Source organism: Herbidospora sp. RD11066, from assembly GCF_054661255.1.
In genome coordinates, this window is sequence record NZ_BAAGDO010000003.1 from 811490 (window position 1) to 925995 (window position 114506).

Consider the following 114506-nt stretch of genomic DNA (forward strand, 5'->3'; position numbering starts at 1 on the left):
TCTGATACCTGTCGTGGCCGTCGGCCTGCTGGCGACGGCCTGCACGAGCGGCGGTACCACGCCCGCCCCGGCTCCGGGGGGAACGGCTCCGGCGGCACCGGCTCCGGCCGCCGAGGGCGGTGCGTTCCCGCGGAACGAGACGCTCTACACCAGCGGCACCCAGTGGGGCCCGCCGGCGAACTTCAACCCGATCCGTGAGTGGGACTCCGCGACCGGCACCAAGGGCCTGGTCTACGAGACGCTGTTCCACTTCGACCCGGTCGCCGGGAAGCTGACGCCGTGGCTGGCCCAGAGTGGCGCGTGGACCGACGACACGACCTACGAGGTCAAGCTGCGCCCGAACATCACCTGGTCGGACGGCAAGCCGTTCACCGCCGAGGACGTCAAGTTCACCTTCGAGCTCGGCAAGATGGAGACGATCCCGTACCACAACCTGTGGAACTGGCTCTCGGCCGTCGAGGCGCCCGACGCCTCCACCGTGAGGTTCACCTTCTCCAAGGCCAACTACCAGCAGTGGGACTTCAACATCTACAGCCGGTCGATCGTGCCCAAGCACATCTGGGAGGGCCGGGCGGAGAAGGACGTCCTCGACGGGATCAACGAGAACCCGATCGGCACCGGCGCGTACAAGTACCACAGCCACGACCAGGACCGCGTGGCCTGGGTGAAGAACGACACCTGGTGGGGCAAGGCCGGGCTGAACCTCGACCCGAAGCCGAAGTACATCGTCGACATCGTCAACTCCTCCAACGAGGTGGCGATGGGCCTGCTGCTGCAGAAGGGCCTCGACCTGTCGAACAACTTCCTGCCGGGCGCGGCCAACCTGGTCAGCGGTAACTTCGGGGTCACCACGTTCTACCCCGAGCCGCCCTACATGCTGTCGGCCAACACGGCCTGGCTGGTGCCCAACACGAAGAAGAAGCCGCTCGACGACGCCGAGTTCCGCAAGGCGCTGGCCGCCTCGGTCGACACGAAGAAGATCGTCGAGGGCGTGTACGGCAACCTGGTCAAGCCCGCCAGCCCGACCGGCCTGCTGCCCCAGTGGGACCAGTTCGTCGACCAGGCGGTCGTGGGTTCGAAGGGCTTCGGGTTCGACACCGACAAGGCCAAGAAGCTGCTGGCCGACGCCGGTTACAAGGACTCCAACGGTGACGGCATGGTCGAGAACAAGGACGGTTCGCCGATCGCGCTGAAGCTGATCGTGCCCGCCGGCTGGACCGACTGGATGGAGGCCATCCGCGTCATCGCCTCCAGCGCCAAGGCCGCCGGCATCAACGTCGAGGCCGAGTTCCCCGACTACAACGCCCTCGTCGAGGCCCGCAACTCGGGCAAGTTCGACCTGGTCATCAACAACGAGCGGCAGCTCTCGAACTCGCCTTACACCTACTTCGAGTACGTCTTCCAGCTCCCCGTCCAGGCCCAGCAGAACACCGTGAACTTCGGGCGCTACGAGAACGAGGACGCCTGGAAGCTCGTCCAGCAGCTCGACGGCACCAAGACCGACGACGTCGAGGGCATGAAGAAGGTCGCCTCGCAGATCGAGGCGATCATGCTGGACGAACTGCCGGTGATCCCGCTCTGGTACAACGGCCTCTGGTCGCAGGTCAGCAGCACCACCTGGAAGAACTGGCCCTCCAGCGAGGGCAGCGCGCCCAAGTCGGCGCCCACGATGTGGCGTAACTGGCTCGAACTCGGCGGCTTCGAGTCCCTCGCGTCGCTCCAGCCGGTCGCTCCCTAGTCATCCCGTCCCGGCCCTCCCCGGCACTGCGAAGCCGGGGAGGGCCTCCCTAGGGAGAACCCCTCTTGCGTCGATATTTCGGTAGGAAGCTGCTCGTCTACGGGCTGACCTTCTTCATGGCGGTGACGGTCAACTGGCTGGTGCCGCGTCTCATGCCGGGCGATCCGGTCGCGAGCATGCTGGCCCGCGCCAGGGTCGCGCAGCCGGAGGCCCAGGAGGCCCTGCGCGTCTATTACAACAACCTGTTCGGCTTCGACCTCCCCTGGTGGCAGCAGTATCTGAACTCGTGGGGGTCGCTGTTCCGCGGCGACTTCGGGATCAGCCTGTGGGCGTTCCCGACCCCGGTCTCCGACCTGCTCACCCGGGCGGTGCCCTACTCGCTGGCGCTGCTCATCCCGTCGATCCTGATCAGCTGGGTGATCGGCAACCGGCTCGGCGCGCTCGCCGCGCGCCGCAAGGTGCTGGACAACACGGTCCTGCCGGTCTCGTACGTGCTGACCGCGACCCCCTACCTCTGGCTGGCCGCCCTGATGGCCTGGGGTTTCGGCATCGTGTGGGGGATCTTCCCGGTGGCCGGCGGCTACAGCTTCTCGATGACGCCCTCGCTCACGTGGACGTTCATCGCCGACCTGCTCTGGCACTGGCTGCTGCCGTTCGCGTCGCTGTTCCTCGTCGCGCTGGGCGGCTGGGCGATCGGCATGCGCAACGTGATCATCTATGAGCTGGAATCCGACTACGCCAACTATCTGTCGGCGCTCGGCGCGCCCCAGAAGCTGATCAGGCGCTACGCCTTCAGGAACGCGGTGCTGCCGCAGATCACCGGTCTCGCGCTGCAACTCGGGGTGCTGGTCGCCGGTGCGCTGGTGACGGAGATCGTGTTCTCGTACCCGGGACTCGGGTCGCTGATCCTGGCGGCCATCCAGAACAAGGACTTCTTCCTGCTCCAGGGGGCCTTCCTGTTCATCGTGCTCGGCGTGCTGATCGCCAACTTCATCATCGACGTCGTCTACGTGATCGTCGATCCGCGGACCCGAGTCGGAATGGCGGGAGCCTCGGCATGACCACCACGCCCGTCGAATCCATCCGCCCGCCGGTCCGCTGGGAGGCGCTCTACTTCGCGCTGCGCAACACCAAGCTCCTGGTCGGCCTGGGCATCATCCTCATCCTGCTCGGCATCGGCGTCATCGGCCCGTTCTTCATCGACCACCCGCCGAGCGAGTACGTCGGCATGCAGATGCAGCCGCCCAGCGGAGAGTTCTGGCTCGGCACCAACACGTTCGGGCAGGACCTGTGGGCCCAGTTCGTGCACGGCCTGCGCACGACCTTCCTGGTCGGCGCGCTCGGCGGCGGCATCGCGTCGGTCATCGGGATGGCCGTCGGCTTCCTGGCCGGATACAAGGGCGGCTGGATCGACGAGATCCTCACCATGCTCACCAACGTCGTGCTGGTGCTGCCGACCCTGGCCGTGCTGTTCATCCTCAACGCCTACATCGGCGTGCGCAGCGCGGGCATGCAGGCGCTGTTCATCGGCCTGACCCAGTGGCCGTGGGCGGCGCGGTCGATCAGGGCCCAGACGTTCTCGCTGCGCAACCGCGACTTCGTCGACCTGGCCCGGCTGTCGGGGGTCGGCTCCCCCCGGATCATCCTGCGCGAGATCGCCCCGAACATGAGCTCCTACCTGCTGCTCACGTTCATCCTGCTGTTCGGCGGCTCGATCCTCATCGCCTCGTCGCTCGACTTCATCGGCCTCGGCCCGACCGACGCGATGTCTCTGGGCCTGATGCTGCAACAGGCCCACCAGTGGAGTGCGATGCTCCTCGGCCTGTGGTGGTGGTTCGTCCCGCCCGGGGCCGGGATCACCCTCATCGTCGGTGCCCTGTACGTCGCCAACGTCGGCCTCGACGAGGTGTTCAACCCGAAGCTGAGGGAGCTCTAGATGGCCCTGGAAGTCGACGACCTCCGGGTCTACTACCGGACGCTGAAGGGCGACGTCCAAGCCCTCGACGGGGTCTCCTTCGGCGTCAAGGACGGCGAGATCCTGGGTTTGGCGGGGGAGTCGGGCTGCGGCAAGACGACCCTCGGCAAGGCGCTGATCAGGCTCGACGGCCGGATGAAGCACGTCGGAGGCAGCGTCACCCTCGACGACCAGGTCCTGCCGATCGGCGACGACGCCAAGATGAACCCCTACCGGTTCAAGCAGGTCTCGCTCATCCCGCAGTATTCGATGAGCGCGATGAACCCGACCCGCAAGATCGGCCGGATGGTCCGCGAGCTGCTCTCGTCGCGCGGGGTGAAACTCGACCTCGACGAGCTGCACGCCCGGCTCGAACTGGTCGAGCTCCCCCGCGAGGTGCTCGCCAAATACCCGATCGAGCTGTCCGGCGGCATGAAGCAGCGCATGGTCATGGTCATCTCGACCCTGCTCAACCCGTCGCTGCTGATCGCCGACGAGATCACCTCGGCCCTCGACGTCTCCACCCAGAAGGCCGTGGTCACCACGCTGAAGGGCTTCCGCGACCGGGGCTTCGTGAAGTCGATGCTGTTCATCACCCACGACATCTCGCTGACCAACCAGCTCGCCGACACGATCATGGTCATGTACGCGGGGAAGCTCGCCGAGAAGGCCCCGGCCTCGACGGTCGTGAACGCGCCGAAGCATCCGTACACCCAGCTCCTGATCTCCTCGCTCCCGGAGGTCGGTGTGCGCTACGCCGACAAACGCCTCACCGGCATCCCCGGGAACCCGCCGTCGCTGCTCGCCCCCGAGCCCGGCTGCCGGTTCAGGGCCCGCTGCCCGCTGGCCTTCGACAAGTGCGCCGAGGAGCCGCCGCCGGTCGAGGTCGAGAAGGACCACGTCGTCGCCTGCTGGAAGGCCGCCTGATGCTGAAACTCGACGGGGTCACCAAGGTCTACCGGATCGGCGCGTTCGGCGGGCAGCGCATGACGGCGGTCGACGAGGCCGGTTTCGAGATCAAGCCGGGCGAGGTCGTTTCGCTCATCGGCGAAAGCGGCAGCGGCAAGAGCACGATCGGCAAGATGGTGCTCCGGCTTCTTTCGCCGTCGGCGGGAACGATCTCCATCGACGGCCGGGACATCCGGGAGCTGCGCAAACGCGACTACTACCGGAAGGTCCAGGGCGTCTTCCAAGATCCGTTCAGCTCCTACAACCCGGTCTTCAAGGCCGACCGGGTGTTCGGGATGCTGCGCGAGGTCTACTTCAGGGGTGTACCCGACAAGGAGTGGACTTCAAAGATCGAATCGGCCCTCGATGCGGTCAGGTTGAGCCCGGGGGCGGTGCTGAACAAGTTCCCCCACCAGCTCTCCGGGGGTCAGCTCCAGCGGCTGCTGATCGCGCGGGCGCTGCTGCTCGACATCGAATACCTGGTCGCCGACGAGATCATCTCGATGCTCGACGCGTCCACCCGCATCGACGTGCTCAACCTGCTCGCCGACCTGAAACTGCGCGGCCTCGGGGTCCTGTTCATCACCCACGACCTCGCGCTGGGCAACTACATCAGTGAGCGGACGGTCGTGCTCCACAAGGGCAGGATCGTGGAGTACGGCGCCACCGACACCGTGTTCGAGCAGCCCGAACACGACTACACGCGCAAGCTGCTGGCGTCGGTGCCGCAACTGCACACCAAATGGGAGACCACGTGATCAGGACGTTGCACGAAGGTTGGACCGTCACGGCCGTCTCGTCGACCGGGCAGCCACGCCCGGTCGTGGCGGGGCTGCCGGCGACGGTGCCCGGCTGCGTGCACACCGACCTGCTCGACGCGGGGAAGATCCCCGACCCCTATCTCGACGACAACGAGAACAGGCTGAAGTGGATCGGGCGCACCGACTGGTCCTACGAGACGAGCTTCGACTGGACCGACCCCGGCGACCAGCGGGCCGACCTCGTCTGTGAGGGCCTCGACACGGCCGCGACGGTGATCCTCAACGGCGTGCAGATCGGCCAGACCGCCAACCAGCACCGGGTCTACCGCTTCCCGGCCCGCCACCTGCTGCGGGAGGGCCGTAACACGCTGAAGGTGCTGTTCGAGGCGCCCTACGGCTACGCCGAGAAGCAGCGGGCCGCGCTCGGCGACCGGCCGGGCGCCTACGGCGAGCCCTACCAGTTCATCCGCAAGATGGCCTGCAACTTCGGCTGGGACTGGGGCCCGACCGTGGTGACCTCGGGCATCTGGCGGCCCATCTACCTGGAGACCTGGTCGTCGGCCCGGCTCGCTGAGGTCCGGCCGCTGGTTTTTTTGGAGGGCCGTGACGGCAAGGTGCGCGTCCACGTCACCGTCGACCGCGCCGCCCAGGCGCCGCTCACCGTGACGGCGTCCGTCGCGGGGGTCGAGGAGCGGGTACGCCTGGCGCCGGGCGAGCGCACCGCCGTCATCACGCTGACCGTCCCGGAACCCGATCTGTGGTGGCCGCGCGGCTACGGCGAGCAGGCCCTCTACACGCTGACCGTGAGCGTGGGCGACAGCGTGTGGTCGCGCGAGATCGGCTTCCGCTCCATTGAGCTCGACCGCGAGGCCTTCCGGCTGAAGGTCAACGGCCGGCCGGTCTTCATGAAGGGCTTCAACTGGATCCCCGACGACTGCTTCCCCAACCGGGTCACCCGTGAGCGCGTCGCCGAACGCTTCCAGCAGGCCGTGGACACCGGCGCCAACACGCTGCGCGTCTGGGGTGGCGGCCTCTACGAGAGCGAGGACTTCTACGCCCAGGCCGACGCCCTCGGCGTCATGGTCTGGCAGGACTTCCCGTTCGCCTGCGCCGCCTACCCCGAAGAGGGCCCGTTCCGCGCCGAGGTCGAGGCGGAGGCCCGCCAGCAGGTCACCCGCCTGTCGAGCCACGCCTCGCTCGTGCTGTGGTGCGGCAACAACGAGAACCTCGAAGGCCACGCCGACTGGGGCTGGCAGGACACCCTCGACGGCCGGAGCTGGGGCGCCGGCTTCTACTTCGACCTGCTCCCCACGATCGTCGCCGACCTCGACCCGACGCGCCCCTACTGGCCGGGTTCGCCCTACTCGGGCAGCCCGGACGCCCCGCCGAACGACCCCTCGCGCGGCACCACCCACATCTGGACCGTCTGGAACCGCGAGGACTACACCTTCTACGGCACCTACACCCCGCGCTTCGTCGCCGAGTTCGGCTTCCAGGGCCCGCCCACGTGGTCGACCCTGCGCCGCGCCGTCTCCGACGACCCGCTGACCCCGTCGTCCAAGGGCGTCCTGCACCACCAGAAGGCCCAGGACGGCAACGGCAAACTCCTGCGCGGCCTCGGCGACCACCTGCCGAAACCCGAGAACTTCGACGACTGGCACTACTACACCCAGCTCAACCAGGCCCACGCGATGGCCTTCGGCGTCGAGCGCTTCCGCTCGCTGATGCCCTACTGCATGGGCACGATCGTCTGGCAGCTCAACGACTGCTGGCCGGTCACCTCGTGGGCCGCCGTCGACGGCGACGGCCGCAGGAAACCGCTCTGGTACGCCCTGCGCCGCAGCTTCGCCGACCGGCTCGTCACCTTCCAGAACCCCGAGACCGTCGCCGTGGTCAACGACACCGGCGACGAGTGGCACACCGACCTGACGGTCCTCCGCCTGACGGTCGACGGCGAGATCGTCGCCCGCGAACGCTTCCCCGTCCGCCTCGCCCCCCGCTCGGCCATGACCGTCCCGCTGCCCGCCTCGATGGCGCTCACCGGGCCGGAACTCCTGTCGGCGTCGGCCGGCGACCTGCGGGCCCTGCGCTTCAACACCGCCGACCTCCCCGAGGCGGCCTACGACGTGACGACCGAGCAACTCGACGGCCGGGTACGTGTGGAGATCACCGCCCGCACGCTGGTGCGTGACCTGGCGCTGTTCCCCGACCGGCTCGACCCGTGCGCGAGCGTCGACGACATGCTCGTCACCCTGCTCCCCGGCGAGACCGCGACCTTCGTCGTGACGGGCGACGACCTCAGCCCCGAGGCGCTCACGGCCTACCCGGTGCTGCGCTGCGTCAACGAGAAGCCATGACGGTCCTGGCGATCGACATCGGGAGCGCGAAGTTCGCCGCGGCGACGGTCGAACCCACCGGTGTGATCACCGCCAAGCTGGAGATGCCCGTCGGGCCCGACCCCACGGCGACGCTGAAGGACCTGGTGGCGCGGATCGTCGTCCCCGGGCTGATCTCCGAAGAGGGGCTGACCGGCGTCGGCATCGGCGCGGCCGGGCCGCTCGACGCCGTGCGCGGCACGGTCAGCCCGGTAAACATCCTGACCTGGCGCGACTTCCCGCTGGTCAAGACGGTGGGCGCGTTATTGCCCGGGGTGCCGGTGCACCTGGCGGGCGACGGGCAGGTGATGGCGCTCGGCGAGTGGTGGCGGGGGGCGTTCTCGGCGGGGGCGCTGCTCGGGATCGTGGTGTCGTCGGGGATCGGCGGCGGGCTGGTGTTCGAGGGACGGCCGCACCTCGGGCCGACCGGGAACGCCGGCCACATCGGGCACATCCGGGCCGGTGAGGGCTGGGAGACCTGCCGGTGCGGGGCGGTCGGGTGTGTGGAGACGATCGCGTCCGGGCCCTCGATGGTCCGGTGGGCGCTGGCCAACGGCTGGCAGCAGGCGGTCGAGCCGACCTTCTGGGCCGGGCGTCCCGTCGACACCCGGGCCTTGGCCGCCGACGCCAAGCGCGGCGTGCCGGTGGCGGTCGAGGCGTTCGACCGGGCCGCGGGCGCGCTGGCCACGGCGGTGCTGACGACGGCGGCGCTCTTCGACGTCGACAACGTGGTGATCGGCGGCGGGGTCGCCGGAGCGGGGACCACCCTGCTGGCGCCCCTGCGGCGTGCGGTGGCCGACCAGGCGGGACTCGGGTTCCTGCGGCGGCTGAAAGTGGAGCGGACCGGGCTCGGACGCGACGCGGGTCTGTTCGGGGCGGCGGCCCTCGCACTCGGGTGCGAGTGACATCCTGTTCACCGGAGAATGGCCGCCGGTTCATCAGGAATTGAGAGCCTCGAACTCCCAACCGCTCCCGACTCACGAGGACGTAGACACGTGGACCTGCTCACCAACCCGATCAAGGACTACGGATGGGGTTCCCGCACGGCCATCGCCGGGCTGACCGGGCGTACCGCCACCGGTCCCGAGGCGGAGATGTGGCTCGGGGCGCATCCGTCGGGGCCGTCGCGCCTGACGCGGGGCGGCGTGGAGAACGCGCTCAACGAGATCATCGCCGCCGACCCCGCCGGTGAGCTCGGGCCCGAGGTCGTCGCGCGGTTCGGGGAGCGCCTCCCCTACCTGATGAAGCTCATCGCGGTCGACGCCGCCCTGTCGATGCAGGTCCACCCGACGCTCGACCAGGCGGCCGAGGGCTTCCTGCGGGGCGACAAGAACTACTCCGACCCGTGGCCGAAGCCCGAGATGATCGTCGCGCTGACGCCGTTCACCGCGCTGGCCGGGTTCCGCCCGGGGCCCGAGGCGGCCGAGCTGGTGGCGGCCCTCGAACTGCCCGTCCTCGCGCCGGTGGTCGACCGGCTGGCCGCCGGCGACGTGCTCGGCGCGCTGCGGGTGCTGCTCGAACTGCCGCAGGACGCGCGGCCCGCGCTGGTCGACGCCATCGTGCGGTCGTCGGGCGACCCGCTGGTGGCGACGCTCGCGGCCACCTATCCGACCGACCCCGCCGTGCTGGCCCCGCTGCTGATGCGCCGCCACGAACTGGCCCCCGGCCAGGCGATCTACCTCGGCGCCGGGGTCCTGCACGCCTACCTGAGCGGGTTCGGCGTCGAGATCATGGGCAGCTCCGACAACGTGCTGCGGGCCGGGCTGACCCCCAAGCCGATCGACATCGAAGAGCTGCTGCGGATCACCGACCCCAACGAGCAGCCCGCCGAGATCGAGCCGGTCGACGGCCTCTATCTGCCGCACTGCCCCGAGTTCCAGCTCCGCCGGATCGTGCCCGGCGACGGCTACTCACTGCCGGGCGGGGTGCCCCGGATCGCCGTGTGCGTCGAGGGCGAGGTCGTGCTCGACGGGGAGCTCAAGCTGCGGCCGGGCGACTCGGCCTTCCATGCGGCCTCGGCCGGTGACTTCGAGGTGGCCGGAACGGGCGTGGTCTTCGTGGCGGAGCCCCGCCAGTAGCTATCGGGCGGCGACGACCTGGATCTCGAAGCCGTCGCCGCTCACCACGTGTCCGGGCCGGACCTTGAAGCGCTTGCGCAGCTCGACGTCGCCGTTGACCAGCACATAGCCCTCGGCGACCATGTATTTCGCCTCGCCGCCGCTCTCGGCGATCGACAGGTATTTGAGCAGGTCGCAGAGCGGGATGAAGTCGTCTTCCAGTTCAAAGGTCTCGCGCACCTCCCCAGCATAGGGAGGGATCAGCGGTTGCCCGCCCAGACGAACAGGGCGGCCCCCGTCAGCAGCAGCCCGGCGCAGCTCGCCACGGTGCGCAGGTGGTTCCACGGCGCCCACTTGGGCGCGAACGCGGCCCAGACCTGGGCGGCCCGCGCCGGGTCGGTGATGTCCCCGGCCGCCACGAGCGCGTTGTTGAGCGGCACGTTGACGATCATCGTGGGGATGAAGGCGCCCAGGACGTACACGGCGGCCCCCGCGAAGATCAGCACGGCGGCGGCGCGCTGACCCGAACTCAGCAGCAGCACCCCGGCGACCGCCGCGACCAGCGGCGCCCCGATGAACGAGGCGAAGAACACCGGGTTGAGGATCTTGACGTTGATCTGCTGCATCGCGGCGACCGCGTGGTCGGCCCGCGTCGCGTTGAGCCCCGGGATGACCGAGACCGAGTAGGCGTAGAACAGCCCGGCGATGTTCCCCATGAGCAGGAGCGCGAGCCCGGCGGCGAGTGCGGTGAGTGCGAACATGCCCCGACCGTAAAGAAGCGGACCTTCTCCGCGTATCCGACCCGGGGCTGGACATGTCTCCCCCTACGGGAGGAAGCCGGGGTGCCGCATGATCTTGTGTCTGGTGTTCGTGCTGGTCGCGGTGGTCTGGTATCTCCTCCGGGGGGTGTCGCGGTGGTGGGGTCCGGCTGACCGGGCGGTGGTGGCGGGGGCGCCGTACACGCGGTTCGCGCATCAGTGGGCGCTGGCGGCGCCGGCGACGTTCACCTACATCGTGGTGTTCAGCAGTTCGACGCTGCTGCAGCGGACCGCGCCGCCGAATCTGATCGACGTGCTGACGACCATGCAGAGCACCAACCTGGTGCGGCTGTCGGCCAGTCCGCTCGTGGTGCTCGCCGACAGCGCGCTCTGGGTGGCCGACCGGGGCGCCTTCCTGACCTTCTACGTGGGCGTGTTCGCCACCGTCGTCGCCTGGGCCGAGCAGCGCTACGGGACGCCGCGCATCATCGTGATCGGGCTGTGCGGGCACGTGTTCGGGTCGCTGCTGACCGCGCTCGTTGAGTATCACGCCATCACCAACGGGCTGGCGCCCGCCCGGCTGGCCGTCACGACCGACGTCGGGGTCAGCTACATCATGGTCGCCGGGGTGGTCGCCGCTGTCGTGCTGATGCGCGGGCGGTGGCGGGCGACCGGGGTCATCGCGCTCGCCGTGGGGGTCGGCGCGCCGGTCGTGTTCACCGGCACGATCTGGAATCTGGGCCATCTGCTCGCCACGTTGTGCGGTCTGGCGGCCGCGCTGATCTCCCTCAGGATCGCCCCGCCGCGCACTCCACCCGCTTTTGACCTGCGGAGATGGGGTATGTCCCCTTCGCTGAACGACTAAGGGGGAACGGATGGCGCGGGGTGACGTGCCGCGGGTGGCGTCCATCGTGCTGACCGTGCTGGCGATCTATTCGGCGGCCATCGCGATCGTGCCGCCGCTGCGCCGGATGGCGCTGCCGCTGACGAATCTGATCGACGACTACACCATCCCGCTCACGCCCAACCTGGCCTACGCCGCGTTCCTCGGGCTGCTGGCCGGGGCGCTGGCCCGGCGCAAACGGGTGGCCTGGCGGCTGCTGGCCGCCCTGCTGGCGCTGTCGGTGCTGCTCAGCGTGATCTCCACGCCGATGCTGGCGATGGCGCCGCTGGTGCCCGAGCGGGGACGCGAGCTCGGTGAGGTGGTGGTCTCGGGGCTGGTCGCGCTGATCCTGATCTCCTACCTGTGGTGGGGCCGGGCCGGGTTCTACGCCAAGGTGCAGCCCGCGTCGGTCCGCAAGGCGGTGGCCACGCTGATCGGGCTGCTCGGGGTCTCCTACGTCGTCGGCTTCCTGCTCACGATCCTGTTCCCGGGTGACCTCGACCGGTCGGCGCGGGCGCTGTGGGTGCTGAGCCGGGCGCTCGGCGGGGTGATCGAGGTCGAGGGCTACGGTCATCCGCCCGCGTGGATCTCGTTCGTGATCGGGCTGATCAGCGCGATCGCCCTGCTGGCGGCGTTCGCGATGCTGTTCCGGTCGCAGCGGCGGCAGGCCGTGCTCGCCCCCGGCGACGAGGAACGGCTGCGCACGCTGCTCGGCGAACGCGACTCGCTGGCCTACTTCGCCACCCGCCGCGACCGCAGCGTCATTTTCTCGCCGAGCGGCAAGGCCGCCGTGTCGTTCCGGGTGGTCAACGGGGTCAGCCTGGCCGGGGGCGACCCGCTCGGCGACCCCGAGGCGTGGGGCCACGCGATCACGGCGTGGACCGGTCAGGCCCGTGAGTTCGGCTGGATCCCGGCCGCCATCGGCGCGGGCGCCGAAGGGGCCAGGGCCTACCAGCGGGCCGGGCTGAAGGTGCTCGAACTCGGCGACGAGGCCGTCATCGAGGTCAAGAAGTTCAGCCTCCAGGGCCGGGAGATGCGCGGCGTGCGGCAGGCGGTCAACCGGGTCGAGCGGGCCGGATATCAGCTCCGGGTCCGCCGCCACGGCGACCTCGGCCCCGAGGAGATGCGGCTGATCGGCGAACGCGCCGACGCGTGGCGCGACACCGAGACCGAACGCGGCTTCTCGATGGCCCTCGGCCGCCTGGGCGATCCCCTCGACGCCGAGTGCGTGCTGGTCGAGAGCCTGACCAAGGAGGGCGACGAGGCGGCGCTGCTGTCGTTCGTGCCGTGGGGCGAGCGGGGGCTCTCGCTCGACCTGATGCGCCGTGACCGGGCGGCGGAGAACGGCCTGATGGAGTTCATGGTCGCCGGGCTGGTCAGGAACGCGGGCTGGCTGGGGGTCGAACGGATCTCGCTCAACTTCGCGGTCTTCCGGTCGGCCTTCGAGGAGGGCGCGAGGATGGGCGCCGGCCCGGTGATCCGGGCCTGGCGGCGCACCCTGCTGTTCCTGTCGCGCTGGTGGCAGCTCGAAGCGCTCTATCGCGCGAACGTGAAGTATCGCCCCGAGTGGGTGCCCCGCTTCCTCGCGTACGGGGACACCCGCGACCTCGTCAGAGTGGGCATCGCCTCGGCGATCGCCGAGGGTTTCTTCAAGCCGCCGAGCCTGCCCCGGCTGCTCAGCCCTGGACGAACACCGACCGCCACTCCGGCTGCTCCAGGTAGCGACGCAGCTCGACCAGCCCGCTGAGCCAGCCGGCCCAGCCGGCGTAGGGCGGGTGGGCGGCGTCGAACCCGCTCGTCACGAAGGTGAGCGTGGTCTTGCCGCCGGAGCCCTCGAGCTCCCAGCTCGTCACCATGCTGCCCCAGTCGATCGACGCCGACGTGTCGTCGAGGGCGACGAACCTGGCGGCGTAGTCGCCGGCCGCCTCCAGGCCGCCCATCGCGAACCGGCCGCCGACCTCGGGCTCGATCCCGATCGGGTAGCCGAACCAGGCGGTGGCCTGGTCGGAGTCGGTCAGCGCGGTGCGCACGCGGTCGGCGGGAGCGTCGATCTCGAGCCGGGCGGAGAACTCGCTCACCTTCGCGGTGTAGTCGACCCTTGGGCCCATCTTCCGGCCCTCGACGTGGTCGGCCAGGTTGCCCACGGCCAGCGCCCAGAAGGTCTCCAGCGCGGCGAGCGGGCTCTTGCTGCCCGAGAAGACGAGCTCGCGGTCGAAGTGGGACTGGTGCACCGCGACGGTGGTCTCGCCGTCGGTCTCGGTGAGCCGGATCTCGGTGGTGGTCTCGGTGCCGTCGAGCGTCCAGGCGAACTTGATCAGGTCGTCGGCCGACTCCAGCACCCGCTGGTGGGGGGCATCGCCCTCCAGGGTGTAGCGGCCCCAGAACTCGTAGCGGTTCGGGAGGTCGACCTCGGCGTGCTCGGCGAACCAGACCTTCAGCTCGGCGGGGTCGGTCAGAGCGTGGAACACGGTCTTCAGCGGGGCCTGGATGCGGACGGCCGTCATCGGGGACTGCGTCATGACTCTTCTCCTTGCTGGTTGGGGTAACAGGCCACGACGAGTTTGAAAGGGTCGCCTTCCGAACCGCCGTACTTCGTGAAGAGGGCCTGGAGGGTGGCTTGGAGCTCGGCCAGGAACTGGGGCCGGAGCTCAGGTGGGACGTGGATGTCGCCCGAGACGCCGATCGACGGCAGCTCGGGAACGGAACGGTCGAGTGCGGCGATGTCGGCCTGAACCTCTTCGACCAGGTCGAGGAGGTGGCCCAGGCTGAGTTCGTCGCGGGCCCGGCCCAGGCCGATGTGGCCGACGAGCCGGGGTGAGAGCCAGTAGGACCGGGCGGTGGCCTGGTAGATGCCCTCGGAGATGCCACGCACCTTCCGTTCGGACACCTGCTCGACCAGCCCGGCCTCCACCAGGCGCTTCACGTGGTAGTAGACCCGCTGCGGGGTCTGGCCCAAGATCGCGCCCACGTCGCCGCAGGTGCGCGGCTCGGCGAGCTGCCGCAGCACGTCGATGCGCTGCGGCTTGAGCAGGGCTTCGGCCTGCTCGATCTCTTCCAGGTACAGGACGTCTCTCATCGCAAAAACAAGTTTGTACGTAAAAAACTTGTTTGTCAATGAGGCGCGAAACCGTGATGCGTATCGAGCACGTGTTCCCCTAAAGTCCCCAGAGTGGAACAAACCGACCGGCGAGCCCTCATCGCCGCCGCCGTGACCGTCGTGTTGTGGGCCTCCGCCTTCGTCGGGATCCGGCACGCCGTCGAGTCGTACTCCCCCGGAGCCCTCGCCCTCGGGCGGATGCTGGCCGGAGCGCTGACCCTGCTGGTCTTCCTGCTGATCCGGCGTGAGGGGCTGCCGCCGCGCGCGGCCTGGCCGGGGATCGTGATCTCCGGCGTCCTGTGGTTCGGGATCTACATGATCGCCCTCAACTGGGGCGAGCAGGAGGTCGACGCCGGGACGGCCGCGATGGTCGTCAACATCGGGCCGATCATCATCGCCGTACTGTCAGGCCTGTTCCTGAAGGAGGGCTTCCCGCGGCGGCTGCTCATGGGCATGACCGTGTCGTTCGCGGGCGCCGTCGTCGTCGGGTTCTCCATGTCCGAGGGAGGCGGAGCCTCGATCCTCGGGGTGGCGCTCTGCGTGGTGGCCGCGGTGACGTGGGCGATCGCGACGATCGTCCAGAAGCCGGCGCTGAAGCACGCCTCGGCGCTCCAGGTGACCACTTTCGGCTGCATCATCGGCGCGATCACGTGTCTGCCGTTCGCCGGGCAGCTCGTCAGCCAGGCCGCCGAGGCGCCGTTGTCGGCCACGCTGAACCTGATTTACCTCGGAGTTTTCCCAACGGCGTTGGCTTTTACGACGTGGGCCTACGCCCTCGCGAGGACGACCGCGGGCAAGATGGGCGCCACCACCTACGTGGTTCCGGCCATCGTGATCCTCATGGCCTGGGCGCTGCTGGGGGAGACCCCGACGTGGCTGGCCCTGGCCGGTGGAGCGCTCTGCCTGGCCGGCGTGGCACTGTCACGACGCAAGCCCGCCTGACACCAGACGCCGGCGCGTGACGCGCCGGCGGCCCCCCTGGCTGCGGTTCTAGGCTCGGGCCCGCTCGTTGGCGAGCAGGTTGGTCAATCGTTCCACGGTGGGTCTCGACTCGACGTGCAGGCGCGGCACGTCGAGGCCCTCGTCGGCGAGGATCGCCAGCAGGGCGATGTTGCCCAGGGCGTACACGACGATGTAGCCGCCGCGGCAGCGGATGACCACTTCCCGCAGCTCATGCAGCCCGACCTCGTAGCCGAAGCGTTTGCCGAGGCCGAGCGTGGCGGCCGACAGAGCCGACACGGTCTCGGGGGAGATGCTGTCGGTGTCGGCGCCGACGACCAGGCCGTCGACCGTGGCGACGGCCGATTCCATCACCCCGGACACACGTTCGCGCAGGGAGTGCAGTTCGGCTTTCAGAGCGCTCAGTGACATGGTTCTTAACTTTCGTTACTTGCCATTACGGAAGTCGGCGCCCAGAAGTTTGGCGATCTTGCTGGTGCCGGGTCGGCGGCGGGGCAGATTCGGGGTCTTCCGCTCGTCTTCGACGACGACCACGTGCTCTTCGGCGACAGGCGGCGGAGGAGTCGGGGCGATGGTCAGCAATCCCTCACTGACCAGGGAGGTGATCTCCTTGAGGGTGACGAAGAGGCCCTGGCCGAGGGCGAAGGCGATGTCTCGTGGGGTCCGCCGCCCGTTGGCCTTGACGAGGATGTCGTGGCGCAGCTGGTCGGCGTAGATCCGCGGCGGCGCGACCGGCTGCACCGCCGTCGGGCGGATGAACGGGGTGACGCCCAGCTCACGCCACTCTTCGGTGATCGTCAGGCGCCGGGCGGTCTCGCGGGCCAGCCACTCACGCGGGATGCCCGGGAGCACCGGTAAGGGCGGCGGCATGTCGTTGGGGCCGTGCGGCTCGGGCTGGCTGTCCTCGATGCCGAACAGGGCCATCGCGAAGGCCGCGTCGAACACCGCCGACAGGCAGACCACCTGGAGCCCGGCCTCGCCCACGCTGCCTCGTTCGACCAGCTCGGCGGCCAGCCGGTGCAGGGGGGCGCCCGCGGTGTACGCCTCGTTCCAGGCCGCCTCGCTGACCCGCCCCGAGCGGATCAGCAGGGATTCGGCTCCAGGTGACGCCGGCGTGGTCGCGGAGATCACCAGGCCCTCGCGGACATGAATGATTCCACCCGGACTGCCCATGACGCGGAGCAGGTGGAAACCGCTGATGGGCTCGCCCATACGGAGCATGGACTCGACGCCCGGGGGGTGAACGAGGTGGTGCGATGACACTTTTGTGCCCTTCACTATCTGAGGCCGCAAGAGTTACCTTATGTCCCTGCAAGCACAACAGCATTGGATTGAGCACCATGAACATCGAAACCGCACTAAAAGAGGCCATGGCCATCGACGGAGCGACGGGCGCCGCGCTCGTCGACTACGGAAGTGGCATGAGCCTCGGCACGATCGGCGGCGGCCGGGCATTCGACCTTGAGGTCGCCGCCGCCGGAAACACCGAGGTGGTGCGGGCGAAGCTGCGCACCATGTCCTCCCTCGCCCTCAACGACGAGATCGAGGACATCCTCATCACGCTGAGCGGGCAATACCACATCATCCGCCTGCTCAAGACCCCCGGCGGCCAGCTGTTCCTCTACCTGGTCCTCGACCGCGAGCGCTCCAACCTCGCGCTCGCCCGCCACAACCTGCGCAACATCGAACGGCAGATGTCCCTGTAATACCGACATTTCCTAACGGGATACTTCCCCTCCATCCCGTTGTCGGTTTTCGGTCGGCCTGCCGCCCCCAACGGCAGTGTTGATCTTCTTTCACGCGACCGAATGCGTGATTGTTCCCGAATAGGAACCGGCCACCGCTGATGACGGAACTCTGACAATTACTGTCGGATTCCACGTTCCCGAGGTATTTCCCACCGCCAGCGTCACGGTGAATGCGGTGACCGTCCCGGTAAGGGCGGCCGCGAGTGCCGCTGTCGCCTGTCCCGGGGTGAATACGCCGATGCCCGAGAAGGAGGTGGCCGGGCCCGACCAGTAGGAGATGTGCGCCTTCGCGATCGTCGACGTGTTGCCGCCGATCGTGGTGGTGAAGTTGGTCGAGCTCACCGTGGCCGTGTAGCCCAGCAGGCCGCCCAGGCCGCGGGTGTCCGACACGGTGACCGTGCCGAGCTGGGCCGAGAGCTCGCCGCCGATGGTGGTGGAACCGAGGGCTCTTGAGGTGGGGGCGGTGATGGCCAGCCCGGCGTTGGCCAGGCGTTTCGGCGCGTCATGCCGTGATTTTTCGGGTCTTCGACGGGGTGAGGAGTCGTCACGAAGCGCTTCTGATTCGGAGCGCACCGGGGGCTGTTGGCCACCTTGGACGGAGTTTTCCTGTGTGCCACCCAGGACGCCGTCCAGGGTTCCGGCCTCCTCCGGAATCGTGGGGGGCGGGATGGGTTCGTCCACGACCAGGTGGGCCCGGTCGTCCACGATCTCGGGTGTGCCGGGATCGCCGGCCGCCCAGGCGGGGGCGGCCGTCACGACGGCGGCGACCAGCGCCGCCGTCACGCGCAATTTCACGGAGTCCTCCGGGCTCGTCGCCAGATGAGGTAGCCACCGCCCGCCACGGCCAGGGCCGCCGCTCCGGCGAGCACGACGGGCAGCGGGGGCAGGCCGGGACCGCTCAGGTCAACGGCGGTCATCGCGTTGGCCTTGGCGGGGAAGGTCACCGTGCCACTGGCGGATCGGGTGACCCGCCCGCTTGTCAGTTCCAGATCGGCCTTCCACGGCCCCACGGGGAGCGCGGGATCGAGGACCGCCTCGACCGTGCCGACGTCCTTGGGCGCCAGGGTCACCCCTGTCGTCACCTTGAACGGTCCCGCCGAGGTGCCGCCGGGCCCGTCGGAGAGCCGCAGTTCACCGGTCATGTCGACGGCCCGCAGGCCGGTGTTGGTGATCTGCGCCTCCAGGCGGGGTTTCCCGGCCTGATCGCGGCTCGCCCAGATCTTGTCGATCCGGAAGTCGCTCGGTGGTTCGCCGCCGGTCCCGACGTCGAGGTAGACGCGGATGCCGACCCGGTTGTTGACCTGGACGTTCCGTTCCCTGGTCGCCGGCGCGCGGGCCTCGGCCCACATGACGGCGTACCGCTCGCCCTTCCAGGCGGTCTGCGGCACCCGGATGGTGGCCTGGACGACCTCCTCGCCGCCCGGTGGCAGCGTGACCGCCGGCCGGCCGAACGAGATCCACGACGAGAGCTCGTTGCCGGTCTGTTCGGGGAAGAACGTGAACTTCCTCTTCTTGATCTCCGCCCCGGCCGAGTACAGCCACAGTGTCTGTGACTTCGACGAGGTGTTGTTCACGGCGAAACGCCGGTGGATCACTGTCCCCGGCTTCACGTGGTCGACGATGTAGGCCAGCGCCCGCGGGTCGTCGGCTCTGTCTTCTGGCGCCTCAAGCAGCCGGATCCCGACCTGCCCCTCCGGCTCCGCGACCGCCCGGCCGGTCAGGGCCAGGGCGGGGAGCAGAATCAGGAGAGGCGCGATCAGGATCCGGCGAAGAGCGGCGCGATTACGCCACCGAATGGGTCACCGTCCCCGTGTACGTACCGGCGACGGCCGCGGCCGGGATGGTGACGCGCAGGGTCGGGTTCCAGGTGACGGTGTTGTTGCCGACCAGCGCGGTCGCGGTGAACGCGGTGATCTGGGCGGCGAGCGGCTGGGCCAGCAGCACAGTGAGCTGACCGGGGGTGAAGACGCCGGTGCCGCTCGTCGCGGTCGCCGGGCCCGAGGCGTAGGCCGCGTTGGCCTTGGCGATCGTCTCGTTGGCGGTGCCGCCGCCGGTGGTGAAGTCGGTCGAGGAGACGCGGGCCGTCCACGTACCGAGGAGCGAACCACGCAGGTCACTGACCGTGACCGGGCCGATCGTGCCCTGGAGCGTGGCGCCCGAGGCGGTGTTGCCGAGGTTGATGCTGGCGGGAGCGCTGATGGTCAGCGCGCCACCGACGATGGTGAAGGTGACGGTGGTGTCCGCCGCCTGAGCCGGGGCGACCGAACCGATCATGATCGCCATGGCCATGCCGATCACATATTTGAGAAACCGCATTGGTCATCCTCACATCGCCCGGAAATACCGGGTTGCGAACAAGTCAGCGCGAGCGTAGATCGCTGACGAGCCCGCACCCGGTGATCCGCGCGCAGGTCAGAGGAGTTCTTGACCGATCACTGGCCCACTCCTGGGCGATCACCCTGTAGTGAGCTCGGGCAGGACTTTCGCGCCGAATGTCTCGATGAACCTGGTCTGTTCCCGGCCCACGTGGTGCAGATAAACCTCGTCGAAACCGGCTTCGGCGTACCCCCGGAGCCAGTCGGCGTGCCGGGCGGCGTCGGCGGAGACGTGCACCGATTTGGCCACTTCGTCGGGGGTGACGAAGCGCGCCACGCTGTCGAACATCTCCGGGGTGTCGAAGTCCCAGCTCCCGGGCGGCCCGACCACGTTCGACCGCCACTGGTCGTGCGCGATCGCCAGCGCCTCGTCGTCGGTCGGCGCCCAGCTCAGATGCACCTGTACGGCCGCCGCCCCGCGCCCGCCCGCCTCGCGGTAGGCGTCCAGGACCTCTTTCGTGTGAGGGCTGTTGACGGTGATGAGCCCGTCGGCCCACTCGGCGACCCACCGGGCCGTCTCGACGGAGACCGCCGCGCCGATCAGCTTCGGCGGCTCGGCCGGCAGCGACCACAGCTTCGCCCGGTCGACCTTCACGAGCCCGTCGTGGCTGACCTCCTCGCCGTCGAGGAGCGCCCGCATGACGTCCACGCACTCGCGCAGCCGCTGCTGGCGGATGTCCTTGCGCGGCCACCGGTCGCCGGTGACGTGCTCGTTCGACGCCTCGCCCGAGCCGAGCGCGGCCCAGAAACGGCCCGGGAACATCGCCGCGAGCGTCCCGATCGCCTGCGCGACGATCGCCGGGTGGTAGCGCTGGCCGGGCGCGTTCACCACCCCGAACCGCAGGGTCGTGGCCTGGAGCGCGGCCCCCAGCCACGACCAGGCGAACCCCGACTCGCCCTGCCGGGCGCTCCAGGGCGCGATGTGGTCGGAGCACATCGCCATCGCGAACCCGGCCTCGTCGGCCAGGCGGACGGCGTCCAGAAGATCACCGGGAGCAACCTGTTCATGGGAGGCGTGAAAGCCGTAGATCGCCATCGCCGTCGACTACCCGGTAAGTCATCGGTTATCGGATTTCAAGCGGCTCAATCTAGGGTGTCCGCATGTCCTCAAGATCACTGTTCGCCGGTGCCGCGTTAGCCGCGACCGCCCTCCTGACCGTCGCCGCGCCCGCCGCCCAGGCCGCGCCCGCCCCGTCCACGACCGCGAAGAAGCTCTTCGACGGCTGGCTGAAGAAGAACAAGACGACCATGGGCAAGTACGCCACCCCGGCGGTCGTCGCCAAGATGCTCAAGTACAAGTTCCGCGCCCCCGACAAGTTCGCGGGCTGCACCACGGCCGGCACGTGCCGGTTCGTCCACACGAGCGTGAAGGTGCCGGGCGACCTCAACGGCATGCTGATGAGCGTCAAGAACGGCAAGGTCACGGGCCTGTGGATGTCCCAGCACATCACCAAGCCCGACACGGTGGCCCAGCGCTTCTTCCTCACCTGGAAGAACAACCAGAGGAACAGCGCCCGCGAGATCGCCTCGGCCGGCGCCGTCGCCACCCTCTTCAAGGTCAAGTACGACCCCAACGGCGTCACCCACTACTGGCAGGGCTGCTCCAAGGAGACCAAGGGCTACGGCTGCGCCTACTCCTACGACGGCGGCGCCATGTTCCTCCAGGTCCACGGCTCCAAGTCGGCCGGCTACTACGTGAACTCCGTGAGTTACATCGCCGACTAAAAAGGTATTTATGTGCTGTCCTCACCAGGGAGACAGTGCACAGATGTCTCTTATGTCGGCACGCTGAGTATCCGGCAGCTCTCCTGAAAGGGGAGTCCCATGGACACTCTGATGCCTGTCCTGCTCATCCTCGCCGTGATCCTGATCTACTACGGCGCGGCGTCCAGCCACCCTCTCCGAAAGTGCCCTCGCTGTGGAGGCAAGGGCACTCTCGACTCCGGCCTCATCAAGGGCCGCTTCCGGATCTGCCCCCGCTGCGAGCGCAAGGGCGAGATCACCGGTTAACGCACGTACACGTTCGGCCTGGCCGGTGTCGCCATCCCGTCGCCGATGAAGAAGCTCGGGTGGGGCGGCTGGTTGTAGGCGGTGTTCTGCCAGGCCAATGCGGTCCGGTACATCGGATCGTGCAGCAGGGTGTGGATCTTGACCGTGGTCACGGTGGGGGTCGAGTAGATCCGCAGCGCCCGGTTGTCGCTGGTCGGCCAGACGACCTCCTCACGCCAGTCTCCGAGGATGTCGCCCGACAGTGACGGCGTGGCCTTGGTCCCGTTGTTGGAGTGGACGCCCGACCCGGTCAGCAGGCGGGTGTCCCCGCCCGTGCCGTACTTGTCGATCCGCACGTCGTCGAGCAGCTCGCGTACGGGGTCGGCGTCCCACCAGGCCAGGAAGTTGATCGACGACGGCTCCCGGCCCAGGGAGGCGCCGGTCGGCGACCGCAGCGTGGTGTCCCGGGCCGACCACGACTCGGCGCCCGCGCTGCCGGCCCAGATGTCACCCGAGACGCCCCGGCCGTTGTCGCCGCCCGAGGCGGTCTGCCAGAGGATCTGGCCGGTCCGCGCGTCGGCCATGTAGGAGCCCGGCTTCGAGCTGTCCTCGTCGACCTTGAAGATCTCCAGTCCCTGCCTGGACGGGTTCAGGTCGCCCACGTGCAGCGCGTCGCCGTGGCCGAGCCCGGTGCTGTAGAGGCCGGTGCCGTTGTCGTTGATCACGGCGGCGCCGAAGACGATCTCGTCGCGGCCGTCGGCGTCGACGTCGGCGATCGACAGGTTGTGGTTGCCCTGGCCCGCGTAGGAGGTCGCGTTGTTGGAGTCGAACGTCCACCGGCGGGTCAGCGAGCCGTTGCGGAAGTCCCAGGCGACCACGACCGCCCGGGTGTAGTAGCCGCGCGACATGATCAGCGAGGGGCGCTGGCCGTCGAGGTAGGCGGTCCCGGCCAGGAACCGGTCGACCCGGTTTCCGTAGTTGTCTCCCCAGCTCGACACCGTGCCGCGCGCCGGGACGTAGTCGACGGTCGACATCGCGGCGCCCGTCTGGCCGTTGAACATGGTCAGGAACTCGGGGCCGGAGAGCACGTAGCCGGAGGAGTTCACGTAGTTGGCGCTCGCGTTGCCGATGGTCACGCCGCGGCCGTCGACGGTTCCGTCGGCGGTCTTCATGGCGACCTCGGCGCGGCCGTCGCCGTCGTAGTCGTACACCTGGAACTGGGTGTAGTGCGCTCCGGCGCGGATGTTCCTGCCGAGGTTGATCCGCCACAGGCGGGTGCCGTCGAGCCTGATCCCGTCGACGTAGACCGGGGACGTGACGCCCGACTGGGAGTTGTCCTTGGCGTCGCTCGGCTCCCACTTGAGCACCAGGTCGACCCGCCCGTCACCGTCGAGATCGCCGACGCTGGCGTCGTTGGCGGCGTAGTTGGAGCTCGGCGGCGTGATCGGGACGTCCAGGTAGCCACTGGCGAACCTCAGCGAACTCTCCGAGGCCGGGCCCTCCGAACCGCCGTTCACCGCCCTGATCGTGTACGTCGCATCGGCCGCCGCCCCGCTGTCCAGGTAGTTCGTGGAGTTGGAGACGGTCGCCACCCGGGTGTCCGACCGGTAGACGTTGAACGTGGTCTCCCGCGCCTCGGTGCCGAGCAGCCGCCACGAGACGAGGTTCGCGCTGCCGCTGCGGACCGAGATGACCCCCCGATCGAGATCCTCGACCTGCTTGGCACCCGCCGTCGGCGTCGGGGTGGGGGTGGGAGTCGGCGTGGGTGTCGGTGTGGGCGTGGGAGTCGGCGTCGGGCTCGGCGTGGGGGTCGGGCTGGGCTGGGTGCCGTTGCAGGCGACGCCGTTGAGGGCGAAGTTCGTCGGCGCCGGGTTGTTCGTGCCGCTCATCGACGCGTTGAAGCCGAACGCGGTCGAACCGCCGGTCGCGAGCTGCCTGTTGTAGCCCGCGTCGGCCGCCGTCACGCCGCCACCGCTCTGGGTGAGGGTCGTGTTCCACGCCTGGGTGACCACCTGCCCGGCGGTGTACGTCCAGGTCAGCCGCCATCCGTCGACGGGGTCGCCCAGGTTGTTGACGGTGACGTTGGCAGAGAAGCCGCCCGGCCACGAGCTGCCGACGGTGTAGTCGATCCGGCAGGCGACGGCTGCCGTGGCCGGGCCTTGCAGGGCGGCCGTGGCCACCAGCAGCCCTAACGCGATGAGGGCGAAACGTTTCATAGCCGGTCCAATCTGGGGAGCGTCCGACGACCAGACCGTAGAAATCCAGACTCAACCGGTCAATCAATGTCGTGATCGTCGTAATGTCGTCCGAGGTGAGACGTGAAACGTTCAGATCGGGCACTTCGCCGATTAATTCGGTGGCAGAAAGCCTGATCTGTCGGCACACGGCGCACCTGTCGGGCGGAGCCGACAATGGCTCACCGTTCGCCGGGATATCCGGATTTAGCCTGCGTACCGGGCCTGAAGAAAACGGACACAAGCCCACAACCCAGAGCTCGAATTTTTTCTTTGAGAAGGCTGTTTACGGCGGTGATCGCAGGGGGTAGTTCAGGGGTGTCACTAAATAAGGCGCCACCCCCCGGGGCGAAAATCAAATGAGCTCGATAATTGTGGGGGTGTGTTGTGAGCAGACTGATCGACAGAACGTGGGCGATTATCGTGTCGCTCGCCGTCGCCGTCATCGGATTGTTCGTTCCCGCAGGTACGGCTCATGCCCTGTCGGTGACGCCGGTGCCGGATGTGGTGGTCGACACTCAGGAGACCCTCGTCGGGCGCGTCAATCTACCGTGGTGGCCCGGCGATCTCGCGCCGGGCGGAGATGCCACGGTGACGCGCACAATAAGAACAACGAGAAATTATCTGCTCGTCGAATTCGTGCCGGTGATTCTGGTCAGAGATAACCGGCCGATTCAGGTGTACAGCGCGCTGCGGCGGCCAACCTCCGCCGACCTCGTCGGCACCCCCGACCATCGGGCCAGGGCACCGCCTCGAAACCCGATGTGAACAGAGACCTACCGCGAAAGAGATCACGATTGGCGTGCCCCCACCCACGGGGGCACAGCGGTACCCTTTCTCCCTGAGAAGCACGTGGGAATCGAAGGGCGAACGCGCGGCCATGGCTGAGCCGCGCCACAGCCCCATTCCGTCGACGCTCATGGCGTCGCCCCTCGGCTGAGGCGACGCAGAGCGTGACGACCACTTCTGAGAGCATCGGGCTGACAAAGCGACCGATGTCAGGAGAACCCTGTGGCCGTCGACCGACTCCTCCCCACCCCGGAGGCCCGTGACCTGCTCGACCTGACCCGCGAGGTGGCGGACAAAGAACTGCTGCCCATCGTGGACAGGCACGAGCGCGCCGAAACCTACCCCGAAGGGCTCTTCGCCACTCTTGGCGGCGCCGGCCTGCTGAGCCTCCCCTACCCGGAGGAGTTCGGCGGAGGCGGCCAGCCCTACGAGGTCTACCTGCAGATGCTCGAAGAACTCGCCGCCCGCTGGGCCTCGGTCGCCGTGGCGGTGAGTGTGCACTCGCTGTCGTGCCATCCGTTGGCGATGTTCGGTACCCCCGAACAGGTCGAACGCTGGCTCCCCGACATGCTGGCCGGCGACCTCGTCGGCGGCTACAGCCTGTCGGAACCTCAGGCGGGCTCCGACGCCGCGGCATTGACCTGCCGCGCGACCCGCGTGACCGACGGCTACGAGATCAACGGCGCGAAGGCCTGGATCACCCATGGCGGCAAGGCCGACTTCTACGCCCTGTTCGCCCGCACCGGAGAGAAGTCGATCTCCTGCTTCCTGGCGCCGGGGCAGGTCGACGGCCTGACCTTCGGCAAGCCGGAAGAGAAGATGGGCCTGCACGCCGTGCCCACCACCAGCGCCCACTGGGACGGCGCCGTCCTGTCGGCCGACCGCCTGATCGGCGCGGAGGGACAGGGGCTGCAGATCGCCTTCAGCGCCCTCGACTCGGGGCGGCTGGGCATCGCGGCCTGTGCGACGGGCCTGGCCCAAGCGGCCCTCGACTCTGCTGTTTCCTACGCCAAGGAGCGGACCACTTTCGGAAAACGCATCATCGACCACCAGGGCCTCGGCTTCCTGCTGGCCGACATGGCCGCCGCCGTCGACTCGGCACGGGCGACCTATATCGACGCCGCTCGCCGGAAGGACGCGGGCGTGCCGTTCTCGCGGCAGGCGTCGGTGGCGAAACTGGTCGCGACCGATGCGGCCATGAAGGTGACGACGGACGCCGTCCAGGTGTTCGGCGGCTATGGGTACACGCGCGAATTCCCGGTGGAAAGGTACATGCGCGAAGCGAAGATCATGCAGATCTTCGAGGGCACGAACCAGATCCAGCGCCTGGTCATCGCGAGAGGCCTGGCCAAGCAGTCCTGACGGTCCGTGGACACCTACTTCTCACAATGGGATTTCCGGTTTATGAACGGCGTGACCACCCCTCACGCCGGAAGGAAATCCTTCGTGTCGCGATTACCCCGCATCCTGTTCGCCCTGGTCGTCGTTCTCGGGCTCGTCCAGGTCGCCCCTGCTCAGGCCGCCGTACCCAATCGCTGGGGGTACGCCTATGTGAACGTCTCGTCCGGAGTGCCCGTCCTCAGCCACCAGGCCGGGAGCTGGTCGGGGGCGTTCAACGTCACCGTCACCCCTGGGGTGCCCGGGGAGACGATCGTCCGGTTCCCGCAGATCGGGGGGCCTCGCGGGGTCGTGCACGTCACGGCCGTGGCGACGACGCCGCACATCTGCCAGGCGTGGAAGTGGACGCCCGTGCTGCCGGACGAGATCGTCACCGTGCGCTGCCATCAGTTCGGCGGGGCTCCGGCGTTCGTGCCGTTCACGGTGTCCTACTCGGAGAGTTCCGGGGCGATGGCGGCTCCGGCGACGGCCCGGTTCGGGTACGTCCACTACAACGCCGGGATCGCCTCGCAGTACAACTCCTCGGGCGGGATCAACACTGTCACGATCCTGGGGATCGGGTGGTACAAGGTCGTGCTGCCGGGGCTCGGGTCGCCGGGGCAGGCGGGGAACCTCCAGGTCACGGCGCAGAACGACACGGCGCTCGCGCGGTGCAAGGTGTCGGGGTGGTCGCCTGTCCCGGCCGCCCAGCAGGTCGAGGTGCGGTGCTTCAACTCGGCCAACGTGCCGCAGCACAGCGGGTTCTCGCTGACCTACCACAAGGAGCGTAACCTCGTCGGGCGCGGGCTGCCGCCGGCCAACTTCGCCTACACGTTCGACGGCACACCGGCCAACCCGGGGCCCTACTCGCCGCTGCCGGTGGACGTGAACTACAACTCGCAGGGCATGCTCAACACGATCCGGACGACCGGGCTCGGGCTGCGGCTGGTGACGTTCCCGAGGGTCGGGTTCGCGATCGACCACGTGCAGGTCACGGCGTTCGGGCCGGGGCCTGAACACTGCAACCTGCAGTCGATCTGGGCGACGTCGGGCGGGACCGCGTTCGTGCGGAACGTCGCCTGCTATTCGGGGGCGGCGCCGGTGGCGAACCAGGCGTCGTTCACGACGTACACGTCGACGCAGTGATCTGAGGGAGACGCCCCCGCTGTCAGCTCGGCAGCGGGGGTGACAGGTCCCAGACGCGGATCGACTGGTCGCGGCCGCCGGCGACGGCGATCGGCTTGTCGCCGAGGGTGCCGAAGGTGACGCCCCAGACGCGGTCGGTGTTGCCTTCGAGCGGCTTGCCGATCTCCTTCTGGGTCGACAGATCCCAGACGCGGACGGTCTTGTCCTCGCTGGCGGTGACGGCGATCGGCTTGCCGTCGATCTCGCCGTAGGCGACCGAGTGGATCCAGCTGCCGTGGCCGGTGAGCGGGGAACCGAGGCTGGTGCGGGTCGTCAGGTCCCACAGGCGGGCGGTCTTGTCCTCTCCACCGGTGATCGCGATGGGCTTGCCGTCGAGGGCGCCGATGGCGATCGAGCGGGTCCAGCCGATGTGGCCGGTCATCGGCTCGCCGATCTGCTGCCTGGTGTTGAGGTCCCAGACGCGGACCCAGCCCTCGCCGCCCGTGCTGACGATCACCTGCTTCCCCTCGACCCGGGCCAGGGCGACCGCCCAGACCTCCTTGGTCGTGCCGGTGATCGGCTCGCCCAGCTGTTCGCCGCTGTGCAGGTCCCAGACGCGGATGGTGTGGTCGACGCCGCCGCTCACCGCGATGGGCGCGCCGTCGTCGGTCTCGCCCATGGCGACGCTCTTGACGGGGCCCTCGTGGCCGATCATCGGGTTGCTCATCTGGGTGCCGTCGCGCAGGTCCCAGATGCGGATGGTGCCGTCGTCGCTGGCGGTCAGGGCGATCTCGGCGCCGTCGAGGTTGCCGGTGACGACCTGCCTGACCCACTTCTCGTGGCCGGCCATCTCGTAGTACTGCTTGCGGTCGTTGAGGTTGGTCACCCGGACCGTGTTGTCGTCGCCGCCGCTGACCACCATCGGCACCCCGCCGACCATGGTCAGGGCGACGCTGCGGACGTCGTCCTCCTGCACCATGATCGGCTCACCCATCGGCTTGCCGAAGGTCACCGGCGCCAGCGAGGTCTCCATGCGGACGCCGTCGCCGGTCGCCGAGTCGTCGCCCTTCGGCCAGAGCTGCCAGGTCAGCACCCCTCCGGCCACCACGACCGCGAGGGCGCCGGCCAGCCAGGCCGAACGCCGGCTCTTTTTAACGACGGGTGCCGACGGGGGCAGCGGCATGGTCTCGACGGCGAATTCGTCGCCCGTCAGGGTCTTCACCACGTCGGCGGTGGTCGGCCGTAACGCGGGGTTCTTGTTCAGGGCCTGCTGGATCAGCGGCTTGAGGCCCGACGGCACCCCGGTCAGCACCGGGTCGCGGTTCATGATGGCGTTGATGAGCTGCGGCACGGTGTCGCCGGGGAAGGCGCGCTTCCCGGTCGCCGCGAAGACCATGGTCGCCGCCCACGCGAACACGTCGGCGGCGGGGGTGACCTCGCCGTTCTCGATCTGCTCCGGCGCCATGTAGCCGGGGGTGCCGATCGAGCCCGACATCGTCGCGGTGTGGTCGAGCGCGAGGGAGATGCCGAAGTCGATCACGACCGGGCCCTCGGGGCCCATCAGCACGTTGCTCGGCTTGAAGTCGCGGTGCACGATCCCCGCGCGGTGGATGGCGGCCAGCGCGGTGGCGGTGGCCACGGCCAGGCGTTCGAGGCCGCCTCCCGTGCGCGGGCCCTCCTGCTGCACGACGTGGTGCAGCGAGGCCCCCGGCACGAACTCGCTCACGATGTAGGGGCGGTCGCCGAAGACGCCGACGTCGAGCACGCGGGCCGTGCAGAAGGGGGCCACCCGGCGGGCCAGTTCGACCTCGCGGAGGAAGCGCCGCCGGTGGTCGGAGTTCTTCGACAGCTCGTCGTGGATGACCTTGAGCGCGACCGGGGTGCCGTGGGGGTCCTCGGCGCGGAAGACCGCACCCTGACCGCCGTGTCCGATGCGGTGGAGGATGCGATAGTCGTCGATCTGCGTCGGTATGCCAGGCTCCGCGTTCACGAACTCACTATAGGAGCGCTCCAGCGCCACGTACGGTCACGATTCGGTCTGTCCGCTATTCCGCGGAAAACGCACACGCTCCCTCACACGGCACCCCCGGATAGTCGGTGACGTAACGACGACGACGTCCAAGAGGGGGACACAGTGAGCGAGTCGGTGAAGGATCTGATCGCCCAGGCACGGGCGCAGATCGGCAACCTGTCGGCCGATGACGTGGCCAAGGCGCTCGACGCCGGTCAGGTCACGCTGGTTGACCTGCGGGAGCCGGGGGAAGTCGACAAGGAGGGGACCATCCCGGGGGCCGTCCTCGCTCCCAGGGGGATGCTCGAGTTCTACGCCGACCCGGCCAGCCCTTATCACCGGGCCGAATTCGACCCGGAGCGGGCCACGATCCTGTTCTGCGCTTCGGGCGGACGGTCGGCTCTGGCGGCGCGCACGCTGCAGACCCTCGGATACCGGGACGTGTCCCACCTCGACGGTGGGCTCACGGCCTGGAAGAGCGCCGGACGTCCCATCACCAACGAAAAGTGAAAGTGGAACTGGGCTCATGCCACTCATCAATGTGAAAGTGATCGAAGGCGTCTTCTCCGACAAGCAGAAGACCGAGATCGTGACGTCCCTGACCGAGGCGATGGTCGCCATCGAGGGCGAGAACATGCGCCAGGTCACCTGGGTCGTCATCGACGAGGTCAAGAGCGGGAACTGGGGGATCGGCGGCCAGCCGCTGACCACTGAGGACGTGCGGAGACTGGCCGCCGGCTGACGCGGCGGACAAGGGGGGAAGGAGCGGGGCCCATGGTGTCGATCCGGTTGCTCGGGCCGCCGATCGTCGAGCTCGACGGCGTGGTGGCCAGGCCGCCGCGCGGCCGGAAGGCCTGGGCCCTGCTCGCCTATCTGCTGCTGGCCGAACGGCCGCCCAGCCGGAAACGCGTCGCCGAGCTGCTGTTCGGCGACGCCGACGACCCGCTGGGCGCGCTGCGCTGGACGCTGGCCGAACTGCGCCGCGCCCTGGGCCTGCGCGAGGCCTTCGCGGGTGATCCCGTGCGGACCGAGTTCGGTCCGCACGTGACCGTTGACGTGCGGGTTCTCCTCGATCAGGAGGGAGATCCCGCACCGCTGCTCGAACTCGGGGGAGAGCTGCTCGAGGGTGTGCACCTGGCGTCCTCCCTCGAGTTCGAGTCGTGGCTCCTGGTGGTCCGCCACCGCGTCTCGTCGATGATCGAGGCCCGGCTCCGGCAGGCCGCCGCACGGCTGCTCGCCGAGGGGCGTCCGGAAGAAGCGGTTCTGTACGCCGCCAAGGCGGTCGAACGCAACCCGCTCGAAGAGGGCAACCACGAGCTGCTGGTCCGCGGCCTCACCATGGCCGGAGACCGCACGGCGGCGCTGAAACAGGTCGCCGTGTGCGAAGACCTGCTGCGGCGCGAGCTCGGCGTGAAGACCTCGCCCGCGCTGCGGGAGGCGGCCACGGTGGGCTCCGACTCGCCGATGCTGCCGCCGCTCAGCGGCCGGGCGGCGGCGATCAGCCAGCTCGACGCCGGCCGGGCCGCCATCTCGGCGGGCGCCGCCGCGGCCGGGATCCACTGTCTGCGCACGGCGGTCGCCGAGGCGTCCCGGACGCGAGACCAGGCGCTCAAGGCGCGGGCCTACTGCGCGCTCGGCAGCGCCCTGGTCCACGCCGTCCAGGGGCGTGACGAAGAGGGGTCGCTCGCGCTGCACGAGGCGATCGTCCTGGCCGCCGCCTCGGGGGAACGGTCGGTCGCGGTGACCGCGCACCGGGAACTCGGCTTCGTCGAGGTCAAGGCGGGGCGCCGGGTCGCGGCGACCACCTGGCTGACCAAGGCCGCCGCGCTGGCGCAGACGGCCGCCGAGAAGGCGGCGGTCCGCGGGGTGCTCGGCCAGAACACCTCCGACCAGGGCGACTACCCGGCCGCGATCGGGCACCTGGAGGAGTCGATCGAACTCGCCGCCGGCTGCGGCGACCACAAGCAGCACGCGTGGTCGCTGTCGATCCTCGGCCGCGTCCACCTGATGCGCGACGAACGCTCGCAGGCGACCGCGGCGCTTCAACGGTCGCTCGAACTGACCGAGGAACAGCGCTGGATGGCGTTCCTGCCGTGGCCGACCGCTCTGCAGGCCGAGATCGACCTGCGCAGGGGAGACGTCGACGCCGCCGCCGACGGCATGGAAAGAGCCTGGGTGCTGGCCTGCCAGGTCGAAGATCCGTGCTGGGAGGGGACGGCCGCGCGGGGGCTCGGCCTGCTCAACCGGGACCGGGGCGACCACGTCTCGGCGGCCCGCTGGCTCGGCCAGGCGGCCGACAGTTGCGTCCGCCTGCCCGACCGCTACCAGTGGCTGCACGCCAACGTGCTCGACGCGACGATCACCTGCGCGCTCGACACCGGCGACGACGACAGGGCCCGCCCGCTCGTGGCCGCGCTCGGGTCGCTGGCGGCCCGCTGTGACATGCGGGAATGGGTGGTCCGCGCCCACCTGCACAACGCCCGTCTCGGCGACCGGACGGCGCTGGCCTCCGCGCGGATGCTCGGGGCCGAGATCGACAACCCGGCGCTGACCGCGTTGCTCCGATGAACGCGTCGAAGGAGGCGTGATGAGTTTTCTGGGTGACATGGAGGCGGTCCCGGCCGAGGCCGAGGTCGACCTCGAGGAGTTCGGCTACGTCATGAACGCCACCCGCTTCTGGGGCTACCGTCCCGAGGTGGGCGCGGGAATCCTGGGGATGGCCAAAGAGGTCACGCGGGGGATGCCGCTCCGCCTGCGGGGGATCATGGTGACCGCCTGCGCCGCCGCCTACGGCAACTCCTACTGCGCGCTGGCGTGGGGGAACAGGCTCGCGGCCTGGTCCGACCCCGAGACGGTGGTGTCGGTGCTCAACGGTGACGACGCCGGCCTGACCGAGGCCGAGCACGCCGTCGCCGAGTGGACCCGCAAGGTCACCCGGCGCCCCAACGCGACGACCATGGCCGACGTCGAGGAGCTGCGGGCCGCCGGGCTCACCGACGCCGAGATCTTCGACGTCACGACGTTCGTGGCGCTGCGCATCGCCTTCTCCACCGTCAACGACGCGCTCGGCCTGCGGCCGGACGCGCAGCTCCGCACCACCACGCCTCCCGGCGTCCTGGCCGCGATCGACTTCGGGCGCCCGATCGCCGACTAGACCGCCTTCACCAACAGGGCCTCGACCGCGCGCAGCATCGCCTCCGCCCGTGCGCGGGGCACGAAGGCGGTGTCGACGATCAGGCTGAGCTGCCCGGTCTCGGTGGCCGTGCCGACGGTGAAGAAGACCTTGAACCTGACGCCGGGCCAGGCGTTGTCGGTGTACGTCCGGGTCGTCGCCACCGACAGGTCCGCGTCCTGCGGGAGGGCGGGCCAGCCCGCGACCGCGCGGCGGTCGTTGAAGAAGGCGTCGAGGTCGTGTTCGCCGCCCCTGCGCGCGCCGACCTCCTGCCGCATCAGCGTCATCGCGTCGGGGTCGTAGTTGGCGTTCCGGTACGCCTGGAGGGCGGCCCGGTGGGTGATCTGGCAGAAGTCGGTGAACTCCCCCGGTTCGAGGGCGATCAGGGCGTCCTGCCCGACGGTGCCGACCATCTCCTGGGTTCTGGCGTCGCGGCGGTTGCTGTGCACGAGCTGCATGACCACCCGCGACCGCGCGCTGACCTCGCCCAGCACGGTCGCGCAGGCGGCGAGCAGGACGCTGGTGGTGCTGATCCTCATCCGCTCGGCCAGCTTCAGCGCGGCCACCGCCAACGCGGTCGACTCCATGCCGACCTCGATGAACCGGGGGTCCTCAGGATCGCGGGGGGCGTGGTCGAACACGTCCAGAGGAACCTCTTCGAGCATGTCGCGCCAGTAGGCGATCGACCGGGCCGACCGGGCCTGCCACCTCGGCGTCGCCTCCAGCTCGGCCTGGTCGCGGGGCTGCCACTGGACCGGCGGCAGCGGGAGCCCCCGCAGCAGGGCCCGCCACTCGTCGGCGAGCAGGGCGAGCGCCTGATAGTCGACCGCCAGGTGGGTGAAGACGCAGGCCAGCGCGAACGGGCGGCCGTCCTTGACCACGACGGCGCAGCGCAGTGGCAGGTCGGTCGAGTGGTCGAAGACCGTGTGCGCCAGCTCGGCGGCCACGCGTTCGGCCACCTGGAGGCCGCGTTCCTCGCCCGCCTCGACCAGGTCGAGCTCCAGCACGCCGTCGCGGCTCACGCGCTGGACGCCGGCGACCCAGGTCGTGCGGAGGGTCTCGTGCCGTTCGATCAGCACGCGCAGCGCGTCGAGCACCGCGGACAGGTCGCGGCGGCCGTACACGGGGAAGACGAAGGGGCAGTTCAGGTAGGTCTGGCTGGGGCCCATCAGGTGGACGGCCCGCCACATCAGGCGCTGGCCCCAGGTCAGCGGGGCCTCTCCCCCGCTGGGGCCACGGAATTCGATCTTCATGACAGCACCTCGACCAGGGTGTCGACGTCCTCGAACGACGACAGGTCGCCGCTGAGGTCGATCTCGCAGTCGAAGACGTCCTCGATCGTGTCGATCAGGCTGATGCGGGCCAGCGACGTCAGCCCGAGCGCGGACAGCGTGTACTCCCCGGCCAGCACGTCGGCCGCGCTGATCGTGCCGCCAGACGCCGCCGAGATCATGCCGGCCAGCCGGATCCTGAGTTCCTCGGTCATGCCATCTCCAGCCCCGCCACCGTCGGCCGCTCGAAAACCGTTCTTATCGGTACGTCCAGATCCAGCGCCTCCCGCAGCCGCGAGATCACCCACATGGGCGAAGCCTCCGGCGGAGCCGCCGACATACAGCTCACCGGGCGACCCCGGCGGTACAGGTGGCTCGACGGCCATCAGCGGCAAGCAAGAGATCGGCTGGGAAGGGTCGTCGGCGATGGCCTCCAGCAGGAGGGTGAACCGCCGCGACAGCTCCGCCACCGTCTCGGCCCGGAGGCGCGAGGTGTCGTAGCCGAAGACCGCCAGCAGGCCGTCCTTCTTCCGCCAGGCCTCCAGGGCGAAGCCGAACTCGGCCTGGCGGTAGCCGCCGTCGTACGGCTCCACCCGCAGGTCGCCGGCCCGCTCCGGCGGCGCCTGGGTGTGCAGGGTGACCATCGTCTGGAGCAGGTCGCCGCCGACCTCCTCGAACGGCACGCTGCCGTGGGCGCGTGCCGTCAGCAGGGTCGTCTCCGTCGTGGCCAGGAGGTCGGTGAACGCCGGGTCGGCGGTCAGGTCGGCGCGCAGGACCAGGGTGTCGGTGAGACAGCCGATGATCGGCTCGAACTCGACGCGGTCACGGATGGCCCAGGGCGTACCGACGAGGATGTCCAGCTGACCCGAGTGGCGGGCAAGGAACACCTGGTAGGCCGCCGCCAGCACCATGAGCAGCGACGCGTCGAGCCGTTCGAGCCGCCCGACCACCTCTTCGGGAACGTGGAACCGGTGGAAGGCGCCGACCCGGGCGCCGCCGTGGGGCAGGTCGGCCGGGAGTTCGGTTCTCATCGCCCCCGCGAGTTCGGCCCGCCAGAACTCCACCGACGGCTCGGGGAGCCAGGCCGCGACGTCACCGAACTGAAGAGCCAGGTCAGGTGGCTCTTCACCCTGGTAGAGCGCGAACAGGTCGTCCAGCAGCACCCCGAGCGACCAGCCGTCGGCGATGATGCGGTGCAGCACGAAGCAGAGCACGTGGTCGTCGGGGGCGACCTCGAACAGGCTCACCCGGAACGGCGGCTCGGTCAGGTCGAACGGCGCGTTGGTCCGCTCGGCGACCAGCTCACTCGGGTCCCGGGAGGCGAGGAACTCGACCGGGACACGGCGCGGCGGATGCACCACCGCTGTCGGACCGTCGGCGAACGAGGTGCGCAGGCTCTCGTGCCGGGCCACGACCCCGTTGATCGCCTCCTGAAGGCGATCATGGTCGAGCGGGCCGCGTAATCGCAGCGGCAGACACCTGTTGTACGACGCGTCCGCCGGATCGAGCCGGTGCAGGAACCACAACCGCCGCTGCGCCGGGGTCAGCGGAGGCGCGGTCCGGGCGGGCTCGATGCGGTGCCCGAGGAACTCGATCGTGCCGTCCTCGCGGTAGCGGGCCAGGTCGCCGGTCCGGTAGAGGCGGTCGCCAGGCGCCCCGAACGGGTCCTGTACGAACCGCTCGTGTGTCAGTTCGGCCTGCCAGCGGTAGCCGAGGGCCACCCCGGCGCCGCCGATGCAGAGCTCACCCTTCACCCCGATCGGCACCGGGCGCAGCTCCGGGTCGAGCAGGTAGACCCGGGTGTTGGCGATCGGCCTGCCGATGGAGTCGTCGAGGCTGAAGGTGCTCCAGCCGGTCGTCTCGGTGGAGCCGTAGAGGTTGACCACCCGCGTGAAGCGCCGCCTGAGCTCGGCGGCCAGCGGCGCGGGCAGCGCCTCCCCGCCGGTCAGGGCGGTCGCCCCGGTGATCCCGCCGGGCAGCAGCAGGCGCCATACCGAGGGCGTGGCCTGCACGAACGTCACCTTCTGCTCGGTGACCAGGCGGGCCAGGGCCTCGGGTCTGCGGGCGGCCTCCGGCGGTGCGATCACCACCCGGCCGCCGGTGATCAGCGGCAGGAACATCTCCAGGGCCGAGATGTCGAAGGCGGGGGAGGCGAGGGCGAGCCATCGGTCCTGCGGGGTCGGCGACAGCAGGTCGCGCATCGATAGCAGCAGGTTCGCCAGGTTGCCGTGGGTGAGCTCCACACCCTTCGGCCGTCCGGTCGAGCCCGAGGTGTAGATGACGTAGGCGAGGTCGTCGGGCGAGACCAGCCGCAGGTAGCCCTCGTGTTCGTCGGTACGCGCCCGTGTCAGCACCATCTTCGGCTGCGCGTCGGCCACGATCCGGTCGAGGCGTTCGGCCGGGTGGTCGGGGTCGAGCGGCAGGTGGGCCGCGCCCGCCCGCTGCACGGCGAGCAACGCGATCAGCAGGTCGTCGGAGCGGGGGATCTTCACCGCCACCAGGTCGCCGGGGCCGATGCCGAGCCTGCGCAGCTTCCCGGCCAGCCGTCCGGTGGCCATGTCGAGTTCGGCGTAGGTCAGCGTGCGGTCGTCGCACCAGACCGCGACCGCGTCGGCGGTCGCCCTCACCTGGGCGGTGAACAGCTCGGGCAGCGTGACGGGCGGGTAGGCGACGGCGGTGTCGTTCCAGGCGACGAGCAGCTTCTCGCGGTCGGCGACCGCCGACGCCGCCGCGAGTACCTCGTCGCCGTCCGGGAGCTGCAGCGCGTTGCCGAGCTGTGCGGGTGTCGCGTTCATCTTCGTCCCGGAGGGGTGTCGGCCGGCCCGATCAGATCGAGCAGGCGGGGCTTCACCACCTTGCCGAGGTGGTTCTTGGGCAGCTCGGCCACGAACACCAGACGGCTCGGCAGTTCGTGCGGGGCGAGCCGGTCGCGCAGGAACGTGCGCAGCTCGCCGCGCGTCACCGGCGCCCTGGTCACCACCGCCGCGCCCGCCACCCGGCCGAGCACCGGATGCGGCAGCCCGGCGACGGCCGCCTCGGCGATCGCCGGATGTTCGTGCAGGGCCGCCTCGACCTGGAGCGTCGACACCTTGTGGGCGCCCGACTTGATGACGTCGCTCTCCCGGTCGACCAGGTAGAGGTAGCCGTCGTCGTCGAGGTAGCCCATGTCGCCCATGCGCACCCAGCCGTCGCGGAACACCCGGTCGGTGGCCTGGCGGTCGCCGTAGTAGACGCGGCTTCCGGCCGGGGAGCGCAGCCAGACCTCGCCCGTCTCGTGGGGCTTCGCGTTCGCGCCGTCGGGGTTGAGGATCCGCAGGTCGCCGCCCTGGGAGGGCCGTCCGACCGACGCAGGCCGGGTGGGGTCGACGATCATCACGGTCTGCGCGGGGGCCGCCTCGGTGGAGGTGTAGTAGTTGACGATCGTCGCCTTCGGGAACGCCTTCGCCATCCCGGCGGCCACGCACGGCGGCAGGCTCGCGGCGGTCGAACCGAGCAGCCGTACCGAGGAGAAGTCGTGGCGTTCGTGCACCCCCGCGTTGAGGAGCTGGATCGCCATCGCCGGGACGACGAACACGGTCCCGACCTCGTAGATCTCGATGAGCCGGGCGAAGCGTCCCGGCGTGAACATCGGCAGGGTGAGCGCGGCGGGGCCGGCGTCGAGGGCGTTGATCAGCATGGCCTGCCCTGCGTTGGTGCCGATCGGGAAGGCGTGCAGGAAGTGCTGTGAATGCGTGAGTTCGCGGTGGCGGGGGTCGGTGCCGAAGGCCAGATTGGCGTGGGTCGCGCCGACGCCCTTGGCCCGTCCGGTCGTGCCGGAGGTGTAGATGATCTGTGCGAGGACGCCGGGGTTCATCGCCCGGTCCACGGGCTCGCCGCTGCTCTGGTCGAGCTCTGCCATGCTCTCTTTGGAGATCGTCTGGACGACACCACAGTCGTTCAGCGCATGATCGATCTCCGCCGGGGCTAATCGCTCCGAGAGCGGCACCGCCACGCACCCCGCCCGGAGCACCCCGCACCAGGCGACCGCGTAGTCGATCCAGTCACGCTCCCCGAAGACCAGGGCCACCCGGTCGCCGGGCGACAGCCCCCGGTCGACGAGAGCGCGGGCGGTCGCATCGGCTCGCCGGTCCCATGCGCCGAACGTGATCTCCCCGACGTCGGCCACCACGATCGCCGTCTTCTCCGCCTGCTCGGCGCCTCGGCGCCTGAGCAGGTCGGGCAGCATGAGGTGTCGGTCAGCCCGCACGGCCACCACCGTTCCGAAATATTTCGAGCAACCCCGAGGTCCTGAAATCCTTCGCATCGGCAGAATAGGCAACACGGCCTGGAAACGACAGAGAAATGTTTGTCTCGTTACGCCGAAACTTTCAGATGCTCACGCCTGGGTGAAGTCGCGGCTCATTTCCTTCAGGCTCGCGTCGAGGACCTCACCCAGAGGCCGGGATTCCCGTTCGTCGAGCCACAGCATGGTCGCCGCTCGAAGCGCCGCGAGGAACGCCGTCGCCAGGATGCGGGGCCGCATCGCGTCGGCCGAGAGGCCCTCGCGGGCGGCGATCTCGACGGCGAGTTCCTGCTCCAGCATCACCTGGTTGCCGAGCTGGCGGGCGAGCAGCGCCGGGTGCCGCCGGGCCAGGCGGGTGCGCATGGCCCACTCGCGGTCGGCGCCGGCGCCCTGTTCCTCGTAGAGATCTGCGGCGGCGCCGCAGAGGGCCGGCCAGGCGCGCTCGCCCCGAGGGCGGCGGCGGATGCGTTCGACGAGGTCCTGGATGCGCTGTTCCTCGCCGTAGAGGACGGCGTCCTCTTTGGCGGCGAAGTAGTTGGAGAAGGTGCGCCGGGAGATGTTGGCGGCGTCGGCGATGGCCTCGACCGTCACCGCGTCGAAGCCCTGTTCCACGGTCAGCCGCAGGGCGGCCTGGTGTACCGCCTGGCGGGTCTCCGCCTTCTTCCGCTCTCTCAGTCCCACAGGGGGCACCCTACTGTGCGCGCAATTTTGCGCAATGGGTAAACTTGCCTGGTGAGCAAAAATCACCGCCAAATCCTGGAGGCCCTGAGCGGTCTCCTCCTCGTGCTCTTCGTCGCGATGATCAGCAGCACGATCGTCTCGGTCGCGCTCCCGCAGATCATCACCTCCCTCAAGGGGAGCCAGTCGCAGTACACATGGGTGGTCACCGCCTCCCTGCTGACCGCGACCGCGTCCACCCCGATCTGGGGCCGTCTCGCCGACCTCTACAACAAGAAGACCCTTCTCCAGATCTCCGTCGGGCTGTTCCTGGTCGGCTCGCTGGCCTGCGGATTCGCGCAGAACACCGCACAGCTGATCGGCTTCCGGGCGATCCAGGGGCTCGGCATGGGCGCGCTTCAGGTGCTCGTCCAGGTGATCATCGCGGCGATCATCCCGCCGAAGGAGCGCGGCAAGTACAACGGCTACCTCGGTGGCGTCATGGCCGTCGCGACCGTCGGCGGCCCGCTGCTCGGCGGGCTCATCGCCGACACCGACTGGCTCGGCTGGCGCTGGTGCTTCTTCATCTCGATCCCGTTCTGCGTGGTCGCCTGGGCGCTGCTGTTCAAGACGCTGAAGATCGAGACCGTGCGTCGTGAGACCACCATCGACTACGCCGGTGCGGGCCTCATCGCCGCCGGGGTGAGCCTGCTGCTCATCTGGATCACCTTCGTCGGCAACTCCTTCGACTGGATCTCGTGGCAGACCGGCGTCATGGTCGGCGGCACCGTCGTGATCCTCGGCCTGGCCGTCTGGGTCGAGTCGCGGGCCAAGGAGCCGGTCGTCCCGCTCCACGTGATCAGGCAGCGCACCCCCGCGCTGGCCATCCTCGCCAGCCTCGCGGTCGGCATGGCCATGTTCGGCGGCGCCGTGTTCCTCGGGCAGTACTACCAGGTCGGACGCGGCTTCAGCCCCACCGAGGCGGGCTTGATGACCATCCCGATGATGGCCGGTGTGCTGCTCTCGTCGACCATCTCGGGCCAGATCATCTCCCGTACGGGCAAGGTCCGTCCGTGGATCATCGCGGGTGCGTGCCTGCTCACCGTCGGCTTCCTCGGCCTCTCGATGATCGATCACGACACGTCGATCTGGCTGATCATCCCGTCGATGGTCCTGGTCGGCGCCGGTGTCGGCATGGCCATGCAGAACCTCGTCCTGGCGATGCAGAACACGGTCGCCCTGAGCGACCTGGGCGCGGCCAGCGGCGCGATCACCTTCTTCCGCTCCCTCGGCGGCACCATCGGCGTGTCGGTCCTCGGCGCGATCCTGGCCAACCAGGTCGCCGCCGGTGTCACCGAACACCCGCTCCCGGTGGCCTTCGCCGACGCGACCGGCCACATCTTCCTCGTGTCGGCCGGCATCGCCGCCCTCGGCGTGATCGCCACCCTCTTCTTCCGTCCCGCGCCCCTGCGCGAGACGGTGGAGAAGGAGGACACCCCGGTCCCGGCGGGCGTGAGCTGACGAGAACGCGGTGATCGATCACACGAGGCTCGGGCGGAGGGCGAGATCCCTCCGCCCCGCCTGTGGTTCTCAGGAGCGACGTCCGCTTCCGGTGGTCACCTCGCGAGCCCGGCCCTTCAGGCCCTTTTCCGGTTGGAGAGGCGCGGTGTCCATACCCGCGCCCTCGCCCAGGCCCGCCAGGAACTCCGTGATCGCCTCGCGCGAGGAGTAGCGCGGCGTCCAGCCGAGTTCCTCGCGGGCGCGTCTGGTGTTCATGATCGGGATGTGGAGGGCGATCTCCAGCATCCCCGGGGTGGCCGGGATCAGGCGGAGCCGCCAGGCCGCCGCGACCGCCGCGCGGGCCAGGCCCGCGGGTACCGGGACCAGGCGGGCGCCGAGCAGTTCGGCCATCATGGGCATGTCGAACACCGGCTCGGCGGCGATGTTGAAGGCGCCCTTGACCTGGCGCTTCACCGCCAGGTGATAGGCGGCGGCCGCGTCGTCGCTGTGCATGATCTGGAGCTTCAGCCCGGGGATGCCGGGCACCACCGGGACATGGCCGACCCGGGGAACGTAGGGCCCGCCGAAGATGCGGCGCTGTTCCGTGGCGGCCTCGCGCTTGAAGATGAAGCCGGGGCGCATCCGCACCACCCGGATGCCGGGGTGGTCGCGTTCGAAGACGTCCAGGACCCTTTCGAGGTAGGACTTCTCCCGGCCGTAGGCGGCGCCGGGCCAGCCGTTGGTGGGCCAGGTCTCGTCGACCAGCCCTCCCGGGCCGCTGGGTGAGTAGGCGCCGACGGACGACGCGTACACCAGCGCGGGGACCTTCGCCTCCGCGACGGCGTCGAAGACGCGTATCCCGCCCAGCACGTTGTTGCGCCAGGTGCGCATCGGGTTGCGCGTCGGCTGGAACAGCCAGGCGAGATGGATGACCGCGTCCGCGCCGGTGAAGATGTCGACCAGGTCGTCGGTGGACATGTCCGCCGCCAGGTAGGTGGTCTTCTCGCCGTCGAATCCGGGCAGCCTGCGGGCCACCCCCACGATCGAGGTGATTTCGGGATCTGATTCCAGCGCCTCGATGACGCTCGTGCCGACGTTGCCGGTTGCCCCCACCACAACTACTCGCATAACGGACAAAGTCCCCCAAAAGGGACGCGTGAAAACTAGACCTCGGCGGTCAGGGGCTCACCCATCGGGAACCAGGTCACCGGCACATGGGCCTCGACGATGCCCTCCCGGCCGTCCTTGAAGTGCGACCAGCCCTCCCAGTGCACCGCGAAAACGTTCGCCGGAGCCATGTCGGTGAGAAGGGTGGCGGCGTCGCGGCCGGTCATCGTGTAGAGCAGCGGCCCGGTGATCGGGAACCGCACCCCACCGAGATGGAGGACGACCGTGCCGGGCTTCAGACGGCGGGCGGTTTCGCGCACGGCGCCGTACAGGACCGTGTCTCCCGTGATCCACAACGGGCCGTGTGTCTGACCCGACCATTCGAGGGCGAACCCGATGACGTCGCCGGTGATGGGGTGGCTCAGCGGCGGCCCGTGGCGGCAGGGGGTGGCGGTGATCGTGACGCCGTTCAGGGTCGTCGACTCCCCGGGCCGCAGGCCGGTGCCGCCGATCCGGGTGGCGCCCGAGTGAGTGGTGATCACCAGCGGGACGTCCTTCAGGAAGGCCCGTCCGGCGGCGTCGAGGTTGTCGTCGTGGTGGTCGTGGGTGAGCAGGACGGCGTCGACCTGCCCGATCTGCTCGGGCGTGAGCGCCGGGCCGGCGACCTTGGTCGACGAGGTCCCCCAGCCGAAGTTGTAGCGCCGGCCGGGCGCGTCGAAGGTCGGATCGGTCAGGATGCGGAGACCCTCGAACTCGATGAGTAACGTCGGGCCGCCGATATGGGTGAATGTGACCTCCGTCATGCCCCGTATTTTGTCGTCAGGACATGTCCGGCGGGAGTCCCCGGCTCCGACGTATCGGGTGAGCGAAGGGAGAACGAATCATGAAATACATGATCATGCTGTACGGCTCACAGAACGACTTCGACGCCATGGCGACCGGCGGCCCCGAAGTGGCCGAAATGCACGCGTTCATGGAGAAGTGGAACAACGACCTCGTCGCGTCGGGCGAGTTCGTCGACGCCAAGGGCCTGTCGGCGCCCGTCCACGCCCGCCGCATCTCGCTGAAGGGCGGGGTTCCGGTCGTCACCGACGGCCCCTACCCGGAGACGCAGGAGGTCCTGGTCGGCTACACGATCGTCGAGTGCGCCAGCTTCGACCGCGCCACCGAGATCGCCGCGCAACTGGCCCACACTCCGGGCCCTGAGGGCGAGGGCCAGTACGTCGACGTGCGGCCCATCATGGAACACTTCGACGACATGTTCGAATGACGTTTCCGCCCGGCGTGGAGGACCTGCTGCGTGACAACGCGCCGCAGGTCCTCGCCGCGCTGGTCCGCCGGTACGGCCACTTCGACACGGCCGAAGACGCCGTCCAGGAGGCGCTGCTGGCCGCCACCACCCAGTGGCCTGCCGAGGGTGTCCCCGCCAACCCGAAGGCGTGGCTGATCACCGTCGCCTCCCGGCGCCTGACCGACCTGCTGCGCAGCCAGCAGTCCCGCCGCGAACGCGAGGAGACGGTGGCCCGTTGGACCCCGTCACCGGCGGACCCACCCGCGGCCGGTGACGACACGCTGGTGCTGCTGTTCATGTGCTGCCACCCGTCGCTGTCGCCGGCCTCCCAGATCGCGGTGACGCTGCGCGCCGTGGGCGGCCTGACGACTGCGGAGATCGCCCGCGCCTTCCTGGTGCCCGAGGCGACGATGACCCGCCGCATCACCCGGGCGAAACAGACCATCAAGGAGAGCGGCCAGGGGTTCGGCCTCCCCCGGGACCGGGCGGAGCGGCTGGGCGTGGTCCTGCACGTCCTCTACCTGATCTTCAACGAGGGCTACGCGACGACCTCGGGCCCGGATCTGCAACGCGTCGAACTGTCCCGCGAGGCGATCCGCCTGACCCGCATGCTCCGCGCGACATTGCCCGACGACGGCGAAGTGGCGGGCCTCCTGGCGCTGATGCTCCTCACCGACGCCCGCCGCGACGCCCGCACCGGCCCGGGCGGGGTCCTGATCCCCATGGACGAACAGGACCGCTCGCGCTGGGATCCGGAGCAGATCACCGAGGGCGTGGCCCTGCTGGAAGAGGCGTTGCCCCGCGGCGACACCGGCCCCTACCAGCTACAGGCGGCCATCGCCGCCCTCCACGACGAGGCTCCGACGGCCGGGGAAACCGACTGGCTCCAGATCCGCGCCCTGTACGACCTCCTCTTCCGGATCACCCCGACACCAGTGGTGGCCCTGAACCGAGTAGTGGCCCTGGCCATGACGGATGGCCCCGCAGCAGGCCTGGCCGAGTTGGCCACGATCACCCCGGCCGACCACCGGGTGCTGGGTGTCCGCGCCCATCTGCTGGAGATGACCGGCGACCACACGGCGGCGCGAGCGGCCTACCTGGAAGCGGCGGAGGCCTCAACCAGCCTGCCCAGACAGCGCTATCTGCAGCTCAGGGCGGCTCGACTCACATAAGCCTCATCAGCCGGGCCGTGCATCCTGAGACGGCACGTCTCGGCTGCGGCTCAGGGGGCCACGTTTTTGATCGGCCACCGCCAGGCCTCACCAAGCACGCCGGGCCGGTCTTGCCGACGTGCACGAACCGGCCCACCCACCCGGGGCGACGCCAGCTTCTCCCGTGCCGCCGACGTTTCGTGGCGGCCGTCCGCGCCCCTGTGGAAAACGAGGGCTTGACGGCATCGGCTAATGGCATTAGCTTTTTGGTTATGAGCATTAGCTATGTGGAACGAGACGGTGGCAGGATCGCCTACGAGGTCGAGGGGCACGGCCCGCTGGTCGTGCTGGCCCACGGGATGGGTGACAGCCGGAAGGCCTACAGGTTCCTGGCGCCCAAGCTGGTCGCGGCCGGATACCGGGTCGCCTCCGTCGACCTGCGCGGCCACGGTGACTCGACCTCCGGGTGGGCCTCCTACACGCGTACCGACACGGCGGGAGATCTCCTCGCCGTCATCCGCGAGCTGGGCGGTCCGGCCGTCATCGTGGGGCACTCGTTCGCGGGCGGGTCGGCGACGATCGCGGCGGTCGACGCGCCCGAGCTGGTCAGGGCGGTCGTGCTGGTCGGGCCGTTCACGCGGGCGCAGAAGATCGCCTTCGGGGCGCTGCTGCGCAACGGGCACCACCGGCGCGGGATGATGCTGCTGATGGGCGCCGCCTCCCTGCGCAGCGCGGGCCTGTGGAAGAAGTATCTCGACCACGCCTACCCGGGCGAGAAGCCCGCCGACTGGCAGGCCTACCTGAGCGCACTGGAGCCCACCCTGCACATGGACGTCGTCGCCAAGATGGGCACGAGCTCACTGGACGAGGCAGACGGGAAGCTGCCCCTGGTCAAGGCCCCGGCCCTGGTCGTGATGGGTGACCGCGATCCCGACTGGGCCGACCCGAAGGCCGAGGCCGACGGCATCGCGGCGACCGCTCCCAACGGGACCGTCGCGATGATCCCTGGCGCGGGGCACTACCCCCACGCCCAGTTCCCCGACCGGGTCGCCGGCGTCGTGCTGCCGTTCCTGGCGGAGCACGCGCGTGGCTAGGGCGGGCCTGACGCCCGAGATCGTCGTCGACCTCGCCATCGCGATCGTCGACGAGAGCGGACCTGAGGCGGTCACCCTGTCGGCGGTCGCGAGCAGGGCGGGCGTCGCCACGCCCTCGCTCTACAAGCATGTCCGAAACCTCGCCGAGCTCACCACGCTGGTGTCGATCAGGGTCATGAACGAACTCGTCGACCGCGGCTACGAGGCGATCGCCGGGCGGTCCGGCGACGGGGCCCTGCGCGCCTTCGCCCACGCGTGGCGGGGCTACGCCAAAGACCATCCGGGCCGGTACGCCGCCATGAACAACACCGCCGCCCCCGAGCTGGCCGAACCCGCCCAGAGATTCATCGACATCTCCCTGGCGGCGCTGCGCCACTACGGCCTCGACGGGGCCGACGCCATCCACGTCACCCGCGGGTTCCGGGCCGCCATCCACGGCTTCGTCACCCTGGAGTCGGTGGGCGGCTTCGGTCTCCCCTACGAGATCGACGAGAGCTACGACCGGCTCATCGACACGCTGATATCAGGCCTGCCGAAACCCGTGTGACAAGATCGGCCCCATGTGTCACAGCACCGACAGCAGGCCACCCGCGCCGCCGGTGGCCGGGGCGGTCGCCTCTCATGAGCAGGCCACGCTGACCAGCGAAGACGGCACCCGCGTCCTGGCCTACCGGGCGGAACCCGCCGAGCCCAACGGCTGGTCGATGATCATTCTGCCGGACATCCGCGGCCTCCACCCCTACTACCGGGACCTGGCCGTACGCTTCGCCGAGGCCGGTTTCCACACCATCGCCATCGACTATTTCGGCCGCACCGCCGACACCGACGACCGCGGCGAGGACTTCGACTGGCAGCCCCACGTCGCTCAGGTGACGCCCGAGCACGTCGACCTGGACGTCGCCGCCGCCCGCGCGCTGCTGCCCGAACCCGTCTTCACCACGGGCTTCTGCTTCGGCGGCTCCCACTCGTGGCGGCTGGGCGCCCACGGCAGCGGCCTGGCCGGGGCGATCGGCTTCTACGGCGCCATCCGCCGCATCGGCGAGGTGCCCAAGACGCCGGGAGCCCCCATTCTGCTGCTGCGCGGCGGGGCCGACACGGCGTCGACCGAAGAGGAGTTCGACGGCTTCACCGCCGCCCTCGACGCGGCGGGCACACCCAACACGTCCGTCATCTACGACGGCGCCCCTCACTCGTTCTTCGACCGTTCGTTCGCCGAATGGGCCGAGGCCTGCGCCGACGCCTGGCGCCAGATCATGGACTTCACCGCGAATCACGCACGGTAAGACAACTGTCACTGAGGGTGTCATCGTGGCCACTCGCCCGGGTTGGTGACCATCAAGGTCCCCCACCCGTGAAGGGAGTGGCCCGATGGCTACCAAGTTCCAGTACCGCAAGATCACAAATGTGTTCCGCGCGATGGACGTCGACGGCGACGGCTTTCTGACCGAATCTGACTTCGAGGCGCTGGCGGCCCGATGGGCGGCGATCCAGGGGCAGCCGAAGGGCCGCGTCCATTCGATCATGATGGGCTGGTGGGCGACCCTCCTCACGGCCGACCGTGACGCCGACGGCCAGGTGACCATCGACGACGTGATGGTGATCGTCGACCGCCTCGACCAGATGCCCCACGCGGTGGCGACCACGGCGCTGTCGATGTTCGACGCGGTCGACGTGAACAGAGACGGGCTGATCTCGGCCAGGGAGTACAACCAACTGGTCGTGGGGTGGACCGGCGTGCCGACCGACACCGACGACGTCTTCGACGACCTCGACGGCGACGGAGACGGCTACCTGTCGCGCACCGAGTTCGGAGAGCTGTGGGCCGAGTTCTGGACGGGCGACGACGCCCGAGCGGTGGGATCGCTCGTCTTCGGGCGTCTTGATGTGGTGGCCCGATGAGGTGGTAAGAATGTTCGAATGCCGCGCGAACTCCAGGACCTCCCCTACGCCGCCTACCTCGAACCCCTCACCGGCGACCTCGGCCGTGAGGGCGACTACGACGGCGTCCATCTGCGTGATGTGACGTTCGACGAGGTCAACACCGTCGGGGCCCGGTTCATGGAGTCGGCGTTCCAGCAGGTCACGATCAACGACAGCCGCATGGACCGCAGCCGCTACAACGACGTCTGGTTCCACACCGTCCGGTGGATCGGGGTGAACCTGGCGGAGACCGACTGGTTCGACGTCGAGGTCATCTCGAGCGCCATGTCGGGGGTCCCGATGTTCGGGTCCCGGGTCCACCAGGTCACCTTCCACAACTGCAAGCTCGACTCCGTCAACCTGCGGTCGGCCACGCTGCGGAACGTCACCTTCGAAGACTGCCTGCTGCGGGGGGTCGACTTCGCCGGGGCGACCCTGAAAGAGGTGACGTTCCCGGGGTCGGAGCTCGAAGAGGTCAGGTTCGACAAGGCGCAGCTCACCAAGGTCGACTTCCGGGGGGCCCGCAGCATGGGGATCGCCGACGGGCTCGAGTCGCTGAAGGGCGCCACGATCTCGATGACCCAGCTATTCGACCTGGCCCCACGTATGGCTCACGCGCTGGGCATCACGGTACGCGACTGACCGCCGGTCGAGGTGCCGGGCCGCGATGAAGACGACGATCGCGATGACCAGCAGCGGCACGCCCTTGGCGAAGGTCGAGTCGGGGAGCAGCGGCGAGTCCCACCAGGCGTGCATCAGCATCGCGGTCACCCACGCCGCCACGGCCACGGTCACCCGGGAGCCCAGCGGGCGGTCGGTGCGGCCGACCGCGTAGCCCAGGCCCGCGCCGGCCACGGCCGTCATGGCCCAGTGGCTCCACCAGGCCGAGTAGACCAGCCTCGCGAACAGGGAGCCCACTGTGTCGTTGGTCTGCTGGATGCCGCCGGTCATGATGATGGTGTTGTAGACGTACAGAAGATCTTCGATGATCTGGAAACCTAGGCCGACGAGGGCGCCGTAGCCGAATCCGGCCAGGGCGCCCGACATCACCCACGGCGCGATCAGGGCGATGAGGGCGACTCCGGCCAGTTTCGCGGTCTCCTCGTCGAGGGGGGCGGCGATGGCGTCGGCCCAGCGGTCGGCGAAGAGCGGGCCGGTGGTCTTGGTGAGGATCGCGGTGAACGCCGTGTTGGCGAGGAACGCGACGCCGAAGGCGGCCAGGCCGCCCCAGGCCAGGGCCATCCACGAATAGCCGATCGGCGCCTCGCGGAGCGGGCGGATACGGGTGAACAGCCAGAACGCCACCAGCAGCACCGGGATCAGCACGCCCAGGGCGATCATGGTCCCGGCCGTGAAGACCCGCGCCTGCGGGACCAGCGTCGTGGAGACGGTCAGGACGCCCAGCACGATGCCGAGCACCCACACCCAGAAGGCCGGGCGGCGGATCACGGCTCGGCCCCGGCGAACTGGATCGAGGAGATCATCTGGGTGATGTCGTCGCTGTGGGTGGCCAGGGATGCGGCGTCTCCGGCCACCAGCACGCTGGCGCCCTGGTCGGGGGCGGCGAAGACGGCCTGGGTGCCGATGTGGTCGTCCATGGTGATCATGCCGGTCAGGCCGGGGACGCCCTGCGCGGTGGTGATCGGCGTGGGGCTCTCGGTCACTATCGGCACACCCTGCGCCTTGAAGATGAGGCGCTGGCCGGTCCAGAGCTGCTGCGGGGTGGCCGACTCGACGTCGATGACGCCGAGTTGCAGGGTCGCGCCACCGCTGACCAGCGTCACCGACTGCGACAGCGACGTCGAGCCCTCGTCGAGCGACCATCCGGCGGGGACCAGCATCGAGACCGGGCGGCTGCCGGTGTCGAACTCCTCGCCGACCTCGATGACCGTGCCGGGCTTGAGCGGAACGGCGTCGTCGACGATGCCGGCGTTGGCCAGCGGCAGGCCGATGGCCAGGAAGCCGAGTATCAGCAGGATCGCGATCGATCCGGGCCAGCCCTTGCGCGCCATGAGTCCCCTCACGATGTGGGGGGATGCCCGACTCATAACCGCCTAGGCCAGAACAAAACCTGCTTCCCGGGCGAGCTGCAGCTCTTCCCGCGTCTCGATCACCAGGACCGGCACCCCGCCGGTGCTGATCAGGCCGTCTTCGGTACGGTTCCCGCCAACCGGCTCCCGCACTCCCAGCAGGCCCAGGCGCCGGCAGACACCCGCGCGCACCTCCGGCTGGTCCCAGCCGATCTCGCCGGTGAAGACGAGCGCGTCGAGCCGGTCGAGGGAGGTCGCGGCGGCGGCGATCTCGCGCGCCACCCGGTGGCAGTAGACGTCGAGGGTGAACGTGTCACCGGCTTTCACCAGGTCACGCGTGTCGCCGGAGAACCCGCCGGACAGCCCGAGCAGCCCGGAGTGGTTCTCCAGTCCGTCTCGTACGTCGTCGAGGGACAGCCGCCCGTCGAGGAGCCAGAGCAGCATGCCCGGATCGACGCTGCCCGACCGCTTGCTCATCGGGACGCCCTCCAGCGGTGTGAACCCCATCGAGGTGTCGAGAGACCGCCCGTCGCGGACCGCGCAGACCGAGGCGCCGCCGCCGAGATGGCACAGGACCATCTGGGACGCGTCGGTCAACTCGCCGGCCCTGCGCAGGGCGTGCGCGTAGGAGAGACCGTGGAAACCGTAACGCCGCAGGCCGAACCGCTCCCGCCAGGACGCGGGGACCGGATAGGTCGTGGCGACCTCGGGCATCGCCCGGTGGAAGGCGGTGTCCGGGCAGAGGACCTGCGGAACGTCGATGGCCTCCAGCGAGGCGCGGATCAGCTTCAGCGCGGGCGGCAGGTGCAGCGGGGCAAGGTCGGCGATCTCCGCCAACCGGTCGACCAGCTCGACCGACGCCCGCACCGGCTCCCGCACGATCGGGCCGCCGTGCACGAGCCGATGGGCCACCGCGTCGGGTGTCTCGTCCAGGAACTCCAGGAGCGCGTCCGCCGACGTCGGGGCCTGCTCCACGCGGTGGGAGGCCAGCACCTCGCCGCCGGTGGAGACGAGATGGAGCTGCAGACTCGACGAACCGGCATTGACCGTCAGAACCTTCACAGCTCGGAGACTTCCCCGCATCGAGGGGTAGAGACCTCGAAATGGACGCTTTGCAGCAGGTCTCCGCCTACTGGCGCGCCGCCAACTACCTCTCGGCAGGGCAGATCTACCTGCTGGACAACCCGCTCCTGACCGAGCCGCTGCGCCCGGAGCACATCAAGCCGCGCCTGCTCGGCCACTGGGGCACCACCCCGGGCCTCAACTTCGTCTTCGCGCACCTGAACCGGATCATCAGCGAGCGCGACCAGGACATGATCTACGTCTGCGGCCCCGGTCACGGCGGCCCGGCCGCTGTCGCGCACGCCTGGCTGGAGGGGACCTACAGCGAGATCTACCCCGACGTCTCCCAGGACGCCGCCGGGATGCGCCGCCTGTTCCGCCAGTTCAGCTTCCCGGGTGGCATCCCCAGCCACGTCGCGCCGGAGACCCCCGGATCCATCCACGAGGGCGGTGAGCTGGGCTACTCGCTCGCCCACGCCTACGGCGCCGCGTTCGACAACCCCGATCTGGTCGTGGCCTGCGTGATCGGCGACGGCGAGGCCGAGACGGGGCCGCTGGCGGCGAGCTGGCACTCGAACAAGTTCCGCAACGCGCGGCGCGACGGGGTCGTGCTGCCGATCCTGCACCTCAACGGCTACAAGATCGCCAATCCGTCGTTCCTGGCCCGCATCCCCCCGGCCGAGCTGACCAGGCTCATGGAGGGCTACGGCTACCGGCCCTACGTCGTCGAGGGCGACGACCCCGACCTCGTCCATCCGCTGATGGCGAGCACTCTCGACGCCGTCTTCGACGAGATCGCGGCCCGCCCCGACCGCCTGCCGATGATCATCCTGCGGACGCCGAAGGGCTGGACCGGGCCCAAGGTGGTCGACGGGAAACCCGTCGAAGGAACCTGGCGGGCGCACCAGGTGCCGCTGTCCGCCGACCACCTGGAGCAGTTGCGGGAGTGGATGGCGTCGTACAAGCCGGAAGAGCTCTTCGACCGGGACGGCAGGCCGTTCCCCGAGGTCGTCGGGCTGGTGCCGAAGGGCGCGCGGCGGATGAGCGCCAATCCGCACGCCAACGGGGGAGAGCTGCTGCGGCCGCTCGTGCTGCCGGACTTCCGCGACTACGCCGTGCCGATCAAGGAACCGGGGACCGGGTCGACCGAGCCGACGCGGATCCTCGGCGGGTACCTGCGCGACGTGATCGCCGCCAACCCCCACACGTTCCGGCTGATGGGCCCCGACGAGACGGCGTCGAACCGGCTCCAGGCGGTCTACGAGGCGACCGGCAAGGAGTGGGAGGCGGCGACGCTGCCGACCGACGAGAACCTCCAGCCGGGCGGGCGGGTGATGGAGGTCCTGTCGGAGCACCTGTGCCAGGGCTGGCTGGAGGGCTACCTGCTGACCGGACGGCACGGGCTCTTCAACTGCTACGAGGCGTTCATCCACATCGTCGACGCCATGTTCAACCAGCACGCCAAGTGGCTCGACACCGCGCGCGAGATCCCGTGGCGGCGGCCGGTGGCCTCGCTGAACTACCTGCTGTCGTCCCACGTCTGGCGGCAGGACCACAACGGCTTCACCCATCAGGATCCGGGCTTCCTGGACGTCGTCCTGAACAAGAAACCGGGCGTCGTCAGGGTCTACCTGCCGCCGGACGCCAACACGCTGCTCTCGGTGGCCGACCACTGTCTCCGGTCGCGCGACTACGTCAACGTGATCGTCGCCGGGAAGCAGCCCGTCGTCGACCTGTTCGACCGCGACGCGGCGATCACCCACTGCACCCGCGGCCTCGGCATCATCGACTGGGCCTCCAACGACGCGGGCCACGAGCCCGACGTGGTGCTGGCGTGCGCGGGCGACGTGCCGACGCTGGAGACGCTCGCCGCCGCCGCGATCCTGCGGGAGAAACTGCCCGACCTGCGGGTACGCGTCATCAACGTCGTCGACCTGATGCGCATGCAACCGCCGGGGGAACACCCGCACGGCCTGCCCGACCCCGAGTTCGACGCCCTGTTCACGACCGACCGGCCGGTCATCTTCAACTTCCACGGCTATCCGTGGCTGATCCACCGGCTGACGTACAAGCGGACCGGTCACCACCATTTCCATGTGCGCGGCTACCGCGAGGAGGGCACCACCACGACCCCGTTCGACATGGCCATGCTCAACGGGATCGACCGCTTCCACCTGGTCAGAGACGTGATCGACCGGGTGGAAGGGCTCGGGGTCCGCTACGCCGGGCTGCGGCAGGAGATGACCGACGCCCGGCTGCGGGCGCGGGCCTACACCCGCGAAGCAGGGGAGGACGCGCCCGAGATCAGCGGCTGGGCCTGGCCGCGGTAGCCCACCAGCGCGGCCGCCAGTGCCGCCCCTGCCACGGGGATCAGCAGGGCGACGTGCAGCGACCCGGTCGCGTAGACCGCCGTCGCGGCCGAGACGCCCAGCGCCATCCCGAACTGGGTGCACGTGTAGAGCAGCCCACCGGCCAGCCCGTGCTCCCGTTCGGCCACGCCGTCGGTCGCGGCGATCGTGTACGGCCCGTAGGCCAGCGCGAACGCCACCCCCACCAGCAGCAGCGCGGGCAGCATCACCAGCAGGGCCCGGTCGACCCCGGACGGCAGGAACAGCAGGTAGGCGACGGCCCCGGTCACCGCCCCGGCGAAGATCACCCTCGTGGTGCCGTACTTCCTGATCAACCACGGGGTCAGCGTCGGGCCGAGGATCGCGTCGACGCCCATCGTGGCCATGACCAGGCCGGTCGTCAGGGTCGACCAGCCGCGTTCCTCCTGGAGGTGCAGGGTGACGAGGAACTGGAAGGAGGAGAACGACGCCATGAACAGGGTCGCCGACACGTTCGTGCGGGAGACGGTCTTCAGCAGGCCGAGCCTGACCAGGGGATAGTCGGCCCGCCGCTCGATGGCGACGAACGCCGCGACCAGCCCGAACCCGGCGGCGAAGATCGGCACCGCCCACGGGTCGGGGTGTTCCAGCCGGACCACCCCGTAGATCAGCAGTAACATCGCGGCCGTCACGGTGACCGCGCCGGCCAGGTCGAAGCGGCCCGTCGTCCGTTCGCCGTTGTCGCGGACCAGCGGGATCGCCGCCGCCAGCAGCAGCGCCGCGAAGATGACCGGCGCGAAGAACACCCACCGCCAGCCGAACGAGGTCAGCAGCCCCCCGGCGACCATGCCGAGCGAGTACCCCGCCCCGCCGACCGCGCCGTAGATGATCAGGGCCCGGTTGCGCAGCGTGCCCTCGGGGAAGTTGGCCGTGATCAGCGACAGCCCGGCCGGGGCGATGAACCCGGCCGCCAGGCCCGTGACGAACCGGGCCAGCAGCAGCGTCCACCCGTCGGTTGCCAGCCCGCCCAGGCCGCTGAACAGCACGAACACCGTCAGCCAGGTGAGGAACATCCGGCGCCGGCCCAGCATGTCGGCGGCCCGCCCGCCGAGCAGGATGAACCCGCCGAACCCGAGCACGTATGCCGAGACCACCCCGCTCAGCATCGCCGTCGACAGCCCGAGGTCGGCCCTGATGGCCGGGAGGGCGACGTTCAGCAGCGCGACGTCCGCGCCTTCGATGAAGATCGTGCCGCAGAGCACGAAAAGCACACCCCACGTGCGCATGTGGGTCCCCCTGTCTTGGTTACCTCTTGTAAGCGACTCCATCCTGGGTAACCATTGCGAACTGTGGAAGACGGGACTTTATTGACACCGGGGGACTGCGGGGATACCGGCCCTGACTACGACATCTTCCAGTGGGACAGCCGGGAGGACTGCGAGGTCCGGCAGATCCTCGACCGGATCGCCGACAAGTGGTCGCTGCTGGTGATCGCGCTGCTCGACAACAAGAAGATGCGCTTCACCGAGCTGAAGCGCGAGATCGACGGCATCAGCCAGCGCATGCTCGCCCGTACCTTGCGCCATCTCGAACGCGACGGACTGGTGAAACGGACGGTCTTCCCGGTCGTCCCGCCGCGCGTCGACTACGAGCTGACGCCGCTCGGCGAGAGCCTGCACGAAACGATCAAGGCACTGGTCACCTGGACCGAGGCCCACCAGCAGGAGATCGCCCGCGCCCGTGAGGCCTACGACCTCAGTGGATCTTCTCAGGGATGATCTGGGTCAGCCGCGTGCGCGGCTGGAGGCGTTCCCGCAGCAGGGTGACCTGCCGCTGCACGTCGAGCTCCTGGAGGCAGGTGAGGGGTCCGGCGCCGAGTTCCCGTACGGAGACGCGGGCCCCGTAGTCGTAGGTGACACCGGGTTTCCCGGGCCTCGGCCGGAACAGCCGGGCCAGGCGCACCGGCGCGAGCAAAATGTCCACGGCGAGTTCGGTGCGGTGGACCGACAGCACCCCCCGGGCGATCTTCGTCAGGCCGTCGGGCAGGAGATCGGCCAGCCGGTAGTCGTCGGCCACCGGCGGCAGCACGGTCACCACGACCTCGCCGTAGCGGCCGTCGACCCGCAGGAACGCGGTGACGGTGATCTCGTCGTCCTGGAGCACCAACCGGCGGTAACACCGCGGCCCCTCGGTGACAGTGATCGCCGGGCGGCCCCGGTCGAGCAGCGGCGACGCGGGGTCGAGAACGCCCGGCGCCACGAACACGTCGGCCCCTTCTGGCAGCTCCAGCCCGGGTGAGGGCCAGGTCTGGTGGACGTCGCCCGCCCCGATGAACGGCCGCTTCGACAACGTGAGGTTGCCGTGCTGCGCCCGGCTCAGGTAGTCGAGCCGGGGGGTGTCGGCGGGTGTGCCCTCGGCCCCGGCGCGCAGCCGTCTCACCAGGATCAGTCCGGTGAGCAGCCGGAACCCCGCCACGACGACCACGGTGACCGCGATCGCCGTCATCCCGACCGGCATGGCGCCCAGGTCGACCGGCTGCCCGCTGATCAGCGCCTCCAGCCACGGCACCTTGACCATCAGCAGCACGCCGACGACCATCACCACGACCGGCCCGCCCCGCCGCGAGTGCCGGAACCAGACGAACCCGGCCAGCACGATGAGCCAGCTCACCATCCGCCAGAAGTCGAGCACCAGCCCGGCCGCGATCACGAGCGAGACCAGCAGATCCCGGTACGCCATCAACCGCCGCGCCCGCAGGCAGTGCCGGACCACCGGGACTACATCGACGTCGCCCGCCGAAGGGGCCACACCCCGATAGGGGTCGTGGACCAGTTCCCCGAGCACCGCCTCGCGGAACCGGGTGTCGAGATATCCGGCCGCGCAGAGATAGCGCGTCGTGTTCGACATGATCGTGGCCACAACAAGAAAGGTATGCGTTCTGACCACCGACGAAAGCGACCATTGATCACCTTTTATCAATTCCTTGCGGAGAGCCGCCTATCGTCGGATTTATGGACATGAACGCCTGGGTCGTGGCCCGGCCGGGGGCACTGGAGTTCACCCGGCTGCCGGTTCCCGAGCCGGGGCCGGGCGAGGTGCTCGTACAGGTCGAGGTCTGTGGCGTGTGCCGCACCGACCTGCACCTTCTCGCGGGCGAACTGCCCCCGCACCGGCCCCGCACCGTGCCAGGGCACCAGGCGGTCGGCCGGATCGCCGAGACCGGCGAGCGGGTCGGCGTCGAGTGGCTGCGCTCGACCGACGGGACGTGTCAGTACTGCCGTCGCGGCAACGAGAATCTGTGCCCGAATTCGACGTACACCGGATGGGACGCCGACGGCGGATACGCCGAATATCTGGTCGCGCCGAGCGATTACGTCTATCCGCTGCCCGACGACTATCCGGCGGAGAAACTCGCGCCGCTGCTGTGCGCGGGGATCATCGGTTACCGCTCGCTGCTCCGGGCCGAACTCCCGCCGGGCGGACGGCTCGGCATTTACGGCTTCGGCGCCTCGGCCCACCTGACCGCGCAGGTCGCGATCAAGCGCGGCGCGACGGTCCACGTGCTGACCCGGTCGGCGGAGGCGCGCAAGCTCGCGCTCTCCCTCGGCGCGGCCTCGGCGGGCGGCGCCTACGAGCAGCCGCCGGAGAAGCTCGACGCCGCGATCCTGTTCGCCCCCGTCGGCGACCTGGTGCCGACCGCGCTCGAAGCCCTCGACCGGGGCGGCACCCTGGCCGTCGCCGGCATCCACCTGACCGACATCCCGGCGCTCGACTACGACAAGCACCTCTTCGAGGAGCGCGACCTGCGCTCGGTCACGGCCAACACGCGCGAGGACGGCCACGCCTTCCTGGAGTTCGTCGCCGACCACCCGCTGACCGTGGAGACGACGTCGTATCCGCTCGACCGGGCCGACCGCGCGCTCAGTGATCTGGCGAGTGATCGGGTGAACGGCGCGGCGGTGCTCCGTATCGCGCCGTGACGAAGGCCGCTCCCGCGGCGACCACCGCACCGAGCACGATGGCGAGGACTTCCGCCTGGTCGTAGGCGGGCACCCAGCCGATGCTCCAGGCTTCGAACGGCGCCAGGACGACCAGCCAGGTGATCACGGTCGTGAGGGCGCCCGCTCCCCAAATCCACGGCGGCGGCTTCGCCATCACGGCGCCGGCGATGAACAGCCCCAGCGACAGGGGCGGGAACGCCAGCGCGCACACGAGGATCTCGCGGGAGTCGGGCTGCATGAAGAGATCGCCGAAGTACTGCCGGGGAGCCAGCCACGCCCACGCGGCCGGCCAGGCGAGCGCCGCGCCGAAGGTGAAGGCCAGGTTGCGCACCGCCACCACGAGGGCGAGCAGCCCGGCCGCGATGGCGATGAGCAGGGCCTTGTCCGACAGGTCGGCCTCCCATCGGCCGGGAGTGTTCTCGGCGACCGTCAGCGTCGGAGAGGGCCCGAAGTAACCCAGGCCGAGGCGGCGCCAGGTGCCGGCAGAGTTGCGGACGACGACTCCGTCAGCCCCGTTGGCGACCACGACCAGCCCGGGGATCGCCGAGATGCTGAGCGACTCGACGGGCTGCACGTCCTCGTGCCATTCGGGCGGATAGGCCCGGAGGAGCCGATCCTGGACGTGAGGGGAGAGCTCCCACGCGGTCGTCCAGGCTCCGCCGTCCCGAGACTCCTCGACCTTCAAGCGCCCCGGCACGATACGGAAGCAGTGGTAGACCACGCAGGAGAAGGTCGTGGGCGTGTCCCTGACCGCGCCGGTCCACCGCTGCCAGGAGGTCCCGTCCCGGGTGGTCCACTCGGAAGTGCCCTGGGTGGTCAGGACAATGATCGCGCCGTCGCGGACCTCGGTGGCGTAGGCGATGGGCGGCACCACCGGCTGCTCGGGACTGGTCGCCGTGATCGCCAGCACGGCGGCCGGGATCAGCAGCAGCACCACGGTCTTCCCCACGGGCACCGGATGCCGGGAGGCCCACCAGGCCAGCCACAACGCGGGAAGGGTGAGCAGGTCGGTGAGGTCGGCGAGGATCAGCGACGGACCCCAGACCAGCGACCACGCCTCCGAAGCCAGCCAGGCCCCGGTCTCGGTGGCCTTGACCAGGGTGAACCCCACGCCGGTGACCGCGATGGAGACGGCGGGCCGGCGCAGCAGCAGGTCGAGCACGGCCGGTGCGACGATCAGCCCCGCGACGTCGCTGAGCTTCCCGGTGACGACCCCGGGCCAGGTGAACTTCAGCAGGTGGTCGTTGACGACGAGCACGACCAGCGCCAGCACGGTCAGGGGCTGGCCGATCCACGAATGCCGCACGATCTCACGTGACCTTTCCTGGGTGCGTCCGGTGCGCGGCCACCATGCCCGCGACGGCCACGACGACGAAGCCGCCGATCGCCGCGTTGACGGCGTCGGAGTAGAGGTCGAGCAGGCCCGCCTGCCAGGCGGCGTAGGGCGCCACCACCGCCACCACGGTCAGCAGCGCGAAGGCCACGCTCACCGTGGCCATCACCCTGGGCGGCTTGGCGCGCGAGACGCCGAACGCCACCATGACGATCCCCATCAGGCAGAGCAGCGGCGAGAAGACGATCGCGCCCGTGATCATGAACGACTCTCCCGAGTCCAGGGCCAACTTCACACCGAGGACGATCAGCGGCCCGCCCACCACGACCAGAGGGCTGTGGGTACCCCCGAACAGCACCAGCAACGTGGTGGCCAGCACCGCCAGGACCACCGGAGTGAACACGTCGTAGCCGCCGGACACGGTCAACGGCGCCGCCTCGGCCGGGTCGAACCCGTCGGGACCGAGGCCCAGCCGGTGCCAGGTGCCCCGGGCGTCGCGCAGGGCGATGCCGTCGGCGCCGTTCGCGACGACCACCAGCCGCTCGGTCACCGCCACCGACAGCGACTCCACCGGTTCCCGGAGGTCGCTCGACCACTCGGGATTGCCCGTGCGGTACGTCCGGAACAGGCGGTCGCGGACCCCGTCGGGGATCTCCCAGACGGTCGTCCACCTGCCGTCCCGGACCTCCTGCACCCGCAGGTGACCCGGCACGATCCGATAGCACGTCGACCGGCAGACCTTGGCCGCGCCCTCGACCCAGTCGTTCTGGATCCACTTGTGCCAGGTGACCCCGTCGCGGGTCCGGTAGACGATCTTGTCGTTGCCGTGGCCGTAGCCGCCCTCGGTGTGGACGACGATCTCGTCCCCGTCCGACTCGACGGCGTAGGCGCTGTAGGGCCAGTCGTACTCGCTCATGCTGGTCGCGGCCACCGCCAGCACGGCGGGCGGCACGACGAGGAACACCACCGCCTTGTGCACGGGCACCGGGTGCCGGTACGCCCACCACGCCACCCCGAGCGCGGGCAGGGTCAGCAGGTCGGTGACGTCGGCGCGGACCAGCGACGGGTTCCACACCAGCGACCACGCCTCGGAGGCCAGCCAGGCCCCGGTCTCGGCGCCCTTGACCAGCGTGAACGCGACGCCGGTGATCGCTATGGAGACCTTGGGCCGCCGGAGCGCCAGGTCGAGCAGCGGTGGGAAGAGGATCAGCCCCGCCATGTCACTCAGCTTCCCGGTCACGAACCCGGGGAAGGCCGCCTTCAGCACGTGGTCGTTGACCACGAGCACGACCAGCGCCAGCACCGTCAGCGGGTGCCCGATCCAGGTATTCCGCACAACTCTCAGGAAAAGCGGTGAAATCGGAGAAAACGATAGCCGTGATCATTTCGGCACCGGATCGTGTGATCGCCGATGCACCGCTCCGGTCAGGTACGCCGCCACCGTCCCGGCGACCGCCACCACCACGAACCCGGCGATCGCCAGCCTCTCGGCGTCGGCGTAGAACCCGATGTGGCCCGCGCTCCAGGCCGCGTGCGGCACCGCGACGGCCGCCCAGGCCAGGGCGCCCGCCACCGCGCTCCCCGCGAGCTGCCACCAGGGCATCCGGACCAGGACGAGTGCCGCCAGGAAGATCACGAACCCCGGCAGGAGGACCAGAGCCTGCACCAGGACGCCGATGATGAGGAGCCCCTCTGCGGCGGCCATGCCCAGCAGCGCGCCCAGGCCCAGGGTGAAAGCGGCGAGCAGGAACTTCCATTCGAGGGTGAACGCCATGAGCGCCAGCAGCGCGGCCGCGATCGCCGCGCTCCACACATAGCCCTCCACGTTGTAACGGCCGGGTTCCGACAACGACGGCGCCAGGTCCGCCTTGAAACCTCCGGGCCCGAGCCCCAATCGGCGCCAGGCGCCGGTCGCGTCCCGCACGGCGATGCCGTCGTCGCCGTTGACCACCACGACCAGTCGTGCGGTCACCGCCACGGCCCGCGAGGTCGGCCGCCGAGGCTCCGGCCCGCCTCGGGCCCGCCCGAGCCGGTCGTACTGCTCGTCGGTGATCTCCCACGCGGTCGTCCACGGCCCGCCGGAAGACTGCTCCAGCCGCAGGCGACCCGGCACGATCCGATAGCACGCGCCCCCGTGGCAGGCCCGCCCTCTCGGCGGGGCGGCGTCGAGGTGGCTCTCACCCCGCCAGGTGAGGCCGTCGATCGTCCGATAGGCGTTGCTGGCGGTGTATCCGCTGTAGCCGCCCTGCACATGGACGAGGATCTCCTCGCCATCGGCCACGGCCGACAGGGCCGAATAGGGCGTGAACTCGACCGGCGCGGCGGTCGCGGCCACCGCCAGTACGGCGGGCGGCACGACGAGGAACACCACCGCCCTGTGCACGGACACCGGATGTGTGTACGCCCACCAGGCCACCCACAACGCCGGGAGTGCCAGCAGGTCGGTGGGATCGGCGAGCACCACCGAGGGGTTCCACACCAGCGACCACGCCTCGGAGGCCAGCCAGGCCCCGGTGGCGGTCGTCTTGACCAGCGTGAATCCGGCTCCGGTGATCGCGATGGAGAGCCGGGGCCGCCGTACCAACAGGTCGAGCAGCGGGGGCAGGAGCACCAGCCCCGCGACGTCGCTCAGCTTCCCGGTCACGAACCCGGGAAAGGTCGCTTTCAGCAGATGGTCGTTGACGACGAGCACGACCAGGGCCAGCACGGTCAGGGGCTGGCCGATCCAGGTATGCCGCACATTTTCAGGAAAAGCCGCGACCGCTCCGAAACCGATAGCCGTGATCGTTCCGGGATCGGATCGATGCGCCGTTCACGGTTCGTGATCTCATCGATACTGTTCTGTGTATTTGCCGAGGTCGGACATTTCCGACATCATCGGAAGGTTGGTCCCGTACGACTCCGGAGGCTCCCCCATGCACCGCTCCTCGCTTCTTCTGGCGGCCGGTGTGCTCATCCTCGCGACCGCCTGCGCTCCCGAAGAGACCGCGGCGCCGGCCCCCAGCGGCACGGCGTCCGCCGCCGACGCGTGCGCCAAGGAGAGCCTCAAGCTCATCACGCCCGGCAAGCTCACCATCGGCACCGACAAGCCGGCCTACGAGCCGTGGTTCAAGGACGACGAGCCGTCCAACGGACAGGGCTTCGAGGGCGCCGTCGCGGCCGCCGTCGCGAAGGGTCTCGGGTTCGCGCCGACGGAGGTCGTGTGGGAGACCGTCCCGTTCGACGCGTCGTTCGCGCCGGGGCCGAAGAAGTTCGACTTCGACATCAACCAGGTCTCCATCACGCCTGAGCGGGCGAACGCGGTCGACTTCTCCGACGGCTACTACACCGTCAAGCAGGCGGTCGTCTCGCTCGGTGACTCCGAGTTCGCCGCCGCGACGAATCTCGCGGGGCTCAAGGGCGCGAAGATCGGCGTACAGGCCGGGACGACGGCACTGTCGGCGGTGCAGGAAGTGATCCAGCCCGAAGACGACCCGAGCGTGTTCAACCAGCAGATCGACGCCGTCAACGCGCTGAAGAACAAGCAGATCGACGCCATCGTGGTCGACCTGCCGACCGCGTTCTACGTCACCGCCGCGCAGATCGACGGGTCGAAGATCGTCGGGCAGTTCGCCGCCTCCAGCGGTTCTCCGGAGGAGTTCGGGCTGCTCTTCGAGAAGGGCAACACCCTCGTGAGCTGCGTCAACAAGGCGCTGGCCGACATGAAGTCCTCTGGTGAGCTGACCGCGATCGAGCAGCAGTGGCTGACCTCGGCCGCGGGCGCACCCGAACTCTCGTGACGACCGCCTGGGTCAAGAGCGACCGGCAGAAGGAGCGCGAGCGGCTGCTCAAGACCCAGGGGCGCCGCTCGCTCTCGGTGGCGACGGCCTCGACCGTCGTTGTGGTCGTTCTCGTCGTCGGCGGGCTGCTGGCCTCGCCGGGCTGGCCGCGCGTGCGGGAGACCTTCTTCAGCTGGGACGCCTTCGTCACCTCGTTCCCCGATGTGCTCAAGGGCTTCCTGCTGAACGTGACGGTCTTCCTGATCGCCGAGCCGATCATTCTGGTGCTCGGGCTCGGGGTGGCGCTGGTGCGCGGGCTGCGCGCGCCGGTGTTCTTCCCGCTGCGGATGCTGGCCATCCTCTACACCGACGTCTTCCGCGGCATCCCGACCATCCTGCTGGTCTACCTGGTCGGGTTCGGCATCCCGGCGCTCCAGCTCCAGGGGGCGCCGAGTGATCCCATCGTGCTGGGGACGATTGCACTGATCCTTTCGTACACCGCCTACGTCGCCGAGGTGTTCCGGTCGGGGATCGACTCGATCCACCCCAGCCAGCGGGCCGCCGCGCGCTCGCTCGGGCTCTCGCACGGTCAGACGATGCGGTACGTCGTGGTCCCGCAGGCCTTCAGGCGAGTCGTGCCCCCGCTGCTCAACGACTTCGCCTCGCTCCAGAAGGACACCGCACTCGTCGCCGTGCTCGGGCCGTTGGAGGCGCTGCGACAGGCGCAGATCCACGTGGCGAAAACGTTCACGTACACCCCCTACCTCGTGGCCGCGCTGCTGTTCGTGGCCCTCACGGTCCCGATGGCCCGATTCGCCGACCACCTGGCCGCGCGCGCGGCCCGTCAGCGCGGAGGCGCGGCATGACCCTCCTCACGATCGACGGGGTCTGGAAGAGGTACGGGGACCACGACGTCCTCAAGGGCGTCGATCTCACCGTCGACACCCATGAAGTGGTCTGCCTCATCGGGTCCTCCGGCTCGGGCAAGTCGACCCTGCTGCGCTGCGTGAACCTGCTGGAGACCGTCGACGACGGCGCGATCTTCCTGGACGACGTGGAGATCACCGACGTCCGGGCCGACGTCGACGACGTGCGCAAACGGATCGGGATCGTCTTCCAGGCCTACAACCTGTTCCCCCACATGAACGTGCTCGACAACATCACCCTCGCCCCCCGGAAGGTGCACGGCGTCGCCCGCGACCAGGCTGAGGAGCAGGCGCGCGAGCTGCTGATCCGGTTCGGGCTGGAGGGGAAGGCGCGCGACTACCCCGACCGGCTGTCGGGCGGTCAGCAGCAGCGGGTGGCGATCATCCGCGCCATCGCGACGCAGCCCCGGTTGCTGCTGCTCGACGAGGTGACCTCGGCGCTCGACCCGACGCTGGTCAACGAGGTGCTCGGGGTGATCCGCGAGCTCAAGGACTCGGGCATGACGATGATCCTGGCCACCCACGAGATGGGTTTCGCCCGCGACATCGCCGACACGGTCTGCTTCCTGGCCGACGGGGTGCTGCTGGAGCGCGGCCACCCCGACCAGATCTTCGGCTCGCCGCAGCATCCGCGCACCCGGGAGTTCCTGGCGCGTACGTGACCGGATCGGTCCGGCCCGGGACCCGATCCAGCCTGGCCGACGTCCCTTCGCCGAGGTCAGACTGGAGAGCATGAAACGCGCGCTCATCGTCATCGATGTCCAGGAATCCTTCCGCGCCCGGCCCGAGTGGGACCGCATCGGCAACCCGAAGATCGCCGAGCCGGTCAACCGGCTGGTCCGGGCCGCCCGGTCGCGGGGTGACAAGGTCGTCTGGGTGCTGCACGCCGAGGAGGGCAGCGGCGGGGTGTTCGACCCGGCGTCGGGCCACGTGAAGCTCATGGCCGAGCTCGACCAGCCGGTCGACGGGGAGCCGGTCCTCCACAAGTCGGCCCACAACGCGTTCACCACGACCAACCTCCAGCAGCGGCTCGTCGAGGCCGGGGTGGGAGAGGTGGTGGTGTGCGGGATCCGTACCGAACAGTGTGTGGAGACCACCGCCCGGCTGGCCTGTGACCTGGGCTATCAGGTCGTCTTCGTGACCGAGGCGACCACCAACGAGGGCGTCGGCGGCTTCACCCCCGACGAGATCTCGGCCCGCACCGAGGCCGTGCTCCGCGACCGCTTCGCCCGCATCGCGACGGTGGCCGAGCTGGAATGACCCTGGTCGTCTTCGCCCTGGTCGACCAGGTGCACCTGCTCGACCTGGCCGGTCCGGCCCAGGTCTTCGACACGGCCGGCTACCGCCTGGCCTACGTCGCCGACCGGCCCCAGGTCATGAGCGCCCAGGGCCTGCCGGTCGCGGCGGGGCAAGAGTGGCCCGCGCTCACCCCCGGCGACCTGATCGTGGTGCCCGGCTGGCGTGGCGAGACGGAACTGCGCGAGGAGATGCTCTCGCGGTTGCGGCGCCACCACGAGGAGGGTGGCGTGGTCGCGAGCGTCTGCGCGGGAGCCCGCGCGCTCGGTGCGGCGGGCCTGCTCGACGGCCGCCGCTGCACCACCCACCACGAACTCCAGGACGACCTCGCCCGCCGCTTCCGCAGGGCCACGGTCGTCAGGGACGTGCTGTTCACGGTCGACGACCGGGTGCTGACCTCGGCGGGCATCGCCAGCGGCATCGACCTGGCCCTGAACATCGTGGCCGCCCGGGAGGGCCCGGCCCGCGCCGCCCAGGTGGCCCGCGAGATGGTCGTGTACGCCCGCCGCAACGGCACCGAACCCCAGGCCAGCGCCATGCTCCGCCATCGTGACCACCTCGACGACACCGTTCACCGCGTGCAGGACACGATCGACCGGAGGTTCACCGAACCGCTCCCGCTGGCCCGGCTCGCCTCGGGCGCAGGGGTGAGCGAACGCACCCTGACCAGGCTCTTCAGCCGGGCGACCGGCCTCACCCCGCTGCGCTACCAGCAGTCTCTGCGGCTCGAACACGCCGAACACCTGATCGGCCACGGCACGACGATCGAGGCGGCGGCGCGCGAGGCCGGCTTCGACGACGCCCGCATGCTCAGAAGGCTCAGGGCTCGATCAACCCGGCCCTGATGGCGTAGCGGGTCAGGTCGAGGCGGTCGCTCATGCCGAGTTTGGCCAGGATGTTGGCGCGGTGGCGGTCGACCGTCTTCGGGCTGATGACCAGGGTCTCGGCGATCGCCTTCGTCGAGTTGCCCTCGGCGATGAGCTTGACGATCTCCTCCTCGCGGGGCGTGAGGATCTGGTCGGGCAATGGGTCGCCCTGGCGGTGGCGGCGCAGATAGTCGCGGATCAGCGCGGTGACCGCGCCCGGGTAGAGGAACGGCTCGCCGCGCACCGCCGCCCGGCACGCCTCGATGAGGTCGCGGTCGGCGACCGACTTCAGCACGTAACCCGAGGCGCCCGCCTTGAGCGACTCGAAGAAGTACTGCTCGTTGTCGTACATCGACAGGATCAGGATGCGGATGCCCGGCCAGCGCTTGGAGATCTCCCTGGCGGCCTGGAGGCCGGTCATCCGGGGCATCGCGATGTCGAGGATGGCCAGGTCGAGTGTCTCGTCGCGGCAGGCCTCGACCGCCTCGGCGCCGTCGGCGGCCTCGGCCACGACCTCCAGGTCGGGTTCGGCGTCGAGGATGAGGCGCACCCCGCGCCGGACGAGCGCGTGGTCGTCGGCGAGCAGGATGCGCGTCATGCGATCACTCCGGGAATCGTCAGCCTGACCTCGGTGCCCTGGGTTGAGGCGACCGTCAGCCGGGCGCCGATCAGCAGCGCCCGTTCCTGCATACCCCGCATTCCGGCCCCGTCGGTGCGGGCGCCGCCGATTCCGTCGTCGGCGATCCTCAGCACCAGGTCGGGGCCGTCGGCGCGGAGCGAGAGCCGTACGTGAGAGGCCTTGGCGTGGCGGACCACGTTGGTCAGGCTCTCCTGCGCGATCCGGTAGATGACCAGTTCGACCTCGGGGGAGAGCGGCGGCAGCGGGTCGATCCGCCGGGTCACCTCCACGGCCGGGGCGACGTCGGCGGCCAGTGCGGTCAGCGCGCTGTGCAGGCCGAGGTCCTCCAGGACGCCGGGGCGCAGCCGCCGCGCCACCTGCCGCACTTCGTCGAGGCTGCCCCTGATGGCGTCTCTGACCAGGTCGAGCTCCTCGGTGAGGTCGTCGGGCGCGCGGTCGACGGCCCGTTTGAGGCCCAGCAGCGCCACGGTCAGGCTCTGGCCGATCTCGTCGTGGAGTTCGCGGGCGATGCGCTGGCGTTCGCCCTCCTGGGCGGCGAGCGCGTGGGCGGAGGCCGACGTGCGCTCGTGTTCCAGGCGCTCCAGCATCGTGTTGAAACTGTCGATGACGTAGGTGAGGTCCCCGTTCCCCCGGTCGACCGCCCGGTCGTGGGTGTGCAGGTCGACGCGGTGCATCAGCGCCGTCAGGGTGGTCAGCGGGGCGAGGCTGGTGCGCAGCAGCAGCGCGTTGGTCACCAGGATGATGGCCAGGCCCGCCGCCAGAACCAGGATCTCGCGGAGCCTGATCGGCGACGACACCGTGGCCGGGGAGAGCGCCAGTGCGAGCGTGCCGAGGGTGAACACCCCGCCGTTGATTACGCACAGTCGCCAGAACAAGGGGCCCATGGTTCCAGGTTGGCAATCATCGGCCGGTCTGTCCATGCAGGACGCACCCCACCCAAGATGGGTGTCAGACCCCATAGTCGTATAAAAGCCCGGAAGGAAGACTGAAGGCGTTCCCAACTCCGGAGGTGACAGGCCGTGACCGAGACCTACACGACCTACCGTCCGGCGCGAGTGGATGGTGACATGCAAGCGCGCGACATCGCCGCGACCCTGCCGACCGTGACCTCGACCGACTCGGTCGTGCGCGCGGTCCGGATCATGGTCCTGAACCGGCTTCCCGGGCTCGTCGTGGTCGACGACCGGGGCCGACCCTGGACGGTCCTGCCCGGCACCCAGGTGCTCCGGCTGGCCATCCCGCTGAGCATCCATGAGGATCCCGCACTGGCGCGGACCCTGGACGAGGCCCACGCCGACGTGTTCTGGCAGGAACTCGGCAACCTGACCGTGGGTGACTGCCTGCCCAAACCGGTGGCCAAACCGGTCACCGTGCCCCTCGGGGCGACCCTGCTGGAGATCGCCGCACTGATGGCGCGGGCGCGCAGCCCGCTGGTGGCCGTCGTCGCCGACGACGGCACGCTTTTCGGCGCCATCACGCTCGAACGGCTGCTGATCAGCCTGTCGATCTGAGCTCGGGCCGCTCGCCAGGAGGCCTGTCAGCAGGGCGAGCGGCCCGACATTTCCGACTTGGGCGTCGGCGGTAGTGACTGTGCGGGCTGTCCACCGCCGGCGTCCAACCCCTCACTTGCTCGGAGGTCGTTTTCGCATGCCCACGATCCGACTGGTCAGGCCGGGATGAGCGCGATCCTCGCCTTCGGCGTCTTCGTGATCGCGTTCTTCTTCATCGCCACGGAGAAGGCCGACAAGGTCAAGGTCGTCCTGGTCGCCGCCGGAGTCATGACCGTCCTCGGTTTCGCGCCCGGAGCGGACGTCTTCTTCTCCGAGCACTCCGGCATCGACTGGAACGTCATCTTCCTGCTGCTCGGCATGATGGTGATCGTCGGCGTCATCAAACAGACCGGGCTGTTCGACTACCTGGCCATCTGGGCCGCGAAGAAATCACTCGGCCGGCCCTACCGGCTGATGGTGATGCTGATGGCCATCACGGCCGTCGCCTCGCCGTTCCTCGACAACGTCACCACGATCATGCTGGTCGCCCCGGTGACGGTGATGGTGTGCCAGCGGCTGCGCATTCCCGCCCAGCCCTACCTGATCGCCGAGATCCTGGCCTCGAACATCGGTGGCGCCGCCACCCTGATCGGCGATCCGCCGAACATCATCATCGGCAGCCGCGCGGGCCTGACGTTCAACGACTTCCTCATCCACATGGCCCCGGCCGTCGTGGTCATCTTCGCGGCGTTCGTGCTGCTCACGTACCCGCTGTTCCGCAAGTCCTTCGAATACCACCCGGAGCACGTCGCGGCCGTCATGGCCATGCAGGAGAAGCGCGCGATCACCGACAAGAAGCTGCTGGTCAAGTCGCTGGCGGTGCTCGGCGGCGTGGTCGTGGCCTTCGGGCTGCACGCGGTCTTCCACGTCCAGCCCTCGATCGTCGCGCTGGTCGGCGCCGGGGTCATGCTGCTGGTCACCAAGGCCGACCTGTCCGACGTGCTCAAAGAGGTCGAATGGCCCACGCTGGTCTTCTTCATGGGCCTGTTCGTGATGGTAGCCGGCCTCACCCACACCGGGGCGATCCGGACGATCGGCGAGTGGACCGTCGACCTGTTCGGCCAGAACCACTTCGCCGCCGCCACGTCACTGCTCTTCGGTTCGGCCGTCCTCGGCGCGTTCTTCGACAACATCCCGTACGTCGCCACCATGGCCCCCGTCGTCGAGGGCATGGCGGCCGCCGCCCCCGACCCGCAGACCTCGCAGGCCCTCTGGTGGTCGTTCGCCTTCGGCGCCGACTTCGGGGGCAACGGCACGGCGGTGGCGGCCAGCGCCAACGTCGTCGCCATCGGCATCGCCGCCCGTACGGGCAACGCGATCTCGTTCTGGCAGTTCACCCGCTACGGAATCGTGGTGACACTGCTCAGCACGACGATGGCGTGGGCGTACATCTGGCTGCGTTACTTCTGATCAGTGGCGGGGGCAGCCCTTGGCCGCGTACAGGAGGAACTGCGTCGACTCCTGGGCCGAGAAGTTGTCGTCGGAGCCGATGACCAGGGTGCACTCACCCGTCTTCAGCCTCGGGCCCCACGCCAGGCTCTCCAGGTTCTGGGTGGGCTCGGGCTGGTTGATGTCGAGCACCAGGCTCTTGCGGACCGGCTGGTAGAACATGCGCGTCATCAGGCTGTCGCGGCCCAGGATGTTGGTGGCGCCGCGCAGGTCGATCTCGTAGAGCCGCACGCGGTAGTTGACGCCCTCGATCCACGACCGCTCCAGCGCCAGGTAGCGGTGGTCGTCGATGGCCAGCAGTTCGGACACGCCGCTGTCGGTCGCGCCGGTCGGCGGGATCGGGGCGGCGGGCAGCTTCTCGATCGGGTAGGCGTACTGGGCGCGGACCCGGCCGTTGCGGTTCCACACCGTGATCCGCGCCGGGGCGCCCCCGTCGAGCGAGGGCGGGGCGCCGTCCTCGAAGCGCGGGCCCTCGACGATCGCGGCGATCCGGTGCTTGGTCAGCGTCAGGCCCTCGATGCCGAAGTTGCGGCGCGGCCCCCGGTTCTCACTGGTCAGCAGCAGGTTGTCGGGCAGGTGCAGCGCCCTGACGTGCTCGCCCTGCTTGGTGGCGAAACGGATGAACTGCTGCGACAGCGGGATCGCGGTGTTCTGCGGGTCGGGCCGGTCACCCTCGCTCGACCAGACCAGGCGCCGGGTCAGCGGGTCCCACCGGATGCTCTCGGGGTCGGCGGAATCGGGCTGGGCGTAGGCGGGGTAGGGCGTGCCGTCGGGCCGCTTCAGCGTGTACACGCTGTTGACGCTCACGCCGCGGAACTCGCCGGTCCGCTTGTTGATGTCGAGTTTGCCGGTGTAGAAACGGGCCGGCTGGTAGCGCCAGCGGTCGTCGGAGATGAAATACCAGGTTCCGGTGAACGGATCGCGGTCGATTCCGGACAGTCCGCCGAGCGTGGTGCCCTCGACCTGGGTCAGGTGCGGCAGTCGCTGCTCACCGAGGAACCGGGTGATCCGGAAATCCGGCCGGTCGGCGGCCAGCGCGGGCTGCGCCGTCCCTGCCAGCGCCAACGCCACCAGGGCGATCCGGGCAAGATGGTGTCGCACGATTCTCCTCGTCCCCCGAACAATTCGATCGGGGTTTATGAGATCGCTTCCGGAGCGCCAAGTCACGCGTGGAGATCCTGGGCGTGCTTACGCAATTTTCCGCATATCACGCAATCACCGAGTAGAACCTGAAACTTACACGGGACATCTTCTGCATACCGGGAGGAATCGCCGTCGGGTGAAAGTTTCAATTGGGCCGAAATTTCCGCCGGTTATCGTTCGCCGGTCCGTCCAGAAAAATCGGTTCAGGAGGCGGTGTGCGAAGTTTAACCAAAGTGATTTCGGCGGCCGTGGTACTCGCGGTGATCGTCACGACCCCCGCGAGCGCGGTCGACGACCCGCAGTGGTCGATGGGTGGCCAGAACATCAGCAACACCCGGTCCAATCCCACCGAGACCGCGCTCAGCACGACGACGGTCCCCGGGCTGCAACTCGCCTGGCAGTACACGACGAGAGGAGACGTGTCGGCGACGCCCGCTGTGGTCGACGGGGCCGTCTACTTCCCCGACTGGGGTGGCTACCTGCACAAGGTCGACGCCGCGACCGGCGCGGTGATCTGGTCGCGGTCGGTCGCCGCCTACGTCGGGGCCACCGGTACGGTCGTCTCCCGCACCAGCCCCGTCGTGGCCGGGAACACCGTGTTCATCGGCACCCAGACCGGCGCCCGGGTGCTGGCCGTCGACACCGCGAACGGCAACCTGCGGTGGAACGTCGCGGCCGACCCGCACCCTCGGGCCGTGCTCACCGGCGGCGCGGTCTACTACGACGGGGTGCTCTACCAGGGCGTCTCGTCGGACGAGTTCTCCCTGGCATCCGACACGGCATATGACTGCTGCACCTTCCGGGGCAGCGTCGTCGCGCTCGACGCGAGCACCGGGGCGCGGCGCTGGAAGTCGTACACCCTCCCCGACCAGGGGCCGGGCGGCGACGTCTTCAGCGGCGCGTCGGTCTGGGGCACGACGCCCAGCATCGACGTGGCGTCGAACTCGATCTTCGTCGGTACGGGACAGAACTACTCGATCCCGAACAGCGTCCGCCAGTGCCAGAACAACGGCGGCACCCCCCAGCAGTGCATGCCGGCCTGGAACGCCAAGGACTCCATCGTCGCGATGGACCTGACCACCGGCGCCATCAAATGGAACACGGGACCGGCCAGGTTCGACGAGTGGAACTTCGCCTGCCTGCCCGGCTTCCCGCCCAACAACTGCCCCAACCCCGGCCCCGACCACGACACCGGCGACGGCACCCACCTCTACGACCTCAACGGCCGCCGCGCCGTGGGCGCCGGCCAGAAGAGCGGCGAGTTCTGGATGCTCGACGCGGTGACCGGTGCCATCATCTGGTCGGCCTCGGTCGGCCCGGGTTCCACCCAAGGTGGTATCCAGTGGGGCACCGCCACCGACGGCCGTCGTGTCTTCTTCACGTCGAGCAACGCCGGGAACCTGCCGCACACGCTGCCGAACGGCCAGACCATCAACTACAGCTCGTTCGGCGCGCTCGACGCGGTGACGGGCCAGCTGCTGTGGCAGGTCCCCGAACCCCGGGGAGGCCGGTCGATCGGCCCGGTGACCTACGCAAATGGGGTCCTGTACGTGGGCTCCATGAACAACTGGATGTACGCCCTCGACGCCAATAACGGACGCGTGCTCTGGGAGTACCAGGGCGCGGGTTCGTCGAACGGCGGCGCGGCCATTGCAGGAGGCCGCGTGTACTGGGGCAACGGCTATTCACGTGGTGGCACGGCCAGCACGAGGTTCTATTCGTTCCGGCTGCCGAATACGAGCCCGTCGCCGTCGCCGTCGCCGTCGCCGTCGCTCAGCCCTTCGCCTTCACCCTCTCCTTCACCCAGTCCGACGCCACCTCCGGGTCCGTGTAGTGCCACCTACCGGGTCATCTCGCAGTGGCCGGGCGGGTTCCAGGCCGAGGTCACCGTGAGGGCCGTCTCCCGGGTCACCGCGTGGTCGGTGCGCTGGGCGTTCCCCAACGGCCAGGCCATCACCCAGATCTGGAGCGGCACGCAGACCACCAGCGGTGGCAACGTCACCGTCCGCAACGTCAACTACAACGGCACGATCAACGCCGGTGCCACGACCACGTTCGGCTTCCTCGGCAGCTGGAACGGCACCACCAACGGAGTCCCGGCCTCGCTCACCTGCACGAGCCCGTAGGACCCGGGTCGGGAGGTGCTCCCCCTCCCGATCTCATGGCAGTTCCGCGAACCGCTCCACGTCGTCGGTTCGCCCGGAGATGAGGATCACGTCGCCGTAGGACAGTTCGGTGTCCGCGGTCGCGTACGTGAAATCCTGGTCGGGGCTCTTCACGGCCACCACCGTGACTCCATATTTGCGCCGCAGGTTCGACTCGCCCAGCGGCTTCCCGACGTACTCGCGCGGCGGCCGGGTCTTGCAGAGCGCGAAGTCGTCGTCGACCTGCATGTAGTCGAGCATCCGCCCGCTCACCAGCCGCGCCACCCGCTCGCCCATGTCGTTGTCGGGGAACACCACGTGGTGCACGCCGATGCGCCGCAGGATCTGGCCGTGCTGCTTGCTGATGGCCTTGGCCCAGATGTCCTCGATCTCCATCTCCACCAGCAGCGACGCCGTGAGGATGCTCGCCTCCAGGCCGGTGCCGATGGCCACGACGGCCCGGTAGAAGTCGGGCACGCCCAGCTGTTTCAGCGCTTCGAGGTCGGTCGCGTCGGCGGTGGCCACGTGGGTGATGTGCCCGGCCAGGTGTTGCACGGTCTTGGAATTGCTGTCGATGGCCAGGACCTCGGTACCGCGCCGGGTGAGTTCGAGAGCCAGCGAGCTCCCGAAGCGGCCCAGCCCGATGATCACGACGGCGTCGCTCTTGTCAGCCAACGATCACACGCTCCTCGGGGAGTTCGTAGCGGCGGGTGCGTTCCTTCAGCGCCAGCGCCGATCCAAGAGTGAGGGGCCCGATGCGCCCGATGAACATCAGGACCAGCAGCAGGATCTGCCCCGCCTGCGGCAGGTCAGCCGTGATGCCGGTCGACAGCCCGACCACGCCGGTGGCCGACACGACCTCGAACAGCACCCGCTCCAGCTCGTGGGGGCTGATGAGCAGCAGCAGGTACGTCGACACGACCACCAGCGCCGCGCTCATCGCCGTGATGACGACCGCCTGCCGCTGCACCGACGACGACAGCCGCCGGTGGCCGACGTTCACGTGGTTCTCGCCGCGCATCTCGGCCCACACGATGAGCACGATCAGCCCGAACGTGGTCACCTTGATGCCCCCGGCGGTGCCGGCGCTGCCGCCGCCGATGAACATGAGCAGTTCGGTCACGAGCCAGCTCGACGGCTCCATCGAGGCGATGTCGATGCTGTTGAACCCGCCCGACCGGGGCATCACGGCGGTGAAGAACGCCACCAGCAGCTTGCCCGGGTCGTCGATCGCGCCGAGCGTCTTGGGGTTGTGCCATTCGACCGACAGGAAGACGAGCGTGCCGCCGGCCAGCAGGATCGTCGTCATGAACATGGTCACCCGGGTCAGCACCGACCATTTGCGGGGGTGGCGCCACAGTCGTACGAGCTCGAAGATGACCGGGAACCCCACGCCGCCGACGATGACCGCGATCGCGATGGTCAGGCAGATCCACGGATCGGTGGCGAACCGCATGAGACCGTCGGGCCACAGGGCGAACCCGGCGTTGTTGAACGCGGAGATCGCGTGGAAGAAGCCCAGGTAGGCGCCGCGCCAGAACGGTTCGCCGTAGCCGATGATGAACCGGCCCGTCAGGATCGTGCCCGCGACCACCTCGCAGAAGAGGCTGAACAGCACGACGTTGCGGACCACCCGCCGCACGTCGCTCATGTTCATCGCGCGGGTCTCGACCTGGGCGATCATCTGGGTGCGCAGCTTCAGCCGCCGCGCGATCAGCACCGTGAACAGCGTGGCCAGGGTCATGATGCCGAGGCCGCCCATCTTGATGAGCACCGCGATCACGATCTCGCCGAACACCGACCAGTGGGCCGCGGTGTCGACCATCGTCAGCCCGGTCACGCAGGCCGCCGAGGTGGCCGTGAACAGGGCCGGCATCAGCCCGGGGGAGGTCCCCGACGTCGTGGCGATCGGCAGCGACAGCAGCAGCGTGCCGACCAGGATCGCGAACCCGAACCCGCCGACGACGACGCGTGCGGGATGGTGGAAGATCGACGGACGGCGGACGCGCCGCGCCGTGGTTAACCCTGCCATTGGAGAAAACGCCTCCGCGAGCGCGCGAGATCGGGCCCCACGGTAACAGCAATGACCAGGTTAGGGTGGATCGCATGGCTCCCCGGCATGCCGCCAACTTCGGCTGGTCCATCAGCATGGTCCTGCGCCGCTGGCAGGAGTTCGCCGAGGAGGCGTTCCGCGACCTTCCCCATGGCAGCCGGGGTTTCCACCTGCTGTCGGTGGTCGTCCACGAAGACGTCCCGACCCAGGGCGCGCTCGCGACCCGGCTGTCGGTCGACCGGACCGTCCTGACCTATGTCATCGACGACCTCGAGAAGGCCGGCCTGATCGAGCGGCAGCTCGACCCCCGCGACCGCCGTGCGCGCCGGATCGTGGCGACCGAGAAGGGCCGCAAGGTCCAGGCCGAGGGCGAGGAACGCATGGCCGACGCCGAGGCTCACGTGCTCGGCGGTCTCCCGGAAGACCAGCGGGAGGCCTTCCGCGAGTTCGCCGGGCGGGCCGCGGAAGCGATCTTCAACGCGGCCCCCGGCACCGATCCCTGTCTAGCGGCCGAGAGCGTCCTGCCGCCCAAGTGAGAAGTTCCGGTCGAAGACGTTCTCGGGGTCGTATTTCGCCTTGAGTTCGCGCAGCCGTCCGAGCGTCGGCTCGGGCCAGGCGTCGAGCAGCCGGTCGGGCGAGGTGTCGGTCTCGAAGCTGAGATACATCCCGTCGACCTGGGGCCGGAACTCCTCCCACAGCTTGTCGAGCCGCTCCGCGTTCTGTGGCGCGGTGGCCGCGATGACGGAGAAGTTCTGGCTGCGGTGCGGGTAGGCGGTGGCGTCGCTCGGCACGTCGTTGACCGCGCCGCCCACCGATCTGGCCTGGACGACCATCACGTCACCCGAATGCACCATCGTGGCCAGGCTCGCGGCGGCCTCCTTGGTCAGGTGGTGCAGCAGCCCGCTTCTGGTGTCCGCCAGCCCTTGACCGCGATGACGGTTGTGAGGCGGGGCGACCGTGGCGGCGTACGGAACGACCTGAGCCTGCGCGTCGAGGATCGGCCCCAGTTCCAGGAAGGGCGTCAGCGCCCGCTGCGCGGCCTCGACGTCGTCGTCGGCCCACACGATCGTCACCTGCGCGACCGGCCCGGAGAAGATCGACAGGAAGCTCGTCAGCTCGCGCGGCGACCGTTCGACCAGGTCGCCCCAGCGTTCCAGCAGCGTGGCGGTGTCCTTGGCGTCGACGACGAGCACGGCGTGCACGACGTTCGCCACCTCGTAGGCCTCCAGCTCCAGCGCGGTGACCACGCCGAAGTTCCCGCCCGCGCCCCTGATCGCCCAGAACAGGTCGGGATGGTGCTCGGCGTCGGTCCGCAGGAACGAGCCGTCGGCCAGCACGATCTCCGCCGCCACCACGTGGTCGATGGTGAGCCCGTACTTGCGGGCCAGGTAGCCGACCCCGCCGGTCGTCCCGAGCCCGCCGACCCCGACGTCGCCGTAGTCGCCGGAACTCATCGCCAGCCCGTGGGGCGCCAATCGAGCCGCGACGTCACCCCAGCGGGCGCCGGGTTCGAGCCGGATCCGCCGCGTCTCCCGGTCGAGCACCTCGACCCTGTCGAGCCGCCCGAGGTCGATGACGATCCCGCCGTCGTTGGTGGACCGGCCGCTCAGCCCGTGCCCGCCGCTCCGGATGGACAGCGGTCCGTCCTGTGTACGCGCATACGTCACCGCCTCCGCCACCTCCTCGGCGTTCCCCGGCCGCAGCACCAGCGCGGGCGACCCCCGGTAGCTGTAGGAGTGCCGCACCTTCTCGTACTCGGAGTGCCCCGGATCGACCGCCCGTGCGGCGAGCCGTGGCGACAGCCCGTCGAAGGGCCTCCTCTCCCGGGCCACGGCCTCCCGCAGCGCGGGCGCGACCTCCTGCCCGAACATCTGGATGAGCCGGGGGTCGTCCCGCCCGATCAGGAACGCGGAGAACCCCTCCTCCAGCACGTACGGCAGCAGTTCGTCGACCCACGCCTCGACCGGCCGCCGGTCGTCGAACTGGAACAGGTTCAGCAGCCGCCGGATCTCCCGGGGATCGCGCCCGGCTTCGAGCGCAGCCTCGTCGATGAGCCGGTTGGCCGTCACCCGGTCGGGCGTCTGGATGTACTCACGCGTGGGCAGCCACCCGTCGGCCTTCCGCCCGGTGAGCGCGAGCATTTTCGGCTTGTACGACCCCAGCCAGATCGGGATGTCGTGCGCGGGCGCCGGCCCCCGTTTCATCCCGTTCACGGAGTAGAACCGTCCGGGGATGCGGAGCCCGCCGGGCGTTTCGACGTCCCAGACCCCGCGGATGATGTCGATCGCCTCGCTCAGCGCCTCGACCCCCTCGCCGGGGGTGAGCCTGCGCCCGCCCATGGCGTGCACCGCGTCGAGGAAGGCGCCCGCCCCGAGCCCGAGCTCGAACCGCCCGTGCGAGAGCAGGTCGAGCCCCGCGGCCGAGCGGGCCAGGTGGGCGGGGTTGCGCAAGGGCAGGTTGAGCACGTTGCCGGAGACCCGCAGCCGTTCCGTGCGGGCGGCGACCCAGCTCAGCAGGGTCCAGGTGTCGAGGAAACCCGGGTTGTAGGGGTGGTCCTGGAAGGTCGCCAGGTCGAGCCCGGCCGCCTCGGACAGCTCGGCCAGCGCCACGACCCGGTCGGGGTCTTCGGCGGTGGGGGTGAGGAAGGACCCGAACAGCAGCTCGTGCCCATAGTCGGGCATGACCGCTCTCCAATCGTCAGCAGAACAGATGTGTTGTGCCACAACTGTTTGGTGCTGCCAATGTATTCCAGGGTCGTGGGATCTGACATATGGTCCAAAAGGTGCAGACCTCTGTGATCCGGTTAGACCACTTACCGGCCTGCGAACGCTTCGAATTCTGGTGGGAGGCCGTAGGACAGTCGGTGGTGTCGGTGGACGCCGCCAGCGAGTACGCGTCCGACTTCTGGGCCGAGATGACCGCCGTCGACCTCGGCCTGATCCAGGTCTCCCGAGTGCGCTCCGCGCCGTTCGAGGCCCGCCGGACCGTCCGGCGCATCCGCCAGTCGGACCCCGAGTTCTACCAGCTCAACTACACCGTGATGGGAAGGTCGGGCCTCGACCAGAACGACCGCGAGAGCTCCCTGGGCCGGGGCGATTTCGTCCTGTACGACACCTCACGCCCCTTCCGCGCCTGGTCGGGCGCGGCTTCGGGAGACGCCCACGGCATCGTCGTCCAGTTCCCGCACCGAGCCCTGCCCCTGCCGCCGGGCACCGTCGACCACCTGCTGTCGACCCGGATCCCCGGCATGGGCACCCTGCTCGCCAACCTGCTCCTGCGCCTGGCCGACCAGGGCACCCGGCCCCGGCTGACCCCGACCATCCTCGAACTGATCACCGCCCTGCTGGCCGACCGGGCGGGCATCACGCCACCGGGCCCGGTCCCCCTGATCCAGGTCCAGGCCTTCATCGAGGACAACCTCCCCGACCCCGGTCTGTCTCCCGCCGTCGTGGCGCACGCCCACCACATGTCGCTGCGGCACCTGCAGCGGTTGTTCGAACGCCAGGGGCTGTCGGCGGCGACGTGGATCCGGGAACGGCGACTGGCCCGGGCGCGGCGGGACCTGGCGGATCCCCGGTATGCGCGGCAGGCGGTCCGGGCGATCGGGGCGCGGTGGGGGTTCCACAACGACGCGCACTTCAACAGGACGTTCCGGACGGCGTTCGGGGTGTCGCCGGGGGCGTACCGGGCGGGCCAGCGTCAGGCGTAGGTCCCCATCTGCGGGAATCCGGTAACACCACCTCGACGGTCGTGCCCTCGCCGGGCCTTCCGGTGATGAGGCAGAGGCCGCCCAGCTCCGCCGTGCGCTCGCGCATGGAGGCCAGGCCGACGCCCGCCCGGCGCTCGCGCGGCAGCCCCACCCCGTCGTCGGCGATCACCAGGCGCAGGGCCTCGGCGTCGCGGCGCAGTTCGACCCGCACGTGGGTGGCTCTCGCATGCCTCCGGACGTTGGTCAGCGCCTCCTGCGCGATCCGGTAGGCGGCCACCTCGACGGCGGCCGGCAGGTCGGCCAGGTCGCCGTCGACGTGGACCTCGGTGCCCGGAACGGCCAGCGCTTCGATGGCGGCGGCCAGGCCGAGGTCGTCGAGGGCGGGGGGACGCAGGCCGTACACGAGCTCCTGGATGTCGCCGGTGACGGCGTCCATGCCGGAATGGAGGTCGCGGAGCAGGCCGTCGGCCTGTTCGGGGGAGGTGGTCAGGCTGAGGCGGGCGATGTTGATGCTCATGGCCATGCTGCTGATCGACTGGCCGAGGCCGTCGTGCAGGTCGCGGCGCAACCTCCGGCGCTCCTCCTCCTGGGCGGTCAGGATGCGCTCGCGGGAGCGCTGGAGGTCGGCGGTCAGGCGCAGGGCGTGGGCGACGTCGGCGGCGTAGGGGATCAACGTGGCCAGCACCCGCTCGTCGTGGGCCGCCGGGAAGCGGCGCGGGTTGGGCGGGCCGACGAGCAGCCGCCCCACCTTCTCGCCGTGCCAGACCAGCGGGACCTCGCGCGGGGAGTCGCCGACCTGGCCGCTGACCTGCTGGGCCGGTTCGCCGCCGATCACCTCGACCATGATCCCCTGGACGGCCAGGCCCTCGCGCAGCACCCCGATCACCGAGGCCAGCGCCTGCGCCGGATCTCCCTGGCGCATCTCGTGGACGAGCCGGTCGGCGAGCACCCGGGTGTCGCCGACCGGGCCGTAGAGCAGCCGGTCGATGGCCCGCTGGAGCGTCCGGCGGAGCGGCTGGAAGAAGGCGCCCGTGAACAGGGCGGCCGCGAGCCCGGCCACCTGCCCGAACCCGGAGACCAGCAGGCTCGACAGCGCGCCGACCCCGAAGTAGACGCCACCGACCACGGCCAGCAGCCCGGCGGCCACGAAGGCGCGGCTGATGATGGTGTCGATGTCGTACAGGCGATAGCGCATGATCGAGAAGAGCATCGCGACGGGGATGACGGCGGCCCAGACGACCGACACCCAGTAGAACTCGGTCGAGACGACACCCGAGATCATGAACACGAGATAGGCGGCGAACGCCACCAGCGGCCAGCCGATCTGCCGTCGCCCGACCGGGTCGGCCCGGCGGAACCGCAGCAGCAGCGAGCCCGCCGCGATCGGGATCGTGACCAGGATGCCCGTCCAGGCGATCGTCTGGATCGTGGCGTCATAGGGCGCCAGCGCGGTGATCTGCAGCGGATTGTGGATGACGCCGGGCAGCACGTATCCCTCGACGGGCGGATCGGGCCGCACGAACTGGCGCACCATCTCGCCCCAGATGAAGAACCCGCCCAGCACGACCAGCACCCGCCAGCGCTTCGACGGCAGCCGCCCGTCGGGCGAGTAGAGGGGGAGCAGGATCTCCAGCGCGAACGAGCACACCGCCCAGCCGACGTGCGAGACCGGCCGCAGGAACTCCGCCGTCCCGTAGTCGCCGCGGGCCTGCGCCGCGAGCGCCGCCGCCTGGCCGAAGCTGTAGACGGCGCCGCCGAGCCCGCCCGCCGACATCAGCCAGGCCAGCTTGAGCCGGGGGTTGTGCGCGAGGAGGAACGCGCCGACGGCGGGGAAGGTCAGCCCCGCCACCGTCAGCGGCGAGAACATCCCCGGCAGGCGCCACTCGTCGGGCAGCCCGATCATGATCACCGTGGCCGCGACCGCGAGCACCGGAGAGACGACGGCGATCAGGAAGGCGGCCACCCGGGCTGCTCCCGTCATGGACTCTCCCCCCGTGTCAGGCCGCACGCTTGTTCGCATGCATCATTGTGAGACGACGACGTTGGCGACGTTGCTGCGGCATGAAGGTCTCGATCTTCCCGAATCCCTGCTCTTCGGCCTCGGCGGGGGGCTGTCCTTCATCTACTGGGACGCCAGGGCGATGGCCTTCCCCTTCCTCGGCGGCCGTGTGAAGCCGTTCGAACTCACCCGCAACCTGACCGCCAGGCTCGGCCTGGACCTGCGGGTCGAGGAGACCACCTCCCCGCGACGAGCCTGGCGGAACGTGGCCGACGTCGTCGACTCGGGCCGCCCGGTCGGGCTCCAGCTCGACAGCTTCCACCTGGAGTACTTCCAGACGAAAGTGCACTTCGGCGGCCACGTCGTCGCGATGTACGGCTACGACGACAATGACGTACAGCTGATCGACACGGTTCAGCAGGGCGGCGCCGTACACACCAGCAGAGAGAGCCTGGCCAGGGCCCGCGCCGAGCGCGGCCCGATGACCGCGCGGAACCGGTCGTTCACCATCACCGTGCCTCCGCGCTCTCCGAGGTGGCAGGACCAGCTCGTCCCGGCGATCCGCGACTGCGCCGAGGCGTTCCTCGCCGCGCCCATCGCGAACCTGGGCCATCGCGGCATCGAGAAGGCCGCCAAAAAGGTGCCCAAATGGGAGCTGAGCGCAGACGACCTGTCGACCATCGCCCTCCTCATGGAAAAGGGCGGCACCGGCGGAGCCCTTTTCCGCGTGCTTTACCGCGACTTTCTCGGCGAATGCGCCGAGCTCATCGACGACGCGAAACTCCGGGCCGCCCACGCGCTCTACGCCGAGGCCGCGACCCTGTGGACCTGCGTTTCCGCATCGATCGCCGCAGGAAATCTCGATGAGGCCGGGGCCATTCTCCTGAGCCTTTCCCGAATCGAGAGAAACGCCATGGAAGCACTGAGGCGGGTATAACGGCCGTCAAGTTTGTTCCTTGTGTACGAATATGTGGTTACTCGTCCGGTTCGGGGGGAGGGAGGGCCTGTTCGGGAAGGGATGAGCGCGATGGCCACAGCGGTACCGCCACTCGAACGGCTCCTCCGGGAACTGCGCGACCTCCTGGAAGCCTTCGCCGAGCGCCCCATCAGACGAGAGCGCGTCGTCATCCGTGAACGGCCGCAGGCGAACGTCGAACGGCCGGTACGACGCCTCAACCGACCCACCAAGGAGAGGTAACCCATGACGGTGCAGCCCGTGGGAAGCCGTCCGGGAGGCGGAGTGCAGAACCGCTCATCCGGAGGAGGCAGCCTGGCCGACGTCATCGACACGATCCTCGACAAGGGTCTGGTCATCGACGCCTACGTCAGCGTCTCGCTGATCGGCATCGAGATCCTCAGCATCGACGCCCGGATCGTCGTGGCCAGCGTGGACACGTATCTGCGCTTCGCCGAGGCGACCAACCGGCTCGACCTCGCCAAGTCCAAGCCCGGCCTGCCCGACGTCGTGGCGGGCGCGATGGGCGGCGGTCAGCCGGCGGCTCCACCTCTTGAGGAACCGGCCAAGGACCGCAGCGCCCTGGAGTCGGCCGGAGACAAGCTCAACGACTTCGCCGTCCCGCGTCAGAGCAGGCAGGAGAGCTGAGATGGAGCAGTCCGGGACCTACATCTACGGCGTCGTCCCCGAGGACATCGAGATCGACGAGAAGGCCCAGGGCGTGGGCGACGCGCCGATCGCGTCGATCCGGCACGGCAAGATCGCCGCCCTGGTCAGTGACATCGGCATGAGCCGCCCGCTGGGCACCCCTCAGGACCTGCGCGCCCACGAGCAACTCCTCAACGCCACCGCCGCCGAGGTGCCCGTGCTGCCGATCCGCTTCGGCGCCGTGGTGGCCGGTCGCGACGCCGTGGTCGAGGAGTTCCTGGCCCCGTACCACGACGACTTCGTCGCCGCCCTCTCGGAACTGGACGGCCGCGCCCAGTTCGTCATCAAGGGAAGGTTCGACGAGGGCACCGTCCTCAGCGAGATCCTGGCCGAGAACCCGGAAGCGGCCCAGCTCCGCGACGAGATCGCGCAGTTGCCGGAAGACGCCTCCCGCGACCACCGCATCCGGCTGGGCGAGATCATCAACAACTCGATCGAGGCCAAACGCGACGCCGACACCGCCGCGATGTGGGACGAGGTCGAACCGGTCACCGTCATGGCGACCGTCCGCCCGCCGTCCCACGAGCTGGACGCCGTCCACCTGGCCGTGCTGGTGGAGAACACCCGCCAGCACGAACTGGAGCAGGCCGTCGAGAGCCTGGGCCAGAAGTGGACCGGCCAGGTCGAACTGCGCCTGCTCGGCCCGATGGCGCCCTACGACTTCATCGTCTCGCAGGACCAGGACGCCGAGTGATGGGCCTGATCACCGCCTTCCTGTTCCCGGTCAAAGGCGTGATCAGGCTGGGCGAACTGCTCCGCGACGAGGCCGAACGCACGATGTCCGACCCGACGGTGGCGAGAAGGGAGCTGGAGCAGATCGAGGCGGCCCAGGCCGCGGGCGAACTGACCGAGGAGGAGGCGTCCGAGGCCATGACCGAGGTCCTGCACCGGATGATGCCACCCGACCAGGAAGGAGACTGACCCATGGGCGCCCTGACGGCCGTCACCGCAGGCGAGGCCGGGGTGAAGCAGATCGTCGGCCTGACCTCGAAGGAGGCCGAGGGCGTCACCCTGGTCGAACCGGCCGATGAGGGCTGGGTGGTGGTCGTCGAGGTCGTCGAGGACCGCCGCATCCCGTCGTCCGGCGACATCCTGGCGCTCTACGAGGCCGATCTCGACGGGGAGGGCAATCTGCTGGCGTACCGGAGAAAGGCAAGGTACCGGCGAGGCAGCGGGGGGTAGCGAGATGACGGACGGCAGATACGCACCGGCCGTACGCCCGGGCTCCCCTCCCGCGCAGGCGCGGAGGGAGCCCGCCAACCTCGGCGACATCCTGGAACGCGTCCTCGACAGAGGCGTGGTGATCGCCGGCGACATCAAGGTCAACCTGCTCGACATCGAACTGCTGACCATCAAACTCCGCCTGGTGATCGCCTCGGTCGACACCGCGAAGGAGATGGGCATCGACTGGTGGGAACACGACCCGTGGCTCACCGGCGACAGCAAGGCCCTCCAGGACGAGAACCGCCGCCTCAGAGCCCGCCTGAACGCCCTGGAATCCGGAGACCGTGATGACTGACACCGGAACCTACCTGTACGCGGTCACTGAAGAGTCCCCGCCTGTTCCGAACCTGCGGGGCGTCGCGGGAACGCCGGTGCGCACCATCCCGTGCGCCGGCCTGATCGCCTACGTGAGCACGGTCTCCCTGGACGAGTTCGGCGCCGAACCCCTGAAACGTTCGATGGAGAACCTGGAGTGGCTCGGGCAGACCGCCGGCGCACACCACGACGTGGTCGAGGAAGTGGCCGAACGACTGCCGACCGCCCCGGTCCGCCTGGTAACGGTGTACCGGGGAGACGAGCAGGTCAGAGAGCTCCTACGGGAGAGACACGACGATTTCGTGGACGTGCTCGACCACGTGGCCGGCCGTCGAGAGTGGGGCGTGAAAGCCTACGTCGACCTGACGGTCGAGACCACCGACGTGACCGCAGGTGGCGGCGGCCCCGGGACGGCCTACCTCAAGAAGCGCCAGGCGGGGCTGCGAAGCCGGGAGGAGGCCTGGCGGGCGGCCGTGGGCCAGGCCGAGCGACTCCACGACATCCTGTCGTCCGTGGCCGTGGCCAGCCACCGCCATCGCGCCCAGGACCCGGAACTGTCCGGACGCAAGGAGCCGATGATCCTCAACGGGGCCTACCTGGTCGAGCTGGACCGGGACGGGGAGTTCACCCGGGCGGTCGAGGGGTTGCGGGGCGAGGGGGTCGACGTCGAACTCACGGGCCCCTGGGCGCCCTACTCCTTCAGCGATTTGGAGGTGCGCGGTGACGGTTGAGACGCCCCGAGGGGCCGCACTCGCCGAGCAGGGGCGGCTGCCCTCTGAGCGGGTGGCACTGGTCGACCTGCTGGATCGGCTGCTGGCGGGCGGGGTGGTGGTCAGCGGGGACCTGGTCCTGTCCATCGCCGACATCGATCTCGTACGGATTTCGCTGCGGGTTCTGATCATGTCGGTACGGGAGAACCTGGGGGAGCCGTGACAGAACCGGTCCGGACGACCCGCATGCGGATCGAAACCGACTCCGAGGCGATGGAACGGGATCTGTCGCGGCTGGTGCTGACGCTGGTGGAACTGGTTCGGCAGCTGGTGGAGCGTCAGGCGATCCGGCGTATGGAACAGACGGATCTGACGGACGAGCAGGTCGAGACGCTCGGGTTGACCTTGATGAGGCTGGAAGAGGCCATGGAAGAGGTCTGCGAACGCTTCGGCCTGTCTCCAGCGGAACTGAACCTCGACCTGGGCCCTCTGGGCACCCTCCTACCGGAGAACTGAAGAACCTTTATCGCTATGTCTTTTATTGGGATTTTCGGCTGGCAGTAACCTGTTGGCACTCGTACCTGCAGGCCAAGATGTTGGCAATTCATATAGCGAGCCAATTTGGACGAAGGTAGATAGTTCTCGCTTCTCGCTCTTTAAAATGATTCACTGGTTGCGTTGACGATCCGCTTACACAGTGAACACTGTTCGCGACTGAACGTGTTATCGATATGTCCGGCGAACAAGGGAAACGTGATGGACGCTACTGTGCTGGCCGCCTTAGCGGGTGCCTTGGGCGCTGGAGTGGTAGAGGCCATGGCGACAGATGCCTGGCAGGCGGTGCGGGGACGCGTCGTGCGGATAGTCGGGCGCGGCAGCCAGGCAAGAGAAGAAGAAGCAGCCGTGACATTGGAGGCCGGGCGGGCCACCCTCCTGGCCGCCGACGATTCGGACCTGCGTGCATCGCTCATGCGGTCGATGTCGGCGGAATGGACAAACAATATAAAAGTGATATTGATTGCGGACCCGGCTTTGGTTGCCGATGTCAAGAGCGCGGTGAGGTTCATTGAGCTAACATTGCGTGCGCCAGGCGGCGCGGTTACGCAGAGCGTCATTTCTGGACGAGATGCGTTCACCGCCGGAGGCGATCAGCACATCAATATAAACTCCCGAGAAGACCATGAGCGTTGACCCTCAAGTCCGTCCATCGGAATCTCCGTCGAGGATCGACCAACTGATCCTTGCCAGGCGAGACGCCTTCGCGGCGGCCCGCGACATGTACTTAACGGTGGTGCTCGGCGCCAACGTGAATGTTGACTCTGCAGGGGCGGAGGGCTTTGACCGAACCCGGCCGGTGTTCATTCAATACATGAACCCCGAAGTCCTCGCGTGTTATGGCTTCAGGGTCAACGGAGACCGCTGGTCTGTCATATTGAAGAACGCGCTGTCGGCGACGCGGGTCGCTCTCCTCGTGACGGATCGCTATCTTGTTCTGCCGTCCTCGTACATTTTTGAGATCTCATGGTTCGACAGGTTCTTAGCCTCTACGGAGCCTTTGGTCACGGCTGGGCATATTCGGTACACCTCGCCCGTCTCTGATCTGGCGGAGTACCGAAACATCAAGACATACGAGTATCGACACGACCCCGTCAACCCGTATCGATCCTTCGACTCCGCGAGCCTGACCAGGCATGGTCAGCTCACCTGGACGCCGAGACACGGCAGATCAACGGCCACGGACATCGCCGGTGAGTGGAGAGGGGCGCTCGCTCCAGGGAAGGCTCTTCATCCTCTCGTGCGAGGTATCTCCGAGCGGGCCAACCGCAGATATGGACGCGTGGAACGCGACCTGGCGAAGGCGCCTGAACGGCTGTCCGGCCAAGCATTCATCCAACGATTCGTAGAGAGTGTGCTCCCGTCCCGGATCACGGGAGCCGAATCCAGCTCGCTGGCGTTCTTCCTTTCCGCTGCATACCTGGAGAGCTACATCGTTGACCTCAACGCGACGATGCTTGTGGATTTCCCCTTCGGGGATCTCTCCTGCGGAGTTCGTCAGAGTTATCCCCGGACCAAGAGCCGACTCGCCTCCGCACAGGTCGTGAATGAAGCTCTGCAGATGCTGTGGATCCATGACTACATCCACAAGCAGGCATCGTGGGACGAGCTTCTAAAACTCCGATCGTCGCTGGAATTTCAAGTCGTTCTGGCGGCGATTTCGGAAGGGGTCACGCTGGGCCTGAGATTGGCGGTGGTGGTCACCCGGCGAAGCGCGCATTTTCGGATCGCCACGTCCTACGAACAGGTCGGCGTGAACGTTGCTATGGTCGCCGAACAGTTGGCGGCGTTCGCAGATCATTCGGGAAGCGCCGCCGGCAAAAATGGGTAAGTCCCTGGATCGACGCTTTTGGAGGCCAAGATGGTGTTGTCTGTCTACTGCTCCGGTTCCATCATGAAAGGTGCATCGGACGAGAAGAAACTGTGCTGGAGCGATCTGGAAAGGGCGGAGGTGAGCAAGGGCGCGGCACCCTATGAGATCGTATTCCTCAATCCCGACGATCCCATCACCGATCCAAGTAACACCGTCGGCCAATTCGGCCGGGACATGTACCAAGTTATGATGTCGACCGCCGTGATAGTGGATGCCCGGGAGCGCCGCGGCTTGGGCATCGGGGTCGAGATGGCCGCGGCGGCCGCGTTCGGAACCCCTGTCATCGTCGTCGCTCCCCGTAATTCCAAATATCGCTCTGATGTCGTCGAGTACAGGGGTGCGACGGTGGTCGACTATATTCACCCCCACGTTCATTCGCTGGCCGCGGCCGTCGTAGAGGACTTCATCGACGCCGGCGAGGCCTTGAAGAAGCAAAAGAGGAGAGACGGTCACCATCGGCATTCAGTACCGCCGGGCTGGCTCGATCGCGCGATAACCGAGTACACGACGAATGTGCTTCCAGATGACGCGCCGATGCTGAATGCGCTGCGGAGGATGGGCTCCGACCCGCGCGTGGGGCGTAGATGATCCTGCAGGTGGAGGGAAGCGAGGCGGAGTTACACGAGATCGAAGGCGTGAAAATCTACGTCGTTCGCAACCGGCCTCTGGAGCAGATGCTCTTCGACAGGAATCTCATCGGAAGCGATTTCCGTGAAACCTGCCTCGAGTCCAGCAGATTCTTCGTGCGCCATCTCGAAGACGAGTTCGCGGCGGGAGATGCCGCCGAGCTGATCATCCTGAGCAAAGGTCTCGTTTATCAGCTTTCGCAGGCCGTTTCGCAGGAATTGGGATTCAACCTTCCGACGAACCTGGTGGCCACATCCAGGGTCGACGTCTCCGGTGACTCGGCGAAAATCTCCGTCGCCTATTCTCAGATGGAAAGCCCGGCGCGAACGCTACTCATCGGGGACACCGTGGCTTCCGGGGGAACCATCATCGAGGCCATCAGAACCTATCTCGAGAGGCATGACCTCGAGCGCCTGTACGTGCTCTCATATGCCGGTGCGGGTATAGGCGCGCAGCGCATCGCCAGGTTCTGCGCTGAGAACGCCATTGAATGCACCTTCCTCTTCGGCTTGGGTATCTTCGGGCTCGGCGACAACGGATTCGATCTTTCGTTCCTTCATCCGGACACCGTCGCTAGCACGAAGTACAAAGAAGATGCTCACATCCAGTTCTCGGGGAAGCCGGCGTCTGCCGTGGGCTGGGATTTCGGATCTCAAGCGATGGCACCCGAGAAGTACCGTCACCTGTGCTGGATCGAAGCGGAAGTCTGGGGCCTCCAGGGGGCGGCCTGTTTCGCGGTAGCCACGAAGCCGCCTCATCTCAACGATCTCATGCACGAGCGGCCCGCCTACGCTCGTCGATATTCCGGCTTCTGACCCTTTGGTAGGCAGATCACGTCCAAACGGGCGGCGTCGCGTCGTTGAGGCCGGCATTCGGTAACGGCGGGGCGTCGCCTCATGGAGGTTCTGGGGCTGTAGCCGAGGACCTGTCGCCGCACAACGAAAAAATCCTGGCCACTTTTCAGAGCGATCAGGATCTCATGTGTGTCCGGGGGGACTTGAACCGTTCGCCTAACTGCTTGACCAGCGAGAACGCTGGCTTCCGCTGGACTGATACCACGTCTCCGATTGAGCTGGAGCTGAGGAACGAAGACCCCGACCCGCCGATCACCCCTGGTCACCTACAGCGCTCAACTCCCGTCAGGCGATCATGAGGGCTGTACTGGTGGCCAAGGTAACCAAGTTTGGCAGACTTCGGCCGTGTCCCTGTGACCTGCTGCACTGTGGTTAGGGCTCATCATGTCCGAGTATCGCGACTGTATTCTTTTCAGCGATCGCCCCTACCGGGTCTCGCGCCGTCTCGAACCCAGCGAGATCAGGCAGATTCCTCTGTATTCAGCAACATCGGCAAAGTCACCCCATGAAGAACTGGGATGAGGGTGGGTTTGTGGAGTAGCGCCCCTAGTTCGCGCTCTGTCCAGGATCGCCCCGTGAAGTAAGCAGCTGTGAGCAGAACCACGCCCGCGTGCGCCTGCTTTAGATCAACTTCCATCTGAAGAGTATCGGCAAGTTGACGCTCTTTCGTCGTGGAGCGGACGCTCAGGCGCAAATGTGCCTGTTGGATTTAGCGGTTTAGATCGTCGGCCAATCGCTGGTTATGGCGCGCAGCTGCACGATTATGTTCATCCGCTTTCCGGTTGTAGTCCGAGATCACCTTCTGGTTGTGCTGCTGGACTTTCCGGTTATACTGATCAACTTCGCGCTGCAGCTTTCCTCTGCTCGCTTGACCTCCTGGTCGATCTTCCGCTGAGCCTCCCTGAGCTGCCGCCGAAAGGCGTTCGCGTCGAATCCCTTAGCCATCATCAAGCCTCTTTCGCGCCTCTGGCCCTACCTGTCTTAAGTCAAAGAGCATGCTAGAGCCACCCACCGACAGAACGTCAGGCACTCGCACTACCTTACGCCAAGCACTCCAGCGGGGATGGTTCAAACACAAAGGGCTGGCCCTCTGCATGGGGATCGACCCTTCGGTCTGCCTCTCTGAGTCTAGTCAGATGCCATAGATATTCATGGTTTCGTGTGGAGTTCACAACTCTCTGCTGTGGATAACCGCGTGGACAACCTGTGGACTATTGGCGATTTAATGTGGGACAGGCTTATGGATAACCTCATCGTCCTCCATGTTTCCGCAGGCAGGGGGCTTGGAGATCTTCTTTTGAGGAAAGTTTATGGGGGTGCCTACTCTCGCGACAGCAAGTTCCACGAAAACCGCATTCTAGGAACTTTGCCACTCGGCTTAGGGTGCGAGAAGGGTGTACACGCCCGATCTTTCAACGTGTGCGTCTTAGGCGCGCGTTATCCACATAACGTCATGCAGGACCCCAGAGCTCATCGCTAGCCACGTAGCGAGGCGCCATTTTCCCTCTGCTCCCGTTAGCTGCCATCTCCGGGACTGTCGGGCAGGTTCTGTCAAGGATGGCTTCGCGTGTCCCTTCGCCGGTGACCTTCCGCCTGCGCTGGTTGTCCTGCCCGCACAGCCGTCCTTGACGGGTTCTGCCTGCCCCGGATAATAGGGCAGCGGGTACGGGGGTTATGGCGGGAAGGCGGCGGGCCGACCTACGGCGCGTTTGTTCAGCAATGGCGGATGCGCAGGTCGGTGGACGGCCCGGGCGCTGTCGGCCGGGACCGGCCCCTAGACCGCACGCCCGGTCGGCGGACGGCAGAGGGCCGAATACGGCGGCGCGGCGCGCCGCAGTCTTGATCCACACAAACGGCAATGTAAGCGGCCGCTCTGTTGTCCTGTCCCGGGGCATGCTTGACACATCAGTCCCAGGACATGCTTGACAGGTGCCGTTGTCGGCCGACCCTTCGTGCGTCCTTTGCAGGTGGCGTGCGGTGGGAGGTCGGGATTGGCCCTGGTCGATTTGTCGGTTGTCGAGCAGCGTTATCGAGCGGTCCTGGCGGTTCTCGCAGGCAGGGGTGTGAGCAAGACGGCCGCCGGGGTGGGGTGTCGCGGCATACGCTGCATTCCTGGCTGCGCCGTTATCGGGAATCGGGTCTGGCGGGGCTGGCCGATCGGTCCCGTCGTCCGCTGTGCTCGCCGTCGCGGTTATCCGCCCAGGTGGAGGCGGTGGTGTGTGAGCTGCGGCGGGAGCATCTGCGGTGGGGCTCGGGTCGGCTGGTGCGCGAGGCCGCCCGTCTGGGGGTGGATCCTCCGCCGTCGCGGATGGCGGTCTATCGTGCGCTTGTGCGCCATGGCCTGATCAGTCCCCGCGCTGGCACAAGCGGCGGGAGGACTATCTGCGGTGGGAACGGCCGGCGCCGATGCAGTTGTGGCAGATGGACATCGTCGGCGGGGCTTTGAGCGCATGAACCCAACAGATCACCCTGTCCAGCCATTACAACGTCTCTAGGTGGCGCAGGGACTTGTCGAAGAATGTGATGAATTGGGTCTGCCGAGGCAGGTGAGTTAAGTGTTATGTTATCCCGTTATGCATGACTCGCGGCGGGGGCAAGATGGCTGGGCAGGTGGACGACGAATGGCGGGCGCGCCGGTCGTTGAACTTCGGATTCCTTCTAGCTATGAGCCCGAACATCGCGGGGGCTGGCGCGGATGCGGAACGAACAATCTACATCGCTCCGCATCTCTCTCTGACATCCGCACGAACCTTTTGTGATCTGATCACCAGTGAGATGGTGAGGCATTTTGGTATCCAGGATCACCAGAATCTCAGCGTCAAGATTAGGAATTTAGAGCAATCTGGCTGGGTTCCCCAGTTGATCACTAATGGTCTTAAACGTGTCCGAACAGAGGGAAACGAGAGTGTTCACAAGCGTGCTGGTCTGGTATCGGAAGCCCGGGATCGCGTAGAAATTTGCTTCCACATTGGTGACTGGTTTATGCGTGAGGTCGCTGGTACGGGCAGCCTTCGAATGTTCGCCGCTCCCAGTGAGGCTTTTTGTGAGGAGTGGCACCGAGAGTTAGCGGCTCGCGGTCCTGCAAAGGATGCCTGTGAAATCTCCGGATGGCTCGTGGTCGATGGAGCATCGTGGTCGCTTGGGCGACGCCACGTGGTCTGGGATGCGCAACTTCACGACGGTAACTTGGTCCACGCGCTCCTGATTGATGGTTTGGTCGTCGGAGCGCTCACCCTCGATGGCGGTTTTGACCCCGGTCGAGCGGAACTCAGATTCGCTGACCCAGCACTAAGTTCACGGCCTGGAACGGTTCCAGCACCTTATCGATTTCGCTGGATGAGGAACTCGATCGAATTAACCGATCTTATGGAAGAGCATGGGCGGCCACATTGCATCGCGCATATGGTGGGGCCTGAGGAACTCAATCGCCGACTTCACGAGGCCGCTAATCATCGAGTGCGGCCGACGCTCTCATCGCGAATTGCTAGAGTCGAGATCGACGGCGCTTTTGCGCATCTCGCTCAGTATGAGGAAGATATCCTGGCCGAGGTAGCCAAAGAACTTGGCGAGGGCAATGATCGTGTTCTCGTCCAGACTACATCGTCGCTGAGCGCGCGCGCGCTCCTGACCGCACTGGTTGATACCTTGCTGCGCGAAGCCCATGCCTTTCGCGTGCTCATCGTCACTGAGAATGGCAGGGCATATAGCGAGATAGCCGCCCAGGTGCGCATGTCGGTTTTCCGTAGCGAGCCAGTCTTGTCTCAATATTTCGTAGTCCAAGAACTCTTTCCGGATGGGCTCCGAGAAGAGTCCGACGTCGTCGTGGCCACCGCCGATAGACTCAGCAAGGTACTGGGTGCCAAGATAGCTGGATCCACGCATCTGGGATTTCGGGCGGCTCTCCCCGCGGACGCTTTCTCCGTCGTAGTGATCGATGATGGGGAAGGAGATTGGTTCGCCAAAATGCGTCCGATGCTTCAGTACTTCAGCGGACCCGTCGTTGGCTTCACCTCGGCTGCGGTTGTCCCCGCAGGCGCCGAGGAATTTTTCGGGACGAAGCCTGTCGCCGTCTTCACCCACCTCGATGCCGTCGTGGCGGACACTCAGCTCGATTTTGATCTGCACCGCATCCGCACGGAGTCGTCTGACGAAGTGAAGGAGCTGAGGAAGCGTTTGATGAGCGATATTTTTCCGTACCACCCACATGAGCCAAAGACTCTGATCTTCGCGCGAAGTCCGCGCCACGCGGAAGAGGTCTTCCAGGCCATATGCGCCGCCTATGCTGACAAGCACGACGGCTTTGCGGTCAAACTCGCGCTGGGGGATCCGCAAGGCGTAACCGACTTTCGTACCGGCTCGACGGCTCGAATCGCGGTTGTTGAAGTTAAGGCAGCGAAAGCCCTGGACATACCGGTGACCGAGTGTCTGGTCTTTCTGCATCATGTGAACGATCCATGGACGCTTGGCAAGCTACTCGGCATCGGGGCGGCTCCTGTGGGAGTCACCGACCTACGTCGTGTTACCGACACCGCAGCGAAGACCCACTTCGTGGTCGTCGACGCGACGCCGACCGATATGATCAATAACCCCGTTATCCAAGCAATGCGCATCCCCCGAGATGAAAGGCTTGACTTCACTGCCTTGCTGGTAGGAATGGATTGGATGAGACCCTCGGCTTTCGATCTCGGTGGTCTGGCGTCAGGGCTTTCTCGTATGGGCCACCGACTATCGCACAGCCAGCGGGTTCGGCTGGAGGAAGCGACGGGCATGCCGCTCAAGGAAGTCCTCGACCTTCTAATCACGGCAGCACGTCGGGCTGGGCGAGGTACTCATCAAGAACGCGACCGGCAGGTCCGTGTGGTCCAGAAGCTTGGTCAGAATCGAGAGTGGCTGATCAAACTGGTCGAAGACCCCGATGCGCCAGGGCCGACGGTCTAAATAATCACTGAGCCCTTTCCATCGTGACGGTGCTGGTCACAGGAAGCGCTGGAGTAGGGGTTGAGGTCGGATTGAGGCTCCCGGTATGATGGCGGCCGACCAAGATCCGATGCCCCAACCGGGAGCCTCGTTGCTGTCCTACGTGCCGCGATTCCGCTGTCGAACCGTACCCTGGCCCGCCTGGCCGACCTGATCCGCGCCCGCCGTGCCGAACGCCGCTGCCGATGTCGGCGCCTGAGCGCCGGACGGCAAGCCCTGCTGGTACTCGCCCACCTGCGCAACGGCGACACCTACACGCGCCTGGCCTCGGGGTTCTCCATCGGCACCGCCACCGCCTGATGCTAAGAGGTCCTAACAGAATGAGTTCTGTTGTGCTTTGATCTCTCGCTGTAGCCGAGCGGGAGGCATGCGGGTGGCGAAGCTCAAGCCGTGGGAGGTCAGCGACGAGTTATGGGCAGTGATCGAGCCCTTACTGCCCCGCCGCCGTCGGCGGGTCCGCCATCCGGGGCGCAGACGCCGGGATGATCGGCTGGCGCTTCAGGGCATTCTGTTCGTCCTGCACACCGGGATCGCCTGGGAGCATCTGCCGCAGGAGTTGGGCTACGGCTCGGGGGTGACGTGCTGGCGACGTCTCGCCGAGTGGAACAAGGCCGGCGTCTGGCAGCGTCTGCATGAGGTGCTGCTGGACCGGCTCAGGGCCGTGGACGCCTTGGACCTGTCCCGGGCCGTGGTGGACTTCTCCCAGATCAGAGCGCTAAAAGGGGGCCGCAGACCGGCCCGTCTCCCGTCGATCGCGGACGGGCCGGAAGCAAGCACCACCTGATCACCGACGCGGCGGCATCCCGCTGGCGGTCATCCTCACCGCCGCCAGCCGCAACGACGTCACCCAGCTACGGCCGCTGCTGGACGCCATCCCCAAGATCCGAGGCAAACGCGGTCGGCCTCTCCAGCGGCCCGATGCCGTCCTGGGCGACCGCGGCTACGACCACGACAAGTATCGCCGCCTCGTCCGCGAACTGCAGATCCGCCCGCTGATCGCCCGGCGCGGTACCCCACACGGCTCCAGCCTGGGCAAACAACGCTGGGTCGTCGAACAGGCCTTCGCCCTGCTACATGCGTTCCGGCGCCTTCGCATCCGCTGGGAAGCTCGCGCCGACATCCACGAGGCCTTCCTCAAACTGGCCTGCGCACTCATCTGCTGGCGCCGACTCAGCTCATTTTGTTAGGAGCTCTAAGTGCGAGAGAGCGTCAACCTTCTGGCGGCCCTGGCCGACGATCTCCAGGCCGCCGTCGCACGAGTCGGCCGCCTGGCCTACGCCATCCTGGACGCGACCCTCATCCTGATCGACCGCCTGGCCGATCAGAAGCCGTACTACTCGGGAAAGCATCGACATCACGGCCTGAACGTCCAGGTTCTCGCCGACCCCATCGGCCGGCTGGTCTGGGCCTCACCAGCTCTGCTCGGCGCCGTGCACGACCTGACCGCCGACCGCACCATCGGCCTCATCGAGGCTCTGACCAGCGCCGGCGTGCAGATCCTCGCCGACAAGGGTTACCAAGGCGCGGGCGGCACCATCCGCACCCCGTTCAAGCGGCATCGGTATCGGCCACGGCTGTCCTCCGGCCAGAGAACCGTCAATCTCTCTCACGCCCGCATCCGGGCCATGGGCGAATGCGCAGTCGCGACTCTGAAGACCTGGAAAGTCCTGGCCAAACTCCGCTGCTGCCCGCACCGGGCCACCGCGATCGTGCAGGCAATCCTCACTCTGGAAGCCATCGAAACCACTCGCTATTCAGGATGAAAAGGCTCACTTTTGAAGGGTTCAGCCCCCGACACCGCGAGTGCCCGCTATTTCACGGACGCATCGCTCCCGTGCTTTGCCTGTTGGAGCGCTTCCGCAATTGCCACGAACTCGCTGAGAGCGGCCTCGAGATCCTCGACAATCTCTTGGGCGATCACCTCAGGCGGGAGCAGACCGTCGTCCTTAAATGCCGGGTCTTTCAGCCAGGTGATGTCCAGGTTAACCTTGTCACGGGAGATCAGTTCGTCATAAGTGAATGGGTGGAACCGCTCGGTCTCGATCCGACTCTCTCGTGACTCGCCTGGTCGATAGCACTTGACGAAGTCGTCTAGATGCTCGCGGCGGAGGGGGTTCTGCTTCAACGTGAAGTGCTGGCCGGTTCGGAGGTCGTACACCCATAGCTTCGATGTCCACGCGGTGTCCGGCCGGGCCGGGCGCTTGTCGAAGAAGAGCACGTTCGCCTTGACGCCACCGGCATAGAAGATGCCGGTCGGGAGTCGCAGCAGGGTGTGTACGTCAAACTGACGTAGTAGTCGCCGCCGGATCGTCTCGCCGGCCCCGCCCTCGAAGAGTACGTTGTCCGGGACAACTACGGCGGCCCGGCCGGGGATGCCGAGCATCGAGGCGATGTGTTGAACGAAGTTGAGCTGCTTGTTGGTGGTCGTGACCCAGAAGTCCTGCCGGTTGTAGGAAATGTCCTCCCGCCCGGCGCGCCCGTCCTCCCCAATCACCGTGATGGAGGACTTTTTTCCGAACGGTGGATTAGCTAGGACCACGCTTGGGTGCCGGTACGGAGGCTCGGCCAGCGCGTCCTTCACCTCGATGAGCGACTCGCCTCCAGCCTTGCCCACCCCGTGCACGAGCATGTTCATCGCGGCGAGGCGAGCGGTGCCGTCTACGAGTTCAGTACCCCGGATCGTGCCGTTGCCGAGGCGGTCACGCTGCTCAGGGCTAAGCGAATCGCCATAGTGATCACTGATGTACTCATAAGCCGCCAGGAGGAACCCGCCGGTGCCGCAGGCCGGGTCTGCGATTGTGTCGTCAGGACCCGGTTGGATGCAGTCGATCATTGCGGCGATTAGCGATCGCGGTGTGAAGTACTGCCCAGCGCCGGTCTTGATGTCTTCCGCGCTCTTGGCTAGCAACTCCTCATAGGCATCGCCCTTGACATCTATGCCCTGACTGGACCAGCGCTCTTTATTGATTAGGTCGACGATGAGTCGCTTGAGCTTCGCCGCATCCTGCATCTTGTTCTGCGCTTTACGGAAGATCACCCCGAGCGTTCCTGGTTGCTTAGCCAGATCCTGGAGCGTCTTACGGTAGGTCTCCTCCAGATCTTCAGCGTCGGAGTCAACCAGATTCTGCCAACGGGTCGCGATTCCGGCAAGGGATTCGTCGCGGAACTTCTCCGGCCGCCCGAAGTATTGCTCATGTGCCATTTTCAGGAAAAGCAGGTAGGTTAGTTGTTCCACATAATCGATCGTGGATACGCCGTCATCCCGCAGAACATCACAGTAGTTCCACAGCTTGGCGACCAGTCGACGCGTCTCGGCAGTGCTCACAGCAGCGTTTCCTTCTGGGTTGCCTTTTTGCTTGTACGACTCATCCGCCGCTTGGACTCTATACTCACCCCTTTGGTCCTGATGCGCTCTAGGAGCGCCGAGGCGTGTTCGTCGTTTGGGTCCTGGGGTACTAGCCGCCCGGCGAATGCCTCGGCCAATAGTGCCTGGCGCAAACCACGTGACTTGGTATCCGCCAGGACGATCTCTCCTGAGAGACGTTCAATGCCGACTCGCCATTCACTCAATATCTGAAGCAGATGCTGTTGCTCCGCAGGTGGTGGGAGTGGGATGGGCATCGCGCCAAGCTTGCTTCCATTCACATTGGCTTGACCGACTTGCTGCACCATAACTGAGGCAACATACGTCCGGCCAAGCGTGCTGTTGATCACCGTGTTGACCCAGTCTGGTTCCACACCAGCGACCATCCGACAACGGATCAGGTAAGAGGCGAACGTTGCAGGACCCGACGATTCGCGATAGACGGCAGATTTGCCGACCAACTCTGCGCTATTGGTTCGATTGAAGAGAAGGTCGCCGTCTGACAACATAAGAGAATGCACGCCCGGATGGGATTCCGGCAAATACTTCAGGGAATCCATCTGTATCTTCCCCTCTTGAATGTTGCCCATGCGCAATACGGGGACTTTGTTTCCTGAGATACTGGCATCTGTCTTAGCGGATGTTCCGTACTCGATATTCCACGACAACTGGTCAACCGATGCTATGCCCCAGTGGGGTGGCAGCGCTGAAACAATGTCTGTGTTCGGCGGTGTTGCCTTAGCGCGTCGTTTACTAACCAGGGAAGCTCGCTTTTGGAGGATCTCCGCAAGGAATTGATCGCCTCGAGGTTCTGCAGAATCAGAGGTCCACAGCCGGCCCCGAACAGCCTGGTCGACCAGAATTCGATAGAATCGTTTTGTCCGTTCACGTGCACTATCCACGGACGCCACGCCCGCATTTAGGCGGGAGAGATGGTCTTCGAGGACCTGGACGATACGATGCTGCTCTGCGATTGGAGGCAGGGGAAGTGGAATATCTCCGACGCTCCGTGATGAGAGATGCTTTACAGTTACCGAAGATGTTTCAGCCCATATGGCATCGAGGTAACCTTGTAGCAGATAAACCAGAAAGCGGTCATTATAGAAGTCGGGATCTCGAATCGAAATCTTGCATACACGCTGATTAAGAAGTCCCTTGCTGCCCCTCCATTGCGCTATCCGGAAATCGCCGTCCATGCCGACCAGGATATCCCCGGACTGTACGAGATATTGCGCCTCGTAAGGTCCATCATACCAAGTTTCGGACGAATTCCGGCCGATGTCGCGAATTCGGATTAGGGGAAGGCCGCGCCCGGTCTTATTGAACAGACGTGACGAGAATGGTGCTCCATTAAGAATGTCTGCAACTTTTCGAAGCGGAACTCTTTCCCATGTCTCATGTCGTGCCAGCAGTCCTGGACTGCCGGAAGCCTCGGCACGTGTAACGATCTCTGATGGGGTCGTCGTTAGAGTCATGCGGTGAGGTCCCGATTCAGGTCGTCAAGGATGGACTCGGCATGTTCGTCGCCGAAGGTTCGCAGGAAGCCATCGATTCCGCCACGTTCGGTGAACGGTACTTCGCCGAGGTCATTGTGGTCGAACCCTGCGCTGATCGCGACCACATCACGAATCTTTTCCAGCCACCACACTTGATCACCGGTGAAGCGCGCGCCGGACTGCTCCTGCCGTGCGAGCCAGGCGGAGAAGCGTTCCTCGATTACATTGCGGTGCGGCTGGACCTCCCCCTCAAGCAAACCGAGCTCATGCCGGATCAAGGCGATCAAGTCAGCCGGGCCGTGTTTTACATCTGGTTGGGCCGCGGCCAGGCCAACCTGCTGGTATGCCTCCCATAGTCGGTCGGGGGTCCACTGGTGTGGCGGGCGGGCGATCCGCGAGGTCAGCTCCTTGAGCTTCTGATAGACAGCCCGGCCACCCGTCCCATGGCGATAGGCCAATTCAAGCGCAGTCAGCTCATCCCGGTTCTCTGAGACGTACGCAGCCCACGATTCGATGATGCGCTCGGCGGTCTCGCCGCGGCCTACACCACGGGCGTCGAGCAGCGTGTCCCGATTCCCCTCGTCGGTGAGGATTTCATGGGAATTCCGAATCTCCAGTAGACGGCGGCGGAACTTGGGGTCAGCCAGCGGCCGCACCGCCTGCTCCACCATCGTGCGTTCCACCGCCGAACCACCAGCCCTGGCCCGCTCCAGCCACTCTGGGTCGGCGGTCTCTGCGAGACTGGCGATGACCTCGGTCAGCGGGCGGCCCGTCAGGGCCTCCAACTCGGCACGCTCATCCGGGGTGATCTGCTTGTTCAACCGAGCGAGTCGGCCAGCGAGCGTAGAGGTCTCCTTCGCCGAGATGGTCAGGTTGCCCGCCTTGCTCAGCAACTGTTTAAGCGCGATCTGCTTTTCACTGTGCTGCTCCAAGGGTGTTGCGTCGACCCGTGGCGAATCCGTCACGCCCACCGCATCCACGATGACAAAGCGGTCCTTGCTCTTCACATCCGGAGTGACCGCCTTCAACTCCGCCGGGTCTAGGGTGCGCGCACCCCGGCCCTTCATCTGTTCGAACAGCGCCCAGCTTTTCACCTCGTTGAGGAAGAAGACGCACTCCAGCGGCCGGATGTCGGTCCCGGTGGCGATCATCGTGACGGTGACCGCGATGCGTAGCTCCGGGCTGTTGCGGAACGCGGAGATCAGTTTTGTCGCGTCCTTGGCCGCATAGGTGATCTTCTGGCAAAACTCGTTACCCTTGCCGAAGGTCTCCCGTGTCATTTCGACGATCTCCTGGGCATGGTTGTCGTCGACCGCGTAGATCAGTGTCTTCGGCACGTAGCTACGAGACGGCTGACCCGGCAACGGTGGGAAGATCTCTGTGAAGAGCCGATCGCGGAAGGTCTCCAGCACCAGCTTGAGCTGCCCCTTGCTGATTACGTGACGGCCAAGCTGCTTGCCGCTGTAGGTAAAGTCGTCGTCGAGCTCCTCGTACCGCTGCCGCCGGGTACGGCGATCACGTTTGGGGACGACCGTTCCCGCCTCAATCTTTGCGCCCTGCTCAGTGATCTCGGTGCGAATCCGGTAGACGTTGAAGTCGACATTGACTCCATCTGCTACGGCCTCGGTGTAGGTATATTCGCTGGCCAGTTCCTGATGGAAGAAGCCGAAGGTCTGGGCGACGGGAGTGGCGGTTAGGCCAATCAGAGAGGCGTCGAAGTATTCCAGCACCGCCCGCCACTTGCCGTAGATCGAGCGGTGACACTCGTCGATGACTATGAGATCGAAGGTCTCCGGGGGGACCGCGCGGTTGTAACCCAGCTCGATCGCCTCGTCCACGTCATAGGTGTCGTATGTCTCGTCCTCCACCTCAGGCGCAGGCGGTTCCTGGCCGCGCAGCATCGCGTACAGCCGCTGAACTGTGGAGATCACGACCTTGGAGGAGTCCAGCATGCCCGCGCCGGACAGCCGCTGCACGTTGTACAGCTCACTGAACTTGCGCCCATCATCTGCGGTGACGTAGTTGGTGAACTCGGTGTGCGCCTGCTCTCCAAGGTTGTTCCGATCGACTAAGAAGAGCACTCGGGCAGCTCCGGCGTACTTGAGCAGCCGGTAGGAGAGAGTGACCGCCGTGAACGTCTTACCCGCGCCCGTCGCCATCTGGATAAGCGCGCGCGGCTTGCCCTGCTGGAGCTTTGCCTCAACGCCTCGGACAGCACGGTCCTGTGCGGGGCGCAGGCGTGGATCTGCCAGCTCGGGGAGACCTTGGCGCAGCTTAGCCCGGAGCGTTGGCAGATCGGGATTCTTGTCCGCCTCCCGCATCCAGCGAGCCAGGGTCTCTGGCCTATGGAACCAGTGGACATCACGGGCTCGCCAGTCCGGGTCGAGCGTATAGGTAAAGCGAGTTTCCACTGCGGTGGTCTCATACCTGAACGGAAGGGGCAGCCGCCACGCCTGTATCTGCTGAGACGCCTTGAGCCCTTCGGCGTAACGGGCTGACTGCCGCTCCACTGCACCGAGTGCGGTGCCCTCCCGCTTAGCTTCGACTACGCCGACCATCTTGCGATCCACATACAGCAGGTAGTCGGCAGGACCAGTGGCAGTCTGCGCCTCCCGCACGGCGACCCCGTCCCCGGCGAATAGATCCTCCCGTCCAGCATCTTGAACGTCCCAACCAGCTGCGACGAGCATCCGATCGACCTCTTCGCGGACCTCGCGTTCAGTCCGCGGCTCGCGGGCTGCGCGGATAGCCTTCTCGATGAAGATCTCACGATCGCCCGCCGTGGGCCGCTTCGCGCTTCTCATGCGGTCAGCGAAGGACGACTCGAACTCGTTGAGCCTGGTGTTGAGTTGGTCGATCAGTGCACGCAAGTGGTCGCGGTCAGCAGTGGCCCGGCTGAGTTCTTGTTCGGCCTCTTCCCGAGCCCGTCGTTCCGCCTCGAACCGAGAAGTCTTCTCGTCCAGGCGCACCTTGACCTCGGTTAGCCGATTCCTCTCAGCCTCGAGCGTCTCCTGGATCCGGACCAGCTCTGCTTGATCACCTGCGCTCGTGGCTTGAGTGATCGGATCCGGTGGAGGCACGAATGCGATCTGTTCCCGGCTCTCCTCCGCATCACCTTGAATGGCGCGGTAAAACCAGACGCCGAGCTCGAAACAGGTCCGTACGGCGTTCAGTGCAACGCGCACCTCTCCGTAGTGACTGTGGACCGCTTCGTTCCCGAGGGTGCGGAGCTGATGGAACGCGTTCTGGATTCGGGGAACGAGCACTCCGGCCTGGCTCAGGGCCGTCAGGCGGTCGAGTTGGCGATCGCCGTTGACTCGTGTTCCGGTGAGGACAACGAGTTTGGCAGCTAGAGCCTCGCCGAATTGGCGAGCCTTGACAAGAGACGCGTTGGGATCGGTGTACACATACGACTCGGCACCGGCGCCGTCGAGCACCAGCAACGGTTCGTACTGCAGGAGCCGTCCGAAGTTGGGCGACCGGCGTGCCAGTTCCTGGATCCGCGCGTCCATCGATCCCCATTCACCCATGACAAGCAAAGCCCTGCAGAATATCCCAAACTAAGTATGGGGCACCAGCTCATCCAGACAGTCTGATTGATCCAACTTGAGCAGGTTCTGTAGTACGTTGCTCGGGATGATGCGGCGGTGATTCTCAGGGTGACGCCGTCGATGTTCTCGGGTACGTCGGCGATCTATGGTTGTAGCGTCGCGCTGTGGCTACCAACGAGGAGCAGACGCGCTGGATCGTCCACGGCGAACGGCTGATCTACGACAACGAGTGGATCAGGCTGGGCCTGGTCGACGTCGAGATCCCTGACCGCGAGCGCTTCGAGCATCTCGCCGTACACCTGGGCCGTGTCGCCATGACGGTTGTCGTCGATGACGATCAGCGCGTGCTGATGATGTGGCGCCACCGCTTCCTGTTCGACCGCTGGGGCTGGGAGCTCCCCGGCGGCCTGGTCGAGATCGGGGAAGACCCCCGGGCAACCGCCGCCCGCAAGGTTGAGGAAGAGACCGGCTACCGGCTGCGGGAGATCGAGCACCTGATCACCTTTCAGCCGATGGTCGGCATGGTCGACTCCGAGCACCTCGTCTTCCTCGGCAGGGGCGCCAAGTTGGCCGGCGAACCCGCAGGAGAGGTCGAGGCCGATCGCCTGGAGTGGATCCCGATGAAGGAGATCCCCGGCATGATCGCGCGCGGCGACGTTTGGAACTCCGGTGTCTTGGTCGGTCTGTTGTACGCCCGAGAGCGCCTCAACGCTCAGCGCGACTGAGGGCCTGCCGCAACCGGGCGATCCGTCGTCCGTTGCGGCGGGAGCCCGTCATGGTGGCGAGTTGTTCGGCTTGGTAGAGGTGGGGTTGCGCGGCGTTGGCTTCACTCATGGTGAGAAGAGCGTGCGCGAGATCGACCCCCCAGCCCGGCCTCGGCGCGGTTGAAGGTGCCGCCCATCCCGGCGAGTGCCGACTTGAGATCTTCGACGGTCTTTGGGTCCCCGAAATGGACGAGACAGCTCCCACGCCAACGGGCCAGATGGTGCCTGTTGAGCACCAGATAGGGAAGCTCCGGATCGGTGTCGCCCTCAGGTAGTAGATCGGCGGTTTTGTCGAGTGCGTCACGGCAGGTCTTCTCATCTCCGAGAGTGGCAGACGCTTCCGCCTCGGCCGCCGCAAGCCATGTCCGGAGCCGGGCAGGCACCACATTGTCGAAGGTGCCGCGTATGTGATGGATGACTTCGGCCGGTCGTCCCAGATCCATCAGTACGTATGCCTGCTGCCCTTTGTGCGTATGCGAGCACGGCCTGGTCTTCAGCCTCGCGGGCCGCCGTGATGGCGCGTTCGTGGTGGTCCCATGCGTCGTTGAGGGCGCATGTATCGATGGCCTGCCAACCGGCGAGAGCGACAGCCTCAGTGGGTGTTTGAGAACGTCAGGTTGACGGATCGAGTGTGAGTTTCGGCTGGCGTTTGGCGGTGCCTCGGGTGATCCGTCGTGCGATGCCTGCGATGGCGGCCCAGCGGATCATGGCCTCGGAAGTGGCGGGGTGGCGTTCGTAGTCTCGGGCCAGGCGGCGGCAGGCGGTTAGCCAAGCCAGTGAGCGTTCGACCACCCAGCGGCGAGGGATCACCGCGAACCCGGTCTGAGCAGGTGCCTTGCGGAGATGTGCAAGGTGGTGCGCAGGATCCTGCGCGTCCAGTCCACCAGCGCCCGGCGAAGCCGGCGTCGGCGTAGACGAAGCGGACGGGTGTGAGCAGGTAGAGCGACAACAGGGTGGTCTTGGCGCCGTTGCGGTCTTGGACGGAGGCGGCCATCACGCAGACGACCAGGAGCAGGCCCAGGGTGTCGGTGACGATGAAACGCTTGCGGCCGTTGATCTTCTTGTTCGCGTCGTATCCGCGTGAGTCGCATCCGACGGTGTCGGCGCCTTTCACGCTCTGGGACTCGATGATCCCCGCCGACGGCTCGGCCTGGCGGCCCTGCCCGGCGCGAAGACGCTTGCGCAGCACGGCCAGGATCTGCTCGGTGACTTTGGCTGCCTCCCAGCGGACGAAGTACCAGTACACGGTCTGCCAGGGCGGGAAGTCGACGGGTAACTGCCGCCAGGAGCAGCCGGTACGCACCACGTACAGGATCGCATCCACCACATCGCGGCGGGCGTGCTTCTCTGGTCGGCCGCCCGTCTTGGGCACGGGTAACAGCAGCTCGATCAGCACCCACTGCGCGTCGGTCAGATCGGAGGGATAACGGCGTCCACGGGGCATCAACCCACGCTGGCGGTCGCCGTGCTGGACGCCCTCGCGACACTCCGGCCTCTATCGGCTGGAATCACCACTTCTCAAACACGCACTCAGACAGCACATGCGCGAGATCCCGGCGTATCCCGTGCCTGATGGCGTGATGGTGGGCGCGCTTGATCTGAGATATCTGAGCGTGCATCTTGTCGGCAATAGCCGCGCTTCCGAGCCGCCTGTCGAGTAGCCGCAAATTGTTGGTGTCGGTCGTGAGGATCATCACGGTCACGGGGTCGATCACGGCGGCTGCTTCGATCCGTGCCTTTAGTTCGTCGCTCTGCTCTTGATGGTCGTTGCCGTGGTTGCCGGTGGGTGAGGCGATGTCGAGTGGGGCAAGGCCGAGCAGCATTCGTGCGTGGTCGGGCAGGCAGAGGCCGGCGGCGATGCGTTCGAACACCTCAAGGTCGGTGACCTGCCGTTGGCCGCGCATGTGCTGGCTGACGCGGCCCTGGGAGATGCCAGTGGCGGCGCTTATGCGTACCTGGCTGGCATCGGAGTACTTGACTGCGATCTTGAATAATCCCGCTATGTCACGATCTCTAAGAATTTTCTGAGTGGACTCCCTGTCCCATACCTCGTCGGAAATGTGGATGGGCTCGTACGCATTTCCTGGCATTCTAGGCTCCGGGGCGTTCATGCTGTACGGATGCTTAGGGCGGGCCTTGAATCCTACCTCTCTCTGCTCGATATCACTCGCTGATATACCCCGGTGATATAGAACAGGAATTCGTCGCGTTCCATTCTTGCCGCATGACAACCCCGGTTAAGAGCTCATTTCAGAATGAGGTGCGTAGGCGTCGGAGGCAGATGATGCTGCAGGCCAGGAGCAACAGTGCGTGATGGAGACGGGCGCGGCGTCCGGAGCGGATGCGTAAGCGTTTGAACTGGTGGAGCCAGGCGAGGGTCCGCTTACGACCCACTGGACCTTGCCCAGGCCGGAACCGTGTGGTGCGCCCCGGCGGGCGATCATCGGGATGACGCCTCTGGCGCGGACTAGCGTGCGGTATTTGTCGTGTTCATAGTCCCGGTCGGCGAACAGTCGGCGAGGTCTTCGGCGAGGACGGCCGCGGATGGGCGGGATGGCCTCCAGCAGCGGGATGAGCTGAGTGACGTCGTTGCGGTGGCCTCCGTCGCTTCGCCCAGGAATCTGCCCTGGCAAACCGAGTCGCCCATCCCCGCAACGTCTACGTTCGAGAGATCGACATCGCTCCGAAGCTGGAGCGCTGGCTCGCGGGACTCTTCACGCCGTGGAACATCGACCGGACCCTGGATCAACTGATCTCGAATGCTTCCCCGGCGCGGGCGACTCACGAAAGTGATGGGCTGCGCCGACAGATCACCGAATGTGACCGGAAGCTGAAGCAACAGCGCGCGGCTCTCGAAGCGGGCGCTGACGCCGTCTTGGTAGCGAGCTGGATGGGAGAGGAACAATCACGCCGTACGGCGCTTGAACACCGCCTGCACCGGCTTCCCGCGCCACGGCCCAGCGCCACGCTCAACCGCGACCAGCTCGCCGACTCTCTGCGCAAGCTCGGTGGCATGGTCGACGTCCTCGGCCGTGCAGCCCCAGCAGAGAAGGCCAAGATCTACGCTGAACTCGGCCTGCAACTGACGTACTTCCCGTCACAGCGAAAAATCCTGGCCGCTGCTGAGAGCAACCAGGATTTTATCGGTTCAGAGTGTGTGTCCGAGGGGGGACTTGAACCCCCATGCCCATCACTGGGCACTAGCACCTCAAGCTAGCGCGTCTGCCTATTCCGCCACCCGGACCGGTGGTGCCACACGCGGAGATCTTCATTCCGCGTCGGCTGTTAAAGGTTAGCACTCCCCGCCCCGTGGTTCATCCCGAGATCCACGCGGCAGGATGGGAACCGCAAGCCGAACCACGCTCTGGAGGAACGCCATGACCGCCGTCACCGGCGAGAACGACGTCGTCACCCTGTGCCAGGAACTCATCCGCATCGACACCACGAACGCGGGCGACAACCGCGGCCCGGGTGAACGTGAGGCGGCGGAGTACGTGGCGGAGAAGCTCGGGGAGGTCGGGATCCAGGCCACCATCCTGGAGAGCGACCGGAAGCGGGCGAACGTCGTCGCCAGGATCGAAGGCACGGACCCCGGCCGGGAGGGGCTGATTCTCCACGGTCACCTCGACGTCGTGCCCTTCCGTGCCGAGGACTGGCGCCATCATCCCCTGTCGGGCGAGATCGCCGATGGCTGTGTCTGGGGGCGGGGGGCGGTGGACATGAAGGACATGGACGCGATGATCCTCGCCACCGTCCGCAAGCGGCTCAGTGAGGGGCGGCGGCCCGAGCGGGACGTCGTCCTCATCTTCACGGCCGATGAAGAGGCCGGGGGTGCCTATGGCGCTCAGTGGCTCGTCGACAAGCATCCGCACCTCTTCGAGGGCGCCACCGAGGCGATCGGGGAGGTCGGTGGGTTCAGTGTCACGGTGGCGGAGAACAAGCGGCTCTACCTCATCGAGGCCGCCGAGAAGGGCATCGCCTGGATGAAGCTGACGGCCACCGGCCGCGCCGGCCACGGCTCGATGCTCAACCACGAGAACGCCATCACCGAGCTCTCCGAGGCGCTCGCGCGCATCGGCCGCTACGAGTGGCCGATCCACATCACGCCGACGGTCAGGTCGTTCTTCAAGGAGGCCTTCGACATCGAGATCGAGGCCGAGAGCGCCGAGGCGGCCGTGGCGAAGCTCGGGCCCCTCGCGCGCATGGTGGGGGCGACCCTCCGCAACACCACCAACCCCACGATGCTGGAGTCGGGGTACAAGGCCAACGTCATCCCGCAGACCGCGACCGCCAGGGTCGATGGACGTTTCCTGCCCGGCCAGGAAGAGGAGTTCTTCCAGACGATCGACGAGCTTCTCGGGCCCAACGTCACCCGCGAGTTCGACTACCACGACATCGCCGTCGAGACCTCGTTCGACGGGCGGCTGGTCAAGGCCATGGCCGACGCGCTCGAACAGGAGGATCCGGGCGCCAGGGCCGTTCCCTACATGCTCTCGGGCGGTACGGACCTCAAGGCGTTCAGCCGCCTGGGAATTCGCGGATTCGGTTTCGCTCCGCTCAAGCTGCCCGCTGACCTGGACTTCTCTGGGATGTTCCATGGCGTGGACGAGAGGGTGCCGGTCGATTCGCTCCAGTTTGGGGTGCGCGTGCTTGATCGGTTCCTGGACTACTGCTGAGTATCAGCTTGCGATCACTTGGCGTGGCTGTAAAGTTACCCAGCGTTGAGGGGTTGATCCGCACTGGGCGGCTCGACGGCACCTGGGAGGTCGCGTGTTCCGCATGCCGCGTGTTCAGCGAGGGGCGTTCGCGCCCGTCGTTGACCGGCATGAGGGCGCGGCCGTCCCGGCCGGGAGCCGGGAAGCTCGGATGGCGCGGTTCGCGGCCGTTTCCTGGCTGAGTCGCCTGTTGGTCGTCGGTGGCCTGATCGCCGTCGGCTGGGTGCTCGGAGTGGTCTTCGGTATCGCCGGTGAGGCCCACGCCTCCACCGGCCCCGTCCCCTCACCTGTCGCCGCCGGGTCGGTGCAGATCGCCGACGGGTTCCTCACGGCGGGCGACGCGCAGGCCATGGCCGGGCGCAATGTCGACGGGCTGACCAGCTCGTCCGCCCCGGTCGCGCCTCCTCCCGCCTCCGCCGAGCATTCTCAGGGCAACAGTCTCGTTCCCCCGAACGGCGGCGGTTCGATTCACTTCGGGGATGTCACACGGTCCTTCGCCGGGCCGCGTCCCGCGGTCCTGCCTGTTCCCCTGGCGGCCGTGCTTCCCCCGGTCGTCCGCACAGCGGCGGACGACCCGTCTTTCTCTCCCGACTGATCCCGCGATCCGGTGATCGGTCTCGCCTGAGTCCTGGCGTCCCCTGCCGGGCAGGCATCTCTTCTCTCAGCGCGTCTGTCGCGCGATTTCCCCATCCTCGTGACGCTCCATGGCCCCGCTGTGTCTTCGGCCTGGAGTCCTTCAGTCACGAGCTGTCAGGTACCCCCAGAACACAAATGGAGCTTCATCATGCGAACGTGGACGAAGGGCACTGCCCCCGCAGCACTTCTCGCGGTCGGCGTCATGGCCCTCGGCACGGGCACGGCTGTCGCCGACACCGACGGGCAGAGCTCGGTCGGCGGCGGCAACCAGATCAACCTGCCGGTCAACCTCCCGATCGACCTGAGCGGCAACGCGGTCGGAGTCGCGGGTGGTTCGACGGCGACGTCGAAGGGCGGCGCGTCCGTCGACAACAGCGGCACCGCCGGCAAGGGCATCCAGGGCAGCACTTCCGGCAAGAGCAGCGTCCTGGGCGGCAACCAGGTGAACGCGCCGGTCAGCGCGCCGATCAACGCCTGCGGCAACGCGATCTCGCTGTTCGGCAACTCCGACGCCGGGTGCAAGGGCGGCTCGGAGGTCAAGACGTCCGGTCAGGGCGGCGCGGGCAAGAACACCACCAGCGGGGCCAACAGCCTGCTCGGCGGCAACCAGGTCACCGCGCCCATCACCGCTCCCATCAACGCCTGCGGCAACTCGGTGGCGATCTTCGGTGACGCCGTCGCGGGCTGCAAGGGCGGCTCGACGGTCAAGAACACCGGCACCGGCCCCGGCGGCAACACCACCTCCGGGCGCTCCGCCGCACTCGGCGGCAACCAGGTCATCGCGCCGGTCAGTGCGCCGATCAACGTCTGCGGAGTCACCGTCGCGGTCTTCGGCGACGCGTTCTCGGGCTGCAAGGGCGGCTCGACCTCGACCAACGGCGACCCCGGTCCGAAATACCAGCACGGCCCCGGCAAGCCGGGCTCGACCGGCAACGACACCGACGGCCGGTTCGGCGCCGGTAGCGGCAACCAGGTGATCGCCCCGGTCAACCTGCCCGTCAACGTCTGCGGCAACGCCATCGGGGGCGCGCTGGCCGGATGCAAGGGCGGCTCCGAGGCCATCAACACCACGCCGGGCACCGGCGCCGGGGGCAACACCACCGACGGCCGTTCGGGGGTCGTCGCGGGCAACCAGGTCATCGCGCCGATCACCGCGCCGATCAACATCTGCGGCAACGCGGTCGCCCTGTTCGGCGAGGCCTTCGCCGGGTGCAAGGGCGGCGCGACCGCCAAGAACGGCGGCAAGGGCGCCGGGGGCAACACCACCTCCGGCCGGTCCGGGGTGGCTGCGGGCAACCAGGTCATCGCACCCATCACGGCGCCGATCAACGCGTGCGGCAACGCCGTCGCGGCGGCGGGCGGGGCCGAGGCCCACTGCACCGGCGAGGTCTCCGCCGAGGGCGGGCCCGGCGGTGGCGGCAACAAGACCGACGGCAAGTCCGGCGTCCTCGCCGGCAACCAGATCATCGCGCCGATCACGGCGCCCATCAACGCCTGCGGCAACGCGGTGGCCGGGCTCGGCGACGCCGCGGCCGGGTGCCTCGGGGGCAGCAAGGTCGGCCGTTCGGTCAACCACACCACCGGCGACGGCTACGACAACCTGACCCAGAGCTGGGGCAAGGTCGACGCGGCCGAGGCCTCCGGCCCGCTGCCCGCCCTGCCGGCGATGAGCTCGGCCCGTCAGCTCACCAAGATGAGCGCCGCCGGTCTGCCGCTGGTCGGCGACCTGCCCGGCATGCTGGGCCTCCCGGCGCTCCCGGGCCTGCCCGGCGACCCGGCCGTCCCGGCCGGGTCGAAGGGCAAGGTGCCCGGTAAGAACGCGCAGGCCAGCCCGCTGGCGCCGGTCACCGGTGCGGCGTCGGGGCTGCCGGTCGCGGGCTCGCTCGGTTCGGCCTCCTCGGCTCTGCCCGTCGGCGCCCTGCCGGTCGGCGGTCTCGGCCTGATGAGCGCCGCCCAGCCCGACTCGATCACCGGTATGAACTCCGGCTCGCTGGCCGCCCTGCTGCTGGGCGCCATGTTCGCGGCCTCCGCGACCTTCTTCGCCGGCGCCCGCCGCCTGCGGTTCGGCCGTCGCAAGTAAGGCCGCAAGTAAGTAAGACGTGCCGCCGCTGACAGATCGGCGTGCGACCAGGTGTCTCCCCCGGCCGGGCGGTTCCCGCTGGGGGAGGCGGGAAAGCTTTGCCCGTCTCGGGGGCGCGGCCCGGGGCGGGCAAAGCCATGTTTACAGAGTGCTGACCACGCGTATGATCTTCCGTCGCAGCCAGACCCTCCGGCTGCCGTCGGAATAGAGACGTAGGCGATCGAGTTCCCAATGCCCGTATTCGGCATGCTCTGTCAGGAGCCGACGAGCCGCTTCACGCGATGTCCCGCGTGGAAGGAACAGCTCCATGTAGGAGTAGTCGAGCACAGCGATTAGTCTCCCGTTGGGGACGGTGGAGTCCGATGGGCTCTATTGTGCGTCCTCGTGGGATAACGGGTCCAGGTGGTTACAGACCGGGGCCCACCCGGGTAGCCCGAGGGGAGGGCCGCTCGAGACGGGTTACCGTGAAAAGGCCCACACCGACGGGGATCAGCAGCGAGCAGCGAGGTAGGTAGCAGCGTGCCAGCGAACAACGGCAACGCCGGCGGAACCCGCCTGGTGATCGTCGAGTCGCCTGCCAAGGCGAAGACGATCGCCGGGTACCTCGGGCGCGGTTACGTCGTCGAGTCCAGCATCGGCCACATCCGCGACCTCCCGGGGAAGGGTGACACCATCCCGGACGAGTACGCGAGCCAGGCCTGGGCCAAGCTCGGCGTGAACGTCGACGACGACTTCGAACCGCTCTACATCGTCAACAGCGACAAGAAGTCGCAGGTCTCGAAGCTGAAGCAGCTCCTGAAAGAGGCCGACGAGCTCTACCTCGCGACGGACGAGGACCGCGAGGGCGAGGCCATCGCGTGGCACCTGCGCGAGGTCCTGAAGCCGAAGGTGCCCGTCCACCGGATGGTGTTCCACGAGATCACCCCGCAGGCGATCCGCGACGCCGTGGCCAACCCCCGCGACCTCAACCTGCGTCTCGTCGACGCGCAGGAGACCCGGCGCATCCTCGACCGTCTCTACGGCTTCGAGGTCAGCCCGGTCCTGTGGAAGAAGGTCAAGCAGGGGCTGTCGGCCGGTCGCGTCCAGTCGGTCGCGACGCGTCTGGTGGTCGAGCGGGAGCGCGATCGCATCGCGTTCACGAGCGCCTCCTACTGGGACATCGCCGCCGTTTTCGACACCGGGCTGGACAGTGACGATCCCAGCCGCTTCGGTGCGACTTTGCTGTCCGTCGCGGGCAAGCGGGTCGCCCAGGGCCGTGACTTCGGCTCCGACGGCCAGCTGACCAGGCAAGACGTGCTCCACCTCGACCAGGCCGCGGCGACCGCGCTGGCCGGTCGGCTCGACGGTGCCTCTTATTCCGTACGGTCGGTCGAGCGCAGGCCGTACACGAGAAAGCCCTATGCGCCGTTCCGGACGACGACCCTCCAGCAGGAGGCGAGCCGGAAGCTGGGGTTCTCCGCGAAGTTCACCATGCAGGTGGCCCAGAAGCTCTACGAGAACGGGTTCATCACCTATATGCGTACCGACAGCATCACGCTGTCGGAGACCGCCGTGGCCGCCGCGCGCAGCCAGGCGATCAAGCTCTACGGCGCGGCCTACGTGCCCGACAAGCCGAGGGCCTACGCGAGCAAGGTCAAGAACGCGCAGGAGGCCCACGAGGCCATCCGCCCGTCGGGTGAGGAGTTCCGCACCCCCGGCGAGACCGGCCTGTCCGGCGACATGTTCCGCCTCTACGAGCTCATCTGGCAGCGCACCGTCGCCTCCCAGATGAAAGACGCCGAGGGCGAGTCGGTCTCGGTCAAGGTGCTGGCCGACCGTGAGCAGGCCGAGTTCAGCGCGACCGGCCGGACGATCACCTTCTACGGCTTCCTGAAGGCCTACGTCGAAGGCGCCGACGACCCGTCGACCGACCGCGACGACTCCGAGAAGCGGCTGCCCAACCTCGCCGAGGGCCAGGCGGTCAACGTCCTGGAGCTCGCGCCGGCCGGCCACTCGACCAAGCCGCCCGCCCGCTACACCGAGGCGTCGCTGGTCAAGGAGCTGGAAGACCGCGAGATCGGGCGGCCGTCGACCTACGCGTCGATCATCGGGACGATTTTGGAACGCGGCTACGTGTTCAAGAAGGGCACCGCGCTGGTGCCGTCGTTCCTGGCGTTCGCCGTGGTCAACCTGCTGGAGCAGCACTTCGGCAACCTGGTCGACTACGACTTCACCGCCGAGATGGAGAAGGTCCTCGACGACATCGCCAACGACCGCGCCGAGCGGGTGCCGGAACTGCGGCGCTTCTACTTCGGCGACGGCGGCGACGGTGACGAGGGCCTGAAAGACCTGGTCAGCGACCTGGGCAACATCGACGCCAAGGAGATCAGCTCGTTCCCGATCAAGGGAACCGACATCATGATCCGGGTGGGCCGCTACGGCACCTACCTCGACCGTGAGGGCTCCAAGGTCAACGTGCCCGACGACGTCACGCCCGACGAACTGACCGCCGAGAAGGCCGAGGAGCTGTTCGCCCAGCCCTCCAGCGCCCGTGAGCTGGGCCCCGACCCGGTCACCGGTCATTCGATCTGGGTACGCAACGGGCCTTACGGCCACTATGTGACCGAGGTCCCGCCGGAGGAGCCCCAGCCCGCCGACGGCCCGAAGAAGCGGGTGAAGAAGGCCGACCAGCCGAAGCCGCGCATCAGCTCGCTGTTCAAGACGATGGACCCCGAAGCGATCACGCTCGACGACGCGCTGCGGCTGCTGTCGATCCCCCGTGTGGTCGGGCTGATCGACGGCGAGGAGGTCGTCGCCCACAACGGCAAATACGGTCCCTACATCAAGAAGGGCACCGACTCCCGGTCGCTGACGGCCGAGGAGGAGCTGCTCACGATCACGATCGAGCAGGCCGCCGCGGTGTTCGCGCAGCCGAAGCAGCGGGGCCGCAGGGCCGCCGCCGCGCCGCTGCGTGAGCTGGGCGAAGACCCCGTGTCGAAGAAGCCGGTCGTGGTGAAGGAGGGCCGGTTCGGGCCCTACGTGACCGATGGCGAGTCGAACGCGTCGCTGCGCAAGGGCGACACGGTCGAGGAGATCACCATCGAGCGCGCGGCCGAGCTGCTCGCCGAACGGCGCGAGAAGGCCCCCGTCAAGAAGGCGCCGGCCAAGAAGGCCCCGGCGAAGAAGACGACCACGACCGCCACCAAGGCCAAGACGGCGGCGGCGAAGTCGACCACGCCGAAGCCGACCGCGCGGGCGAACACGAAGGCGAAGTAGCCGTCTGACGGTACCGGCCGATACCGGCCGGTACCGGTCACAACCGGCGACGTGAGCAGGCGTTTTACAGCTTGTCAGCCTGCGTGGTTCGCCGTGCAGGCCGGGTTGTCCACAGGCGCCAGGTTGTCCACAGGCGGTCTCCCCGGCCGCGCCGCACGAGGTTTTTGCTCGTAGCATGAGCGCGGTCGACAGGGGGTAACCGTGGGTTTTTTCGTCGTTGTGTTCGGCGTGATATTCGCCGTCCACGTCTACCTCTACTGGCGGCTGGTCCGGCAGACGACGCGACCGGGGTGGATCCGGTGGGTCCTGACCGGCGTGCTGGTGCTCCTGCTCGTGCTGCTGCTCGTGGCGTTGGTCGGCAGCCGCATGTCGTCGTCGTGGATCGTCCATGTGCTGGCCTGGCCGGGGTTCATCTGGGTCGCGGTCATGTTCTACGTGACGCTGATCTGCCTCGCGCTGGAGATCCCCCGGGTGATCCTCAACCGGATCTTCAAGGGTGATCCGGTCAAGGTGCCGCCGCCGCCGAAGGTCATCCCGGCCACGGTCGGGTCGACGTTCGGGCCGAAGAAGATCGAGATCCACGTCGAAGACGTCGTCGAACCGCCCAAACGGCCTGACCGGCGCCTGTTCATCAACCGCACGGCCGCGGTCGTGGCCGGGGTCGGGGCGGGCACGATCGTCGGGTTCGGGATCGAGACGGCGCTCGGCGGGCCCGTCGTGGAGCCGGTGAAGATCAAGCTGCCGAACCTCGATCCCCGCACCAACGGCCTGCGCATCGCCCTGGTCAGCGACATCCACCTCGGCCCGCTGACGAACATCGGCCACACCGAGCGCATCGTCGAGGAGATCAACCGGCTCAACGCCGACGTCGTGGCCATCGTGGGCGACCTGGTCGACGGGAGCGTCCGGGAGCTCGGCGCGCTGGCCGAACCGCTCCACCACATCCGGGCCCACCAGGGCACCTACTTCGTGACCGGCAATCATGAGTACTACATCGAGGGCGGTCCCTACGAGTGGATCGACACCCTGCGCGGTCACGGCATCCGCACGCTGGCCAACGAGCGGGTGTCGATCTACCGCGACGGCGTCGAGGCGGTGACGCTGGCCGGGGTCAACGACGTCAACGGGGCGACCATGCAGGCGGGGCCCGACCTGCGGGCCGCGCTCAACGGCCGTCCCGTGGAGGTTCCGACGGTCCTGCTGGCCCACCAGCCGGTCGTCGGGGTCGAGGCGGCCGAGTGGGGGGTCGAGCTCCAGCTCTCCGGTCACACCCACGGCGGGCAGATGGTGCCGTTCGACCGGATCGTGCCGCTCCAGCAGCCCGTGGTCCGGGGGCTCGACAAGATCGGCGACATGCAGATCTACGTCACCCGGGGCGCCGGTTTCTGGGGGCCGCCGGTCCGCGTCGGGGCACCGCCGGAGGTCACTTTCATCGAGCTGGAGCGGGGCTGACGTGACGGTCCGGCGATGGGTTGGCGCTCCCGTCCAAGTCGGAGGGAACGCGCATGAGTACTGCGGCGATACGCGGTTCGTAATACCCTCAGGCGATGAGCAGCCGGGGCAAAACCGGCCCGCTCCACCCCCCACCCGCAGCGAGCACCTGGATACGCTGACACCATGAGCACCCCCGGCCGCAAGCCGTCCCACGTGCTGACCATCGCTCCGTTCCGCCGTTTGTGGACAGCGATGTCAGTCGGCGGGCTGGGCGACTGGCTCGCCCTGATCACACTGACCGCCCTGGCCGGGTCGATCACCCAGGAAGACGGCTACCCGGCGATGAGCCTGGCCGTCGGCGGGGTCTTCCTCGCCAAGCTGCTCCCCGCCGTGCTGCTGGGCCCGCTGGCCGGGCTCCTGGTCTCCAAGGTCGACTGGCGGCTCGCGATGGCCGCGGCCGACGCGCTGCGGTTCGTGGTGGTCCTGCTCGCGCTGGTCATCGGCGGCTATCAGTGGCTCATTCTGGCGATGTTCCTGATCGAGTGCGCGTCGCTGGTGTGGAACGCCGGCCGTGACGCCGCCGTCTCCGGGCTGGTCCCGGCCGAGCGGCGGCCCGACGCCGAGAGGGTGGGCCTGCTCGCCTGGTATGCCATGGCGCCCCTCGCCGCCTTCCTGTTCGCCTTGGTGGCGGGCCTGGTCAACGTGCTGACGGCGGTCATCCCGAGCTTCGGGGCCGGTGCCGGGAAGATCATGATCGTGGTCACCGGGATCAGCTATCTCGCGACCGCGGCGCTGGTGTTCACGCTCGACCTGCGCAGCGCGGGCGGTGCGCCCAAGCCGTCGGTGCTGATCCAGCTCACCGACGGGTGGCGGCTCGCGACGACCAACAAGGCCGTCAAGCGGCTCTACGTCGGCATGATCGGCGTGTTCGCCGCGGTCTCGGTCGTGGTGGCCGTCGGCCGCGCCTACGTCGACGTGCTCGACGCCGGTGACGCCGCCTACGCCACCCTGTTCTGCGCCGTGTTCGTCGGCGGGGCGGTGGGCTCCTACTTCGGGCTGCGGTGGCTCAAGGAGCTGTCGCGGGCACGGTTCTTCGGGCTCTCGATCATCCTGACCGGGTTCGCGCTGGCCGCCGCCGGGCTGATCCACAACCTGGTGATCGTGGTCGTGCTGACCCTCGTCGCCGGGGTGTTCGCCGGGGTCGCCTGGATCATCGGCTTCACCATGATCGAGGTGGAGGCCGAAGGCCGGTCGCCGGTCGACTTCCTCCACGCCGTCACCCGGGTCGTGTTCCTGGGTGTGGTCGCGCTGTCGGCGCTGGTGGGCGGGTTCTTCGGCGTCCACGACCTGAAGATCAACGATCTGGGCTACCGGTTCGACGGGGCCAACATCGTGCTGCTGGCCGCGGCCGTGCTCGCCGTGGTGATCGGTGTCGTCTCGCTGCGGCGGATGGACGACCGGCCTCAGGTGCCGCTCCGGGTCGACCTGGTGGCGGCGCTGCGC

Annotated in this window: 104 protein-coding genes, 1 tRNA gene and 5 pseudogenes (2 of these 110 running past the window's edge); 68 read left to right on the top strand and 42 right to left on the bottom strand. The window is 67.9% G+C overall.

Features of this window, described 5'->3' with window-relative positions:
• The 8 genes from ACYQ78_RS15420 to manA form a co-directional block, all read left to right on the top strand.
• A protein-coding gene (locus ACYQ78_RS15420; protein ID WP_459801499.1) for an ABC transporter substrate-binding protein crosses the window boundary here: on the top strand, positions 1-1738 show its 3' portion. The gene continues 23 nt to the left of window position 1, outside the view; only the last 1738 of its 1761 coding nucleotides appear in the window; its start codon lies off the left edge, out of view; it ends in the stop codon at positions 1736-1738.
• Between the two features lie 65 nt (positions 1739-1803).
• Positions 1804-2799, top strand: a complete 996-nt coding sequence (locus tag ACYQ78_RS15425; protein ID WP_459801500.1) for an ABC transporter permease — start codon at positions 1804-1806, stop codon at positions 2797-2799.
• Positions 2796-3674 (top strand): ABC transporter permease, encoded by an 879-nt coding sequence (locus tag ACYQ78_RS15430; RefSeq protein WP_459801501.1) that lies wholly within the window; start codon positions 2796-2798, stop codon positions 3672-3674. The genes ACYQ78_RS15425 and ACYQ78_RS15430 overlap by 4 nt, the downstream gene beginning before the upstream one ends.
• Positions 3675-4619: an ABC transporter ATP-binding protein gene (locus ACYQ78_RS15435; RefSeq protein ID WP_459801502.1), complete on the top strand. Its 945-nt coding sequence runs from the start codon at positions 3675-3677 to the stop codon at positions 4617-4619.
• The gene (locus ACYQ78_RS15440; protein ID WP_459801503.1) at positions 4619-5398 is read left to right on the top strand and encodes an ABC transporter ATP-binding protein; all 780 of its coding nucleotides are present in this window, start codon (positions 4619-4621) and stop codon (positions 5396-5398) included. Before ACYQ78_RS15435 ends, ACYQ78_RS15440 begins: the two co-directional genes overlap by 1 nt.
• Positions 5395-7758, top strand: coding sequence for a glycoside hydrolase family 2 protein (locus tag ACYQ78_RS15445; protein WP_459801504.1), 2364 nt, complete (start codon positions 5395-5397; stop codon positions 7756-7758). Before ACYQ78_RS15440 ends, ACYQ78_RS15445 begins: the two co-directional genes overlap by 4 nt.
• Entirely contained in the window at positions 7755-8681 is a 927-nt protein-coding gene (locus ACYQ78_RS15450; RefSeq protein ID WP_459801505.1) for an ROK family protein, read from the top strand. Before ACYQ78_RS15445 ends, ACYQ78_RS15450 begins: the two co-directional genes overlap by 4 nt.
• Positions 8682-8771: 90 nt before the next feature.
• Entirely contained in the window at positions 8772-9854 is a 1083-nt protein-coding gene (gene manA / locus ACYQ78_RS15455; RefSeq protein WP_459801506.1) for a mannose-6-phosphate isomerase, class I, read from the top strand.
• On the opposite strand, the gene ACYQ78_RS15460 is transcribed toward manA, so the two are convergent.
• Both ACYQ78_RS15460 and ACYQ78_RS15465 read right to left on the bottom strand, forming a co-directional pair.
• Positions 9855-10073, bottom strand: coding sequence for an RNA-binding S4 domain-containing protein (locus ACYQ78_RS15460; RefSeq protein WP_459801507.1), 219 nt, complete (start codon positions 10071-10073; stop codon positions 9855-9857).
• A gap of 20 nt (positions 10074-10093) precedes the next feature.
• Positions 10094-10594 carry an anthrone oxygenase family protein gene (locus ACYQ78_RS15465; protein ID WP_459801508.1) on the bottom strand — a complete coding sequence of 167 codons (501 nt, stop codon included), beginning with the start codon at positions 10592-10594 and terminating at the stop codon, positions 10094-10096.
• 88 nt (positions 10595-10682) lie between these two features.
• Between ACYQ78_RS15465 and ACYQ78_RS15470 the strand changes: the two genes are divergently transcribed.
• The gene (locus ACYQ78_RS15470; protein ID WP_459801509.1) at positions 10683-11456 is read left to right on the top strand and encodes a rhomboid-like protein; all 774 of its coding nucleotides are present in this window, start codon (positions 10683-10685) and stop codon (positions 11454-11456) included.
• Between the two features lie 10 nt (positions 11457-11466).
• Positions 11467-13221, top strand: coding sequence for a phosphatidylglycerol lysyltransferase domain-containing protein (locus ACYQ78_RS15475; protein ID WP_459801510.1), 1755 nt, complete (start codon positions 11467-11469; stop codon positions 13219-13221).
• On the opposite strand, the gene ACYQ78_RS15480 is transcribed toward ACYQ78_RS15475, so the two are convergent.
• Positions 13151-13993 (bottom strand): SRPBCC domain-containing protein, encoded by an 843-nt coding sequence (locus ACYQ78_RS15480; protein WP_459801511.1) that lies wholly within the window; start codon positions 13991-13993, stop codon positions 13151-13153. The two genes, ACYQ78_RS15475 and ACYQ78_RS15480, sit on opposite strands and share 71 nt — an antisense overlap.
• Positions 13990-14550, bottom strand: a complete 561-nt coding sequence (locus tag ACYQ78_RS15485; protein ID WP_459801512.1) for an ArsR/SmtB family transcription factor — start codon at positions 14548-14550, stop codon at positions 13990-13992. The genes ACYQ78_RS15480 and ACYQ78_RS15485 overlap by 4 nt, the downstream gene beginning before the upstream one ends.
• Before the next feature lie 93 nt (positions 14551-14643).
• Between ACYQ78_RS15485 and ACYQ78_RS15490 the strand changes: the two genes are divergently transcribed.
• Entirely contained in the window at positions 14644-15513 is an 870-nt protein-coding gene (locus tag ACYQ78_RS15490; RefSeq protein WP_459801513.1) for a DMT family transporter, read from the top strand.
• 48 nt (positions 15514-15561) lie between these two features.
• Here the strand turns inward: ACYQ78_RS15490 and ACYQ78_RS15495 are convergent, their stop codons facing one another.
• Both ACYQ78_RS15495 and ACYQ78_RS15500 read right to left on the bottom strand, forming a co-directional pair.
• Positions 15562-15942, bottom strand: a complete 381-nt coding sequence (locus ACYQ78_RS15495) for a roadblock/LC7 domain-containing protein (RefSeq protein WP_459801514.1) — start codon at positions 15940-15942, stop codon at positions 15562-15564.
• 15 nt (positions 15943-15957) lie between these two features.
• Positions 15958-16743, bottom strand: coding sequence for a hypothetical protein (locus ACYQ78_RS15500; protein ID WP_459801515.1), 786 nt, complete (start codon positions 16741-16743; stop codon positions 15958-15960).
• Between the two features lie 128 nt (positions 16744-16871).
• Between ACYQ78_RS15500 and ACYQ78_RS15505 the strand changes: the two genes are divergently transcribed.
• Positions 16872-17237: a hypothetical protein gene (locus ACYQ78_RS15505; RefSeq protein ID WP_459801516.1), complete on the top strand. Its 366-nt coding sequence runs from the start codon at positions 16872-16874 to the stop codon at positions 17235-17237.
• Positions 17238-17327: 90 nt separating this feature from the next.
• Here the strand turns inward: ACYQ78_RS15505 and ACYQ78_RS15510 are convergent, their stop codons facing one another.
• From ACYQ78_RS15510 to ACYQ78_RS15525, 4 genes are all read right to left on the bottom strand, one after another.
• A complete protein-coding gene (locus tag ACYQ78_RS15510) occupies positions 17328-18074 on the bottom strand; it encodes a hypothetical protein (protein ID WP_459801517.1) in 747 nt (248 codons plus the stop codon).
• Positions 18071-18889, bottom strand: a complete 819-nt coding sequence (locus ACYQ78_RS15515; RefSeq protein ID WP_459801518.1) for a hypothetical protein — start codon at positions 18887-18889, stop codon at positions 18071-18073. Before ACYQ78_RS15515 ends, ACYQ78_RS15510 begins: the two co-directional genes overlap by 4 nt.
• A gap of 172 nt (positions 18890-19061) precedes the next feature.
• Positions 19062-19595, bottom strand: a complete 534-nt coding sequence (locus ACYQ78_RS15520; protein WP_459801519.1) for a hypothetical protein — start codon at positions 19593-19595, stop codon at positions 19062-19064.
• 138 nt (positions 19596-19733) lie between these two features.
• Positions 19734-20690: a TIGR03885 family FMN-dependent LLM class oxidoreductase gene (locus ACYQ78_RS15525; protein ID WP_459801520.1), complete on the bottom strand. Its 957-nt coding sequence runs from the start codon at positions 20688-20690 to the stop codon at positions 19734-19736.
• A gap of 65 nt (positions 20691-20755) precedes the next feature.
• Here ACYQ78_RS15525 and ACYQ78_RS15530 point away from each other — a divergent pair, with 65 nt between their 5' ends.
• Both ACYQ78_RS15530 and ACYQ78_RS15535 read left to right on the top strand, forming a co-directional pair.
• Positions 20756-21379, top strand: a complete 624-nt coding sequence (locus ACYQ78_RS15530) for a hypothetical protein (RefSeq protein WP_459801521.1) — start codon at positions 20756-20758, stop codon at positions 21377-21379.
• A 99-nt stretch (positions 21380-21478) separates the two neighbouring features.
• On the top strand, positions 21479-21664 hold the full coding sequence (locus ACYQ78_RS15535; RefSeq protein WP_459801522.1) for a DnaJ-like cysteine-rich domain-containing protein: 186 nt from the start codon (positions 21479-21481) through the stop codon (positions 21662-21664).
• Here the strand turns inward: ACYQ78_RS15535 and ACYQ78_RS15540 are convergent.
• On the bottom strand, positions 21661-23859 hold the full coding sequence (locus ACYQ78_RS15540; RefSeq protein ID WP_459801523.1) for a rhamnogalacturonan lyase family protein: 2199 nt from the start codon (positions 23857-23859) through the stop codon (positions 21661-21663). The genes ACYQ78_RS15535 and ACYQ78_RS15540 overlap by 4 nt on opposite strands.
• A 405-nt stretch (positions 23860-24264) precedes the next feature.
• On the opposite strand from ACYQ78_RS15540, the gene ACYQ78_RS15545 reads away from it, so the two are divergent.
• The 3 genes from ACYQ78_RS15545 (at position 24265) to ACYQ78_RS15555 (ending at position 27189) form a co-directional block, all read left to right on the top strand.
• On the top strand, positions 24265-24645 hold the full coding sequence (locus ACYQ78_RS15545; RefSeq protein ID WP_459801524.1) for a hypothetical protein: 381 nt from the start codon (positions 24265-24267) through the stop codon (positions 24643-24645).
• Between the two features lie 243 nt (positions 24646-24888).
• A complete protein-coding gene (locus ACYQ78_RS15550; RefSeq protein ID WP_459801525.1) occupies positions 24889-26028 on the top strand; it encodes an acyl-CoA dehydrogenase family protein in 1140 nt (379 codons plus the stop codon).
• 84 nt (positions 26029-26112) lie between these two features.
• A complete protein-coding gene (locus ACYQ78_RS15555) occupies positions 26113-27189 on the top strand; it encodes a hypothetical protein (RefSeq protein ID WP_459801526.1) in 1077 nt (358 codons plus the stop codon).
• A 22-nt stretch (positions 27190-27211) separates the two neighbouring features.
• On the opposite strand, the gene ACYQ78_RS15560 is transcribed toward ACYQ78_RS15555, so the two are convergent.
• Positions 27212-29158, bottom strand: a complete 1947-nt coding sequence (locus ACYQ78_RS15560; RefSeq protein WP_459801527.1) for a WD40 repeat domain-containing serine/threonine protein kinase — start codon at positions 29156-29158, stop codon at positions 27212-27214.
• 144 nt (positions 29159-29302) lie between these two features.
• On the opposite strand from ACYQ78_RS15560, the gene ACYQ78_RS15565 reads away from it, so the two are divergent.
• The 4 genes from ACYQ78_RS15565 to ACYQ78_RS15580 are packed head-to-tail and all read left to right on the top strand — an operon-like array spanning position 29303 to position 32333.
• Positions 29303-29689 carry a rhodanese-like domain-containing protein gene (locus ACYQ78_RS15565; RefSeq protein WP_459801528.1) on the top strand — a complete coding sequence of 129 codons (387 nt, stop codon included), beginning with the start codon at positions 29303-29305 and terminating at the stop codon, positions 29687-29689.
• A 16-nt stretch (positions 29690-29705) separates the two neighbouring features.
• A complete protein-coding gene (locus tag ACYQ78_RS15570; RefSeq protein ID WP_066366801.1) occupies positions 29706-29921 on the top strand; it encodes a tautomerase family protein in 216 nt (71 codons plus the stop codon).
• Between the two features lie 32 nt (positions 29922-29953).
• Positions 29954-31747, top strand: coding sequence for a tetratricopeptide repeat protein (locus ACYQ78_RS15575; RefSeq protein WP_459801529.1), 1794 nt, complete (start codon positions 29954-29956; stop codon positions 31745-31747).
• Between the two features lie 19 nt (positions 31748-31766).
• On the top strand, positions 31767-32333 hold the full coding sequence (locus ACYQ78_RS15580; RefSeq protein WP_459801530.1) for a carboxymuconolactone decarboxylase family protein: 567 nt from the start codon (positions 31767-31769) through the stop codon (positions 32331-32333).
• Here the strand turns inward: ACYQ78_RS15580 and ACYQ78_RS15585 are convergent.
• The 4 genes from ACYQ78_RS15585 to ACYQ78_RS15600 all read right to left on the bottom strand — a co-directional run bounded on the left by ACYQ78_RS15585 (position 32330) and on the right by ACYQ78_RS15600 (position 38585).
• The gene (locus ACYQ78_RS15585) at positions 32330-33604 is read right to left on the bottom strand and encodes a condensation domain-containing protein (RefSeq protein ID WP_459801531.1); all 1275 of its coding nucleotides are present in this window, start codon (positions 33602-33604) and stop codon (positions 32330-32332) included. The two genes, ACYQ78_RS15580 and ACYQ78_RS15585, sit on opposite strands and share 4 nt — an antisense overlap.
• Positions 33601-36417, bottom strand: a complete 2817-nt coding sequence (locus tag ACYQ78_RS15590) for an amino acid adenylation domain-containing protein (RefSeq protein ID WP_459801532.1) — start codon at positions 36415-36417, stop codon at positions 33601-33603. Before ACYQ78_RS15590 ends, ACYQ78_RS15585 begins: the two co-directional genes overlap by 4 nt.
• Positions 36414-37868 carry a class I adenylate-forming enzyme family protein gene (locus ACYQ78_RS15595; protein ID WP_459801533.1) on the bottom strand — a complete coding sequence of 485 codons (1455 nt, stop codon included), beginning with the start codon at positions 37866-37868 and terminating at the stop codon, positions 36414-36416. Before ACYQ78_RS15595 ends, ACYQ78_RS15590 begins: the two co-directional genes overlap by 4 nt.
• A gap of 129 nt (positions 37869-37997) precedes the next feature.
• The gene (locus tag ACYQ78_RS15600) at positions 37998-38585 is read right to left on the bottom strand and encodes an acyl-CoA-like ligand-binding transcription factor (RefSeq protein WP_459801534.1); all 588 of its coding nucleotides are present in this window, start codon (positions 38583-38585) and stop codon (positions 37998-38000) included.
• A 51-nt stretch (positions 38586-38636) separates the two neighbouring features.
• On the opposite strand from ACYQ78_RS15600, the gene ACYQ78_RS15605 reads away from it, so the two are divergent.
• Positions 38637-40082: an MDR family MFS transporter gene (locus ACYQ78_RS15605; RefSeq protein ID WP_459801535.1), complete on the top strand. Its 1446-nt coding sequence runs from the start codon at positions 38637-38639 to the stop codon at positions 40080-40082.
• A 69-nt stretch (positions 40083-40151) separates the two neighbouring features.
• On the opposite strand, the gene ACYQ78_RS15610 is transcribed toward ACYQ78_RS15605, so the two are convergent.
• Positions 40152-41189: an NAD-dependent epimerase/dehydratase family protein gene (locus ACYQ78_RS15610; protein ID WP_459801536.1), complete on the bottom strand. Its 1038-nt coding sequence runs from the start codon at positions 41187-41189 to the stop codon at positions 40152-40154.
• Between the two features lie 35 nt (positions 41190-41224).
• Positions 41225-41971: an MBL fold metallo-hydrolase gene (locus tag ACYQ78_RS15615; RefSeq protein ID WP_459801537.1), complete on the bottom strand. Its 747-nt coding sequence runs from the start codon at positions 41969-41971 to the stop codon at positions 41225-41227.
• An 80-nt stretch (positions 41972-42051) separates the two neighbouring features.
• Here ACYQ78_RS15615 and ACYQ78_RS15620 point away from each other — a divergent pair, with 80 nt between their 5' ends.
• The 7 genes from ACYQ78_RS15620 to ACYQ78_RS15650 all read left to right on the top strand — a co-directional run bounded on the left by ACYQ78_RS15620 (position 42052) and on the right by ACYQ78_RS15650 (position 47266).
• Positions 42052-42438: a YciI family protein gene (locus tag ACYQ78_RS15620; protein WP_459801538.1), complete on the top strand. Its 387-nt coding sequence runs from the start codon at positions 42052-42054 to the stop codon at positions 42436-42438.
• Positions 42435-43631 carry an RNA polymerase sigma factor gene (locus ACYQ78_RS15625; protein ID WP_459801539.1) on the top strand — a complete coding sequence of 399 codons (1197 nt, stop codon included), beginning with the start codon at positions 42435-42437 and terminating at the stop codon, positions 43629-43631. Before ACYQ78_RS15620 ends, ACYQ78_RS15625 begins: the two co-directional genes overlap by 4 nt.
• Before the next feature lie 251 nt (positions 43632-43882).
• Positions 43883-44704, top strand: a complete 822-nt coding sequence (locus ACYQ78_RS15630; RefSeq protein ID WP_459801540.1) for an alpha/beta fold hydrolase — start codon at positions 43883-43885, stop codon at positions 44702-44704.
• A complete protein-coding gene (locus ACYQ78_RS15635; RefSeq protein ID WP_459801541.1) occupies positions 44697-45251 on the top strand; it encodes a TetR/AcrR family transcriptional regulator in 555 nt (184 codons plus the stop codon). The genes ACYQ78_RS15630 and ACYQ78_RS15635 overlap by 8 nt, the downstream gene beginning before the upstream one ends.
• 13 nt (positions 45252-45264) lie before the next feature.
• Positions 45265-45987 (top strand): dienelactone hydrolase family protein, encoded by a 723-nt coding sequence (locus ACYQ78_RS15640; RefSeq protein WP_459801542.1) that lies wholly within the window; start codon positions 45265-45267, stop codon positions 45985-45987.
• A gap of 85 nt (positions 45988-46072) precedes the next feature.
• Positions 46073-46603: an EF-hand domain-containing protein gene (locus ACYQ78_RS15645; protein ID WP_459801543.1), complete on the top strand. Its 531-nt coding sequence runs from the start codon at positions 46073-46075 to the stop codon at positions 46601-46603.
• 18 nt (positions 46604-46621) lie between these two features.
• Entirely contained in the window at positions 46622-47266 is a 645-nt protein-coding gene (locus tag ACYQ78_RS15650; protein WP_459801544.1) for a pentapeptide repeat-containing protein, read from the top strand.
• Here ACYQ78_RS15650 and ACYQ78_RS15655 read toward each other — a convergent pair.
• From ACYQ78_RS15655 to ACYQ78_RS15665, 3 genes are read right to left on the bottom strand one after another with little or no spacing between them, the layout of a single operon-like run.
• Positions 47210-48073 carry a PrsW family intramembrane metalloprotease gene (locus ACYQ78_RS15655; protein WP_459801545.1) on the bottom strand — a complete coding sequence of 288 codons (864 nt, stop codon included), beginning with the start codon at positions 48071-48073 and terminating at the stop codon, positions 47210-47212. The two genes, ACYQ78_RS15650 and ACYQ78_RS15655, sit on opposite strands and share 57 nt — an antisense overlap.
• The gene (locus ACYQ78_RS15660) at positions 48070-48636 is read right to left on the bottom strand and encodes a hypothetical protein (RefSeq protein WP_459801546.1); all 567 of its coding nucleotides are present in this window, start codon (positions 48634-48636) and stop codon (positions 48070-48072) included. The genes ACYQ78_RS15655 and ACYQ78_RS15660 overlap by 4 nt, the downstream gene beginning before the upstream one ends.
• Before the next feature lie 42 nt (positions 48637-48678).
• Entirely contained in the window at positions 48679-49716 is a 1038-nt protein-coding gene (locus ACYQ78_RS15665; RefSeq protein ID WP_459801547.1) for an acetate/propionate family kinase, read from the bottom strand.
• A gap of 41 nt (positions 49717-49757) precedes the next feature.
• On the opposite strand from ACYQ78_RS15665, the gene ACYQ78_RS15670 reads away from it, so the two are divergent.
• Positions 49758-52046: a phosphoketolase family protein gene (locus tag ACYQ78_RS15670; RefSeq protein WP_459801548.1), complete on the top strand. Its 2289-nt coding sequence runs from the start codon at positions 49758-49760 to the stop codon at positions 52044-52046.
• Here ACYQ78_RS15670 and ACYQ78_RS15675 read toward each other — a convergent pair.
• A complete protein-coding gene (locus tag ACYQ78_RS15675) occupies positions 51986-53329 on the bottom strand; it encodes an MFS transporter (protein WP_459801549.1) in 1344 nt (447 codons plus the stop codon). The genes ACYQ78_RS15670 and ACYQ78_RS15675 overlap by 61 nt on opposite strands.
• A gap of 63 nt (positions 53330-53392) precedes the next feature.
• Here ACYQ78_RS15675 and ACYQ78_RS15680 point away from each other — a divergent pair, with 63 nt between their 5' ends.
• Positions 53393-53821 (top strand): winged helix-turn-helix transcriptional regulator, encoded by a 429-nt coding sequence (locus tag ACYQ78_RS15680; RefSeq protein ID WP_459801550.1) that lies wholly within the window; start codon positions 53393-53395, stop codon positions 53819-53821.
• On the opposite strand, the gene ACYQ78_RS15685 is transcribed toward ACYQ78_RS15680, so the two are convergent.
• Complete coding sequence (locus tag ACYQ78_RS15685) at positions 53799-54962, bottom strand: hypothetical protein (RefSeq protein ID WP_459801551.1); 1164 nt, start codon at positions 54960-54962, stop codon at positions 53799-53801. The genes ACYQ78_RS15680 and ACYQ78_RS15685 overlap by 23 nt on opposite strands.
• A 92-nt stretch (positions 54963-55054) precedes the next feature.
• Here ACYQ78_RS15685 and ACYQ78_RS15690 point away from each other — a divergent pair, with 92 nt between their 5' ends.
• The gene (locus ACYQ78_RS15690; RefSeq protein WP_459801552.1) at positions 55055-56023 is read left to right on the top strand and encodes a zinc-dependent alcohol dehydrogenase family protein; all 969 of its coding nucleotides are present in this window, start codon (positions 55055-55057) and stop codon (positions 56021-56023) included.
• On the opposite strand, the gene ACYQ78_RS15695 is transcribed toward ACYQ78_RS15690, so the two are convergent.
• From ACYQ78_RS15695 to ACYQ78_RS15705, 3 genes are read right to left on the bottom strand one after another with little or no spacing between them, the layout of a single operon-like run.
• Positions 55965-57350 carry a hypothetical protein gene (locus ACYQ78_RS15695; protein WP_459801553.1) on the bottom strand — a complete coding sequence of 462 codons (1386 nt, stop codon included), beginning with the start codon at positions 57348-57350 and terminating at the stop codon, positions 55965-55967. The genes ACYQ78_RS15690 and ACYQ78_RS15695 overlap by 59 nt on opposite strands.
• Before the next feature lie 4 nt (positions 57351-57354).
• Positions 57355-58713: a hypothetical protein gene (locus ACYQ78_RS15700; protein ID WP_459801554.1), complete on the bottom strand. Its 1359-nt coding sequence runs from the start codon at positions 58711-58713 to the stop codon at positions 57355-57357.
• Between the two features lie 45 nt (positions 58714-58758).
• Positions 58759-60117: a hypothetical protein gene (locus ACYQ78_RS15705; protein ID WP_459801555.1), complete on the bottom strand. Its 1359-nt coding sequence runs from the start codon at positions 60115-60117 to the stop codon at positions 58759-58761.
• Positions 60118-60262: 145 nt separating this feature from the next.
• Here ACYQ78_RS15705 and ACYQ78_RS15710 point away from each other — a divergent pair, with 145 nt between their 5' ends.
• The 5 genes from ACYQ78_RS15710 (at position 60263) to ACYQ78_RS15730 (ending at position 64202) form a co-directional block, all read left to right on the top strand.
• Complete coding sequence (locus tag ACYQ78_RS15710) at positions 60263-61156, top strand: ABC transporter substrate-binding protein (protein ID WP_459801556.1); 894 nt, start codon at positions 60263-60265, stop codon at positions 61154-61156.
• A complete protein-coding gene (locus ACYQ78_RS15715) occupies positions 61153-62001 on the top strand; it encodes an amino acid ABC transporter permease (protein ID WP_459801557.1) in 849 nt (282 codons plus the stop codon). Before ACYQ78_RS15710 ends, ACYQ78_RS15715 begins: the two co-directional genes overlap by 4 nt.
• A complete protein-coding gene (locus tag ACYQ78_RS15720) occupies positions 61998-62723 on the top strand; it encodes an amino acid ABC transporter ATP-binding protein (RefSeq protein WP_459801558.1) in 726 nt (241 codons plus the stop codon). The genes ACYQ78_RS15715 and ACYQ78_RS15720 overlap by 4 nt, the downstream gene beginning before the upstream one ends.
• A gap of 70 nt (positions 62724-62793) precedes the next feature.
• Positions 62794-63321 carry a cysteine hydrolase family protein gene (locus ACYQ78_RS15725; RefSeq protein WP_459801559.1) on the top strand — a complete coding sequence of 176 codons (528 nt, stop codon included), beginning with the start codon at positions 62794-62796 and terminating at the stop codon, positions 63319-63321.
• The gene (locus tag ACYQ78_RS15730; protein WP_459801560.1) at positions 63318-64202 is read left to right on the top strand and encodes a GlxA family transcriptional regulator; all 885 of its coding nucleotides are present in this window, start codon (positions 63318-63320) and stop codon (positions 64200-64202) included. Before ACYQ78_RS15725 ends, ACYQ78_RS15730 begins: the two co-directional genes overlap by 4 nt.
• On the opposite strand, the gene ACYQ78_RS15735 is transcribed toward ACYQ78_RS15730, so the two are convergent.
• Together ACYQ78_RS15735 and ACYQ78_RS15740 are read right to left on the bottom strand one after the other, a co-directional pair.
• On the bottom strand, positions 64177-64821 hold the full coding sequence (locus tag ACYQ78_RS15735; RefSeq protein WP_459801561.1) for a response regulator: 645 nt from the start codon (positions 64819-64821) through the stop codon (positions 64177-64179). The genes ACYQ78_RS15730 and ACYQ78_RS15735 overlap by 26 nt on opposite strands.
• A complete protein-coding gene (locus ACYQ78_RS15740; protein WP_459801562.1) occupies positions 64818-65747 on the bottom strand; it encodes a sensor histidine kinase in 930 nt (309 codons plus the stop codon). Before ACYQ78_RS15740 ends, ACYQ78_RS15735 begins: the two co-directional genes overlap by 4 nt.
• A 135-nt stretch (positions 65748-65882) precedes the next feature.
• Here ACYQ78_RS15740 and ACYQ78_RS15745 point away from each other — a divergent pair, with 135 nt between their 5' ends.
• Positions 65883-66374 carry a CBS domain-containing protein gene (locus ACYQ78_RS15745; RefSeq protein WP_459801563.1) on the top strand — a complete coding sequence of 164 codons (492 nt, stop codon included), beginning with the start codon at positions 65883-65885 and terminating at the stop codon, positions 66372-66374.
• A 165-nt stretch (positions 66375-66539) separates the two neighbouring features.
• Entirely contained in the window at positions 66540-67823 is a 1284-nt protein-coding gene (locus ACYQ78_RS15750) for an ArsB/NhaD family transporter (protein WP_459801564.1), read from the top strand.
• On the opposite strand, the gene ACYQ78_RS15755 is transcribed toward ACYQ78_RS15750, so the two are convergent.
• Positions 67824-68963, bottom strand: a complete 1140-nt coding sequence (locus ACYQ78_RS15755; protein ID WP_459801565.1) for an esterase-like activity of phytase family protein — start codon at positions 68961-68963, stop codon at positions 67824-67826.
• Positions 68964-69220: 257 nt separating this feature from the next.
• Here ACYQ78_RS15755 and ACYQ78_RS15760 point away from each other — a divergent pair, with 257 nt between their 5' ends.
• A complete protein-coding gene (locus ACYQ78_RS15760; RefSeq protein WP_459801566.1) occupies positions 69221-71131 on the top strand; it encodes an outer membrane protein assembly factor BamB family protein in 1911 nt (636 codons plus the stop codon).
• A gap of 33 nt (positions 71132-71164) precedes the next feature.
• Here the strand turns inward: ACYQ78_RS15760 and ACYQ78_RS15765 are convergent, their stop codons facing one another.
• The gene (locus ACYQ78_RS15765; RefSeq protein WP_459801567.1) at positions 71165-71824 is read right to left on the bottom strand and encodes a potassium channel family protein; all 660 of its coding nucleotides are present in this window, start codon (positions 71822-71824) and stop codon (positions 71165-71167) included.
• Positions 71817-73181, bottom strand: a complete 1365-nt coding sequence (locus tag ACYQ78_RS15770; protein WP_459801568.1) for a TrkH family potassium uptake protein — start codon at positions 73179-73181, stop codon at positions 71817-71819. Before ACYQ78_RS15770 ends, ACYQ78_RS15765 begins: the two co-directional genes overlap by 8 nt.
• Positions 73182-73255: 74 nt before the next feature.
• Here ACYQ78_RS15770 and ACYQ78_RS15775 point away from each other — a divergent pair, with 74 nt between their 5' ends.
• Positions 73256-73738, top strand: a complete 483-nt coding sequence (locus ACYQ78_RS15775; RefSeq protein ID WP_459801569.1) for a MarR family winged helix-turn-helix transcriptional regulator — start codon at positions 73256-73258, stop codon at positions 73736-73738.
• On the opposite strand, the gene ACYQ78_RS15780 is transcribed toward ACYQ78_RS15775, so the two are convergent.
• Entirely contained in the window at positions 73706-75883 is a 2178-nt protein-coding gene (locus ACYQ78_RS15780) for an LLM class flavin-dependent oxidoreductase (RefSeq protein WP_459801570.1), read from the bottom strand. The two genes, ACYQ78_RS15775 and ACYQ78_RS15780, sit on opposite strands and share 33 nt — an antisense overlap.
• 113 nt (positions 75884-75996) lie before the next feature.
• Between ACYQ78_RS15780 and ACYQ78_RS15785 the strand changes: the two genes are divergently transcribed.
• Positions 75997-76911, top strand: a complete 915-nt coding sequence (locus ACYQ78_RS15785; RefSeq protein WP_459801571.1) for an AraC-like ligand-binding domain-containing protein — start codon at positions 75997-75999, stop codon at positions 76909-76911.
• Here ACYQ78_RS15785 and ACYQ78_RS15790 read toward each other — a convergent pair.
• On the bottom strand, positions 76841-78892 hold the full coding sequence (locus ACYQ78_RS15790) for a sensor histidine kinase (protein ID WP_459801572.1): 2052 nt from the start codon (positions 78890-78892) through the stop codon (positions 76841-76843). The genes ACYQ78_RS15785 and ACYQ78_RS15790 overlap by 71 nt on opposite strands.
• 37 nt (positions 78893-78929) lie before the next feature.
• On the opposite strand from ACYQ78_RS15790, the gene ACYQ78_RS15795 reads away from it, so the two are divergent.
• The 19 genes and pseudogenes from ACYQ78_RS15795 to ACYQ78_RS15885 form a co-directional block, all read left to right on the top strand.
• On the top strand, positions 78930-79847 hold the full coding sequence (locus tag ACYQ78_RS15795; protein WP_459801573.1) for a BtrH N-terminal domain-containing protein: 918 nt from the start codon (positions 78930-78932) through the stop codon (positions 79845-79847).
• Between the two features lie 90 nt (positions 79848-79937).
• Positions 79938-80108, top strand: a complete 171-nt coding sequence (locus tag ACYQ78_RS15800; RefSeq protein ID WP_459801574.1) for a hypothetical protein — start codon at positions 79938-79940, stop codon at positions 80106-80108.
• Between the two features lie 3 nt (positions 80109-80111).
• Positions 80112-80513: a gas vesicle protein GvpJ gene (gene gvpJ / locus ACYQ78_RS15805; RefSeq protein WP_459801575.1), complete on the top strand. Its 402-nt coding sequence runs from the start codon at positions 80112-80114 to the stop codon at positions 80511-80513.
• A gap of 1 nt (position 80514) precedes the next feature.
• On the top strand, positions 80515-81267 hold the full coding sequence (locus ACYQ78_RS15810) for a GvpL/GvpF family gas vesicle protein (RefSeq protein WP_459801576.1): 753 nt from the start codon (positions 80515-80517) through the stop codon (positions 81265-81267).
• A complete protein-coding gene (locus tag ACYQ78_RS15815) occupies positions 81267-81494 on the top strand; it encodes a gas vesicle protein GvpG (RefSeq protein WP_459801577.1) in 228 nt (75 codons plus the stop codon). The genes ACYQ78_RS15810 and ACYQ78_RS15815 overlap by 1 nt, the downstream gene beginning before the upstream one ends.
• A gap of 3 nt (positions 81495-81497) precedes the next feature.
• Positions 81498-81755, top strand: coding sequence for a gas vesicle protein GvpO (gene gvpO, locus ACYQ78_RS15820; RefSeq protein WP_459801578.1), 258 nt, complete (start codon positions 81498-81500; stop codon positions 81753-81755).
• A 4-nt stretch (positions 81756-81759) separates the two neighbouring features.
• Positions 81760-82092 (top strand): gas vesicle protein, encoded by a 333-nt coding sequence (locus ACYQ78_RS15825; RefSeq protein WP_459801579.1) that lies wholly within the window; start codon positions 81760-81762, stop codon positions 82090-82092.
• The gene (locus ACYQ78_RS15830) at positions 82085-82843 is read left to right on the top strand and encodes a GvpL/GvpF family gas vesicle protein (RefSeq protein WP_459801580.1); all 759 of its coding nucleotides are present in this window, start codon (positions 82085-82087) and stop codon (positions 82841-82843) included. The genes ACYQ78_RS15825 and ACYQ78_RS15830 overlap by 8 nt, the downstream gene beginning before the upstream one ends.
• Positions 82833-83045 carry a gas vesicle protein gene (locus tag ACYQ78_RS15835; protein WP_459801581.1) on the top strand — a complete coding sequence of 71 codons (213 nt, stop codon included), beginning with the start codon at positions 82833-82835 and terminating at the stop codon, positions 83043-83045. The genes ACYQ78_RS15830 and ACYQ78_RS15835 overlap by 11 nt, the downstream gene beginning before the upstream one ends.
• A 23-nt stretch (positions 83046-83068) precedes the next feature.
• Complete coding sequence (locus ACYQ78_RS15840) at positions 83069-83338, top strand: gas vesicle protein K (protein ID WP_459801582.1); 270 nt, start codon at positions 83069-83071, stop codon at positions 83336-83338.
• A gap of 240 nt (positions 83339-83578) precedes the next feature.
• The gene (locus ACYQ78_RS15845; RefSeq protein ID WP_459801583.1) at positions 83579-84013 is read left to right on the top strand and encodes a hypothetical protein; all 435 of its coding nucleotides are present in this window, start codon (positions 83579-83581) and stop codon (positions 84011-84013) included.
• The gene (locus ACYQ78_RS15850; protein WP_459801584.1) at positions 84003-85208 is read left to right on the top strand and encodes a hypothetical protein; all 1206 of its coding nucleotides are present in this window, start codon (positions 84003-84005) and stop codon (positions 85206-85208) included. The genes ACYQ78_RS15845 and ACYQ78_RS15850 overlap by 11 nt, the downstream gene beginning before the upstream one ends.
• 30 nt (positions 85209-85238) lie before the next feature.
• Entirely contained in the window at positions 85239-85838 is a 600-nt protein-coding gene (locus tag ACYQ78_RS15855; RefSeq protein ID WP_459801585.1) for a hypothetical protein, read from the top strand.
• The gene (locus ACYQ78_RS15860) at positions 85835-86692 is read left to right on the top strand and encodes a hypothetical protein (protein ID WP_459801586.1); all 858 of its coding nucleotides are present in this window, start codon (positions 85835-85837) and stop codon (positions 86690-86692) included. The genes ACYQ78_RS15855 and ACYQ78_RS15860 overlap by 4 nt, the downstream gene beginning before the upstream one ends.
• 1957 nt (positions 86693-88649) lie before the next feature.
• Positions 88650-89177 (top strand): helix-turn-helix domain-containing protein, encoded by a 528-nt coding sequence (locus ACYQ78_RS15865; protein ID WP_459801587.1) that lies wholly within the window; start codon positions 88650-88652, stop codon positions 89175-89177.
• 164 nt (positions 89178-89341) lie between these two features.
• The gene (locus ACYQ78_RS15870) at positions 89342-91669 is read left to right on the top strand and encodes a DUF4145 domain-containing protein (RefSeq protein ID WP_459801588.1); all 2328 of its coding nucleotides are present in this window, start codon (positions 89342-89344) and stop codon (positions 91667-91669) included.
• Between the two features lie 150 nt (positions 91670-91819).
• Positions 91820-92005 (top strand): annotated as a pseudogene (locus ACYQ78_RS15875) (transposase family protein); the annotation flags it as partial.
• Positions 92006-92075: 70 nt separating this feature from the next.
• Positions 92076-92895 (top strand): annotated as a pseudogene (locus ACYQ78_RS15880) (IS5 family transposase).
• 9 nt (positions 92896-92904) lie between these two features.
• Positions 92905-93471: pseudogene (locus tag ACYQ78_RS15885) on the top strand (transposase family protein); the annotation flags it as partial.
• A gap of 47 nt (positions 93472-93518) precedes the next feature.
• Here the strand turns inward: ACYQ78_RS15885 and ACYQ78_RS15890 are convergent.
• From ACYQ78_RS15890 to ACYQ78_RS15900, 3 genes are read right to left on the bottom strand one after another with little or no spacing between them, the layout of a single operon-like run.
• The gene (locus ACYQ78_RS15890; protein ID WP_459801589.1) at positions 93519-95033 is read right to left on the bottom strand and encodes a type I restriction-modification system subunit M; all 1515 of its coding nucleotides are present in this window, start codon (positions 95031-95033) and stop codon (positions 93519-93521) included.
• Entirely contained in the window at positions 95030-96547 is a 1518-nt protein-coding gene (locus tag ACYQ78_RS15895; protein ID WP_459801590.1) for a restriction endonuclease subunit S, read from the bottom strand. Before ACYQ78_RS15895 ends, ACYQ78_RS15890 begins: the two co-directional genes overlap by 4 nt.
• A complete protein-coding gene (locus tag ACYQ78_RS15900; protein ID WP_459801591.1) occupies positions 96544-100080 on the bottom strand; it encodes a DEAD/DEAH box helicase family protein in 3537 nt (1178 codons plus the stop codon). The genes ACYQ78_RS15895 and ACYQ78_RS15900 overlap by 4 nt, the downstream gene beginning before the upstream one ends.
• 203 nt (positions 100081-100283) lie before the next feature.
• Here ACYQ78_RS15900 and ACYQ78_RS15905 point away from each other — a divergent pair, with 203 nt between their 5' ends.
• The gene (locus ACYQ78_RS15905; protein WP_459801592.1) at positions 100284-100844 is read left to right on the top strand and encodes an NUDIX hydrolase; all 561 of its coding nucleotides are present in this window, start codon (positions 100284-100286) and stop codon (positions 100842-100844) included.
• A 101-nt stretch (positions 100845-100945) separates the two neighbouring features.
• On the opposite strand, the gene ACYQ78_RS15910 is transcribed toward ACYQ78_RS15905, so the two are convergent.
• The 5 genes and pseudogenes from ACYQ78_RS15910 to ACYQ78_RS15930 form a co-directional block, all read right to left on the bottom strand.
• Positions 100946-101326 carry a hypothetical protein gene (locus ACYQ78_RS15910; RefSeq protein WP_459801593.1) on the bottom strand — a complete coding sequence of 127 codons (381 nt, stop codon included), beginning with the start codon at positions 101324-101326 and terminating at the stop codon, positions 100946-100948.
• 169 nt (positions 101327-101495) lie between these two features.
• Positions 101496-102327: pseudogene (locus ACYQ78_RS15915) on the bottom strand (IS5 family transposase).
• Between the two features lie 64 nt (positions 102328-102391).
• Entirely contained in the window at positions 102392-102994 is a 603-nt protein-coding gene (locus ACYQ78_RS15920; RefSeq protein WP_459801594.1) for a hypothetical protein, read from the bottom strand.
• Between the two features lie 139 nt (positions 102995-103133).
• A pseudogene (locus tag ACYQ78_RS15925) lies at positions 103134-103486 on the bottom strand (transposase); the annotation flags it as partial.
• Positions 103487-104041: 555 nt separating this feature from the next.
• Positions 104042-104127, bottom strand: a tRNA-Leu gene (locus ACYQ78_RS15930).
• A gap of 133 nt (positions 104128-104260) precedes the next feature.
• Between ACYQ78_RS15930 and ACYQ78_RS15935 the strand changes: the two genes are divergently transcribed.
• The 3 genes from ACYQ78_RS15935 (at position 104261) to ACYQ78_RS15945 (ending at position 108314) form a co-directional block, all read left to right on the top strand.
• The gene (locus tag ACYQ78_RS15935; RefSeq protein WP_459801595.1) at positions 104261-105559 is read left to right on the top strand and encodes a M20/M25/M40 family metallo-hydrolase; all 1299 of its coding nucleotides are present in this window, start codon (positions 104261-104263) and stop codon (positions 105557-105559) included.
• Between the two features lie 103 nt (positions 105560-105662).
• Positions 105663-106193 (top strand): hypothetical protein, encoded by a 531-nt coding sequence (locus ACYQ78_RS15940; protein ID WP_459801596.1) that lies wholly within the window; start codon positions 105663-105665, stop codon positions 106191-106193.
• Between the two features lie 189 nt (positions 106194-106382).
• Positions 106383-108314 (top strand): chaplin family protein, encoded by a 1932-nt coding sequence (locus tag ACYQ78_RS15945; protein ID WP_459801597.1) that lies wholly within the window; start codon positions 106383-106385, stop codon positions 108312-108314.
• A 141-nt stretch (positions 108315-108455) separates the two neighbouring features.
• Here the strand turns inward: ACYQ78_RS15945 and ACYQ78_RS15950 are convergent, their stop codons facing one another.
• On the bottom strand, positions 108456-108623 hold the full coding sequence (locus ACYQ78_RS15950) for a DUF5703 family protein (RefSeq protein ID WP_439649040.1): 168 nt from the start codon (positions 108621-108623) through the stop codon (positions 108456-108458).
• A gap of 210 nt (positions 108624-108833) precedes the next feature.
• On the opposite strand from ACYQ78_RS15950, the gene topA reads away from it, so the two are divergent.
• The 3 genes from topA to tmk all read left to right on the top strand — a co-directional run.
• Positions 108834-111569, top strand: coding sequence for a type I DNA topoisomerase (gene topA / locus ACYQ78_RS15955; RefSeq protein WP_459801598.1), 2736 nt, complete (start codon positions 108834-108836; stop codon positions 111567-111569).
• Positions 111570-111770: 201 nt separating this feature from the next.
• Positions 111771-113021, top strand: coding sequence for a metallophosphoesterase (locus ACYQ78_RS15960; RefSeq protein WP_459801599.1), 1251 nt, complete (start codon positions 111771-111773; stop codon positions 113019-113021).
• A gap of 165 nt (positions 113022-113186) precedes the next feature.
• A protein-coding gene (gene tmk, locus ACYQ78_RS15965; protein WP_459801600.1) for a dTMP kinase crosses the window boundary here: on the top strand, positions 113187-114506 show its 5' portion. Its footprint extends 705 nt past the window's final position; only the first 1320 of its 2025 coding nucleotides appear in the window; the start codon lies at positions 113187-113189; its stop codon lies beyond the right edge, outside the window.

Bases quoted from the DNA above. Each gene is read 5' to 3' on its own strand.
- ACYQ78_RS15430 (WP_459801501.1), top strand. From the start codon at position 2,796: ATGACCACCACGCCCGTCGAATCCATCCGCCCGCCGGTCCGCTGGGAG.
- ACYQ78_RS15435 (WP_459801502.1), top strand. From the start codon at position 3,675: ATGGCCCTGGAAGTCGACGACCTCCGGGTCTACTACCGGACGCTGAAG.
- ACYQ78_RS15440 (WP_459801503.1), top strand. From the start codon at position 4,619: ATGCTGAAACTCGACGGGGTCACCAAGGTCTACCGGATCGGCGCGTTC.
- ACYQ78_RS15450 (WP_459801505.1), top strand. From the start codon at position 7,755: ATGACGGTCCTGGCGATCGACATCGGGAGCGCGAAGTTCGCCGCGGCG.
- ACYQ78_RS15465 (WP_459801508.1), bottom strand. From the start codon at position 10,594: ATGTTCGCACTCACCGCACTCGCCGCCGGGCTCGCGCTCCTGCTCATG.
- ACYQ78_RS15470 (WP_459801509.1), top strand. From the start codon at position 10,683: ATGATCTTGTGTCTGGTGTTCGTGCTGGTCGCGGTGGTCTGGTATCTC.
- ACYQ78_RS15475 (WP_459801510.1), top strand. From the start codon at position 11,467: ATGGCGCGGGGTGACGTGCCGCGGGTGGCGTCCATCGTGCTGACCGTG.
- ACYQ78_RS15480 (WP_459801511.1), bottom strand. From the start codon at position 13,993: ATGACGCAGTCCCCGATGACGGCCGTCCGCATCCAGGCCCCGCTGAAG.
- ACYQ78_RS15485 (WP_459801512.1), bottom strand. From the start codon at position 14,550: ATGAGAGACGTCCTGTACCTGGAAGAGATCGAGCAGGCCGAAGCCCTG.
- ACYQ78_RS15495 (WP_459801514.1), bottom strand. From the start codon at position 15,942: ATGTCACTGAGCGCTCTGAAAGCCGAACTGCACTCCCTGCGCGAACGT.
- ACYQ78_RS15500 (WP_459801515.1), bottom strand. From the start codon at position 16,743: ATGGGCGAGCCCATCAGCGGTTTCCACCTGCTCCGCGTCATGGGCAGT.
- ACYQ78_RS15505 (WP_459801516.1), top strand. From the start codon at position 16,872: ATGAACATCGAAACCGCACTAAAAGAGGCCATGGCCATCGACGGAGCG.
- ACYQ78_RS15520 (WP_459801519.1), bottom strand. From the start codon at position 19,595: ATGCGGTTTCTCAAATATGTGATCGGCATGGCCATGGCGATCATGATC.
- ACYQ78_RS15525 (WP_459801520.1), bottom strand. From the start codon at position 20,690: ATGGCGATCTACGGCTTTCACGCCTCCCATGAACAGGTTGCTCCCGGT.
- ACYQ78_RS15530 (WP_459801521.1), top strand. From the start codon at position 20,756: ATGTCCTCAAGATCACTGTTCGCCGGTGCCGCGTTAGCCGCGACCGCC.
- ACYQ78_RS15535 (WP_459801522.1), top strand. From the start codon at position 21,479: ATGGACACTCTGATGCCTGTCCTGCTCATCCTCGCCGTGATCCTGATC.
- ACYQ78_RS15540 (WP_459801523.1), bottom strand. From the start codon at position 23,859: ATGAAACGTTTCGCCCTCATCGCGTTAGGGCTGCTGGTGGCCACGGCC.
- ACYQ78_RS15570 (WP_066366801.1), top strand. From the start codon at position 29,706: ATGCCACTCATCAATGTGAAAGTGATCGAAGGCGTCTTCTCCGACAAG.
- ACYQ78_RS15575 (WP_459801529.1), top strand. From the start codon at position 29,954: ATGGTGTCGATCCGGTTGCTCGGGCCGCCGATCGTCGAGCTCGACGGC.
- ACYQ78_RS15580 (WP_459801530.1), top strand. From the start codon at position 31,767: ATGAGTTTTCTGGGTGACATGGAGGCGGTCCCGGCCGAGGCCGAGGTC.
- ACYQ78_RS15585 (WP_459801531.1), bottom strand. From the start codon at position 33,604: ATGAAGATCGAATTCCGTGGCCCCAGCGGGGGAGAGGCCCCGCTGACC.
- ACYQ78_RS15590 (WP_459801532.1), bottom strand. From the start codon at position 36,417: ATGAACGCGACACCCGCACAGCTCGGCAACGCGCTGCAGCTCCCGGAC.
- ACYQ78_RS15610 (WP_459801536.1), bottom strand. From the start codon at position 41,189: ATGCGAGTAGTTGTGGTGGGGGCAACCGGCAACGTCGGCACGAGCGTC.
- ACYQ78_RS15615 (WP_459801537.1), bottom strand. From the start codon at position 41,971: ATGACGGAGGTCACATTCACCCATATCGGCGGCCCGACGTTACTCATC.
- ACYQ78_RS15620 (WP_459801538.1), top strand. From the start codon at position 42,052: ATGAAATACATGATCATGCTGTACGGCTCACAGAACGACTTCGACGCC.
- ACYQ78_RS15625 (WP_459801539.1), top strand. From the start codon at position 42,435: ATGACGTTTCCGCCCGGCGTGGAGGACCTGCTGCGTGACAACGCGCCG.
- ACYQ78_RS15630 (WP_459801540.1), top strand. From the start codon at position 43,883: ATGAGCATTAGCTATGTGGAACGAGACGGTGGCAGGATCGCCTACGAG.
- ACYQ78_RS15640 (WP_459801542.1), top strand. From the start codon at position 45,265: ATGTGTCACAGCACCGACAGCAGGCCACCCGCGCCGCCGGTGGCCGGG.
- ACYQ78_RS15645 (WP_459801543.1), top strand. From the start codon at position 46,073: ATGGCTACCAAGTTCCAGTACCGCAAGATCACAAATGTGTTCCGCGCG.
- ACYQ78_RS15650 (WP_459801544.1), top strand. From the start codon at position 46,622: ATGCCGCGCGAACTCCAGGACCTCCCCTACGCCGCCTACCTCGAACCC.
- ACYQ78_RS15660 (WP_459801546.1), bottom strand. From the start codon at position 48,636: ATGGCGCGCAAGGGCTGGCCCGGATCGATCGCGATCCTGCTGATACTC.
- ACYQ78_RS15670 (WP_459801548.1), top strand. From the start codon at position 49,758: ATGGACGCTTTGCAGCAGGTCTCCGCCTACTGGCGCGCCGCCAACTAC.
- ACYQ78_RS15675 (WP_459801549.1), bottom strand. From the start codon at position 53,329: ATGCGCACGTGGGGTGTGCTTTTCGTGCTCTGCGGCACGATCTTCATC.
- ACYQ78_RS15690 (WP_459801552.1), top strand. From the start codon at position 55,055: ATGGACATGAACGCCTGGGTCGTGGCCCGGCCGGGGGCACTGGAGTTC.
- ACYQ78_RS15720 (WP_459801558.1), top strand. From the start codon at position 61,998: ATGACCCTCCTCACGATCGACGGGGTCTGGAAGAGGTACGGGGACCAC.
- ACYQ78_RS15725 (WP_459801559.1), top strand. From the start codon at position 62,794: ATGAAACGCGCGCTCATCGTCATCGATGTCCAGGAATCCTTCCGCGCC.
- ACYQ78_RS15730 (WP_459801560.1), top strand. From the start codon at position 63,318: ATGACCCTGGTCGTCTTCGCCCTGGTCGACCAGGTGCACCTGCTCGAC.
- ACYQ78_RS15735 (WP_459801561.1), bottom strand. From the start codon at position 64,821: ATGACGCGCATCCTGCTCGCCGACGACCACGCGCTCGTCCGGCGCGGG.
- ACYQ78_RS15740 (WP_459801562.1), bottom strand. From the start codon at position 65,747: ATGGGCCCCTTGTTCTGGCGACTGTGCGTAATCAACGGCGGGGTGTTC.
- ACYQ78_RS15750 (WP_459801564.1), top strand. From the start codon at position 66,540: ATGAGCGCGATCCTCGCCTTCGGCGTCTTCGTGATCGCGTTCTTCTTC.
- ACYQ78_RS15770 (WP_459801568.1), bottom strand. From the start codon at position 73,181: ATGGCAGGGTTAACCACGGCGCGGCGCGTCCGCCGTCCGTCGATCTTC.
- ACYQ78_RS15775 (WP_459801569.1), top strand. From the start codon at position 73,256: ATGGCTCCCCGGCATGCCGCCAACTTCGGCTGGTCCATCAGCATGGTC.
- ACYQ78_RS15780 (WP_459801570.1), bottom strand. From the start codon at position 75,883: ATGCCCGACTATGGGCACGAGCTGCTGTTCGGGTCCTTCCTCACCCCC.
- ACYQ78_RS15790 (WP_459801572.1), bottom strand. From the start codon at position 78,892: ATGACGGGAGCAGCCCGGGTGGCCGCCTTCCTGATCGCCGTCGTCTCT.
- ACYQ78_RS15795 (WP_459801573.1), top strand. From the start codon at position 78,930: ATGCATCATTGTGAGACGACGACGTTGGCGACGTTGCTGCGGCATGAA.
- ACYQ78_RS15800 (WP_459801574.1), top strand. From the start codon at position 79,938: ATGGCCACAGCGGTACCGCCACTCGAACGGCTCCTCCGGGAACTGCGC.
- gvpJ (WP_459801575.1), top strand. From the start codon at position 80,112: ATGACGGTGCAGCCCGTGGGAAGCCGTCCGGGAGGCGGAGTGCAGAAC.
- ACYQ78_RS15810 (WP_459801576.1), top strand. From the start codon at position 80,515: ATGGAGCAGTCCGGGACCTACATCTACGGCGTCGTCCCCGAGGACATC.
- ACYQ78_RS15815 (WP_459801577.1), top strand. From the start codon at position 81,267: ATGGGCCTGATCACCGCCTTCCTGTTCCCGGTCAAAGGCGTGATCAGG.
- gvpO (WP_459801578.1), top strand. From the start codon at position 81,498: ATGGGCGCCCTGACGGCCGTCACCGCAGGCGAGGCCGGGGTGAAGCAG.
- ACYQ78_RS15825 (WP_459801579.1), top strand. From the start codon at position 81,760: ATGACGGACGGCAGATACGCACCGGCCGTACGCCCGGGCTCCCCTCCC.
- ACYQ78_RS15830 (WP_459801580.1), top strand. From the start codon at position 82,085: ATGACTGACACCGGAACCTACCTGTACGCGGTCACTGAAGAGTCCCCG.
- ACYQ78_RS15840 (WP_459801582.1), top strand. From the start codon at position 83,069: ATGCGGATCGAAACCGACTCCGAGGCGATGGAACGGGATCTGTCGCGG.
- ACYQ78_RS15845 (WP_459801583.1), top strand. From the start codon at position 83,579: ATGGACGCTACTGTGCTGGCCGCCTTAGCGGGTGCCTTGGGCGCTGGA.
- ACYQ78_RS15850 (WP_459801584.1), top strand. From the start codon at position 84,003: ATGAGCGTTGACCCTCAAGTCCGTCCATCGGAATCTCCGTCGAGGATC.
- ACYQ78_RS15855 (WP_459801585.1), top strand. From the start codon at position 85,239: ATGGTGTTGTCTGTCTACTGCTCCGGTTCCATCATGAAAGGTGCATCG.
- ACYQ78_RS15860 (WP_459801586.1), top strand. From the start codon at position 85,835: ATGATCCTGCAGGTGGAGGGAAGCGAGGCGGAGTTACACGAGATCGAA.
- ACYQ78_RS15865 (WP_459801587.1), top strand. From the start codon at position 88,650: ATGCTTGACAGGTGCCGTTGTCGGCCGACCCTTCGTGCGTCCTTTGCA.
- ACYQ78_RS15895 (WP_459801590.1), bottom strand. From the start codon at position 96,547: ATGACTCTAACGACGACCCCATCAGAGATCGTTACACGTGCCGAGGCT.
- ACYQ78_RS15900 (WP_459801591.1), bottom strand. From the start codon at position 100,080: ATGGACGCGCGGATCCAGGAACTGGCACGCCGGTCGCCCAACTTCGGA.
- ACYQ78_RS15910 (WP_459801593.1), bottom strand. From the start codon at position 101,326: ATGGATCTGGGACGACCGGCCGAAGTCATCCATCACATACGCGGCACC.
- ACYQ78_RS15920 (WP_459801594.1), bottom strand. From the start codon at position 102,994: ATGAACGCCCCGGAGCCTAGAATGCCAGGAAATGCGTACGAGCCCATC.
- ACYQ78_RS15935 (WP_459801595.1), top strand. From the start codon at position 104,261: ATGACCGCCGTCACCGGCGAGAACGACGTCGTCACCCTGTGCCAGGAA.
- ACYQ78_RS15940 (WP_459801596.1), top strand. From the start codon at position 105,663: ATGCCGCGTGTTCAGCGAGGGGCGTTCGCGCCCGTCGTTGACCGGCAT.
- ACYQ78_RS15945 (WP_459801597.1), top strand. From the start codon at position 106,383: ATGCGAACGTGGACGAAGGGCACTGCCCCCGCAGCACTTCTCGCGGTC.
- ACYQ78_RS15950 (WP_439649040.1), bottom strand. From the start codon at position 108,623: ATGGAGCTGTTCCTTCCACGCGGGACATCGCGTGAAGCGGCTCGTCGG.